We start from the raw sequence: 98,579 nt of genomic DNA, 5'->3' as shown, positions 1-98,579 counted from the left end.
ACGGGGAAGAAGGTTCCAGACGCTGGTGTGCAGGTGGCTGTTGCACCGGGACAGTTGTCAGTGACCGTCGGATCGGGAAATGTCACGAAGGCTCCGCATTCCCCCGGATCATTAGAGACGGTGATATTAGCAGGACAAGTGATTGTCGGCGGTTCCGTATCCTGCACCGTGACTGTAAAGGCGCAACTTTCGGTGTTCCCCGTCCCATCCGACGCGGTACAGGTCACCGTGGTGGTTCCCACAGGAAAGAAGGAACCCGAGGGAGGAGAACAAGTCACGGTAACCCCTGGGCAATTGGAAGTAGGGGTAGGGTAATTCACGACCGCTCCACATTGGCCGGGATCATTTCTCACCGTGATATTGCTGGGGCAAGTGGGAACCGGCACACAATTGTTAATCAAAACAGTGACGTTATTACTGTTAAAGTTAGCGGTAGCCAGATCAGACCTTCCATCCCCGTTAAAATCAGCGCTCGTGAGTCCAATGGGTGCGGATCCTACTGAAAAGGTGACAGCGGGTTGAAAGGTACCGTTTCCATTACCAATTAGAATCGAGACATTGTTGGAATTTTGATTTGTGACCGTCAGATCTGCAATTCCATTACAATTTAAATTCGCAGACACAATGCCTATAGGACCACTCCCCCCAGAGGCAAAGGGGCTTCCCGGAGCAAGGGCAAAGCCTCCAGCCCCATTGCCTATAAAGACGGATACCGTATTGGAACTCTCGTTTGTAACCGCCAAATCCGGCTTTCCGTCTCCGTTAAAATCAGCGGTCGTGATCCCAATAGGACCATTCCCCCCAGAAGCAAAGGGGCTTCCCGGAGCAGGGGTAAAGCCTCCAGTTCCATTGCCCAAAAAGACGGACACCGTATTGGAATTGGCATTTGTAAGTGCCAAATCCGGCTTTCCGTCTCCGTTGAAATCGGCGGTTGTTAATCCTTGAGGTCGAGTACCCCCAGAGGCAAAGGGGCTTCCCGGGGCGGGTGAAAAACCACCAGCTCCGTTGCCTAAAAAGACAGACACTGTATTGGAAATAAAATTAGTTACTGCCAGATCCGGCTTTCCGTCTCCGTTAAAATCAGCGGTCGTGATATTGTTAGGACGAACTCCTCCAGAGGAAAAGGAGCTTGTGAGTGTAAATCCACCAGCCCCATTGCCCAAAAAGACGGACACCGTATTGGAATTAGCATTCGTAACCGCCAGATCCGGCTTTCCATCTCCGTTAAAATCAGCGGTCGTGATCCCGGTAGGACGATTCCCCCCAGAGGAAAAGGGGCTTCCGGGGGCAGGGGTAAAACCTCCAGCCCCATTGCCCAAAAAGACGGACACCGTATCGGAGGATTGGTTTGTAACCGCCAGATCCGGCTTTCCGTCTCCGTTAAAATCAGCGGTGGTAATATTAAAAGGCCCACTACCACCCGTCGAAAAAGGACTGGTGGGGGGTTGGAAAAAAGAGGGGCAAGTCATCAAAACCAGACCTCCTTTCTAATTACGGAGCTTGAACTACCACTCACAGGTTATTTGTACGTGCATATGGGTAAGTACGAAATATGTAAAGTGCCTATTATCCGATTAATTGGGCGAAAAACCTCGTTCAGTATAGCGTATATGGTCTTTTTTACTTAGCGGATATCGGGGTTAAAAAGGAGGGGGCATGATGGTCTCCCTGAACCCGGATCAAATGGTTTCTATTATCCGCCGCAGTCTAGGGGAAGCGAAATCGCCGAAAGGTGATGAATTGTCGGAGCGGGTATGGCGGGATTGGTCGCCGGTATGATGTTAAAAGAAGCTGGACATCAAGTGACGATTTTGGAAGTTTCCAATTACCCTATTGAGACATTCTGTAACTGTTTATAGAGTTTATAAGGATAAAAAGTGTAGATTTTATGCGGGGTTGATGGGTGTGTTGTACCCTGTGAGGAATTGAATCTTTGCCCCGCTCTTGCTCTCATTTAGCCAGCTAAATGTTCTGATTTCATCTTGTTACCTCAACCCTTTGACATTTACTTGCAACTTGCAAAGCCAAGGTGCTTGTGCATTCAAATGAAGCGTATTGGTCTTGTTTTTTAGATTAAGCTGTTTCCCAAATGAAATGCAGTAGTACAATAGATGCAAAACCCCTGGGTCCGTGTAAAGGAGGAACCCTATGCTGGAAGATCGCCAGGTTTCCTGTATTTTTTGTTCCATCGTCCAGAAGGATGAACCAGCCAGTATCGTTTATGAAGATGATCAAATCCTTGCTTTCCTTGATATCGCTCCTATCAATCCCGGACATACCCTTGTAATCCCGAAAGTGCACTATGAGTCATTGTCCGAGGTGCCGAACTCCGTTGTTGCGCGTATGATGACGGTAGCAAAGAAAATTGCGAATGCGATTCGCTTGTCCAGAGTGTACTGTGAAGGGATCAACTTACTTTTAGCCGATGGGGAAGCCGCATTTCAGGATGTATTTCACTGCCATCTGCATGTAGTTCCGCGTTTTAAGGGAGATTCATTCCGGATCGATGGATGCTACTCGAACCATCCGGAACGCTCAGAACTTGACCGTGTTGCGTTGCAAATTCGTTCCAATATGGAATCGGTATAGAGTTGATCATCCTTTCATTCTGATACAACTTTCGGGCGTCTACAATACAAAAACCCAGCTGGTATCTAGACCTAATCTGGCCTTTGCCGTGTCGAGAGGGAGTGAAGCTCGATTTCGCTGCCATATACCTAGTAAATGGAAAAATGACTTGAGACACCACTTAGGGCGCTCAAGTCATTTTGAGTTTATGAAGGAAACTGTAGGAATTTCCTGCCTTTTAGTTTTGTGTTTGTTGCAAAGCGTTATTTTTTTCTATTTCTTGGTTTCGGAGAATGAACCGTTGAATCTTACCGCTAGGAGTTTTGGGTAATTCAGTTACAAATTCAACTTCACGCGGATACTCATGTTTTGAAAGGCGTTTTTTTACATATAGGGACAACTCTTGTGCCAATTCATCCGAAGGTGTGAATTCGTCTGCTAGTACAACAAACGCTTTTACTATTTCCCCTTTCATGGGATCTGGTTTTCCAACAGCGGCTGCTTCTACTACAGCCGGGTGTTCTAGTAGACAACTTTCAATCTCAAAAGGTCCAATTCGATATCCGGCACTTGAAATTATGTCGTCAGCCCGACCTTGGAACCAAAAGTACCCTTCTCGATCTTTGGATGCTAGGTCACCTGTCAAGAACCATTTTCCCAACATTTTTTCCGCAGTCATATCAGGATCTTTCCAATATCCTTTGAAAACATTTGGAAATGAATCAGTATTAAACGCAATTTGCCCCACACTACCATCAGCTACTGGTACACCTGTATGATCGAATAAAGCGACTTCAAAACCTGGTAAAGCAAATCCCATCGACCCCGGACGGATCTCCGTATCGATTGCGTTAAAATTACCTATTAGCATCAATGTTTCAGATAACCCGTAGTGGTCTTTCACTGTTACTCCTAGATGTTTTTTGAAAAACTGTATCACCTCAGGGTTAAGAGGTTCACCAGCAGAGCTCATGGCTCGTACTTTAATATGGTATTTGCTGATTACCTGTGATCCTGATGCTACCATTGCTCGATAGGCCGTTGGGGCATACGCAAAATTCGTTACACTGTATTTTTCCATCAGCGAATAATAGGTTTCTGGCTTAAATGGTCCTTCGTAAAAAACAATCGGAACGCCAAAGCACATGGGAGAAAATGTGCAAAAAATCAGACCATAAGCCCAGCCCGGATCCGCACCGCCTAAGAAAATATCGTCGTCTCGCAGATCAATCGCATAACGCATATACGGATATATTAATAAGCATATTGTGTGACCACATGGCTCCCTTAGGCATACCGGTGGATCCTGATGTATACTGTATAGCCAACAGATCGTCTACTGTCATTTCTTCTGTCGGATGTTCAGGTGACTCGAGTGCAAGGATATCCCAAAAAGGCAAATCACACGGATTCGGGGTTCCATCAATTACGAAAATATGCTCTAATGAGGGACATTTTCTTTTGGTGGTAATTTGGGACGATGAGTTTGATTGGTTATAATCACCTTTGCTTCAGAATGGTTGATCCGATATTCAATCGCTTGCGGACCAAACGCTGTAAATAGTGGAACGTAAACTGCACCTACTTTCCAAGCAGCTAGAATATACACGATCAGTGCAGGATTCTTCGGAAGCAGTGCACAAACCCTGTCTCCTCGCTTAATACCAAGCTTGCGAAATACATTGGCCATCTGATTGGACCAATCACGCAGTTCTCGATATGTGGTTTTTTGATTGCCAAACTGGTCCTCATAGAATATGGCTATTCGAGAAGGATCATCAGCATAGCGATCACATACCTCGTGTGCCACATTGAAACGCTCACGAGGATTCCAGTCATAGTGATTCAGTATAGTCTCCCAAGAAAATGAGGAACTTAAAGAAGAATAGTTAGTTATCTTTGTCATATTCGTAACACTCCTTTTGATCAGTTAATCCACTTTTCTGTAGCAGATCTTCCATTGATAATACCGACTATTCGGATGATTGATATAGCATAGATTTCGCATCAAGACAGATAACAGATTCATGAACAATCGCTTTTAGGAAAAGTAGACGAGTTTTCTCGTCTGCCGCTGTATGAGTCAAAGGTGATGTTTCTGGGGTTATTAAAAAATTAAATGTTATTGAATATAAAAAAACAATGTGAATACTAGTTTCGTGTACTCTGATCATCTTATCGGTCCCGCCTACGCCGAATCACGACAGCTTCCCTGGTGTCCAACTTGAGTTGATTATAATTGAAAACGTTTACATTATCAATAGTTTATAACATATCAAAATATTTTAAATTAAGATAAATTGAGTTCCTTTTGTTGTCGTCTGGACGATATTCTGGATGACACCTGTTAGCAAAGTTCTTATCAGAAAATTCGAGGTTAGCGGTGATTTTCATACGGGTCTTTGGTGAAATCCCGTGACGTTTTATCGTATCTTCTGTGAAAGTCATGAGGATTTCACCGAATGGGTGTTATATTATAGGGAGGATGAGAGCAACGTACAGGCTGTTTGGACGAGGTGGTAAATGTGAACCGAAAATGGATCAGGTATATCGGGTTGTGCTTGTGTATCTGGCTCGTGCCTTCATTGGCGGCGGCCCACACACATCTGAAACAATCAACACCCAGCGACGGGGAAACGGTGTCGCAACCTGTGCAGAAGCTCACGTTGGTGTTTGAGGAGCGCATTGAACAGGGTGGCTCGGTGGAACTCCGTGACGAAGCTGGGCACACATTAAAACCGTCTTCCGTCAAGGTTCAAGGGGATACGTTGGAAGCGACATTGGGTCCCGCCCTGCCGGATGGCCATTATACTGCCAAGTGGAAAATCATCGGATTGGACGGTCATCCGATGCAAGGGTCATTTCACTTTGAGGTGAAAGCTGGTAAAACATCGGCCGGTCAGAAACCGTCGCCCGTACCCAAACAACAGCCTACGCCGCATCACGACCAACATGCCGCTCCGGTGAAACGATCCACTTCTTCCCCCGTGATCTGGGTGGTGGCCATCCTGGTACTCAGTACCGCGGTGATTGTGGGCTGGCTGTTCTGGAGGAAGCCAAAAGCATGATCGCATGGGTTCAAACATTGGCCGAGACGATGGCAGTGACGTGCCTCGCCCTGTTGACGGGCGGGGCGCTTCTTTCACTGGTGGCGGACGATTACAAACCGGTGGTTATTCTCCCACACCGATTGTTTCCCTTGGTTGCTCTGATCGCGGGCCTTGGTTCTTTTGTTCCCGTCCTTCGTCTGGTACTTTTTTTGGAACCGGATACGGGGTGTATGGAGGCCGTTCGACTGGGGGTGTTTCTCTCGCGTACAGGGCAAGTGTGGTTGGGTTTGTTGGTAGTGTCGGTGTTGCTCGCCTTGTTTCTTCAGGTTCGGGATGTACGCAGCTCCAAATGGACGGCCGGTTGGGCCTTGTTTGGTACATGGATGTTGATCCTGATCAAGTCGTGGATGGGGCACGTCGCCTCCGTCTCAGATATCAGCGGTTGGGTTTTGCAATCGGTCCATCTGACCTCGGTATGTGTATGGGCGGGTGGATTGATGGTGGTCGGATTCTTTACTGTAGACACCGCGCGTTGGCTTTCTTTTCTTCGTTGGTTTACTCCAACGGCGATCGGTTGCGTGACGGCTGTCATTCTGGCCGGTTGGGGATTGATGGGCACCGTTGATCCCGAGTATGTCGCTTCCTGGGTATTGCCTTACGGGGAAGCGTTGTTGCTCAAACAGTGGATGACGGCGGGAGTTTTGGTCACGGCCGGGGTGAATGGGGGATGGATTCGCCGAAAACTGGCGCGGGGAGAAGAGGTGAATCCACTGCCTTGGATGCGCGCGGAAGCGGTCCAGATATTGCTGGTGGTGGCGATCACCGCATGGATGAGTCAGGAAGCAGCGCCGCACACCGTGGCGGAAACAGTACAGGCTGTCGGTGTATCACCATTGTTTGAGGGATTGTTTCCTGGGAAATGGTATCCTGGTCTACGTGCGGAATGGCAGGGATATCTCCTCGGTGGGTTGCTGGTATTATGGGCGCTGATATTGCTGGCGATGATTCCGTTGTTGTACCGCCAGCGACGTTCGGCTTACGGTGCGGTATGGTTGGCTGGTTTGGCGGCGTGCGCCGGTTTTGTGGGTGTTTTGGTTTGGGCATATGGTGGTTAATGTGTCATGTCACCCGAGTAAGGTGACTTCTTTTTTGTCTGTAAAACGTAATTATTACGATTTACAAAACGTATTTTCTTGTATAAAATGAGATTCGTGTCGTAGAAATCAGGAATTAATTCGATTAGGAGGAGAAAAATGAAAGGGAAAATACCGGTCGCCGTATTGAGCGGTTACTTGTGATCAGGGAAAACGACCATTCTCAACCATGTTCTGCAAAACCGGCAAGGGCTCAGAGTGGCTGTGATTGTCAATGATATGAGCGAGATCAATGTGGATGCCGGACTGATCGACCGGAGCGGCTTTTTGTCCCGGGCGGAAGAGAAATTGGTGGAGATGTCCAATGGGTGCATCTGCTGCACGCTGCGGGAGGATTTGCTGCGGGAAGTGGAGCGGTTGGCCAGGCAGGGCCGGTTTGATTACATATTGATTGAGTCGTCAGGGATCAGCGAGCCGGTGCCGGTAGCCCAGACCTTCACCTATTTGGATGAGGAACAAGGTATCGATCTTTCGTCACTGTGCCGGCTGGACTGCATGGTGACCGTGGTGGATGCGTACCGTTTCTGGCATGATTTCGCTTCGGGCGAAACCTTGTTGGACCGTCAGCAGGCAGTAAGTGAAGATGACACACGAGATGTGTCCGATCTGTTGATTGACCAGATTGAGTTTTGCGACGTCATGATCCTCAACAAATGCGATCTGGTGGAGGAGACGGAGTTGCAACAATTGGAGGCTGTCTTGCGCAAACTGCAACCGCAAGCCAAACTGATCCGCACTTCTCACGGCCGTATCAACCCGTCGGAAATCCTGAACACAGGCTTGTTTGATCTGGAGCGGGCAAGTCAGGCGGCCGGTTGGATCCAGGAATTGCAAAAATAGAGCCATACTCCTGAAACGGAGGAGTACGGCATTTCTTCTTTCGTCTACCGGCGGCGGCGACCGTTTCATACCGAACGGTTGGCCCGTTGGATGGAAGAGTGGCCGGAAACAATCGTGTGCGCAAAAGGCATGATTTGGCTCGCCACGCGCCATGACACTGCCGTGCTGCTCTCGCAGGCGGGACCATCCATTCAAGTGGGACCAATGGGCCATTGGATTGCCGCCCTGTCGGAAGAAGAGATTGAGCAGGTGATGGCGGCGGAACCGGAGACAGCACGGCGATGGCACCCCATTTGGGGAGATCGCGTCACGGAGTTGGTGCTGATCGGGGTGGATATGGATCGGCTACAAGTGGAGCGCGACTTGGATGCGTGTTTGTTAACCGATGAGGAGATAAAGTCCGATTGGTCCACTTTTCCCGATCCGTTGCCGGGAGCGGCGAAGGGGAATGTTCCTTCAGTGTGAGTATTACCGCAAAGCTCAGAGGTCGCTTAAGGATTTAGGCAATCCATACCGCCGGAATTTGGCGAGAGGATTTCACAGGGGTACGGTAGTGACGGGAACCATTGACAGCCAGTTCCCGTCACTTTTCTTTTTCCATGTATTCCGGATACTCCAAGAGAAAAGCCTGAACGACGTTTTCATATTCCTCATCCGGGATTTCATGCAGACGTTGTGAGCGAATTTCGAAAAAATAGAGGTCGTCATCCGGATGATCACGATTGTAATACATGGCATACAACCTGTTGTCGTGGCGGAAGGTGGCACCCAAAACGGCATGGATCTCTCTGTCTTCCGTCTTCAGTATCTGGAAGAAAAACGGTTCTACCTGATCCCAGACCGTTTCTGTGTAGGTTTCCCCGGGATAACGCAACCACAGGGTATCATCCTTCCATTCCGCCACATATAGCTGGGTTTTTTCTTCTTTCGGCCATACCAACAAGAGATGACGCACATGTTCGTGGATAAACACATACTGGTGGGGTGTATCAAATTGGATATGCAAAGCGATTCCCCCTCTTTATCCAGGTTGATGCCAGAGTATGCGGATTCCACACTCGACGGGATATATGGCCGCGCTTCCCCAATCGTAGTGGTAGTCGCAAGTTGTTTTCTTCACCGGGTTCCCACTTCCTCTCGATCTGCTTACCGTTTTTTGTTTTCCGAAGGATAATAAATCCCTTCCATCTCCCACAATTGCTCCATATTTTTCAGATGACGGGTGATTTCCTGTTTATCCATCCTAGAAACCGCGATCAGCAACGCGTTGATCAGGCTGAGTGGAGCGACAAAGGAGTCGAGGAAAGAAGGCGAGTTGCTCGCAGCGATCAAGTAGAGATCGGATGTGCTGGCAAGGGGTGAACGGTGGGAATCGGTAATCGCCAATGTCCTCGCTCCTCGTTTCCTCACATATTGGAGGGCTTGAACCGTTCGTGACGTATAGCGGGAAAAGCTGATTCCAATGACTAAATCATTCGAACCCAGGGTGGAAAGTTGTTCGAACATCGTATCGGATTCTGTGATCAGCCGGGTGTTTTTCTTCAGCAAATGCAGGTAAAACGCCAGAAATGAACCCAAAGCATGGGAGCTGCGGAATGCGATGATGGTGACGGATTTGGCTTGGTGTATCTGTTGAACGGCTTTGCCGAACATGTCGGGGTCTAACATCTGAATGGTTTGTTTCAAATTGGACAGATCATCGGACAAAACTTCATAGGCGATGCGTTGTTCTTCGGAGTACAGTTCTTCCGCCAAGTCCAACCGCTCGACCGTTGTGACGCGTTTGCGAAGCTGCTCTTGCAAACTGCGTTGCATTTCCGTAAATCCCGCAAATCCGAGGGTGGTAGCGAAGCGGATGACGGTCGCTTCGCCCACACCTGCTTGTTTGGCCAATTGGGCCGTAGTCAAAAACGGTACGGTATCCGGGTGTCCCTCGATATAAGCTGCAATTTGCCGTTGTGCTTTGCTCATCCGGCTGATTTTCTCCCGTATTCTTTGAAAAACGTCATGCTTGTCGGACACGGGTATCCCTACTTTCTCACCAGACTTTTGACGGCAAGCTCAAATCGTTCCAGTGTTTCATCAATCACTTCGGGGGTATGAGCCGTTGATAGAGAGAAACGATTGAGCGGTTTGATGAAAATTCCTTGGTTTAACAACTGGGTGTCCAATTTCCTCCGCAAGGTCAGATTCGACTCCAAGACATCCTGGATACGGCGGACAGGCAGATCCGATAGCACCAGATTGAAAATGCTGCCCACGCCGACGGTCTGACATGCGATCCCATAGCGGTTCAAGATTTCCTCCATTCCGTTGCGCAGTTGTGTCGTGGTTGCCTCCAATTGCGGATAGACGCCGGGTTTTCGAAGTACTTGGATCGTGGCCAATCCTGCGGTGAGGACAATTGGATGACCGTTATAAGTGCCACTGTGAAATAAGGGTTGGTCCTGACCAAGAGACGGCGGTTGCTGTTCAGTCGTCAGAATGTCCACTCCACTGGCGGGTGAACATAATTCCATCACTTCCTCCCAACCTCCGACAGCTCCGACAGGAAAACCGCCTCCCAACACTTTTCCGAGGGCGGTCAAATCGGGGACCACTCCGTATATTCCTTGTGCTCCTGACAATCCGGTGCGAAATCCTGTCTTCACCTCGTCAAATATCAGTACCATCCCATATTGGTGTGTGAGTTCCCGTAACCTTTTCAGGAAAGTTTCATCTGGTGGAATAAATCCTCCTTGGATGGGTTCCATGATCACAGCGGCGATTTCATGACGATGTTGATGGAGGATTTCTTCTGTTTGGTCCCATTCATTAAATGGAAGGACCACGATATTTTCTGCGTAATAATCAGGCAGACCGAGGGAATCTAGCGTTTTTACCGGATGCCGTTCGAGATTTCGTTGTTGGGGGTTTACGCTGATCAGCACTTGATCATAACTGCCATGATAGTGACCTTCAAATTTGGCCAACTTTTTTCTCCCGGTCCACGCCATGGCCAAACGAATAGCCAGCAATGTGGCTTCCAATCCTGAATTGGTGAAGCGAACCTTTTCGATCCCGGGATACATGTCGACCAATACGCGGGCCATCTCCGTTTCCAAGCGATGGGGAGTTCCGAAGATCGGAGTACCGATTCGGGCGAATGCCTGGTTGATGGCATCGATAACGCTTTGATTCCCGTGCCCCAAAATGAGCGCTCCGTAACATAGGTTGTAATCGATATACTGATTGCCGTCAACATCGTACAGGTAAGTGCCGGAGGCTGAGTCCATGACGATGGGGTAGGGATCGAAGTATTTGATGTTGGCTGTTACTCCACCCGGTATCCACCGGGCCGCCTCACGATATATTTGGGCAGAACGAGCAGTCTTGCGGAGGAATGAACTGTTTTCCATTATTGTCACCTCATTTGAAACATACACTCCATAAATAGATTATAACGGAGTATATATTTCATTTACCGCATGATGAGTGCATTGTCAAGGTACAATTTAAGATCCAGGAGGAAATAGGGGTTCATGAGAAGTGTGTTTGATATGCGGATAAAACAGGCGTGTTTTTCCACCGATTCAGCGGAAAATCACGCCTTTTGGTCTTCATTTCGTTCCACGCGGCAAAACGACGATATACCCGATCATGGGACCATTGGTTTCAGCGGTGGGATGAGTGTGGCATATCAGTTGAAACGTACCGGGTTTGTTCGCTGTAAAGGAGACACGCGTGATTTGTCCCTGTCTGACATTGCCGCGTACGTGGTATCCTTGGATGGAAAACGGATGTTCTTTGCCGCTGACGCCCCGAATGACCAGATGAACGCGATCCCCCTGGTGAACCACGATCATACCGGGGTCCCACCGGTATGCTTCCAACTTTTTGCCTTGGTATCGACCCTTGACTTCACCTGTTACCATATAAAACGTTTTTTCTGATGTCGTGGTCGGTTGGCCGGCAGAAGCGTCGCGCGCCACAAACGGCGCTTCCCCTATATAGACGGCACCTGTCAAGAATAGGACTAACACCAAATACAGCCAAAAACGTCTTGGTGACATCACCAGACCTCCTTTTGGAAAGGTTATTTTCAATATCACCGGCACACAAATTTTTCATCCATTTTCATGGGATAAATTGGAGATTGTATCATAGGATGGGTGGTGCATATAATAAGAACAAACGTTCTGTCGTATGTTCCACATCGAGGTGTAGGGTTATGGTGGACATCGTGCTTCAACAGGCGGTTCGTAGAAATGAACCGGTAGAGATCATTTACATGGACAATCGAGCGGGTGCGATCACTCAACGACAGATACGGATTTACCGGATGACGGCAGAAACGGTCCAAGCTTATTGTTATGAACGACAAGCCGTGCGTACTTTCCGGCGGGATCATATTTTGGCCGCACAGAGGGGGGAGCGGCGGCATGGATCGCGGCAATAAACTGTGGGAGGGACACCGGATGTTTCTTCCGGAACATGCAGCGTTGTACCGTGAAAGAAAACGGGAACGGCATACTCCCCCCGTATTGGACGAACAGCGATGGGAAGAGATCGACCGGTTGGTATCCAAAGCCATGAGGGAAGGTCGGACACTGTGCTGGACCATTTTCCATCCTGATGGCCCCTATGTCGTCCAAGGCCGCGTCGGGCGGATTCGTCCCGAACAGGGATGGATCGAAGTGTGCGAAGCAGAAGGCAGGATACGGGTACCGCTGAATCGTCTGGTCGATGTCCGCTCGGTGGAGGAGTGAAGCAAAAGGTCGACCGCACGAAGAAGGTTTCCGAAAGCGGTGAAACCGTGCTATACTGATGAGTGGATGATGAGGTAACGCTTCCATGCGAACAAATAGCATGGGCAAACAGACAGGAGGTTCAAACCATGGCTTCCCATATGCAACCGCGTCCCGACGAGAACCAAGAAAATGATTTGCTCGACATGATGGTCGGCTCAGGTGTCTCTATTGCCTTTTTTATGGGGATCGCCTTGATCGCCGGTATCATCAGCTATTTCGTCAAGGGTTAATGTCCCGCGCGTGGCGGGAGTAAGAGGGCCGAGTCAGGATGTCGCGCCCTCTGTTTTTGTTGCGTGCCGGGCGGTTGGCAATCCCGAGCGCTTACGCTATACTTGCAATAGTGCCGGAAGAAGCGCTTTCGGTTTCTTTCTGCTGTTTGATTGTTTGAAATGAACTGATTATTGGAAGTCGTTTCTCCCAGACAACCTGCGCAAACCGATCGCGACGGGGGAGAACACCAGGATAGGGGGATGGAGCATGAACGTACATGAGTACCAGGGCAAAGAGGTGCTGAAACAGTACGGGGTTGCGGTGCCGAACGGGCGAGTCGCTTTCACCCCGGAGGAAGCGGTGGAAGCGGCCCGGGCGTTGGGCGGCGATCTGTGGGTGGTCAAAGCGCAAATTCACGCCGGCGGCCGCGGTAAAGCGGGTGGAGTGAAGCTGGCGCGCAGTTTGGATGAAGTACGCGCGTATGCGGAGGAATTGCTGGGCAAAGTGCTTGTCACCCACCAAACCGGCCCGGAAGGAAAAGAAGTGAAGCGCCTCCTCATCGAAGAAGGATGCAAAATCGAGAAAGAATACTACGTCGGCATGGTCGTGGACCGTTCCAAAGGTCGCGTGACGATGATGGCTTCCGAAGAAGGTGGAACAGAGATTGAAGAAGTGGCGGCCAAAACACCGGAAAAAATCTTCAAGGAAACGATCGATCCGGCTGTTGGCTTGCTGCCGTTCCAAGCCCGTCGTCTCGCTTATGCGATCAACATCCCCCGCGATCGGGTGAACCAGGCTGTCAAGTTCATGATGGGCTTGTACCAAGCGTTCGTCGATAAAGATTGTTCGCTGGCAGAAATCAACCCGCTCGTCACGACGGCAGACGGTCGCGTGATGGCGTTGGATGCCAAGCTGAACTTCGACGACAACGCCCTGTATCGCCATCCCGACATCGTGGAGTTGCGCGATCTGGACGAAGAAGATCCGAAAGAAGTGGAAGCTTCCAAATACGATCTCAACTACATTGCCCTGGACGGCAATATCGGTTGTATGGTGAACGGGGCCGGCCTGGCGATGGCGACGATGGATATCATCAAACATTACGGCGGCGAACCTGCCAACTTCCTGGATGTGGGCGGCGGCGCGACGACCGAAAAAGTGACCGAGGCCTTCAAGATCATCTTGGCGGACCCCAACGTGAAGGGGATTTTGGTCAACATTTTCGGCGGCATCATGAAATGTGACGTGATCGCCACCGGCGTCGTGGAAGCGGCCAAACAGGTGGGGCTGGACCGGCCTCTGGTGGTGCGGCTGGAAGGAACCAATGTGGAAAAAGGCAAACAGATCCTGAACGAATCCGGCTTGAAAATCGTAGCTGCCGATTCGATGGCCGACGCGGCGCAAAAAATCGTTTCGCTGGTGAAGTGACGCAAAACGAGATCATCTGGAAAGGCGGGTTCGAAGTTGAGCATTTTCGTCAATAAAGACACCAAAGTCATCGTGCAGGGCATCACCGGTTCCAACGGTTTGTTCCACACCAAGCAAATGATTGAATACGGCACCCAAATCGTGGCCGGCGTCACCCCGGGAAAAGGGGGCACCCAAGTGGAAGGCGTGCCGGTATTCAATACCTTGGCCGAAGCGGTGGAAAAAACGGGAGCCAATGCGTCGGTGATCTATGTGCCGCCGGCATTCGCTGCAGACGCGATCATGGAAGCAGTGGATGCGGAACTGGACCTGGTCGTCTGCATCACCGAAGGCATCCCGGTACTGGACATGGTAAAAGTGAAGCGGTATATGGAAGGCAAAAAGACGCGTCTGATCGGACCCAACTGTCCGGGAGTCATCACGCCGGGTGAGTGCAAGATCGGCATCATGCCCGGATACATTCACACCCCGGGTCACGTTGGGATCGTGTCCCGCAGCGGCACGCTCACCTATGAAGCGGTGCATCAGCTAACCACCCGCGGCATCGGGCAATCCACGGCGGTGGGGATCGGCGGAGATCCGGTGAACGGCACCAACTTCATCGACTGCTTGAAAGCGTTCCAGGAAGACCCGGACACCAAGGCGGTCATCCTGATCGGTGAAATCGGCGGTACCGCCGAAGAGGAGGCAGCCGAATGGATCCGGGACAACATGGACATACCGGTGGTCGGGTTTATCGGCGGACAAACGGCGCCTCCCGGTAAACGGATGGGGCATGCGGGCGCCATCATCTCCGGCGGTAAGGGTACCGCGGCGGAAAAAATCGCAAAATTAGAGGAGTGCGGGGTCAAAGTGGCACCCACTCCGGCCGCCATCGGCGAGACGCTGGTCGAGGTTCTGAAAGAGAACGGCTTGCTGGAAGCCTGCATCACGAAGAAATGACATCATGGCTTTTTTCAGGGGACCTGCACGGCATGGTCCCCTTTTTTATTCAACGGTAAGCGGGGTGGAACCGTGGAGGAGCGGGTGCATGGATCGCTTTGCACCAGGTGAAGGGAGCGGGCTGGCATACCATCGATCGGTTGCATCGTACCGGTTGGGTGCCGTCGAATCCGATGTCCTCGGCCATGATGGAGGCGGCCAGGGCGATGGGCGTATCGCAACAGCGATTGGATCGGATAAGGGAAAAATGTACCCCGGCGTTTGTCCGTGAAGTAAAGGTGGAATTGCAAAGAAGGGAGATCCGTGCGGTTACATTGTGGGATGACGATTACCCATCCTTGCTGCGGGAGATCCCGCAACCTCCTTGGGTGTTATATGTCAAAGGGGATGTATCGCTCCTTGACAGCCCGGGCATTGCCGTGGTGGGGACGCGTAAGCCGACGCCTTACGGCCGCCAGGCGGCACGCATGTTATCGGAACAGTTGGCTGGCGCCGGCTGGGTGGTGGTCAGTGGAATGGCGACGGGGATTGACAGTGAAGCCCATCGCGGCGCATTGCGGCAAAACGGGGCGATCGTGGCTGTATTGGGGACGGGCGTCGATGTGGTATATCCGAGAAATAACCATTCATTGTATCACGAATTGATCCGACACGGTGCAGTCTGCTCGGAGATGCCGCCGGGCACGGGACCGCATCCCGGTCTTTTTCCTCAACGCAATCGCATCATCAGCGGATTGTCATACGGCACGGTGGTGGTGGAAGCCGCGGAGCGGAGCGGGTCGCTCATCATCGTCGACTGCAGCATGGAACAAGGACGGGAGGTGTTCGCGGTACCCGGACCGATCACGTCGACCCAAAGTCCGGGCACGCACCGCCTCATTCAGGAAGGGGCCAAATGTGTGCGACGGGTGGAAGACATTTGGGAAGAATTCACTCATCTGATGCCGGCACCTCTTCTCGAATCTTTTGGGGAAGCCGATTCTTCCCTGATGGTGGAGGAAGAGGTGTTCGCGCTTATCGGAATCGACCCCGTTTCATTGGAAACAGTGATGAATCGGTGTCCGATTCCGGCCGAAGCGGTTCATTCTGTCTTATTGTCCTTGCAGTTGAAACGGTGCATCCGGCAATTGCCGGGAATGCAGTTTGTTCGTATGTGAATGGCATATACATATTCTCAGATAGGTGTATGAGATGTTGGTAGTTGGGTAAGGATTGGGAAAGAACTAATAAGACTGCTACAAAGTGGCTGTCCACTCGCGATTTCGGAAGCGGGGCTGAATTTCTAATTGAGCGACTATAGGTCGACTATCGGTCGTGCAGGAGGCAATGTTTTCTCAAGTGAGCGACGACCTATGGCCGACCGACAGAGCAATTTCCTCTAAGCGAAGCGTACTTGGCCACGTCCTGCGCTTTCCGGTTCGGAGTGGCCTTGGTTCCCTTCATTGCAGGGTGCAGGTGGAGCGCGCCGGGAAATCATGCCCGTGATATCGCGATATCCACCGGATTCGCCTACGGAACGAGCTCAGAAATCGTATATGCGGGTAAATGTAGGATTTGTGTTGCTCGGCGTGGTATATGTTACGAACAACCGCCCGGGGTATTGATTTGACATTGGCGGTTGACATCCGAAATAATAGGAACGGTTTCATATGAGGGGAGGGCACGGGATGGCCGATTCGCTCGTGATTGTCGAATCGCCCGCCAAAGCCAAAACCATCGGGAAATACTTGGGCAAGAATTATATCGTGAAAGCATCGATGGGACACGTGCGGGATTTGCCCAAAAGCCAGTTGGGCGTAGATATCGAACACCGTTATGAACCGAAATACATCACCATCCGGGGAAAGGGAAGTGTGCTGAAAGAACTGCGCGAAGCGAGCAAAAAAGTCAAACGCGTGTATCTCGCCGCTGACCCGGATCGTGAGGGGGAAGCGATCGCGTGGCATTTGGCGCACAGTTTGGATCTGGAGTTGGATAAGCCCTGCCGGGTGGTGTTCAACGAAATCACCAAGCAAGCCGTACGCGAAGCGTTTAAGCATCCGCGCAAAATCGACATGGATTTGGTCAATGCCCAGCAGGCGCGCCGAATTTTGGATCGGCTCGTGGGATACGGCATCAGTCCCTTGCTGTGGAAAAAGGTGAAGAAAGGACTGAGTGCCGGTCGGGTCCAGTCGGTGGCCGTCAAGCTGATCATTGACCGGGAAAAGGAGATCCGAAACTTCCAGCCCGAAGAGTACTGGACGGTCACTGCCGTGCTGTTGGCCGGCGATGAACCGTTCGAGGCCAAATTTTACGGCTACGGCAAGGACAAGGCCGAGTTGAAATCCGAAGATGACGTAAAGCAACTGCTGGAGAAGATTAAAGGAAAGCGGTTCGTCGTCGGGGAGATCAAAAAAAGTGAACGTAGACGCAACCCGGCTCCGCCGTTTATCACCAGTTCCCTGCAGCAGGAAGCGGCCCGTAAGCTCAATTTCCGCGCGGCCAAAACGATGTCGGTGGCACAACAGCTGTACGAAGGGGTGGAGTTGGGCAAAGAAGGTTCCGTCGGGTTGATCACCTACATGCGGACGGACTCGACACGGGTGTCGGAAGTGGCGCAAACGGAAGCGCGGCAATACATTGCGCAACAGTTCGGGGAAAACTTTGTGCCGTCTCAGCCCCGGTCGCACAAAAAGAGCGCCGGTGCGCAGGATGCTCACGAAGCGATCCGGCCCACCTCGGTTATGCGTACACCAAGTCAGGTCAAGCCGTATCTGAGCCGTGACCAATTCCGGTTGTACAAACTGATTTGGGAGCGGTTCGTGGCCAGTCAAATGGCGCCGGCCGTGCTGGATGTCATCTCTTGCGAGGTGCACGCCGGAGACGCGGTGTTCCGCGCTACCGGTTCCAAGGTGAAATTCCCCGGTTTCATGAAGGTGTACGTGGAGGGCAACGACGATAACCAAAAAGAGGAGGACAAACTCCTGCCTCCGTTGGAGGAGGGGCAAGTCCTGAAAAGGAAATCGATCGAACCCAAACAGCACTTCACCCAGCCGCCTCCTCGCTATACGGAGGCGAGACTGGTGCGAACGTTGGAAGAATTGGGGATCGGTCGCCCCAGTACCTACGCGCCGACACTGGAAACCATCCAGAAGCGTGGTTATGTCACGTTGGAGGACAAACGATTCATTCCCACCGAATTGGGGGAGATCGTCATCGAACTGATGGAGGAATTCTTCCCCGAAATTCTCAACGTAGAGTTTACAGCCAATATGGAAGAGGAATTGGACCACATAGAAGAAGGTAAGGTAGACTGGGTCAAGGTGCTGGACGCGTTTTACCGTCAGTTCCGTGAACGGTTGAATGTGGCGGAAAAAGAAATGGAAACGGTCGAGATCCAGGACGAAGTGTCAGATGAATCATGTGAGAAGTGCGGTCGTCCGATGGTATACAAATTTGGCCGTTACGGCAAGTTTCTGGCCTGTTCCGGTTTTCCGGATTGCCGTAACACCAAGCCGATACTCAAATCGACGGGTGTGACCTGCCCCAAATGCAAGCAGGGTGAAATCGTGGAACGTAAAACCAAACGCCGTCGGACATTTTACGGTTGCAGCAGGTACCCGGAATGCGATTTCGTTTCATGGGATCAGCCGGCACCGCGTCCATGCCCCCGTTGCGACAACTTGATGGTGATCAAAAAGAAAAAGAACGAATCCGTGATTCACTGTACCGAATGCGACTATGAAACGACTGAGCGTTGACGAAAGGGGAGCCTAGAAATGCCGAAACAACCGGTAAATGTGATCGGCGCCGGTTTGGCGGGGAGCGAAGCAGCGTGGCAGATTGCTCAACGCAACGTGCCGGTCCGTCTGTACGAGATGCGGCCGGTCAAACGGACGCCGGCACACAGGGGAGGCGATTTCGCCGAGCTGGTATGCAGCAACTCACTCCGCTCCAATGAATTGACCAATGCCGTGGGAGTATTAAAAGAAGAAATGCGTCGGTTGGACTCGCTGATTATGCGGTGTGCCGACCAACACGCCGTTCCCGCCGGGGGTGCGTTGGCCGTAGATCGTGAGGCGTTTTCAGCCGAGGTAACGGCGGCTTTGCACAATATCTCTCACGTGGAGATCATTCAAGAAGAAGTGACGGACATTCCCGAAGGGATCACCGTGATTGCGACGGGACCGCTTACTTCCGCCGCCCTGTCGGAGAAACTGAAAGCGTTGACCGGTGAGGAGTATCTGTATTTCTACGACGCGGCGGCCCCGATCGTGGAAAAAGAGAGCATCGACATGGACAAAGTATTTGTCGCTTCCCGCTACGGCAAGGGGGAAGCCGCATACCTCAACTGCCCGATGACCGAAGAGGAATTTGACCGGTTCTATGATGCGCTGGTCACGGCAGAGACGGCTCCGCTCAAGGAGTTTGAGAAAGAGATTTACTTTGAAGGTTGCATGCCGATCGAAGTGATGGCCAAACGGGGCAAAAAAACCTTGTTGTTCGGTCCGATGAAGCCTGTCGGACTGGTTAATCCCCGCACCGGAAAACAACCGTTTGCGGTGGTGCAACTACGGCAGGACAACAGTGCGGGGACGTTGTACAACTTGGTCGGTTTCCAAACCCATTTGAAATGGGGAGAACAAAAGCGGATATTCCGCATGATCCCGGGTTTGGAGAACGCCGAAATCGTACGGTACGGTGTGATGCACCGCAACACGTTCATCAATTCTCCTAAGGTGCTCAAGCCCACGTATCAATTCAAGAATCGGGATGATTTGTTCTTTGCCGGTCAGATGACCGGAGTGGAGGGATATGTCGAGTCGGCCGCCTCCGGCTTGATCGCAGGGATCAATGCGGCAAGGCTGGCCATGGGCCAAGACCCGGTTGTGTTTCCGCATGAGACGGCGATCGGTAGCCTCGCCCACTATATTACCACGGCCGATCCGGACAATTTCCAACCGATGAATGCCAACTTCGGGTTGTTGCCGCCGCTCCCTCAAAGAATCCGCTCCAAAAAGGAACGCAATCTGAAAATCGCCGAACGCGCATTGGAAAGCTTACAGGCATTTTCCGGCGAGTTGTATACCCTCTCTTGATACTTCAACCGTCGGTGTGATACGATTGGGTAGGAACGTTCTGCTTTTTCTGAAAAGATCCGGCAGCCGAGAAACAGCAGTTTTACACTGCTGTTTCTTTATGATCAGCACACCTGCCACTGCATCAAGATGGATTACTGCGAATGGGTTGTCTCATCTTTTCCTTGGTTTGCCACATTTTTGTCCCTTTTTGTTCACTAATGCGCAAACTTTAGCAGAAACGGTGAGGAGCTTTGTGAGGTTGATGAAAAATGAGGAGGGAAGTTCATGTCTGCATTTCACGCGACGACCATTTGTGCCGTACGTCACCAAGGAGCAGCGGCGATGGCAGGTGACGGCCAGGTGACGTTCGGTAACCAGATGGTGATGAAGCATAGGGCCAAAAAAGTGCGTCGGTTATACAAGGGTAAAGTGGTTGCCGGTTTTGCCGGGTCCGTGGCTGATGCCATCACCTTATTCGAAAAGTTTGAAAGCAAGCTGGAGGAGTTCAACGGCAATCTGCCGCGGGCCGCGGTGGAGCTGGCGAAGGAATGGCGGTCAGACAAGGTTTTGCGCCGGTTGGAGGCGATGATGATCGTGATGGACAACGAACACCTCCTGCTGATTGCGGGTACGGGCGAGGTGATCGAACCGGATGATGACATCATCGCGATCGGTTCGGGCGGCAGTTATGCTTTGGCGGCGGCCCGGGCATTGAAACGGCATGTACCCGAGATGTCCGCCCGCGAAATCGTCGAGGCCGCATTGAAGATCGCCGGCGAAATCTGTGTTTTCACCAACGACCAAATCGTCGTGGAGGAGGTATGAGCTCATGGCGCAAGCCAATCGCAAGCGGGAACAGCTGACGCCGCGCCAGATCGTGGAGGAGCTGGACAAATACATCGTCGGTCAGAAAGAGGCCAAACGTGCGGTGGCGATTGCCCTGCGCAACCGCTATCGCCGCAGTTTATTACCGGATGAGATCAAAGACGAGGTGGTGCCGAAAAACATCCTGATGATCGGACCCACCGGCGTCGGAAAAACGGAGATTGCCCGTCGTCTGGCCAAATTGGTGGGTGCACCGTTCGTCAAGGTGGAGGCGACCAAATTCACCGAAGTAGGTTATGTCGGTCGGGACGTAGAGTCGATGGTGCGCGACTTGGTGGAAACGGCCATTCGTATGGTGAAGGCGGAGAAGATCGAAGAAGTGAAGGAACGCGCCGAAGAGCTGGCCGAGGATCGGATCGTCGAAATCTTGGTGCCGTCGCGCAAACCCGGAGCGGGATTCAAAAATCCGTTGGAAGCGTTGTTCCAATCCGCCACTTCCCCCCGGACAGACGACATGGATGAGGTCGAACGCGGTCGCGTTGCGGAAAAACGTCGTCAAGTGCGGGAAAAGTTGATCCGCGGCGAGTTGGAAGACCAAATGATCGAGATCGAAGTGGAAGACAGCTCCTTGCCGATGATGGATATGTTTGCAGGCTCGGGCGTGGAGCAGATGGGGATCAACATGCAGGAGATGCTGGGACAGTTTTTACCCAAACGGACGAAGAAGCGGCGTTTACCCGTACGCGAGGCGCGCAAGGTGTTGATCCAAGAGGAAGGGCAAAAACTGATCGACATGGATCAGGTGATACAGGAGTCCCTTGAACGGGTTGAACAATCCGGGATCATCTTCATCGACGAGTTGGACAAAATCGCCGGAAAGGACCGTGGCACCGGGCCGGATGTCTCCCGAGAGGGTGTGCAGCGAGATATATTGCCGATCGTCGAGGGTTCGACGGTGATGACCAAATACGGCCCGGTCAAGACGGATCATATTTTGTTCATCGCCGCGGGGGCGTTTCACACGGCCAAACCGTCCGATCTTATCCCGGAACTGCAGGGGCGTTTTCCCATTCGCGTGGAGCTGAACGATTTGACGGCGGATGACTTCGTCCGGATCCTGACCGAGCCCAAAAGCGCGCTGCTCAAACAATACGCTGCCCTGCTGGAAACCGAGGGGATCAAAGTGAAGTTCACCGATGAAGCGATTCGCGAGATTGCCGAGCTGGCTGCCGAAGTGAACAAAGGAACGGAAAACATCGGGGCCCGCCGTTTGCACACCGTGTTGGAGTGTCTGTTGGAGGAACTCTCGTTTGAAGCCCCGGACATCCATTTGGAAGAAATCGTGATCACGCCGGAATATGTGCGGGATCGCCTGGCCAAGATCGTCCAAAATAGGGACTTGAGCCAATACATTTTGTGAGTAAAGGAAGGAGAAATTAGTGATGGATTTGCTGACCAAAGCCCGCCAAATCAACCGCCTGTTACAGCGAACGGGTGGGCAGTCCGTGAGTTTCATGGAGATGGCCGAAGTATTGCGAGACGTCATCGTGGCCAACGTGTACGTGGTCAGTCGCAAGGGAAAAATTTTGGGCTACGGCATTGCTCAGGAATATGCGGTGGATGAAATGAATCACGTCGTGTTGCGTGATCGGCGTCTGCCGGAGGAATATAACCAGCTGTTGAAGCAGGTGAAGGAGACGTCCCCCAACTTGGACGAAACGAGTGAATACAGTTTCACGAAACAACTGGGCGGAATGTTTGAACACCGCTATACGACTGTGGTACCGATCGTCGGAGGCGGCGATCGACTGGGAACGCTTTTGCTCACCCGGTTTGACGCGCCGTTTGTTGACGATGATCTCGTCCTGGCGGAATACGGTGCGACAGTAGTCGGGATGGAAATATTGCGCGAAAAGGCGGAAGAGGCGGAAGAGGAAGCCCGCTCACGCGCGGTGGTCCAGCTGGCGATCAATTCGCTTTCATTCAGCGAGTTGGAAGCAGTGGAACACATTTTCGAGGAGCTGGAGGGGCCGGAGGGTCTGTTGGTGGCCAGCAAAGTAGCCGATCGTGTCGGCATCACCCGTTCCGTCATCGTCAACGCATTACGCAAACTGGAGAGCGCCGGTGTGATCGAATCGCGGTCGTTGGGGATGAAAGGCACGTATATCAAGGTCTTGAATGAAAGATTGTTGGTTGAATTGGCAAAACTGAAGGAAGTATGAGGTATCCAGGCTTGAGTTCTTGCCACCGGCGAGACGATTGTGTTATATTATAGAGCGGTGTGAAACACACACGTTGGAGGAAGCGGACGGACGTGCCGCTGTGGTGTGCGGTCCCGTTCGCGGATGAATCCAGCGGAGGAAGAACAATAAAGGAGGAATTTTAGTGGCTGTCGTTTCGATGAAACAATTGCTGGAAGCCGGTGTTCACTTCGGACACCAAACGCGTCGTTGGAACCCGAAAATGGCGAAATACATCTTCACGGAACGGAACGGGATCTACATTATCGACCTGCAAAAAACCGTGAAGATGATGGAAGAAGCCTACAACTTCGTCCGCGAGCTGGCCGCACAAGGCGGCAACCTCCTGTTTGTGGGGACCAAGAAGCAAGCGCAAGACGCAGTGCGGGAAGAAGCGGAACGCTGCGGCATGTTCTATGTCAACCATCGTTGGCTGGGTGGTACCCTGACCAACTTCCAAACGATCCGCAAGCGGATCGAGCGCCTGCACCAGCTGGAGGAAATGGAGCAAGACGGCACCTTTGATGTTCTGCCGAAAAAAGAAGTGGTGCTGCTGCGCAAAGAAAAGGCACGCCTGGAAAAATTCCTGGGCGGCATCAAGCATATGAAAAAACTGCCGGATGCGGTATTCATCATCGATCCGCGTAAAGAACGGATCGCTGTGGCTGAAGCACGTAAGCTGAACATCCCGATCGTGGCGATCGTGGATACCAACTGCGATCCGGACGAAGTGGATTATGTGATTCCGGGCAACGATGATGCCATCCGCGCTGTGCGGTTGTTCACCTCCAAAATGGCTGATGCCGTGTTGGAAGGGAAACAAGGCGAGCAAAGTGCTTCGTAATTGATCGAAAGCAAAGGGTGGCTGTGGGAAGGGATTCCTGCCCACCCTTTTCCTGCGTTAAGATTCCCTAGAGGAAAGTGCCCTTTTTCAATGAGCGACCTTTGAGATGCATAGAAACAGGAGCGAGAAGGAAAAAGGCGCACCCCAATCCACCCTAGGCGAATTGGAGAACAAGACTGTTGAAGGAGGAATCTCTTCATGGCCATTAGCGCGGCTCAAGTAAAAGAATTGCGGGAAAAAACGGGCGCCGGCATGATGGATTGTAAAAAAGCCCTGCAGGAAGCGAACGGAGACATGGAAAAAGCGGTAGAAATCCTGCGCGAGAAAGGATTGGCTGCTGCCGCGAAAAAAGCAGGACGAATCGCTGCCGAAGGGATTGTGGAATCCTACATACACGCAGGCGGACGGATCGGCGTGTTGGTAGAAGTGAACTGCGAAACCGACTTCGTGGCGAAAAACGCCGAATTCCAAGCATTTGTGAAGGACATCGCGATGCAGATCGCTGCGATGGCGCCGAAATACGTACGTCGTGAGGAAGTGCCTGCCGAAGAGGTGGAAAAAGAGCGCGAAATCCTGCGTACCCAAGCTTTGAACGAAGGCAAGCCGGAACATATTGTGGACAAAATGGTGGCGGGCCGACTGGAGAAATACTATCAACAAGTGTGTCTGTTGGAACAGCCGTTCATCAAAGACGGCGACAAAACGATCGATCAATTGGTGAAAGAGCAAATCGCCCGGATCGGGGAAAACATCTCCATTCGTCGTTTTGTACGTTACGAACTGGGTGAAGGGCTGGAAAAACGCGAAGACAACTTCGTTGAAGAAGTCATGGCCCAAATGAAGAAGTGAGTTTCGCGTCAAAAAAGGGAACACCCGGTGTTCCCTTTTTTGACGATGACCAGGGAAGGAAAACCAGACACCCTGTCGAATAAGGGTATCGTGTAGAAACGGAGGAACCGTTATGGAGCGGCCCCATTATCGACGTGTCGTGTTAAAACTGAGCGGAGAAGCCCTGGCCGGTCAGCAAGGCTACGGGATCGATCCGAAGGTGATCACTTCCATCGCCCAACAAATCAAAGAAGTGGTCGAAATGGGCGTTCAGGTAGCGGTGGTCGTCGGCGGCGGCAACATCTGGCGGGGTGTGGCCGGCAGCGCACGTGGTATTGACCGGGCGACGGCCGACTATATGGGCATGCTGGCTACGGTGATGAATTCGCTGGCATTGCAAGATTCTTTGGAGCAACTGGGTGTCCCCACCCGAGTCCAAACCTCCATCGAGATGCGTCAAGTGGCTGAACCGTACATCCGGCGACGCGCCATCCGGCATTTGGAAAAAGGACGGGTGGTCATATTTGCCGCCGGAACCGGTAACCCCTATTTCTCAACGGACACCACGGCTGCATTGCGTGCCGCTGAAATCGAAGCCGATGTCATCCTCATGGCCAAAAATAAAGTGGATGGCGTCTACTCCGCCGACCCGGCGCGCAATCCGGATGCGGTCAAGTATGATGAACTCACCTTCCTCGATGTGCTCAACCAGGGCCTCGGCGTGATGGACTCAACGGCATCTTCGCTTTGCATGGACAATGACATTCCTTTGATCGTATTTAATATTGAGAAAGAAGGCAACATTCGACGGGTCATTCTCGGAGAAAAAATCGGAACACTGGTGAGGGGGAGTATCTGATGCTGGAGCCGGTGAAAAAACAAGCCACCGATAAGATGGAGAAAGCGATTCAAGTGTTGAAGAAAGATTTGGCCGCTTTGCGTGCCGGCCGTGCGACACCGGCATTGCTGGAAAAAGTGGTGGTCGAATACTACGGCAGTGAAATGCCGGTAAACCAATTGGCCAACATCTCCACGCCGGATCCACGCACGCTGGTAATTCAGCCGTGGGACAAATCCGCTCTGGCTGAAATTGAGCGCGCCATCCTGAAATCGGATCTGGGACTGACCCCTTCAAATGACGGCAATGTCATTCGTATCAATTTGCCGGCGTTGACCCAGGAGCGGCGTGCCGAGCTGGTCAAGGTAGTCAAGAAGACGGGCGAAGAAGCCAAAGTGGCCATCCGAAACATTCGACGCGACGCCAACGATGATATCAAGAAATTAGAGAAAAACGGAGATATCTCCGAGGACGAATCCCGTCGCGGGCAGGATGAGATTCAAAAACTGACCGACAAATTTATTCAGGAAGCGGATAAGATTGTAGCGGCCAAAGAAAAAGAGATTATGGAAATCTGACAGCCGCGTGCGCAAAATGTCTCAAGGAACCGTGTTCCGAAGGCGTTTTCGCCGCGAAAAACGCGGCGTTTTTCGGGAAGCCCCTCTTCTTCACGGATGAGGGGGTTTTTTTCAAATCATTTCTTGGGTAAACGGTTTATATTATACTAGAGTTGTATCGCGACAGGGAATGTGCGGAGGAATGATCATGATCCAAACACTGAAACAATGGTTGACCGGTTATACGGAAGATAAAAAACCGAAGGATGAAGCTCGGCTGCTTGATTTGAAAAGGGGGCCCATTCCCCGGCATGTGGCCGTGATCATGGATGGGAACGGTCGTTGGGCCAAAAAGAGGGGGCTTCCCCGCATCGCCGGTCACCGCGAAGGGATGAAAACCGTACGTGAAATTGTCCGTGCGGCGGATGATTTGGGCATCCAGTCTCTAACGCTTTACTCCTTTTCAACGGAGAACTGGAAACGACCCAAAGAAGAAGTGGAATATTTGATGAAACTGCCGGAAGAGTTTCTGAAAACCGATCTGGAAGATTTGAAAAGGCGAAACGTCCGTGTGAAGATGCTGGGACAGGAGGAGGACTTGCCACCGCATACGCAGCGAGCGATGCGTACGTTTCAGGAGGAAACGAAAGAGAACACGGGTCTTACGCTCAATCTGGCGCTCAACTACGGTTCTCGGGCGGAAATTGTGTTGGCTCTGAAAAGGATTATAGAAGACGTGGAAACGGGAAAGATGGATAAAGACGAGGTCGACGAACAAACGGTGGATCGATATTTGTACACAGCTGGGCAACCGGACCCCGATTTAATCATCCGTACCAGCGGGGAGATTCGGATCAGCAACTTCATGTTGTGGCAGCTTGCTTACAGCGAATTGTGGTTCACCGAAGTGGCGTGGCCTGATTTCAATCGCGAACTGTTTTATCAAGCGATTATGGATTATCAACAGCGCTCGCGTCGTTACGGGGCGGTATGATGAAGACAGGAGAGTCCAAGGATGAAGCAACGTGTGATCACGGGGGTGTTGGGCGCCGCGGGATTTCTTTTCCTTCTGTGGATGGGCGGTTGGTGGTACACCGGACTGGTTGGCCTGCTGGCTACGGTGGGATATGCGGAATACTGCCGGATGAACCGTGTGAAGTGGGACAGCTTGCAAGCAGCCGTCGGCTTTTTGGTGGTCTGGCTCCTGTTTTTGTCCGGACTGGTTTCGGATGATCGCCACCCGTACGCGGGCGTTTTCCATTCACCCGAAAACATATTGATCGGTCTCATTCTCTATTTTCTGCTGACCGTGTGGACCAAAAACCGCGTCAACATTCATGAGACAGCCTATCTGCTGGTCGGTGCGCTATACATAGGTTATGGTTTTTCGTTTATGATGCAGTTGATCTGGCGACCTGATGGGTGGGCATGGACGCTATTGGTACTGTTGATTACATGGACCAATGACTCAGGTGCCTATTTTGTCGGGAGACGGTATGGTCGGCGCAGACTGTGGCCGGCCATCAGTCCCAACAAAACAGTAGAAGGCTCCATTGGCGGCATCATTTTCTCCGTTTTGATGGGTGTTGCCGTCGGATTGATTTTGCCCATCGAAACCGAACCGCTTGCACTGTTGGGTATCAGCCTGCTCGTCGCAGCGACGGGCCAGTTGGGTGATTTGGTCGAATCGGCGTGGAAACGTACCACAGGGGTAAAGGACTCCGGAATGTTGCTCCCGGGGCACGGCGGCGTATTGGACCGATTCGACAGCTTGCTGTTCAGTTTGATTGTGCTCAAAGTCTGTCACCTGATTTGAGGAGGAAGTTACATGAGACATCTGGCCATTCTCGGTTCGACGGGTTCCATCGGTACCAATACGCTGGCTGTGGCGGCGGAGCACCCCGATCAGTTTGAAGTCATGGCGCTGGCAGCCGGAACCAATGTCGAAGAGATGGTGCGACAAGTGAACCGTTTTCGCCCCCGTCTGGTTTCCATGGCGACGAAGGAAGCGGCTGAGGCGGTGCAGAGCCGGGTGGATGCCGGCGTGAAAGTGATGTGGGGCGATGAAGGGGTGATGGCGGTAGCCACGCATCCGGATGCCGATTATGTTGTGTCCGCTTTGGTCGGCAGTCGCGGCCTGCGCCCGACATTGGCGGCGATCGAAGCGGGTAAGGCCATTGGACTGGCCAACAAGGAGACGTTGGTCACGGCGGGGCATATCGTCAAAAAGGCGGCGGAACGCGCGGGTGTCACCATCTACCCAATCGACAGCGAACACTCTGCGATTTTCCAATGTCTGAATGGGGAACGCCACAAGGATGTTCACCGGATCATCTTGACGGCTTCCGGCGGGGCATTTCGGGATTGGACGCGCGAGCAATTGGCCGAGGCGACGCCGGAGGCAGCGCTGAAACACCCCAATTGGTCGATGGGAGCCAAGGTCACCATCGATTCCGCCACCATGATGAACAAAGGGTTGGAAGTGATTGAGGCGCACTGGCTGTTCGATCTTTCATATGATCGGATCGATGTGGTCATCCATCCGGAGAGTATCATCCATTCGATGGTAGAGTTTGTCGATGGTGCCGTGATGGCACAATTGGGAACGCCGGATATGCGCGTACCCATTCAATACGCGCTCACGTATCCGAAGCGACTTTCGCTCAGCACGAAACGATTGGACTGGGTCGAGTTGGGCAGCCTTCATTTCCGCCGGGCGGATTTTGACCGGTATCCCTGTTTGAGAATGGCGTATGAGGCGGGACGAATCGGCGGTACGATGCCAACCGTCCTCAATGCCGCCAACGAAGTGGCTGTCGAACGCTTTTTGGCGCGGGAGATTTCCTTCTTGGAAATGGAGAAGGTCATTGAGCGGGTGATGGAACGGCACCAACCCATCACCGAACCTTCGTTGGAAGCGATCGATGAGGCAGACCGATGGGCGAGAAGCGTCGCCTACGATGACCGGGTACGCGTGTGAAAGCCAAGGGATGTCTGGTGCGGCCGATATGCACCAGACACGCCCTTGCCATTGAAAAACAAGGCGGTGATCGGGATGCAAACCATCTTGTCGTTTGTCATCGTGTTGAGCGTGTTGGTGTTTATTCATGAATTGGGACATTTCCTCTTTGCCAAACGGGCGGGCATCTTGGTGAGGGAGTTCGCCATCGGGTTCGGTCCCAAGATTTTCTCCCGTTGGAAAGGGGAAACCCTGTATTCGATCCGCGCTTTACCGTTGGGTGGCTTTGTACGTATGGCGGGGGAAGACCCGGAAATCGTCGAATTGCAGACGGGATCCAAAGTGGCTGTGGAATTGGACGATCAGGATCGTGTGACGGGATTCTTTTTCCCAAAACATCCGAAGTACCAGTCCCTGCCCGTTAAAGGGAAAGTAACGGGAATGGATTTGGAAAAGGACCTGTTTGTCCGTCTGGAGACGGAAGATGGGCGTCCCTTACGTTATGACGTTCATCCGCAAGCCTTTCTGTACCGCGATCTAAAGGATAAAACACAAATTGCTCCTCTGGACCGGCAATTCAGTTCCAAAACACTGGGGCAGCGTGCGTTGACAATATTGGCGGGACCCGTTTTCAACATCGTGTTGGCCACAATATTGTTCATGGTCTTGGTCAAACTGACCGGTGTCGAATCCAAGGTGATTCACGATGTGGTACCCGGTTCACCCGCGGCCGAGTCTGGGTTAAAATCGGGAGATGTGATTCGTGCCGTGAACGGTCAAACGATCCGTGATGGTGACGACTTGCGGGATAAAGTGCAGCAATCACAGGGACAACCGATTTTGGTCACGGTGCAGCGTGGGGACCAGGTTTTTCAAACCAAGGTGAAACCGATCTGGAACCCGCAAATCAAGCAGTATCTCATGAATGTACGCTTGCAGCAGCAACCGGCCACCGCCACAGAAGTGGTGGCAAAGGGGGCGAAAGAGACCGTCATATGGACGGATCGGATCTTCGAGGGATTTGGCCAATTGATCACAGGCAAAATTGGCATCCAGTCCCTGGGAGGGCCGGTACAGATCGCCTCCATCACCGGACAGGCTGCAGAAGCAGGATTTCTCGCTTTGATCAGGTGGACGGCTTTACTCAGCCTGTATCTCGGTGTATTTAATCTGTTGCCCATTCCGGCCTTGGACGGAAGCCGACTGGTGTTTATCGGATTGGAGGCTTTGCGTGGACGGCCGGTAGATCCGAACAAAGAGAGCATGGTTCACTTTGTCGGATTCGCTTTGCTGATGGTACTGATGTTGGCAGTGACGTACAACGATATCATGAAGGTGTTTTTCAGTCAACGTTGAAGGGTGAAATGAGGAGAGATCGATGAGGCAAAAAACAGCTTTGATACCTACCTTACGTGAAGTTTCCGAAGCGGAGATGGTCAGCCATCGCCTGATGCTCCGGGCTGGCTTGATCCGTCAACTGGCGGCGGGAGTTTACACATATATGCCGCTGGCGTACCGCGTGTTGCGGAAAGTGGAACAGATTGTGCGCGAAGAGATGGATCGGACGGGTGCGCAGGAGTTGTTACTGCCGGCGATGCATCCGGCCGAACTTTGGCAAGAAACCGGTCGGTACGAAACCTACGGACCGGAACTGGTCAAGCTGAAAGACCGTCACGAGCGGGAGTTTGTTTTGGGACCGACTCATGAAGAAGTGATCACCGATCTGGTTCGTCACTTCGTCAATTCGTATAAACGTCTGCCGATGACGTTGTATCAGATCCAGACCAAATTCCGCGACGAGCGTCGTCCGCGATCCGGTTTGTTGCGCGGTCGGGAATTTATCATGAAAGATGCCTACTCTTTCCACACGGACCGGGAAAGCCTGGACGAGACTTACCAAGCGATGTACGATGCCTATGTCAACGTGTTCACCCGTTGCGGATTGGATTTCCGTGCGGTGGAAGCGGACGCCGGCGCCATCGGAGGAAAGGGGACGCACGAGTTCATGGTGCTGGCCGACTCCGGTGAGGATACGATTGCGCTCTGTAATGACTGCGACTATGCGGCCAATATCGAAATGGCCGAGGTGGTGTTCAACGAACCGACGGAAGTGACGCGCGGGGAGCGTCAGCCGGAGAAAGTAGCCACCCCGAAGGCGTCCACCATTGAAGAAGTGACAAAAGTGTTGGGCGTTGAGTCGGATCAGGTGATCAAAAGCATCTTGTTCGTCGCCGACAAGGAACCGGTACTGGTTTTGGTTCGCGGTGACCATGAAGTGAACGAGGTCAAGGTGAAAAACGTGCTGAACGCCGCGATCTGCGAGTTGGCTGACGAAGCGACCGTCCGGCGCGTGACAGGAGCACCGGTCGGTTTTGCCGGGCCGGTCGGCTTAAAGGAAAAAGTGAAAATCCTGGCCGACCAGGCTGTCAAAGTGATGCCCGAAGCGGTGGTTGGTGCCAACGAAGCTGACGCGCACTTGATTCATGTGGTGCCGGAGCGGGATTTCCAAGTGGATCTGTATGCCGATTTGCGCAACATCCAAGAGGGCGATGTCTGCCCGCGTTGCGGTGGCTCCATCCGGTTTGCCCGCGGCATCGAAGTGGGACATGTGTTTAAGCTAGGCACCCGCTATAGCGAAGTGATGCGCGGGACGTTCTTGGACAAAGAAGGTCGGGAGCAACCGTATATTATGGGATGTTACGGGATCGGCATCTCCCGGACGGTGGCGGCGGTCATCGAGCAACACCATGACGAAAACGGGATCATCTGGCCGTCCAGCATTGCTCCGTTCCAAATTCACCTGATCGCCGTCAATATGAAAAACGAGGATCAGGCGCGTACGGCTGAACAATTGTACGAAGCGCTGAAACAAGCCGGATATGAAGTGTTATTTGACGACCGGGAAGAACGTGCCGGCGTGAAGTTCAAAGATGCCGACCTGATCGGCATTCCCCTTCGGATCACGGTGGGGGCCAAAGCCGCGGAGGGATTGGTCGAATACAAATTCCGCCGATCCGGAGAAAGTGGCCAGTTGGCCGTACAGGAAGTGTTGGAGCAACTGCCGGAGCTGCTCAAACGCGTGGATCAACCGGTGTCGTGAAGCTGACAATAACACCCCCGCACGAAAAGGTGCGGGGGTTTCAATTTGCCAAGCCCTGACGGATGGTTTTCGTTGGGGCTTTGATCACTTTCGAAATGTCGACGCATAAAGCGAACAACCTCCTAGTCGCCTATCTCTCTTTCTGATACACTCTTAAGAGACGAAATGGTAGGGAGGTGAACCGGACGATGTCTTCTGCGGCTCTCAAACTGGAGAAGTTGTTGGCGCATGCCAATCTGTCGCCAGAGTGGTGGAACGAGCATTTTTCGGGTGCGTACATAGAAAAGGTTCGGGTCAGTCGCAAGAGGCAGTCATGGACGATCCTTCTTCGCTTGCCCCGTTTGGTACCTCCGCATATCGTACAGGAGGCGCAAGAGCGGATTTCCCGGGCGTTTCAGGCGTATGCCCGCGTTTCACTCAAGGTCCGCTTTGATCATGTGGAAATGAACCAGCTGCTGGAGGTTTACTGGCAAGTGATCCGGCATCATGTGGCAGAGAACGTTTCCGCTGCAGCAGCTGGTTGGTTGGGCAAAGCAACATGGAACTGGGAACGGGATCGGCTCACCATCGTGTTTCCCAATCCGATGATGTTGAATATGGCACGTCAAAAACGGGTGGACGATGCAATCGCTTCCTATTTGCAGGATCTTTCCGGCGGACGCATTTCGGTGATCCTGTCGAGTGAACAGGCCGAAACGGCGGAGGAGCGCTTTCGCGAACAACAGGAAGAAGCGATGCGCGCATTGGTGGAGGAAGCGTTGGTTCAGCGTGAGGAAGCCAAGTCTGGGTCGGCGGAACCACCCGCCCACGAGCCGGAAGAGCTGGCGATCGGATACGACTTTCAGGATGAACCGATTCCGATCAGACAGATTCAGGAAGAAGAGCGACGCGTCGCCATCAAGGGGGAAGTATTCAATTCCGAGGTTCGCGAATTGCGAAGCGGACGGACGCTGTTGACGTTTAACCTCACTGATTTTACGGATTCGATTCAAGTCAAGGTGTTTGCCCGCGACAAAGAAGATGCGGCCATGCTTTCCCGCGTCAAAGACGGTATATGGGTGAAGGCGCGCGGCTCCGTCCAGTTTGATACCTTTGCCCGTGAGCTGGTGTTGATCGCAAACGACTTGCGCGAGACGGCCCCGGTGCGCAGGATGGACACGGCGGAAGAGAAACGGGTGGAATTGCATCTGCACACGTCGATGAGTGCGATGGACGGTGTATACGATGCGGGTGATATGATCAAACGGGCGGCCGAGTGGGGTCACCCAGCGGTGGCGGTCACTGACCACGGTGTCGTGCAGGCGTTTCCCGAAGCCTACAGTGCGGGGAAAAAGCACGGCATCAAGGTGATTCTGGGTGTCGAGGCGTATGTGGTGGACGATGGGGTCCCGATTGTGATGAACGCTGCCCACCGTGAGCTGAAAGAGGATACCTATGTGGTGTTCGACGTGGAGACGACGGGCTTGTCCGCCGTGCACGACACCATTATCGAGCTGGCCGCGGTCAAGGTGAAAAACGGTGAAATTATTGACCGTTTCGAGTCGTTTGCCAACCCGCACCGTCCGCTGACAGCCCAGATTACGGAACTGACCGGGATTACAGACGACATGCTGGAAGGGGCACCGGAAGTGGAGGACGTGCTGTCCCGTTTTCTGGAGTTTGTCGGCGACAGCGTCCTGGTGGCTCACAATGCCCGTTTCGACATGGGCTTCTTGCAGATGGGAGTAAAACGGATGGGGTTGCAGTCGGTGACCAACCCCGTCATCGACACATTGGAATTGGCCCGCTTCCTCTATCCGGGGATGAAAAACTACCGACTGAACACCCTCTGTAAACAGTTTGACATCCATCTAGAACAGCATCACCGGGCCATCTATGATGCGGAAGCGACCGGATACCTTACGTGGAAGATGATCGTCGACTGCGTCGAACGGGATATCCGATATCTCGAACAGCTGAACGATTTCACCGGTGAACGGGATATCAGCCGTTTGCGGCCTTTTCACGCGATTATACTTGTCCAAAATGAAACCGGTCTGAAGAACCTTTACAAGCTGATTTCGCTTTCCCATCTGAAATACTTCGGTAACAAAACACCACGCATTCCGCGCAGTGAACTGATCAAACACCGGGAAGGGCTGATCATCGGGTCAGGTTGTGAGAAAGGGGAGCTGTACGAGGCGGCATTGCAGAAGTCTCCGCAAGAAGTGGAAGCGATCGCGCAGTTCTACGATTATCTGGAGATCCAGCCGGTGGAAGTGAACCGCCACCTGATCGAAAAAGGGATCGTCGAAAGCGAGGAGCGTCTGCGCGAGGCCAACCGTTTGTTGGTGGAGATCGGGGAGAAATTGGGCAAACCGGTGGTGGCCACATCCAATGCCCACTACCTTGACGAGTGGGATGCGATATACCGTGAGATTTTGGTGGCCAACGACAACCGTTTCCGTCAAACCGACCCGTTGCCCAAAGTCTATTTCCGCACCACCGACGAAATGTTGGAGGAGTTTTCGTATCTCGGCGAAGACAAGGCGTTTGAGGTGGTGGTGGCTAATTCACGCAAAATTGCTGATATGGTGGAAGAGCTGAAGCCTTTCCCTGATGAATTGCACACCCCGATCATCGAAGGCGCGGACGAAGAGCTGCGGCGCATTTGTTATGAGACGGCAAAAAACACGTATGGTGATCCGCTGCCGGACATCGTGCGCGAGCGGTTGGAAAAGGAACTTAACAGCATTATCAAGCACGGGTTTGCCGTTATTTATCTCATCGCTCATAAATTGGTGACCAAATCGCTGTCCGACGGATACCTGGTAGGATCGCGGGGGTCGGTCGGATCGTCTTTTGTGGCGACGATGAGTTCGATCACAGAGGTAAACCCATTGCCGCCGCACTATATCTGTCCCAACTGCAAATACAATGAATTTATCACCGACGGCTCGGTGGCGTCCGGTTTCGACTTACCGCGCAAGGATTGTCCGGAGTGTGGTACGCCGTTGAAAAAAGACGGGCACGATATCCCGTTTGAGACGTTCCTCGGATTCGAGGGGGACAAAGTACCCGATATCGATTTGAACTTCTCCGGGGAGTACCAGCCCCGCGCCCACAAATACACTGAGGAATTGTTCGGCAAGGATTACGTGTATCGTGCCGGAACGATCTCGACGGTGGCTGAAAAGACGGCGTATGGGTTTGTGAAAAAGTACCAGGAGGAGCGGCAGCTCAACTGGCGGAATGCAGAGGTCGAGCGCATGGTGCGCGGATGCAGCGGGGTGAAGCGGACAACCGGGCAGCATCCCGGCGGGCTGATGGTCATTCCCAACAACCGGGAAGTGTATGATTTCACCCCCATTCAGCGTCCGGCGGACGATCCCAAATCGGAGACGATCACGACGCACTTCGATTACCATGCGATCAGCGGCCGCCTGTTGAAACTGGATATCCTGGGTCACGACGATCCGACAGTGATCCGCATGTTGCAGGATTTGACCGGTGTGGACCCCAAAACGATTCCGACCGACGATCCCGAAGTGTTGAAGCTGTTCAGCGGGACGGAGTCGCTCGGGGTGACACCGGAGGACTTGGGCGGCAACACGATGGGTACCCTGGGCATTCCCGAATTCGGCACCCGTTTTGTCCGTCAAATGCTGGAGGACACCAAGCCGACTACATTTGGCGAGCTGGTCCGCATCTCCGGGTTGTCCCACGGGACCGATGTGTGGCTCAACAACGCCCAGGATCTGATCCGCAGTGGTACGGCGAAGCTGTCCGAGGTGATTTCTACCCGGGACGACATCATGGTCTATCTGATCTACAAGGGATTGCCACCCTCCAAAGCGTTCAAGATCATGGAGAAGGTACGGAAAGGGAAAGGTCTGACCGACGAAGAGGCCGATTTCATGCGGCAGCATAATGTGCCGGAGTGGTATATCGAATCCTGCCGCAAGATCAAGTACATGTTCCCTAAAGCACACGCGGTGGCTTACGTGATGATGGCCGTGCGCATCGCTTGGTTCAAGGTGTACTATCCGGCGGAGTATTATGCCACCTATTTCTCGGTTCGTGCCGACGATTTCGACTTGGAGCTGGTGCTCAAGGGTAAGGATGCGATCCGTCGGCAGATCGAGGAGATCCTGGAAAAAGGTAACGCCGCCACGGCCAAGGAAAAGGGCTTGCTGACCGTATTGGAATCGGCGCAGGAGATGTTGGCCCGCGGCCTCAAGTTCGGTAACATCGATTTGTACCGCTCTGACGCCATCCGGTTCCAGGTGGACGGCGACCGCCTGCTTCCGCCGTTTTCCTCCGTCTCCGGTATTGGGGAAAACGCGGCGCGCAATATCGTACAGGCACGGGAGCAGGGCGAGTTTCTCTCCATTGAAGACTTGCAAAAGCGGAGCCGTATATCCAGCGCAGTAGTGGAAGTGCTTAAAAAACTGGGTTGTCTCGAAGGGTTGCCGGAGAGCAACCAGTTGACGCTGTTTTAAATCAAATCGGATTGCGCTTCGCAACCGGTTGGTAGGGCGTGTCTGGCCATCCGTGAGTTGCTACGCGTTCCCAAAGAGCGATTGACCAAGCCCCGGCCGAGCGGAGAACGGAAAAACACGGGAATTGGATCGCGGGTCATTTCCTCTTAAGCGAAGCGAACTTTGTCAGTGCCCCGGCATTCGGTTCGGGGCGGACTTTGGCTTCATCATTGACGGGCGCAGGTGGAGCGAGTCTAAAAAGCCATGCGGACTATATACACACCAGACACGCGTCAAGCTTCCCCCTCCTTTTTGCCACACCGTTCCAGTTTCATTGCATCCGACGAAATGATTGTGATATAATGATTTTGGCTAAACTGTAGCGTAGATATCGTCCGGCCGAAAAGAGTGGGTCATAGCCCACTCTTTCGCTTTGTCGCACGGGTTCTGGACAAGAAAGGCACACATGAAGGAGGGTGCGGGTTGAGCCAGCAGGTAGTGGAAACGGTTGAACAGTTGGCGGCCCCCATTTTGGCAGCGGAGGGGCTGGAACTGGTCGACATCACGTTCCAAAAGGAAGGAAAAAACTGGTATTTGCGTTTGTTCATCGATAAAATCGAGGGGCGCGTCGACTTGGACGACATCAGCCGCGTCAGTGAAAAGCTGAGCGAAGAACTGGACCGTGTCGACCCCATTCCCGGGGCCTATTTCCTGGAGGTTTCTTCGCCGGGGGCGGAACGGCCGCTGAAAAAACCACGGGATTTTGAGCGGGCCGTGGGAAAATTCGTCCATATCACCACGTTGGAGCCGGTTGCCGGACGCAACAAGTTTGAGGGAACATTGACTGCATACGCGCCGGATGTGCTCACGGTCGAGGTCGAAGGCAAACCGGTGGAAATTCCATTTGACAAAGTATCGAAAGCACGGTTGGCCATTGTTTTTTAATCGAAGGGAGGAGAACGATTCCGATGAATGCAGAGTTCATCGAGGCCCTCAATCAGCTGGAAAAAGAGAAAGGCATCAGCAAGGACGTGTTGATCGAGGCGTTGGAAGCCGCGCTGATCTCCGGTTACAAACGCAATTTCCACTCCGCGCAGAACGTGCGGGTGGACATTGACCGTGAAACCGGCGTGGTGCGTGTATTTGCTCGAAAAACAGTCGTCGATGAGGTAACTGATCCGCGGTTGGAGATATCGCTGGAGGCCGCCAGGGAGATCAATCCCGCCTATCAGCTGGATGATATCGTCGAAATTGAAGTGACACCGAAAGATTTCGGACGGATCGCTGCCCAGACCGCCAAACAGGTGGTCACCCAACGCATCCGCGAGGCTGAACGCAATATCATTTACGACCAGTTTGTAGATCGCGAGGAGGACATTGTCACTGGCGTGGTACAGCGGGCCGATCATCGCCAGTACTATATCGACCTGGGCAAGGTGGAAGCGCTCCTGCCGTATAACGAAACGATGCCGGGTGAGCGTTTCAAACAGGGCGAACGGGTGAAAACGTACATCACCCGGGTCGAGAAATCGACCAAAGGGCCGATGATCTATGTTTCCCGTACCCATCCCGGTCTTTTGAAACGGTTATTTGAGTTGGAAGTGCCAGAAATCTACGAAGGGATCGTTGAGATCAAATCGGTGGCGAGAGAAGCCGGCTTCCGTTCCAAAATCGCGGTGTCGTCTCGGGATGAACAGGTGGACCCGGTCGGCGCTTGCGTGGGACACCGCGGCATGCGTGTGCAGACAGTGGTGAATGAGCTGCGCGGAGAGAAAATCGACATCGTCCGCTACTCCGATGATCCGCAGGAATTCGTTGCCAATGCGCTCAGTCCATCCAAGGTGGTCAGCGTGGACATCTTGGAGGATGAGAAAGTGGCTCGCGTGGTCGTGCCGGACCATCAACTGTCGCTGGCGATCGGCAAAGAAGGGCAGAATGCCCGACTGGCGGCCAAATTGACCGGTTGGAAGATCGACATCAAGAGCGAATCGGAAGCGCAAGAAGAAGCAAATGTTGATGAGGTAACCGACACCTTGGAACCGGATGTAGAAACAACGGAAGAAGAGAACGCATAAGCCGATCGTAACAACTTTCCATCCATCTGAAGGAGGTGGACGGAGCGATGCGGACCAGAAAGGTACCGATGCGAAAATGTGTCGCGTGTCAGGAAATGATGCCGAAAAAGGAACTGATTAGGGTGGTTCGGACACCGGAGCAAGAGATCCTGATTGACCCCACCGGGAAAAAATCGGGTCGAGGCGCTTATCTGTGCGGTAAGGAGGAGTGCTTCCGGTTGGCCAAAAAGAAAAAAGCGCTGGACCGGGCACTCAAAGTGCAAGTGGACGATTCGATCTACGACCGGTTACAAGAAGAGTTGTCACGGGTGAATTTGCATGGATAAACGGTTACAACTGCTTGGCTTGGCACAGCGCGCGGGGAAAGTCGTGACCGGAGAGGAAGCAGTGCTGCGGGCAATCCGCTCGGGTCAAGCCGCCGCGGTGATTTTGGCGGAAGATGCATCCGACAACACGCGGAAGCGGTTTACCGATAAATGTTCATACTACAATGTTCCCCTTTGGTACATGGGGACACGGACTGAACTGGGAAGAGCGATCGGGAAGCCGGAACGGGTGGTGATTGCGCTCACTGACCCCGGTTTTGCCCGTGCGATGAGGCAGAAGGCAGAGTAACAGACGGGGGTGACGAGTTTGACCAAACTTCGTGTATACGAATATGCAAAACAGATGAATATGAGTAGTAAGGAAGTATTGACCATCCTGCAACGGATGAACATCAACGTGAATAATCATATGAGCGTAATGGACGATCAAATGGTGCAAAAGGTGGAACAGTTCATCAAAAATGTGAAGGAGCAAAATGCTCCGATCAAAGCGAAACAGTCCGGGGTATCCGGCAACAAACGCCCAAACGGATCGTCCAAAACGCAAGAGGAAACCAAAGGACAACCAAAAGCGGCGGAGCAAAAAAACATGGGTGGGAAGAACAAAGAGGTGAACATGAAGAAACAACGGAACAAAGCAGCAAACGATACCGGGGAAACGGTCGGAATCAAAGGAAAATCATCACGTAAAGGTGCGTTTGACAACCGCGAGAACGGTGGAAAAAAAGGACGGGGCAAAAAACAAAAAGATCGGAATCGTCGTCCTGCGCAATCGGAGAAACCGGCACCGAAGCTGCCGTCGGAAATTGAGATTTCGGGACCGATGACAGTTGGTGAAGCAGCCAAACTGATGCGTCGGGAAGCTGCTGATGTAATCCGCAAGTTGATGGGTCTCGGTGTGTTGGCCACCATCAACCAGGAAATCGATCCGGATACGATCACCCTGGTGGCGGAGGAATATGGCATCAAGGTAAAAGTCAAAGAAGAGATCGACGAATCGGCCTTTGAAGAAATCGAAGAAATCGATGATCCCGAAGATTTGCAGGAACGGCCGCCAGTGGTTACGATCATGGGGCACGTGGACCACGGAAAAACCACGCTGTTGGATACGATTCGCCACTCCAATATCACAGCGGGAGAAGCCGGGGGCATTACCCAACACATCGGAGCATACCAAGTGGAAGCCAATGGCAAGAAAATCACGTTCCTCGACACCCCAGGTCACGCCGCGTTCACGACGATGCGGGCGCGCGGAGCCAAGGTGACGGACATCACCGTGCTGGTCGTCGCTGCGGATGACGGTGTGATGCCACAGACCGTGGAGGCGATCAACCACGCCAAGGCGGCCGACGTGCCAATCATCGTGGCGGTGAATAAGATGGACAAACCGGATGCCAATCCGGACCGCGTCAAGCAACAATTGATGGAACACGGTTTGGTGCCGGAAGAATGGGGTGGAGACACCATTTTTGTCCCTGTGTCCGCACTTAAGGGTGAAGGGATTGACGAGCTTCTGGAAATGATTTTGCTCGTGGCCGAAGTGCAGGAATTGAAAGCCAATCCCAATAAACGTGCGCGCGGTGTCGTCATCGAAGCCGAGTTGGACAAGGGACGCGGACCTGTCGCCACCGTGTTGGTGCAAAACGGGACGTTGCGTGTCGGTGACAGCATCGTGGCCGGCAACTACTTCGGTAAAGTGCGGGCGATGGTCAACGACCGTGGACGAAGGATCAAAGCAGCACCGCCGTCTACGCCGGTGGAAATTTTGGGACTGCAGGACGTGCCGAATGCCGGGGATGCGTTCATGGTCTTTGAAGACGAGAAAAAAGCGAGGGCCATCGCTGAAAAACGTGCTGAGAAACAGCGGCAACAGGAGCTGCGTGCGCAAAGTCGCGTTACGTTGGACGATCTGTACAAGCAGATTCAGGAAGGCGAAGTGAAGGAGCTCAACATCATCATCAAGGCCGACGTGCAGGGTTCGGTGGAGGCGTTGCGCGGGGCCTTGGAAAAGATCGATGTCGAGGGGGTTCGGGTGAAGATCATCCACTCCGCTGTGGGTGCGATCACCGAATCCGACATCATTCTGGCATCTGCTTCTAATGCGATCATCATCGGTTTCAACGTCCGGCCTGAACCGAATGCCCGGGCCACGGCGGAACAGGAAAAAGTGGATATTCGACTGCACCGCGTGATTTACAATGTGATCGAAGAAATCGAAGCGGCGATGAAGGGGATGCTGGACCCCGAATACGAAGAAAAAGTGGTCGGTTCGGCAGAAGTGCGTCAGATCTTCAAAGTCTCCCGGATCGGGACGATTGCTGGTTGCTACGTTACGGAGGGCAAAATTGTCCGCGACGGAAAAGTGCGCTTGATCCGCGACGGCATCGTGGTACACGACGGGGAGATCGACACACTGAAGCGCTTCAAAGACGATGTGCGTGAAGTAGCTCAGGGATACGAATGCGGTTTAACCCTCAAAAACTTTAACGACATCAAAGAGGGCGATGTGGTCGAAGTGTACGTCATCCAAGAAGTGGAGCGGTGAACGTGTACGTCGGCATTCAGGAATGTGAAGGACGGATCATCGGATCCACCTCGCTCAAAGAGAAGCGTCGGGTGATCAAGAGCGGGATCAGCCGGATTCAACACCGGTTCAACCTGTCGGTGGCGGAAGTCGGATTCCAGGACGACCGCCAACGCACCCGCTTAGCCATGGCCGGAGTCGGCTCCAGCAGAAAAGTGGTGGAACAGGAGCTCCGGCAGGCTTTGCGCCTGCTGGAGGATTTGGATGGATTGGAAATTTTGCACGCGGAACTATCGTTCGTGTAGATCACCAGGAGGAGGTATCGGCGATGGCTCGCATCCGCGTGAGTCGCGTCGGCGAACAAATCAAAAAAGAGTTGAGCCAGATTTTGCAACAAGAACTGAAAGACCCCCGCATCGGTTTTGTTACGATCACCTCGGTCGAAATGAGTGGGGATCTCCAACACGCCAAAGTCTATGTCAGCGTCATGGGCGACGAAGAGCAGAAGAAAAACACCTTGGCGGCATTGAACAAGGCCAAGGGATTCATCCGGTCGGAGATTGGGCGACGCATTACCTTGCGTCATACGCCCGAGCTGGTCTTCAAGGTGGATGAATCCATCGAGCACGGTCAATACATCAATCAATTGTTGAGAGAAGTGAAAACGGATGATGTGGGAGACCAATAATCAATTGGAGGCGGCCACCCGTTTCGTTCAGGACGCTGACCGGTTTCTCGTGGTTTCCCATGTCAATCCCGACGGTGACGCGATCGGTTCGACCCTCGGCGTCGGGCAAATCCTGAAACAATTGGGGAAACGTTACGTGATGGTCAACGAATCCGCTATCCCGCAGAAATATCAATTCCTCCCGGATTGTGGCCAAATCCGGTCCCCGGAAGATCTTCGCACCGAGGCGCCGTTTTCCTATGTAATCGCGGTGGATGCGGCGGATGCTGATCGCATGGGGGAGTGTCGGAAGCTGTTCGCCCGGGATGTGCACATTCTCAACATCGACCATCACGCCACCAATGACCGCTTCGGCACGGTCAACGTGGTCATTCCTGATGCGGCGGCGACGGCGCAAGTGCTGTACGATTGGGTCGAACAGATGGGATTGGAGTGGACCCAAGAATTGGCCACCTGCATTTACACGGGGTTATTGACTGATACGGGCGGCTTTCGATACGCCAATACCACCCCCCGGGTGATGAACCAAGCGGCCCACCTGATCGATCGGAAAGTGGAAGCACACCGGATTGCGGAGGAAGTGTTGGAAACCACTACGTTGGCGCATTTGCAACTGTTGCGCAAAGCGCTGGAAACGCTGCGCCTTTCCAAAGACGGGCAGATCGCCTGGATGTGGATCCGGCGGCGAGACATCGAAGCGACAGGAGCCAGAGAAGAGGATTGGGACGGCATCGTCAATTACGCCCGTAATGTGATGGGCGTTGATGTGGGCATTCTGTTCCGTGAAGTCAATGAGAAAACGATTCGCGTCAGCTTTCGCTCGCGCAGAATCGTGGATGTCGGCGCATTGGCACAGACATTGGGTGGTGGCGGACATGCACGGGCGGCCGGCTGCACGATCATGGGAAGCGCCGGGGAAGTGGAACGGCAAGTGTTGCAAAAGGTGGCCAGCGCCCTGCGGCGCGTGGTGTCATGACGATTCATGGCATCATCCCCGTGCATAAAGCCCCAGGCATGACTTCCCATGATGTGGTGGCCCGTATCCGCAAGCTGACGGGACAAAGGCGCGTTGGCCACACCGGGACGCTGGACCCCGACGTGGAAGGGGTTCTTCCCGTGTGTTTGGGACAAGCCACGCGAATCGTGGAATATATTCAGGAATTGCCCAAACAGTATCTCGGTACCATGGTGCTGGGTCGTTCCACCGACACGGAGGATGCCTCGGGGGATGTGTTGGAGGATCGCCCCGTCGATCGCATTGATCCTGACGATATCAACGAAGTGTTCCAGCGTTTTCACGGCACAATCACGCAGATTCCGCCGATGTTTTCGGCGGTGAAGGTAAAGGGAAAACGGCTATATGAGTTGGCGCGCGAAGGGAAAGAAGTCAAACGCCCGTCAAGACAGGTAACCATATACCGCTTGCACGCTACCCGGATTCGGCCGGAAGGACCCTATCCCGAAGTGGACTTTGATGTCACCTGTTCCCGAGGGACCTATGTGCGGACGCTGTGTGTCGACATCGGCAAAGCGTTGGGTTATCCCGCTCACATGTCCCGTTTGATCCGGGTGAAAAGTGGCCCTTTTGTCTTGGAGGATGCGGTGACATTGGAAGAATTGGCGGAAGTGGCGGCGGACGGAAGATGGGAGGAAGTGCTCCACCCGATCGATGCGGTACTGGGTCATTTTCCGGCTGTCGTGGTATCAGGGCGGGCCGAATCCGGTGTGTTAAACGGACAGCCCCTTGAATGTGACCCAGTCAACGGATGCGATTGGGAAGGGCGTCTGATCCGGGTCTATGGTGACACTCACGGTTTTTGCGGTATTTACCGCTTGAATAATGACGGTGTCGCTTTGGCAGAAAAAGTGTTCCGGAATGGGTGAAGCGACATGGAGACGATTCATCTGCGATATCCGTTACAATCCTATGAACCCGTGCCTCCGGTGGCGTTAGCGATTGGCTATTTTGACGGTGTCCACCTGGGACATCAGGCGGTGATTCGGCAAGCCCGGCGGATGGCGCAAGAGCGGGGTATTCAAACAGCGGTGATGACGTTCCATCCCCATCCCAGGGAAGTGTTGGGCCAGGTCAAGATGTCCCGGTACCTTACTCCCCTTCCGGAAAAGCTGAAGCAGTTTGCGCAACTGGGAGTGGACCGAACATATGTGATGAGGTTCGATCGGGATTTCGCTGGTCTTTCCAAGGAATCATTCGTCGAAGAAGTGTTGATTCCGCTCCGTGTACAGGCGGTGTCCGTTGGATTCAACTTTCGGTTTGGCCATCGTGCACAAGGGTGTGCACAAGATCTGGATGTATTGGCAAAGGACCGTTTCGTCGCCGAAGTGGTCATGCCGGTAGTGGATGAAGGTATCACTGTCAGCAGCACGCGCCTGCGCCGTGCACTGGGCGATGGGGAAATGGAGTTGGCCCACCGCATACTGGGACGTCCCTATACCGTGAAGGGAACGGTGGTCCAAGGTGACCGGCGGGGGCGAACCATCGGCTTTCCGACGGCCAATGTGCAACCGGAGGAACCGTATCTCATCCCCAAAAACGGGGTTTATGTGGTACAAGTGCGTCGGAATGGCCGAATCGATACAGGCGTGATGAACATCGGGACCCGTCCTACCTTTGACGATCCCGTTCCGCGGCACACTTTGGAAGTGCATCTGTTCGATGTGAACGAAGACCTGTACGGTCAGACTCTGGAAGTGGCGTTCCTCCATTTTCTGCGAGAAGAGAAACGATTTGATTCCGTGGATGCACTGGTCAAACAGATTCGGGCGGACGTCGCACAGGCACGCAACTGGTTGACGACCCACGGATGGATTGGCCAACAAATGGGCTAGGGCACGGTGTGTCCCAGGAAATCAAGGCAAAAAATTCATCTCGGGAGTACCATTTTGCATCGTACTTATGTTATACTATTATTCGGCACTTCGAACGAATGGGTTCGATGTGACGACAGACCCTGGCGCGGGTGATCGAGTCACCTCGGCGATGACCTGGGCCATGGGCATATGCAATCAACAAGGAGGTGAAACGGCGATGAGCTTGAGCCAAGAACGGAAGCGTGAAATCATTAACGAGTTCAAAACGCACGAGAACGACACCGGATCCCCGGAAGTGCAAATCGCCATTTTGACGCAGCGGATCAACGAACTCAACGAACACCTGAAGAAGCACAAAAAGGACCACCATTCTCGTCGCGGTCTCTTGAAAATGGTGGGACATCGCCGGAACTTGCTCAACTACCTGAAAAAGAAGGACGTTACGCGTTACCGTCAATTGATTGAAAAATTGGGATTGCGTCGGTGACAAAAAGCGGGGTATTCCCCGCTTTTTTCAGTAGATGCCCTCTAAAACCATAGAGGGCAGGAAATACTGTTTAGATGAAGAAATTTAGCAATGTGCTGTTTGAGAGGAGGATACGTACTCGCTATGGAACCTGCAAAATTTGAGACAGAATTGGCCGGCAGGCGACTTGTCCTGGAATTTGGCAATTACGCCAATCAGGCCAATGGTTCGGTCCTGGTGCGTTATGGAGATACAGTGGTCCTCGCGACGGCAGTAGCCTCCAAAGAACCGAGAGATACCGACTTTTTCCCGCTGACGGTCAACTATGAAGAGCGTTTGTACGCAGTTGGCAAGATCCCTGGCGGATTCATCAAACGTGAAGGACGTCCGAGCGAAAAAGCGGTGTTGGCCAGCCGTTTGATTGACCGACCGATTCGGCCGCTGTTCCCGGATGGTTTCAGAAACGAAGTGCAAGTGGTGTGTTTGGTCTTGTCTGTCGATCAGGATTGTTCCTCTGAGATTGCCGCGATGATCGGCGCATCCGCCGCTTTGTCCGTGTCAGATATCCCGTTTGCAGGCCCGATTGCCGGCGTGATCGTCGGACGGGTGGATGGGAAGCTGGTGATCAACCCGACAGTGAAGCAGATGGAAAGTAGCGACATGCATCTCGTGGTAGCCGGTACAAAAGACGCCATCAATATGGTGGAGGCCGGGTCCAACGAGGTGCCGGAGGAAGATATCCTGGAAGCGATTCTCTACGGTCATGAGACGGTACGTCGATTGGTCGAGTTCCAAGAGGAAATCGTGCGGGCGATCGGCAAGGAAAAAATGGAGCCTGAACTGTACGACGTGCCGGAAGAGCTGGAGCGTCACGTTCGCGAGATGGCGACGGACCGGTTGATCCAAGCGGCGCAGATCGTGGAGAAACAAGAACGGCAAAACGCGATCGACTCGATCAATCAGGAAGTGCTGGAGGCGCTTGCCGAGGAATATCCGGAACAGGAAGCGGATATTCTCAATGTGCTGCATGACATCCTCAAAGAAGAAGTGCGGCGCATGATTCTCGAGGAAGGCAAACGGCCCGACGGACGGACCGCCGAAGAAATCCGGCCGTTATCCAGCGAAGTTCACATTTTACCGCGCACGCACGGTTCTGGTCTGTTCCGACGGGGTCAGACGCAAGTGCTCAGCGTGTGTACCCTGGGTGCACTGGGAGATGTGCAGATTTTGGATGGTTTGGATCTGGAGGAGTCCAAACGGTTCATGCACCATTACAATTTCCCGCCTTTCAGCGTCGGCGAGGCACGACCGATCCGGGCGCCGGGACGGAGGGAAATTGGCCACGGTGCGTTGGGTGAACGCGCGCTGGAGCCTGTCATTCCTTCCGAGGATGAATTCCCCTATACCATCCGGTTGGTATCGGAAGTACTGGAGTCCAACGGTTCCACCTCCCAGGCCAGCATTTGCGCGTCCACATTGGCGTTGATGGATGCGGGTGTGCCGATCAAGGCTCCGGTGGCCGGTATTGCGATGGGGTTGGTTAAAGAGGGCGACCGGGTGGCAGTGCTGACGGACATCCAGGGTATGGAAGACCACTTGGGTGACATGGACTTCAAAGTAGCCGGTACGCGCAAAGGGGTCACCGCCCTGCAGATGGATATCAAAATTGAAGGCATCGACCGTGACATCTTGAAAGCGGCGTTGGAGCAGGCGCGCAATGCGCGGATGAAGATCCTGGACAACATGGCGCAAGCGATCGCAGAACCGCGTCGCGAGTTGTCGCCTTACGCTCCGAAAATCCTGACGATGCGCATCCATCCGGACAAGATCCGCGACGTGATCGGACCGAGCGGTCGCGTGATCAACCGCATCATCGACGAAACAGGCGTCAAAATCGACATCGAGCAGGACGGCCGTATCTACATCGCTTCCACCGATCCGAAACAAAACGAAGCGGCCAAGAAAATCATCGAAGACCTGGTGCGCGAGGTGGAAGTGGGCGAAACGTATCTCGGCACGGTCAAGCGAGTGGAGAAGTACGGCGCCTTTGTCGAGGTCCTGCCGGGCAAGGAAGGGTTGGTCCACATCTCGCAACTGGCTGAAAATCGAGTGGCCAAAGTGTCGGATGTCGTGAAGGTGGGAGACACGATTTTGGTCAAAGTAACGGAGATTGACGACCAAGGACGGATCAACCTGTCGCGCAAGGCGGTATTGAAGGAGCAGCCCAACATCAAGATCAAGAACTGAACAGGGTCCCGTTTCCCCGCCCGACGGGGCGGACCCGGGATTTTTTCAAAAAAGAGTCAGAGCTGATCTGCCTCTTTTTTATTTGGTCGCGTACAAGCTCCGCATAGGGAACGGATCGCCTGCATACGTTAGTACCAGCCCGTACGGGAGGTGCTTTCGGTGAGGCGATGGACGGCCAAAGGAGCCTTTTTGTTGATCTGTCTGCCGGTGGTGTGGGGGCTGGTTTCATCGGAACCCGTAGCCTCTTATGTGAGTCAGATTAAAGGAAAGGCCGAGCCGGTCTGGGGTTCCGACGACCTGTACGCTCGGATTCGGCAGGAAGCGCAAAAACGAGAAGAACCGCCGATCGATGCCCGGGTCGATCGGGTGTGGAAAGCCATTCCGGGCTATGACGGTCTTCAGGTGGATGTGGCGGCCACTTACCGGTTGGCCAAGCATAAAGGGTGGACGGAGCCAAAACAGTGGATCTATCGGGTTGTGCCCGCCCGGGTGACGCTCGACGATCTGGGACCCCACCCGATCTATCGCGGAAATGAACGTAAACCAATGGCCGCGTTGATGATCAATGTGGCATGGGGCACGGAATATCTGCCCACCATGTTGAATATCCTGCGGAAAGAGCGGGTCAAAGCGACGTTTTTTCTTGATGGATCGTGGTTAAAGGGTCATCCATCCGATGCGAAACGGTTAGTGGAGGCAGGGCACGAGATCGGCAATCATGCCTATTCTCATCCGATGATGAGCCGTCTCTCGCGGGAGCGAATGCGATCCGAGATGAAAAAGACGGAGCAGTTGATCCGTCAGACGTTGGGGATTCAGTCGCGATGGTTCGCACCACCCGCCGGCGATTACAATCAGGCGGTCGTGGAAGAAGCCGCTCGTCTGCATTTGAAAACAGTGTTGTGGACGGTGGATACGTTAGATTGGCGTCCCACTTCCACACCTGAATGGATGACGGCGCGTGTGAAAGCGGGTGCCGCTAACGGTGTGCTGGTGCTGATGCATCCCACTGACCGAACCGTAACGGCACTGCCTCAAATCATAAGCGTAATGAAGCAAAATGGAATAAAACTGGGAACGGTAAGTGAAGTTTTGTCTTCCAGCAGGGTGGAATCGGTTGAGCCCGTTCCACCGTTTTGATATAGTAGGGATACTTCTCTCTCCAAAAGACGTTTTCTTCCAATTAACAGAAGATGCAGTCCATAAGGGGGATCAATGTGATCGTTCAACATACATTGCCCAACGGGGTTCGTGTCGTGGCCGAACAGATTCCGTACGTACGTTCGGTGGCGTTGGGGTTGTGGGTCGGCGCCGGTTCCCGTCACGAATCCGAAGAAGACAACGGAATATCCCACTTTATCGAGCACATGCTGTTCAAGGGAACCCGGAAACGGACAGCGCGTCAATTGGCCGAAGCGTTTGATGAGATCGGCGGACAGGTAAACGCTTTTACATCCAAAGAGATGACGTGCTATTACGCCAAGGTGTTGGATCAGCATTTTCCGATCGCGTTGGATATTTTAGCGGATATGTTTTTTGAATCGACGTTTGCCGAAGGGGAAATCGCCAAAGAACAAAAGGTGATCGTCGAAGAGATTCGGATGGTGGAGGACACCCCGGATGATCTGATCCATGATCTTTTGTCATCGGTTGCTCTGAAAAACCATCCGCTGGGTTATCCGATCCTGGGCAGTGAAAGCAACGTGCGTTCCTTTGATCGCGGACGTCTGTTGTCCTATCGTGATCGATACTATCGGCCGGACAATCTGGTCATTGCCCTTGCGGGACATCTGCCGGACGATTTCATGTCATTGGTGGAATCTTATTTTGTGTCTTTTACGAGCGAACAGACAGCAGAAATGAAGCAACCTCCCTCGTTTTCCCATGAAGTGATCATCCGGAAAAAACAGACGGAGCAAACCCATCTCTGTTTGGGATTGCCCGGTGTCTCACTGGCTGATGAACGCATTTATCCTTTTATTCTTCTCAATAATATCCTCGGGGGCAACATGAGCTCCCGGCTATTCCAGGAAATACGGGAAGAGCGTGGGTTGGCCTATTCGGTTTACTCGTATCATTCCGCGTATCGCGATTGCGGATTGTTCGCTGTATATGCGGGAACAGCCCACGGGCAGGAAGAAGAAGTGACCGATCTGATTCTCCGAATACTGGAGGAAGTTCGGGAAAACGGTGTGACAGAATCGGAGTTGAAAAAGGCCAAGGAACAGATGAAAGGAAGCATGATGTTGGGTCTGGAGAGCACCAGTAACCGGATGAGCCGATTGGGGAAAAACGAGTTGCTGCTCGGTCGACATCTCACTTTAGACGAGATGGTGGCGCGCGTGGAAGATGTCACCTTGGAGGATGTTCGCAACATTGCCCGTGAGATTTTCTCTCAACCACTGTCAATGGCCCTGATTTCCCCGTCCGGGAACATTCCCGCATCATATGGGAGGGATCGACTTGTTTGAAGTGCGAGTCCGCCAACTTCCCGGTTGCGAAGATTTGCCGTTACCGGAGAAAATGTCGGAACAAGCCAGCGGTTTCGACCTCAGGGCGGCGGTTACGGAACCGCTGTTGATCGAACCGGGGAAGTGGAAATTGATTCCCACCGGGATTGCGTTGGAAATGCCGTCCGGGTTGGAGGCGCAGGTCCGGCCACGCAGCGGCTTAGCATTCAAAAAGGGAATCACGGTGTTGAATACACCAGGGACGATCGACGCCGATTACCGGGGAGAGCTGAGAATCATCTTAATCAATCTGGGGGAAGAAATCTTCACTATTGAACGCGGTGACCGGATTGCCCAGCTGGTCTTTCAGCAAGTGCCGCAAGTTCGGTTGATGCCGGCAAGGGAGTTAAGCGAAACCGTCCGGGGCAGCGGCGGTTTCGGCCATACCGGAATCTGAAGAAAAATGCGGGGGGACGTACGATGGAACCGACGCGTTTGACCGTGTTGGAACAGGAAATGGAGCGGTTGCGGTGGGAATTGTACCAAACGGATACCGATCCGCGGCATTTGTCTGAAGCGACCCTACTGCCCATCAGCAAGCAACTGGACGCACTGATTGTGGAGTATTACAAAGAAAAGAAGAAACAAATGTGAAGGGAGGTACCCTGAAAAGGGTACCAGGTTGTTGACTCGGGCTCCGATTTTCAGTCTCCGCTCCGCACTCGAGGGAAATTTTGACCCGCTGCTCTAAAAGTGGGTGGCCGTTTTCCCACGAGTGACCTTTGAGATTGTTGAAAGAGGAAACCGGCGCGCGCGGAATCGCGAGTGGTGAAAACAATTTGTCAGTAGTACAGCACCCTGAATGGGGTGCTTTTTTCATACCCGCTCGGACGAGGCGATACACTGTTAACAGAGTAAAGAATAGGGAGGAAATGTGATGCGATGGAGTGAGCTGACAGGAAAAGAGCTGATCGATTTGCAAAACGGGCAACGGTTGGGTGAATTGGGGAGGGCGGATTTGCTCATCGATCCGCAGACCGGAGAAATTGGATCACTGCTGTTTCCGGTTAGTCATTCGTGGTTTCAACGGAGACAGGACATGTTGACTATTTCTTGGAACAGGATTCGTAAAATCGGGCCGGATATGGTGATCGTCGATTCCGTCGGGGAACGAAACGGTTGGTATCACAGTGACAGAGGGCGGTAACCGATTCTTTTACCCTGTCATATGATGGCATCATACAGCGGCGATTTCCTTTTGGAAGGGTTCGTCTGGGGACGTCTCGTGAACGCTCCAAGGGAAAGGGGTCTTGGAGGATGATGACAGGGAAACATGTCGCGTTCCTCGGCGGGGATGCCCGTCAGTTGGAAGTGATTAAAAGTTGCATTGAACTGCAAGCTACGGTGAGCTTGATCGGGTTCGACAACTTGCAAAAGCCGTTCAGTGAAGCGAACCACCGCGAGTTGACCCATGAATTGCTGGAAACGGTGGACATATTGGTGTTGCCGATTGTGGGAACGGATGAGTATGGACAGGTGGACAGTGTTTTCACCTCCAAAAAATTGGTCCTGACGGAAACACATATACAATCCCTGCCCCGTCACGCCACCATCTACGCCGGCATGGCCAAACCGTACCTGCAGACTCTCTGTGCAGCTCATGGGATCCGTCTGATCGAACTGCTGAACCGGGATGATGTGGCCATCTACAACTCCATCCCGACGGTGGAAGGTGCACTGATGATGGCCATTCAAAACACCGACTTCACCATACACGGTTCCGTGTCGATGGTGTTGGGGCTGGGGCGTGTCGGTTTGACACTGGCACGTACGTTGAGCGCGATTGGCGCGAAAACCAGGGTGGGTGTTCGGCGGTCGGAACATGTAGCTCGCGCAGTCGAGATGGGATTGCAGCCTTTTTACTTATATGATTTGGCGCGGCAGGTGCATGATGTGGACTTATTGTTTAATACCATTCCATCCTTGGTCGTGACGGCGCAAGTGATCGCGCGGATGCCGCATCATGCGGTCATCATCGACCTGGCGTCCAAACCCGGCGGTGTCGATTTCGGGTATGCGGATAAGAGGGGAATCAAAGCCATGCTGGCCCCCAGTCTGCCCGGCATCGTGGCGCCCAAGACGGCGGGGAGGATACTGGCGCGAACGATGACCCGCCTGATGATGGAGGACATAGGGACAGAAGAGGTGGAAACATGAACCTGCAAAAAAAAACCATTGGATTTGCGTTGACCGGTTCTCACTGCACCCATGACGAAGTGTTGCCTCAGATGAGACGGCTCGTCCAATTGGGGGCGCGTGTCATCCCGATCATTTCCCATACGGTGGCCACGGTGGATAGCCGGTTCGGAACGGCGGAGGATTGGTTGCGTCAGATCAAGGAGATCACGCCGGAACCGATCATATCCACCGTACCGGAAGCGGAGCCGATCGGGCCAAAGAAAATGTTGGATTGTCTCGTAATCGCACCTTGTACGGGCAACTCGCTGGCGAGATTGGCCAACGCTTTGACTGACGGCCCCGTTTTGATGGCGGCCAAAGCCCAGATGCGCAATCATCGACCCGTGGTGATCGCCATCTCCACCAATGATGCGTTGGGCTTGAATGCCGCTAACCTGGCAAAGTTGTTGCCTGCCAAAAATATTTATTTTGTTCCTTTTGGACAGGACGCACCCGAAAAAAAACCCAACTCCATGGTGGCCCGAATGGAGCTGATCCCCGAAACCTGTGCAGCTGCGATCCAGGGTCGGCAATTACAACCCTTAATAGTTGAAAAGTATCGCTACTTGACTTCATAATAGTAAAGAGGCTTGTGAAGCAAACGAATGATTCTGGTTTGCGACGCCAGCATATACAAGGGTTCGCCGCTTGTGGAACCGCATCGAGGCGAAACAGGAAACAGGGGAGGAGATGCCGATGTCCGCACAAACGTATACGGTGGCCGTTGTCGGCGCAACGGGTGCGGTTGGACAACAAATGATCAAAACCCTGGAAGAGAGAAACTTTCCAGTCGGGGAACTGAAACCGTTGGCCTCTGCGCGGTCGGCCGGAACCACCGTTCGTTTCCGCGGTCAGGAGATCGTCGTTCAGGAAGCCACTCCGGAAGCGTTTGAAGGAGTGGATATTGCTTTGTTCAGCGCAGGAGGCGGTGTCAGTAAAGAATTGGCGCCCGAGGCTGCCAAGCGTGGGGCTGTGGTGGTGGACAACTCGAGCGCCTTCCGCATGGAGCCGGATGTACCGTTGGTGGTGCCGGAAGTCAATCCGGAAGAAATCAAAAAACACAAAGGGATTATCGCCAACCCGAACTGCTCCACGATTCAGATGGTGGTGGCGCTGAAGCCGTTGTATGATCGTTACGGGATCGAACGGATCATCGTCTCCACCTATCAAGCCGTTTCCGGCTCCGGTGCCAAAGCGATGGCTGAGCTGGAGGCACAAACCCGTGCTTATGTGAACGGGGACGAGATGCCGCTGAACGTGATGCCGGTCGCCAAATTGGATAAGCATTATCCGATTGCGTTCAACGTGATTCCGCAATGTGACGTGGCGCAGGAGAACGGGTACACTTTTGAGGAAATGAAAATGGTCAACGAAACCCGTAAGATCTTCGGGGACGAGACGATCGGGGTATCCGCCACGTGCGTGCGTGTGCCGGTATTGAGCGGCCACAGTGAATCCGTCTACGTGGAGTTGAAATCCGATTATGATCTGGACGAAGTGCGAGAGCTGTTACAGAACGCACCGGGTGTGATCGTCCAAGACGACATTTTCCAACAGATCTATCCGATGCCGGCCAACGTGGCGGGTCGCACGGAAGTGTTTGTCGGCCGCATCCGTCGGGATTTGACCAACCCCCGCGGGCTCAACTTGTGGGTTGTGGCGGACAACTTGTTGAAGGGCGCGGCAACCAACGCAGTACAGATCGCGGAAAAATGGATCGCATTCAAGGCATGAAGAAGGGATCGGTCAATGAAGATTTTAGTACAGAAATTTGGCGGCACTTCGTTGGCCACCTATGAGTTGCGCCAACGGGTGATTCACCATATACGAAACGGGTTAAACGAAGGATATCAACTGGTCGTGGTCGTGTCGGCGATGGGACGCAAGGGGGATCCTTACGCGACCGACACCTTGTTGGATCTGATCAACCAAAACGGGCGTTCTCTCCAACCGAGGGAACGCGATTTATTGCTGAGTTGCGGAGAAATCATCTCCGCAACCACTTTGTCGAGCATGTTACACCGGGAAGGGATCGATAATACAGTATTGACCGGTGGGCAAGCAGGAATCATTACCAATCATCAACATAACAATGCACAAATCATCACGATCAATCCCAGCCGCATTCGCCAAGAATTGAACAAGGGAAAAGTGGTCATCGTCGCAGGTTTTCAAGGGAAAACTACTGATGGCGAAATCACCACGCTTGGCCGCGGTGGGAGCGATACGACGGCCACCGCCCTGGGTGTAGCGCTGGGAGCGGAATTGGTGGATATCTTCACTGACGTGGACGGAATCATGACGGCTGATCCGCGGATCGTGGAAGACGCGGTTCCGTTGGAAACCGTCACCTATACGGAGATGTGTAATCTGGCGTTCCAGGGAGCCAAGGTAATTCACCCCCGTGCGGTGGAAATCGCCATGCAGACCAACGTGCCGATTCGTGTCCGCTCGACGATGACGGACAATCCGGGGACGCTCGTCACCAGCACCTCGGAAGTGACGCGACTGGCCGGGGAAGTGCAGGATCGTCTGATCACCGGCATTACGCAAGTGCCCAATGTTACGCAGATCAAAGTGAAAGCCAAGGAAGGGCAATACGATTTTCAGCTCAAGGTGTTCAAGGCGATGGCCGAAAACGGCATCAGCGTCGATTTTATCAACGTCAACCCGAGCGGCGTTGCTTATACCGTTTTTGACGAATTGGCGGATCGGGCCGAGGAAATACTCCGATCCCTCGGCTTCGAACCGGAGTTGCACCGTCATTGTGCTAAGGTTTCTGCGGTGGGGGCCGGTATCGCCGGTGTGCCGGGTGCGATGGCCAAGATGGTGGAGGCATTGACGGAAGAGGATATTCAAATTTTGCAGTCCGCCGATTCGCATACCACCTTGTGGGTGTTAGTGCGCGGGGAGGATATGGTGAAGGCTGTTCGGGCATTGCATCGTAAATTTGAGCTGCACAACATCCACTACCAGACGGCGGAGTGAACGGGGAGGGAACATCGTGAAATTCGGTCGTTTGCTGACAGCCATGATCACGCCCTTCACCTCGGAAGGAACCATTGATTGGCCGAAGGTGTCGGCGTTGATCGATCATCTGATTGCTACAGGTACGGAGACGATCATCGTCGCGGGAACGACGGGAGAATCGCCCACCCTCTCCCACGACGAGAAAATAGAGCTTTTCCGCCGTACGGTTCAACATGTGGCCGGCCGGGTCAGAGTGATGGCCAGTACGGGCAGCAACAACACGGCGGCTTCCGTCTCCTTGACGCGAGAAGCCGAACAAACGGGCGTTGACGGTGTCATGTTGGTAGCACCCTATTACAACAAACCGTCACAGGAAGGGCTTTACCGGCATTTCCGGACGGTGGCCGAGGCCACGTCCCTTCCGGTCATGGTATACAACATTCCGGGCCGCACCGGAGTAAATTTGACTGTGGAAACCATGGCCCGCTTAGCCGAGATCGATAATATTGTCGCTTTCAAGGAGGCAAGCGGCAGTGTCATCCAGGCCGGAAAACTAGCTGACCGTGTACCCGAAGGTGTAGCGGTATATAGCGGGGATGACGCACTCACCTTGCCGACGTTGGCCGTGGGCGGACACGGGATCGTCAGTGTGGCCAGTCATTTGGTTGGCTCCGGTATGCAGAAAATGATGCAAGCGTATTTTGCGGGCGATGTGCAGACCGCCGCCAAGTTGCATGCGCGGTATCTGCCGTTGTTTGAAGGTCTGTTCATGGCCCCCAATCCGGTGCCGGTCAAATATGCTCTGTCACTGAAAGGATTGTGCGAACCGCACGTCCGGCTGCCGCTGGTCGAACTGGATGAAGAGCAAAAAGAAAAAGTAAAGGCATTGGTGGAGTTGCTGTAAATCTCGAATATATTGTGTTGAGGGGCCCGTATCCGGGCCCCTATCTGCTGTTATGCGATGGGATAGTGGATTCTTGGTTGAGGATATATTCGATAAATCGGTACGCATTGCTTTAGAAGATCGTTCCACCTGCGCCCTATAAGGCAAGCTGGTCTTGGCTGCTCCGAACCTGGGAGTGTAGGATACGGGCAAAGTACGCTTCGCTTTTAGGAAATGGCCCTTGAATGAATACTTGCGCTTTTCGAAGCGAAGAAAAGTATGGCTTGGTCAGCCGCTCTCTTGAGAAGCATACAACCCGCTCGATTTTCGCAGACACGGAGAGTCCGAGAATCTTATCCACAATGTGCTTATATTCCGTGGGGAAGTTCCGTGAATAGGTCAAAATGGGTTACTTCCATGGTGTTAAACCGTTACGATTATTCTATGCAACCCCCCCGTCCCCACCATCCCCGAGGGTTCCATTCGAGTATCAAAGGCTTGTCATCACGCTGTTTCGGGGGCTTTTGTCTGCTTGCAAAAAGTCGACTCAAATTTTTCTTCCCTTTCTTGCCAGAGGGTTTTTTATTCGTGTATAATAACCATAAGTGACTTGTGCGGTTTCGGGTGAGCTACAACTGAATACAGGAGGTTACGTTTTTGACTAAGCACAACCTACGAGGCAAATTGACCATTTTTGCACTCGGTGGGTTGGATGAAATCGGGAAAAACATGTACGTGGTACAGTACGGGGACGATATCGTCGTCATCGATGCCGGACTCATGTTTCCAGAAGAAGACATGCTCGGGATCGATGTAGTAATACCGGATATCACGTACTTGTTAGAAAATCGTGAAAAGGTACGCGGGATCATCATTACTCACGGACACGAGGACCATATTGGCGCATTGCCTTACATTCTACGCTACCTGAACGTGCCGGTTTTCGGAACCAAGTTGACTTTGGGCCTGATCGAACACAAATTGCGGGAAGCGCATCTATTGAACGAGACGAAACGGGTATTGATCAACAACCGCTCGGAGATCAAGCTTGGTTCGATGAAAGCGACGTTTTTCCGGACCAATCACAGCATTCCGGACTCGGTCGGCGTCTGCTTGGAAACACCGGAAGGGATCGTGGTGCACACCGGTGATTTCAAGTTCGACATGACGCCGGTGAACGGCCAGACGGCAGACTTGCACAAGATGGCGGAGATCGGAAAAAGAGGTGTGTTGTGTCTGCTGTCAGACAGTACCAATGCTGAACGTCCGGGATTCACCGGTTCGGAAAAAAGCGTGGGCGAATCGATCGAGGAAGTGTTTCGAAAAGCGAAGCAGCGGATTATCGTCGCTACATTCGCTTCCAATATCCACCGTATCCAGCAAGTTGTGGATGCGTGCTACAACAACGGTCGCAAACTGGCGGTCGTGGGTCGGAGCATGGTCAACGTCGTCAATATCGGTATAGAACTCGGATATCTGCGGGTTCCGTCCGATTTGTTGATCGATCCGGATGATATCGGCCGGTTGCCCGCCAATCGGGTGGCAGTGATTTCCACCGGAAGCCAGGGTGAACCGATGTCTGCTCTGACACGCATGGCGCACGCTTCCCACAGAAAGGTGGAAGTGCTTCCAGGCGATACCGTCATCATCGCAGCCACACCGATTCCGGGGAACGAGAAATTCGTCGCACGTACAGTAGACCAATTGTTCCGAATCGGAGCAGATGTGGTATACAACGCCAATACGCCAAAAGGGGTTCACGTGTCCGGTCACGGTCAACAAGAGGACCTGAAACTGATGCTCAATCTGATTCGTCCCAAGTACTTCATCCCGATTCATGGTGAGTACCGCATGTTGCGGGCTCACGCCCAACTCGCCGAATCCGTTGGAGTGAAACCGGAAAACATCTTTATTTGCGATAACGGCGACACTGTCGAAATATCCAATGGAAAAGCTCGATACGGCCCGAAGATTCCCACCGGCAACATCCTGATTGACGGCTTGGGGGTCGGAGACGTCGGTAATATCGTTTTAAGAGACCGCAAACTGTTGTCACAAGATGGAATTTTAGTGGTTGTAGTCACCCTTAGCAAAACCAACGGGGCCATCTTGTCTGGGCCCGATATCATCTCGCGCGGTTTTGTCTATGTGCGCGAATCGGAACAACTGATGGAAGAAGCCAACCGCATCGTCACGCAGACGATGGAGAAGTGTGTCAAAGACCGCGTCAGCGAATGGGCTTCTTTGAAGACCAGCATTAGGGATACCCTGAGTCGATTCCTGTACGAACGGACGCGGCGTCGGCCGATGATTTTGCCGATCATCATGGAAGTGTGATCTTGAGCCGAGAGCCCTTGTCTTACAAGGGCTCTCGGCTCTGGTCTTTTTAGCTGTAACAATCCTTCTTGAAAGGGATGACTTTAGAGGATTCTCAACAGATATTTGCTGCGAATGTCGGACAAAACGTGTCCGTCAATTTTCCTGTAATCCAAAGGAGAGTGGAAAGGTTTCTGGTTTCGCTGTAAGGTGGAGAAGACACCCGAGTAGTAATCATGGAGAAAAATTGGTCACCTTCCTTGTTGGAGGCGACGGTCGGGAATTTGAAGCATTGCAGGTGAGAAAGATGAAATTGGAAATCACGCCGGAGGCACTGGATTGGTTTCGTCGGGAACTGTCACTGAAAGAAGGGGATACGGTTCGCTTGCTGATACATTATCAAGAACAAGAGTCGAATTGTTTTGCGGGTACGGGTTTCTCGATGCGATTTTCATTGGAGAAACCGAGGAAGACCGGTGTCATTGCCGAGGTTGAGGGCATAACGTATTTTATCGATGATGACGATCTGTTGTTCTACCCTGAATTTGAACGACTGGTGATCCTGTATAACCGTGGAGAGGACAGGATTGTCTATCAAATGGTCTAGGGCGTGTCTGGTGAATACAGTCCACATTGCTTTCCCGGCTCGTTTCACCTGTGTCTTGCAGGGAAGCAGATGATGACCACTCCGACCCGGTCAGCGCAGGACGTGGGTAAAGTACGCTTCACTTTGAGAAGATTGCGCGATATCAATCCTGCGCTTCCGGAACTTCGCTCAGTCAGGGCTTGGTCAGTGCTCGTCCGGGAAAACATTGCTGCCTTACGGAATAATAGATTCGCTCTAGGCGGACTAAAGTGGGAGTCGCTGACTTTCGAAGTGACTCCGTTTTTTCTTTCCGACAGATAACCCGTGTGACCGTTGCGCATACTAACGGAAAATGCCGAGGAGGATGCGTGATGGAACAGGACCGGGAACAGACGACACCGGAAGCGGAACGAGCGGAAGAAATGAAACGGCGGAATGTGATGAATGCGATTCAGCAATTGGGGCAATCCAATGTGCCGCAATTGGAGTCCAACATTTATTGTTTGTCCGTGATCGGTCAGATCGAGGGACATTTGGTGCTTCCCTCGCAAAACAAGACGACCAAGTACGAACATATTATCCCGCAACTGGTAGCGGCCGAGCAGAATCCACAGATTGAAGGTATCATCATCGTATTGAATACGGTGGGGGGCGATGTGGAAGCGGGATTGGCGATCGCCGAGATGATTTCCACCATGAGTAAACCAACCGTGTCATTGGTGCTGGGAGGCGGTCACAGTATCGGTGTCCCGATCGCGGTATCGGCCGATGTCAGCTTCATCGCGGAGACTGCCACGATGACGATTCATCCCGTGAGGTTGACGGGTTTGGTCATCGGTGTTCCCCAGACATTTGAATACTTGGAAAAAATGCAAGAGCGGGTAATCCGGTTCGTAGCCCGTCATTCCAATATATCCGAGGAGCTGTTCCGGGAATTGATGTTCCGAACCGGGGAGTTGGCCAGGGATATCGGCACCAATGTAGTCGGTACTGACGCAGTGAAATTTGGTTTGATCGACAGGCTGGGAGGATTGGGTGACGCCATGGTCGAGTTGAACCGGATGATCCGGGCGCGAAAGGAGCAACCCTTACAATGATCCACTACTCCGTCATGCCGTTGGAACTGGTTTTTGAGGACCCTGAAAACCAACCAAAATACCAGGAAACGAAGGTCAATGGTGTTCATATGCTGATCGAGTGGACCGGACCGTCCGAAGCACGTATCGTACGCCTGCTTTCCCCCAATCCGCAAGATTATTTAAATCCCAAGTTTCAACCGGGAAATCGGATTCCCCTGAAATGGGGCGACTGATTCCGAAGGAGTGTCCGTTCATTTGTCGAAGCAAGAGAAGGGTGACCTTTTTCCATCGAACATAAGGATCACCCGACTCAGGATGACCTGGAATAGGCGTAATTTTGCGCTCTTTCAGACTTGAATTTGGAGTTCCAACGTAGATGATCAGCATAAGCGTAAGATGAAAAGGGGATCTGCATGGCCAAAGGCAAAACCAAACGCAATGAACAGATTCAGCGGGCGATTCAGTTTGAGCTCTATGGGATTCTCATTCTGACGTTGTCGGTGGTGACGATCGCAGGACTTGGAGCGGTGGGACGTTCGCTTACTTACGTTTGCCGGATGTTGATCGGCAACTGGAACTTCTTGATTCCGACCGCTACAACCGTGTTGGGCGTCTATGTGATGATCAAGCGCCGCTGGCCGTTGGAATGGACACCGCGGTGGACCGGAACCGTTTTGTTTTTGGTCGCGTTCCTGGTATTTAACCATATGAGCATGTTTGATCAATTGCGTGAACATGGAAAAGAGGGGCCTATACTGCTCACCACCTGGCAAGCGATTTTGGATGAAAGGAATTCCCGTTTGCCGACGGATATCGGTGGCGGAATGGTGGGCGCCCTGTTCTACGCATTATTCCATTATTTATTTGATGATTCGGGAACACCGTTGGCTTCTGCGGCGATGGCGGCGGCCGGTTTGTTGTTGATGACAGGATTTTCCTTTGTTCAATTGCTGCGACTGGGCAAATCGCGATGGTTGCAACGATGGGCGATGTGGAAACAATGGATGAACAGTGTTTGGAGACTGGGGAAAACGGAGAGGGCGACCAAAAAATCCAAACGGACCGAGCCGGAAGCAGTCAAGGGAGAGAACGATGAGATTCCAGTGATTCACGATTTCACCGAAAAAGCCCAAGAAACCACCGTGATGGATACGGATGGACCGGAAACAGAAGCGGGTATCTCTTCCGTCCCCAAGCAGCAAGAAAAAACATCCACACGCAAGACCGACAAGAACGAGTCCATCGTCGTCCAGTTGCAAACAGATCCGGTGGTTTCGCCTGAATCGTACCAATTGCCCGCTTATTCGTTGTTGGACAAGCCAAAAAAGACAGGGAAAGCACGGGAACGACAGGATATGACCGCCAACGCCAAAAAACTGGAAGCGACATTGGAAAGTTTCGGTGTGAAGGCAAAAGTGATGCAAATCCATCGAGGACCGTCGGTGACACGGTATGAGGTGCAGCCGGACATTGGCGTCAAAGTGAGCCGTATCGTCAATTTAGCGGACGATTTGGCATTGGCGCTAGCGGCCAAGGATATTAGAATCGAGGCGCCCATCCCGGGAAAATCGGCGGTCGGGATTGAGGTGCCCAACAAGGAAGTAGCGATCGTCAGCTTACGTGAAGTATTGGAAAGCGCGCAATATCATGAATCGACCTCCAAGCTGAGCATTGCCCTGGGAAGGGATATCTCCGGGGAACCGATTGTCGGCGATCTGGCCAAGATGCCGCATTTGTTGGTGGCCGGTGCGACCGGGTCGGGTAAAAGTGTATGCATCAACGGGATGATCACCAGTCTGTTGTACAAAGCCAAACCGAACGAGGTCAAACTGATGATGATTGATCCCAAAATGGTGGAGCTTAACATATACAACGGGATTCCTCATCTGTTGGCTCCTGTGGTGACCGATCCCCGCAAGGCGGCGATCGCACTGAAAAAAGTGGTCGCGGAGATGGAAAAGCGTTACGAGCTATTCGCCAAATCGGGGGCACGGGATATCGTGCGATTTAATCAGATGGTTATGGACAAAAAGATGGGAGATGCTGCTCCGCTGCCATATATCGTCGTCATCGTGGACGAATTGGCCGATTTGATGATGGTGGCGCCGGCTGATGTCGAAGATGCCATCTGCCGTCTGGCGCAGATGGCGCGAGCGGCGGGCATTCATCTGATTTTGGCCACGCAGCGTCCGTCCGTTGATGTTATCACCGGCGTCATCAAAGCCAACATACCTTCCCGGATCGCCTTCGGCGTTTCATCCCAAGCCGATTCCCGTACAATCCTGGATATGGGGGGAGCGGAAAAGTTATTGGGACGTGGTGACATGCTCTTTCTGCCAATGGGCGCCAACAAACCGATCCGCGTGCAAGGTGCATTGGTGACAGATCGGGAAGTGGAAGCGGTGGTTCAGTTCGTCAAAGGACAACAACAGGCGCGGTACCATGAGGCGATGATTCCGAAAGATCATGAGGTGACGGAACAGGAAGAAGTGGACGATGAGCTGTATCCGCAAGCGGTGCAAGTGGTAGTGGAAGCCAAGACTGCTTCAGTTTCTCTTCTTCAGCGCCGCTTGCGCATCGGCTATACCCGCGCTGCCCGCTTGATCGACATGATGGAAAGTCACGGTATTGTTGGGCCGTATGAAGGCAGCAAACCGCGAGAGGTGCGGATGACACCGGAACAATGGAAAGCGCAAAACCGTTCAGGTTGATACCGAGATTGTCTAAAAGTGGAAGGAAACAAAAGAGTAGAAAATTGAATACACACATGGTATAACAATGAAGGAACCACCCGGCGGTGGTTTTCAGGGGAAGGTCGCATCGCCTGACTGAATGTCTCGTTTCGGATACATAAGCCGACTTTTTCTTTTTGGCGGTACGCCCTTCCCTGTCCATCCAGGACGGCTTGTAAGCGATTTCAACCATCCGGGTTTGCTCAAGGGGGCGCATGTTTGAAGCGGTGGTGGGTCAGTACTAATAGGGACGAAACCGCACTGCTTGGTTGGTTGCATGTTACAAGCCCGATCATGGAAATAAGGAGGAGCAAGTATGAAAAAGAAAGTGTGGATTTCTCTATTGCTCTGCGCAGCATTGGTATTCACGGCCGTCGGCTGCGCGCCGGCTAAAGCTCCGGGCGGAAAAGGTGGCCTGTCTGCCGGATTGGTGACCGACACCGGCGGTATCAATGACGAATCATTCAACCAGACCGCTTGGGCTGGGATGGAAAAAGCCAAAAAGGAATTGGGCGCTGATATCCGTTACGTGGAATCCAAGCGGGATGATGATTATGTTCCCAACCTGACCAAGTTTGCTCGGGAGGGACGCAGCATCACGTGGGGAATCGGGTTCAAGTTTGACAAGGCGATCCCGCAAGTGGCCAACCAATTCCCCAATCAGAAGTTCGGCATTGTCGACCACAACCTGAACGGAAAAATCCCGAAAAACGTGGTGGCTGTCACCTTCAAAGAAAATGAAGGATCGTTCCTGATGGGCGTGATTGCCGGATTGATGACCAAAACCAACAAAGTTGGTTTCATCGGAGGGATTTCCTCTCCGTTGATCAAAAAATTTGAAGCTGGTTATCGTGCAGGTGTCAAAGCCGTCAATCCAAAAGCGACCGTGGAGGTGGCTTACGCGGAAACCTTCGCTGACGCGGCTAAAGGTCGTTCATTGGCGGCCAATATGTACGACAGCGGTATAGATGTCATCTACCATGCGGCGGGTGCAACAGGAAAAGGCTTGTTTGACGAGGTGAAAACCCGTCCGAAAGGGAAATTCTGGGCGATTGGCGTCGACATGGATCAATCCCGACTCGCACCAGATCATACGCTGAGTTCGATGGTGAAACGCGTCGATGTAGCGGTGTTCAACGAAATTAAAAACATCAAAGAAAACAAGTTTGACGGTGGTAAGGAAGTGCAGCTGGGCCTGAAGGAAAACGGTGTGGGCATTGCTCCGACCACCAGCAAAAACGTTCCAAAACAAGTGCTGGACAAGGTCGAGGAGTTCAAACAAAAAATCATCAAAGGCGAAATTAAGGTTCCCACCCAATAATCCAATCAATCGGGTACGAATGGGATACCAACCATCCGGGGCTAGCGACCGCTAGCCCTTTTTACCCTTACGCCGAAGGAAGGGGGAAACGTCATGAATGTCGTGGAAATGCGCGGAATCACGAAGCGCTTTCCGGGAATTGTGGCCAACGATCGCGTCGATTTGACCATCAAGCAGGGAGAGATTCATGCCCTGTTGGGAGAAAACGGGGCAGGCAAATCGACGCTGATGAATATATTATTCGGGCTGTATCAGCCTGATGAGGGCGAGATTCTTATCAAAGGAAAGCCTGTTCGCATCACCAGTCCGACAGTGGCCAACGAACTGGGGATCGGTATGGTACACCAACATTTCATGCTCGTGGAACCGTTCACCGTGACGGATAACATTATCCTCGGTGCTGAGCCGACCAAGGGCGGCGTGGTTCAACGACGTCAGGCGGAACAAAAAGTAAAGGAGCTGTCCGACCGATACGGACTTCGCGTCGATCCCAAAGCGAAGATCCGCGATATCTCGGTAGGGATGCAACAACGTGTGGAGATTTTGAAAACATTGTACCGCGGGGCAGACATCCTGATTTTTGACGAACCGACAGCCGTGCTGGCACCGCAGGAAATCGACGAGCTCATCGAGATCATGCATCATCTGGTGCGTGAAGGAAAAACGATCATTTTCATCACGCACAAACTAAAAGAAATCATGCGCATTTGCGATACAGTCACGGTGATTCGTCGCGGCAAAGTGATCCAATCCCTGCCGGTGAAAGAAACGAACGAAAAGGAATTGGCCGCGCTGATGGTGGGCCGTGAAGTTTCGTTTGACATTGACAAAGAACCGGCTCAAGCAAAAGAACCGGTGCTGGAAATCGAAAACCTGACTGTAAAAGATTCACGAGGCGTGGAAGTGGTTCGCGGTTTGGACCTGACAGTGCACGCAGGAGAAATCATCGGGATTGCCGGTGTGGACGGGAATGGTCAAACCGAACTGATCGAAGCGATCACCGGATTGCGTCGGGCTCAATCAGGCACGATCAAGCTAAAGGGGCAAAACATTACCAACGAACGGCCGCGAAAAATTACGGAAGCGGGTGTGGGTCACATTCCCGAAGACCGTCACAAACGCGGTCTGGTGCTGGACTTCGATATGGGTGAAAACATCGTGTTGCAGACTTATTATCAATCTCCGTTTTCCAAAGGATTGGCTTTGCAATATCCGGAGATTTACCAATACGCCAACCGATTGATCGAGGAATTCGATGTGCGGACTCCCGACGTGTACACACCAGCTCGGGCATTGTCCGGTGGGAACCAACAAAAGGCGATCATCGCCAGAGAAGTGGATCGCGACCCGGATCTGTTGATCGCCGCGCAACCCACACGGGGGCTGGATGTCGGAGCGATTGAATTCATCCATCGCAAATTGGTGGAACAGCGGGACAAGGGGAAAGCTGTTTTGTTGATTTCGTTGGAGTTGGATGAAGTGTTGAAGTTAAGCGATCGCATCGCGGTAATCTATGAAGGAAAAATCGTGGGATGGGTGGACCCGAAAACAGCCACCGAGGAACAGTTGGGGCTTCTGATGGCGGGAAGCACCACGGAAGCGGAGGTGTTGGCCTGATGCAAGTGATGTCCAAAATCAATCGACGATCGTCGTTCTGGGTATCGCTGATCTCCGTGGTGCTGGGCCTGTTGGTCGGTGCCATCGCCATGATCGCCGCCGGATACAGTCCGATCCTGGCCTACGGTGCGTTGTTTCAAAACGCGTTGTTCCAACCGTATGATTTGGGCGAGACAATCCGAACCATCTCTCCGCTGATTTTGACCGGATTAGCCGTGGCGCTGGCGTTCCGCACCGGCTTGTTCAACATCGGAGTGGAAGGTCAATTCATTATGGGTCAATTGGCGGCGGTGATTGTGGGATTGAAACTGCATCTTCCGCCGATCGTGCACGCGTTGGTTGCTGTGATCGCTGGTGGATTGGCGGGTGCGATCTGGGCATACCTGCCTGGATTGTTGAAGGCCAAGCGCGGTGTGCATGAGGTAATCACCACCATCATGCTGAACTTTATCGCGTTGTATTTGTCCAATGTGCTGGTGCGAACGTGGCTGACGTCTGGTGCCGACTCCACGGACCGGATTGCCGATACGGCCTCCCTGCAATGGAGTGTGTTGTCCGCTATGTTCGGGGGAGCGCGCATTCATTTCGGCATCATCATCGCTCTTTTGATGGCCTTTGTGATGTACTACCTGCTGTGGCGGACCAAGCTGGGTTTCGAACTCCGCGCTGTCGGTTACAACCCGCACGCATCCGAATATGCAGGCATGCGTGTGGATCGGAACATCATCCTCTCTATGATGATCAGTGGATTTTTCGCCGGTTTGGCGGGGGCAGGAGAGCTGCTGGGCACGCAAGGATATTTGGCCATTCAAGGAGGATTCACCGGCATCGGTTTTGACGGCATCGCAGTGGCGCTCTTGGGAGGCAACACGCCGATCGGTGTCGTTTTGTCGGCAGTATTGTTCGGGGTATTGACGTACGGAGGAAACAACATGCAGTTTGCAGCGCAGGTTCCATTTGAAGTGATTCGGATCGTGTTTGCGGCGATCATCCTCTTCGTGGCGGCCAATGTGTCTGGGTGGATACTGGGTTGTTTTCGGTCGCTGAAAAAAGGGAGGGGAGCATAGTATGCTTAACACATTGACCAACGTCTTGCAAACAACTGTATTGTATTCGACCCCACTCATCTTGGCTGCTATGGGCGGGCTGTATTCGGAGCGCTCCGGTGTGGTCAACATCGCGTTGGAAGGCTTAATGACGATCGGAGCGTTCGCCGCCGCGGTGACGACGATCTTCACCGGCAATCCGTGGCTGGGGTTATTGGCAGCGATGGTGGCCGGCATATTATTTGCTCTGCCGCATGCCGTGGCCTCGATCACGTTTAAAGCGGATCAGGTGGTCAGCGGTGTGGCAATCAACTTTCTGGCATTCGGTTTGTCTGTTTACCTGGTGAAACACCTGTACAACGGGGAGGCACAAACGCCCGTGGTGCAGGAAACGTTGTCCCGCATGCCGATTCCGGGGCTGAGCAGCATTCCCGTGATTGGTCCCGCGTTGTTTAACGCGTTTCCCACGACGTATCTGGCTTTTGTCATCGTGGCAGCTTCCTACTTTATCCTGTATTACACCCCCTTCGGGATGCGCCTGCGTGCGGTGGGGGAACATCCCAAAGCGGCGGAGACGGCTGGCGTTTCCGTGATCCGGATGCGTTATGTAGCGGTAATGATCAGTGGTGCGCTCGCCGGTCTGGGCGGTGCGGGGTTGTCGATCGCCATCGGCAGTGAGTTCAACCAATCCACTGTGGCTGGACAAGGGTTCATCGCACTAGCCGCGTTGATCTTCGGCAAATGGCATCCGCTTGGCGCCTTTTTCGCCGCACTTTTCTTTGGATTCGCGGTGTCATTGGCCTTGATAGGGCAATTGTTCGGATGGACACAGTATGTACCGAGCGAAGTGCTCAATATGCTGCCTTACGTGCTGACGATTCTTGCATTGGCCGGTTTCGTCGGGAGGGCGGAAGCCCCGGCGGCGATCGGCAAACCGTATGAAAAAGACAGCCGGTAACACAACCTGAACCCCGTCCTCAATGGATGGGGTTCAGGTTTTCTTCGAGTAGAATTTGAAGAGGAAAGCCCCCTCTTTACCCACATTGGGTGAGCGACAATGGCAAACAGTCGTTTACGCTGGAATTGAGTTCAACCAATCACCATTGCACTGCCCACGCTTAAGGGCGGGTTGAGCCAATGCGTTGACATAGGCCATGGTCGTCGCCGGTGGTGTTCCGCCATGAAATTTGCTCCAACTTTCAATGAAGCGATCCCGTTTAATCGGTTCGGTCAACCAGATATTGACTTTGATGATTCCTTCCGCGCTTACGCCTTCACCGTTGAACATGCGCAACACGTTGTTCATGGCGTTGCGCATTGTCCATCTGCATCGTATGGAAGATCCCCTTCGGTCTCTGTCCCAACCTGACCCGAAAGAACAAACAGATCAACTCCACTCGGCACAATGGAGAGATGTGTCTAAGCCCCGATGGGAGGAGCGACATCGCCGGGGTTCTTGCGCGTCACTTTCATCGACGTAGCCTCCAACAGTCTCACCGTGTCCATTTGAGACGAGGTTTTTCGTCAGCGTGGGCTGACAGGATGGTGTTGCACTTCCACCAGCCGGATCAGCCACTGTTTCAAATCCACCACCCTTAGCATTCGCGGCAGGGGGAGAGAGTTGTCGCTCACCACAATGGGAACGAGCAGTTCCTGTCTGCTGGCACCGCCGTGGCTACCGCGGTTGGGCAGGGATGAAGTGCCCCATTCAAATTCGTATCCCGGAAGGGAGGTCAACATGACACAAGGTCCGCGTTGGGCACCGATGCCCCCTTTCACTAGTCGCAGGGCGTCGGGATATCGACCGAATTGAACCAGATGGCGCTGAGGGTCCAATTGAAGATCCAACACGTGTGGATCTCCTTCCAGGTGCCATGTTTGCCCGTAGGGATCCCGCCATTGCCCCGCCGAACGGAAACGAAGTTGGCGAGACCCCTGCCATACCAGGATATCTCGTCCTTTTTGAATGATCACCCAATCAATTCCAGGAATGCCCCGGTATTTTTCGATCAACCGGTCCAACGAAACACCTGCCCGCAAGGGGTGAACAACAGCCATCCGTTCATTGGAGGCGATGGCTACATCGGCGTTCCGTTCACGTTTTGAGACACCATAAGGCAGTAACCGATAGGGAGAAGCCAGTTTATTTAACGTGATCAGGTACTTGGCATCCTGTTTTCCGGCAACGACCCCGCTGTCTCCCATCAGGACGAACACATGTTGCCGTAGGACCGAATCCCAAGACCCCAAGGACGCGATGAGCTTTTGCAATTCCCGGTCTAATTTAGCGACGGGTGTCCATCTGTTGGGACCCAATCGATGTGCGGCTTTGTCCGTGTCCGGCAGATACACCATCATCAGGTCGGGATGGTTGGGATCGCGCAACCAGCGGGACAACAATCGGAGTCCGTCCTTGTTACGATATAGTGTCGGTGACAGGGTCGTCGTTTCGTCCCCGTCAGGACGCGTACGGGAAACATAAGGACCCAGTGCAAACCAAGCGGGCCCCCGGGTGGTTTGTCCGGTGAACGGGATGGGGTGAAGAAACGGTCCGCGATACGCAGTCATGTTAATGGAACCGGAAAGGTATCCTTTACGTAGAAGCGCTTCATGAATGGTTTGTGTCCGTGGATTGAGGTGGCGCCGATTGTAGTCCAGAAACCAACGTGCGGTACGCAAGAACCCTTGCTGACGCACGTGGGCAAACGTATCGCCGTAGTTGATGACCCGTCCCTCCTGAGGATCGTACCATTGCAAAGCCGGAATGCGGTGCTGATCGGGATAGGTACCGGTCATCAGGGATTGGTCAATCACCACGCTCATCGTGGGAAACACGCTGACCATGTCTTTTTTGTATTGTCCGTGACGGATCAAACGAGACAGGGTCGGCAGGCGCCCGAGACGAATCCCTTCATCAATAGCGTGGGCCGTGAGCGAATCAGCCAGCAAAACCACGACGGTTCGTTTCGGACGTGATGACAGTTCGGGTGAGGGTGCCGGTTTCGGGATCACAGATGGAACAACAATAACGAAGATCATCAGCATGGCGAGTAGCAAAAGCACTCGTTTGCTCATTTCCCCCATCCTCTCTTCAACGCGTTTGTCCGTCATAGTATGACCCCAATCGAGTGGATTCGTTCATGAGCAGAAAGGATGGAATTTCTTGACCGCGGCCATAATAAAGATAGCAACACCTAGAGGAACGAATGTTTGTTACGCTATAATGAAAAAAGTGATTGTGTGAATCAGCAGAAGGAGAGGTGTGCGTGTGAGCTACGCTCGTTTTCAATCGATTCCGGTCGGCAATTTGCGTGTTCATGTATGTGCAACGGATAAATTTAAAACCAACACCCTATCTGCTATGATCCAACAGGAACTGTCACCGCAAATCGTCACAAAAACGGCGTTGTTACCCCAAGTGTTGCAACGGGGAACGGAAAGCTATCCCACGACTTTACAGTTGAAACAGCGATTGGAAGAGCTGTACGGTGCCAATCTCTTCGCCGATGTATACAAACGAGGGGAGCGTCATGTACTGCAAGTGGGATTGGAGATCGCCAACGAACAATATTTGCGCGCTTCAGCTTCTCTCTTGGAAGAGGGCGTCGCGTTTCTGAGTGAGGTGTTGCTGCGACCCGTCACGGAAAACGGCGGATTTAAGGAATCTTACGTGGCGGCGGAGAAAAAGAATCTCAAACAAAAAATCGAAAGTTTGAAGGACGATAAAATCCGCTATGCTGCCCAACGATGCATCGAAGAAATGTGCGCAGGGGAACCGTACAGTTTGTTCACTTACGGCAGTTCGGAGGATTTGGATCACATCGATGCCCAATCGTTGTATACATATTATCGTGATCTGATCAGCCGTCGTCCTATCGATCTATTCTTTGTCGGCAATGTGTCGGTCGATGAGGTGGTTCGGCTGGTGGAGCGACATTTTCCGACCGAACAATCGGAACGTGTGCCCGTGGAAACGGGCGAGGTGCGGCATACTGTGCGTGAGGTCAAAGAAGTGGTGGACCGTTTGGATGTGAAGCAAGGCAAGCTGAACTTGGGTTGCCGCACGCAGGTCTCCATCTGCGACAACGATTATGTCGCGCTAATGATGTACAACGGTATTCTGGGCGGATTTCCGCATTCCAAGCTGTTTGTCAACGTGCGTGAAAAAGCGAGCTTGGCTTATTACGCATCCTCGCGGCTGGAGAGTCACAAGGGCATCATGACGATTCAGTCGGGGATCGAAATCGCCAACTACCAACGGGCGGTCGATATTATCCGTAAGCAGTTGGACGCCATGCGGCAAGGTGATATCAATGATGTGGAATTGGAGCAAACCAGAGCTACGTTGATCAACCAATTGCGAGAACGGCAGGATCGCTCTTACGACTTGATTGACGCGGAATACCATTCGATCTTGAGCGGCAGACCACGCCCATTGGAACAATTGGTGGAAGAACTGAAACAAGTCACCAAAGCGGATGTGCAACGCGTGGCGGAAAAAGTACAGTTGGACACCATCTATTTCCTGCGCGACAAGGGGGAGGGAACGGCAGATGCAGCAAATTGAACATCCCCAATTGAAAGAAACGCTCTATCATGAACAGCTGCCCAACGGCCTGGAAGTGTATCTCCTGCCGAAGCCGGGCTTTTTCAAAACGTATGCCACTTTTACCACCCGATACGGGTCGATCGACAATCATTTTCAACCTCCTGGTGAAGAGGAGATCCAGGTTCCGGACGGGATCGCCCACTTTTTGGAGCACAAAATGTTTGAAGAAGAGGACGGAGACGTCTTCACCCGTTTTTCCAAACAGGGAGCTTCGGCCAACGCGTTTACCAGCTTCGACCGGACTGCGTATCTGTTTTCGGCGACTGATCAGATCAAGGAAAATTTGATGACTCTGATCGATTTTGTGCAACGGCCATATTTCACAGATGAAAATGTGGAGAAAGAAAAAGGGATCATCGGACAGGAAATCCGCATGTACGACGATAATCCTGAATGGCGGTCGTACTTTGGTCTGATCGAGGCGATGTACCATCGTCATCCGGTACGGATCGACATCGCGGGAACGGTGGAGTCGATCGCCAAAATTGACAAAGAGACGTTGTACAAATGCTACGAGACGTTTTATCATCCCAGCAACATGTTGTTGTTTGTGGTCGGTTCCATCGACCCCGAGACCACCATGCAGTGGATTCGGGAAAATCAGGCCGCCAAGCCGTTCGACAAAAAAGCTGAAATCAAGCGTTTCTATCCCGAGGAGCCGGAGACGGTGGCTGAAAAGCGGAAGGAGATTCGGTTGACAGTCGGAATTCCCAAATGCCTGTTCGGTTTCAAGGAGCACCGGCTCGGGTTGACGGGCGATGATTTCCTCAAACAGGAACTGGCAACACAATTAGTTCTCGAAGCGCTGTTCGGTCCTGGTTCCGATCTGTATCAATCGCTGTATGATGATGGCTTGATCGACGACAATTTCGGATTCGACTATTCCTTGGAGCAAGGGTACGGCTTTTCCATTGTTGGCGGCGATACGCCCGATCCGGACAAACTGACGCAACGGGTGGAAAATGAGTTGCCCCAACGCGTGCAAACCGGGATTCAAACTGATTCCTTTGAGCGAATCCGCAAGAAAAAGATCGGTCAATATCTTCGCTATCTCAACTCGCCGGAGTGGATCGCCAATCAGTTCACCCGGTATCGTTTTAACGGTGCAGATTTGTTCCGCCTCATCCCGCTTCTGGAATCGTTGACGCCGGAGGAAGTGAATGAACGGATGCGCGAGCATGTCAACTGGGACCGGTTTGCGGTATCGGTAGTTCGGTCGTAATCCGTTTCGCTCCATCGAATACGCGCCCGATTGGGCGCTTTTTGCATGGGGGGATGTAAGATGAACGCAATGCCGTTGAAAGATCGGGTGGCTGTCGTGACGGGGGCCAGTCGGGGGATTGGAGCTGCCATCGCCGAGCGTTTGGCCCAAGAAGGTGCATTGGTGGCGGTCGGTTATCGGACCGAGGAAACTAAAGCGCAGGAAGTCGTGGAACGGTGTCGGAGCCATGGGGGATACGCATATGCGTATCGGGCTGATGTGCGCTCTCGATCCGACGTGGAGGAGATGGTGCGACGGGTCAAGTGCGAATTGGGTCCGCCGTTGATTTTGGTACACAATGCGGGGGTAGCCGGGATCGGATTGATTCAGGATGTGACGGACGATCAATATGCCACCGTGTTTGATACACATATCAAGGGAGCGATTCATCTCATCCAAGCTTGTCTACCCAACATGTTATCTCGAAAATTCGGTAGAATCGTGTTGCTTTCCTCGATTTGGGGCGAGTCCGGTGGTGCGGGGGAAGCCTTGTACTCGGCTGCCAAAGGCGCGGTCAACGGGATGGCTCGCTCATTGGCCAAAGAGTTGGGACCTTCCGGAATCACGGTCAATGCGGTGGCCCCCGGCGCCATTGAGACGGATATGCTGAGGGCGCAACTAGCAGAGGAGGAACGTTCAGCTCTGGTTGACGAAATTCCGGTAGGGCGTTTGGGACGTCCTGCCGACATCGCTGCATTGACCGCATTTCTTTGCAGGGAGGAAGCCGGTTATCTCACCGGACAGGTTCTGCATGTCAACGGGGGATGGTATCCGTAATACGATTTAACTCGGCAATGGACGCAGTCCCAGAAGGTAACGGACGGTTTCTTCCACTTCGACAGGACCGGCATCCACCAAACGGAGACAACGGCATCCAGAAATATATGGAATGTTAGTGAGCGACAATTGTTCCAAAGTCAATACGAATCGTACGGATGCCCACATTTCCCTGGGAAGGGCTTCATCCAAGGACATGACAGCGATGGCGTAACGTTGGGACAATGTCTGATAGGCATTCCGGCTATCGTGAGATAACTGGGCTGGACAAAGGAGCAGGATTTCGTGCGGTCGAAGGTGCAGGGAAAGGGGAAAACGATCCGATTGGGGTAGGAACCGGGTCCATTGGAGGAAAGGGCGTCGTTTCGAATCGATTGGCATGTTGATTACATCCCCTTTGTGGACGTTTGTTTTCCTATTTTATCCTGCGCCATTCCCCACCTCCTTATTCATGGTTGCATAAAAAACATCGGGAACGATCATATTATGCGTAAACCCGATAGGGATGACAAAGGAGGGTATTCGGTGTCCATTTTGAGCGATTTTCAGGAATGGAAAAATTTCTTGTCCCAACGTGTCAACCAAGCGGAAGGCATGGGCATGAACCAGGAAACGATCAATGAGTTGGCTTACCAGATCGGCGATTATCTAGCTCAAGGGGTAAATCCCGAAAATCAACAAGAGAAATTGCTCAAGGAATTGTGGAGTGTAGCCAACGAAGAAGAACAGCGCACAATCGCTGGGTTGATGGTGAAAATGGTTAATGATGGCAAAAAGTAAAATAAAAGACTTAAATAAATGAAACGCCCAGATTTTGCGGGGCGTTTCATTTATGTTACAAAAGGATTTCTTTGTTAAAAAGGATACGCGAACAGTGAAACATGTGATATACTATTAAACAAATTTGGTAGACTCATCTGTTTGTGTACAGATGCGTGAAGATTTCATGAAAGGTGTGCCGCGATGAGTGACCACGACTGGTATCTAGAGTATCAAATACATAAAAACAGACCAGGATTGCTGGGAGACATCGCTTCGTTGCTGGGGATGCTTTCCATAAACATCTTGACAATTAATGGTGTGGAAAACCGACGCAGGGGGATGTTACTTCGGACAGAAGACAGGGAAAAGATTGACGCTCTCAAACTTATTCTGACCAAAGTGGACAACATCACGATAACGGCGCTTCGCCCCCCCACCCTGATGGATCGAATGGCGGTCCGTCACGGCCGCTACCTGGACCGTTGCCTGGAGGACAAGCGCACGTTTCGATTCACGCGCGACGAGCTGGGGTTGTTGGTGGATTTTATGGCTGAACTCTTGAAAAAGGAAGGTCATCAGCTGATCGGCGTGCGCGGCATGCCACGCGTAGGGAAAACGGAATCCATCGTCGCTTCCAGTGTGTGCGCCAATAAGCGCTGGATTTTTGTCTCCTCCACATTGTTGAGGCAAACGATCCGCAATCAGCTGGCCCACGACGAAATGACCTCCCAGAACGTGTACATCATCGACGGCATCGTTTCCACCATGCGCTCCACCGAGCGCCATGCGATGTTGGTACGCGAAATTATCCGGATGCCGGCAACCAAAGTGATCGAACATCCGGACATTTTCGTGCGGGAAACTGAATACACACTGGATGATTTTGATTACATCATCGAGCTGCGCAACCATCCTGAAGAAGTCATCGACTATAAGGTGCTGGAGACGGACTACAGCAGCTTCTGATAACCGTGAGTTCCAGGACAGGAGGTGCGGGATCCATGTCGGGTATCGGCTTGCATTTTCGGCAGGCACGAGAGGCGATGGGTCTGAGTTTGCAAGAGGTGCAACAGAGAACCAAAATTCATGCAGAGTATTTGCGGGCGTTGGAGGACGATCGGTTTGATCAGCTACCGAGTCCCATTTACGTCCGGGCGTTCATCCGTACCTATGCCAAAAGTCTCGGTTTGGACGCCCAAATGTTGTTGGGCCTATACGATCAGTCGGTGCGTGGAGGTGTAACCGCCCCGACGGAGAATACTGCTCGTCAGGGACGGATCGGCACACGGCCGGTCGGCCAACAGACGGGACGTTTCCGTCGTACACGTACAGATCAGTTGGGTCACACCCAGCGGATCCGACTGGGCGACACAGCTCCGATGAGGGGAGTGTCCCAACGCGGTAGATTGCAGCAAACGGGGCGCTATCCGCAAGTGACAGGTTCACAACAAGCCGTCAATGCGGATTTGCAGTACACCGGCCGCATTCCACGTGTTTCGCAAGATACGCATCGGCTGACTACGGCCAACCTCCCTGTTTTGCCCTCAAATTCGGAAGCCGGTACAACTGACGCCGCCGGTCAACCCGATTCGGGCAGCATCGTCCTCTCGCGCCGGGGAACCAATATCAATCACAGTCCCAAAAAAGGAGGCGCGCCGAAATGGGTAATCCGGGTAGCGGCAGTTGGAGCGATCCTGTTGGTTTCGGCCGCGGCGTTAACCTTCGTTCTGAAGGACGACAACCAAGAGGCGTCGAACAATAACTCGACCTTCACCAAACTGATTGACCAAGGTAATGGCACGGTCAATGCCAAACAGGCCGTTACGCCGACGCTGTCCCGGGTGGAGACCGATACCAGCGACGGTAACTTCGTAGGGGATTTGTACGAATTGAAAGGCGCAGACAAAATCACGGTGGAAATCAAAGCATCCCAAGGCGAAACACAGCTGGTCTACGGAAATGAAGTGGGGCAGCCCGAAGCGCGTGTTTCCATGAGAACGGGAGACATTTATCCCATCAACAAAAGCAAGTTTGTATGGTTCCGACTGTCCATTCCATCCAACGCGGAAATCAAAGTAAACGGAAACGATATTGACACGACCGCACAGAATCTACCCAAAAGCTATCGGATTGAGTTGAAAAAATAGTAAATGAAACATGGGGTGGGAGGTGGGCCGGATGTCGGCCGAGACGGGTCGCCGGCTCAAGCGAGCTAGGGAATCCAGAGGTTTGACTTTGGAAGATGTCTCAAGAATGACGGGCATCGAACCGCAATATTTGCAGGCGATCGAATCGGGGCAGTTGGGGGCATTGCCGGGTCCATACGTCCGTTCTTATTTGCGTTCCTATGCCCAATGCGTTGGGGAGGATCCTCAGGCACTCATTCGCATGTACATGACCGGCAAAACGACTGCGGGGAATTACTCAGCCGACGTACGCACGAGAACTCGAGATGCCCGCGCAGGCAGTATCAGAAGACGTCGTACCAACAGAACGGAGGCGGCTGCCTCATCGGAAGAAGCACTACTTCAACGAGGGAGCAGATGGGATACCGGAAAGCGCCCTTCCTTGTCACGGGCAGAACAACCGGGTTCTCGCAGGCGATTGGGGACGTATTCCAGAACTCGATCGACAGGCGGTGAACCGGAATCTTCCCCTCCGCGCCAACAATGGGAGGAGGTAGCCACTGTCGGCGAGCGAACGGACGGACAAGCTTCCGCACCGCGAATCGAGGTACCCGCTGACTGGCCTGATCCGGCCGAGTTGGGGATCCGGTCCGAGGAACCGAAAACGGAAGCGAACGAAGAAGAGCTGCTGCCCGTAGCGCCGCCAGATGAGGAGGAATCGACTGGTTCCCGGCTCTCGCGCAGATCCAAAAAACAATCTGCATCTCATCGTTCTTCTTTCAGCAGATGGTATACCCGATTTTTAATCACGGGGGCAATATTGTTCGTGATCGCTGCGATCGCGCTTGGCATCACCTTGTATATGGATAACGAATCCGCGCCGGTGAAGCAGAAGTCTACCGCAATCGCCAGTGCGGAAGGGACGTCGACATCGGAGCAGAAACCGATACTCAACCCCACGGTTACCAGTGCGATTGCACCGGACCATTACGAGTTGGTCCATGCCAAGGAAATTCAACTCAACATCGTTGCCGTCGGTGATGCCACCGTCACCATCCGTAATCAGGAAGTCGGGACTCCTATCAAAACGTGGCAAATGAAAAGTGGGGATAAGCAGACATTCTCCTATCCGAACGATCTATGGATCACAGTGGACATTCCGCGCAATGTAAAAATCACGGTTTTTGGACAGCCGGTTAATACCGATTATTCCAATGAGAAAAAGATTGAGATAAAATTGATTCATGAGTAGGGATCTCCTTGGGGCTCTCGGTGTTTCCGAGAGTCTTTTGACATGAGGAACCGATGACGGCAAGTTTTTGGAGGTGGAGGAAGGTGTCGGCAGCAGAGATCGGCCGCCAATTGAAGGAGACACGTGAATCACTCGGTTTGACTATGGAGGATATTCAGGAAAAGACTCGGATCTTGAAGGGGCACTTAATCGCCATTGAAAACGGTCAATTCGACAAATTGCCCAGTCCGTACTACGCACGTAAATATCTGCGGCAATACGCCGAAGCTATAGGTTTGGAACCCCAGCACATCTTGCGCAAATTCCGTACCGATGAGATGACACAGGAAAAATTGCTTGAATGGACGCAATCGATGCCTGCGGTCAACCCGGAGGAGCACGGACCGTCCCAGACAACGGGCAGATTTGCAACAGACAGAATGGAGCAAACTTCCATACATAGACCCAGTACGACTGCCGGCCAATTATATCGGAATGATTCGCAGTCGGTACATAGCACACAACGTTTCCCTGCATTGCTGTCCGATCCCCAAGCAACAGAACCGGCTACACCGATGGGGGAAAGTCCGTCGGAATCACTGTCCTTGTCGCGTACCAATCCCCCAGTATCCGCTCGTGGGCGTGGGCGACGACGCAAGGTAACACGCACAAGGAAAAAGAACGGATTGTTAAGCAAACAGCGGATTTGGTTATGGGCATTGTCAGGTGTTTTGCTGGTTTCCGTTACCGCTGGTGGCGTATATTCCTTTCTCAACAAGGAAGACGGTGGGGACGGACAAGCCGCGGCTGGCAAAAATCAAGTGACATTGTCCAATGCCGGAGATTTGGATCCGAGCGCGCAATTGACGTTGGTGGACAAGAATGAAGACACGAACAAGTATGAACTGCGGTCCCAAAAGCAAATTCAATTGCTCATTCAAGACATCGATGTCTGTCGGGTGGTCATCTCCGAACAAAAAAACGGCGCGCCGATTAAGGATGTCACTTTGCATCCCGGTGAGAAGTTTGAATACGAGGGAGCTCACGCCGAATTGTGGGTTCAATTCCAGTTCCCCCAAAACATCCGAATGCTGGTCAACGGAAAGCCGGTGGATCCCAGTTTCTATGTTCATATCGTGAAAAAATTGACATAACGATAAATATCCGGTTTTTTGACAGCGTTTGGGTGGTAAGTTATACTGGCGGAGACAGAACCCTTTGGGGTGACGACGAGAACAGGGAGGACCAATTACCCAGGTTCGTCGAAGCTTGCGTGGATGGATATGGGTCACCTCTGGTACTTGTTTGGGCCGTGTGAATCGAGTCACGTGGCAAGTATCGGTGTCAATCCGTCCGCATTGATGCGCCAGTATGAAGAAACAATGGGAGTTGACGGGTAAAGTGGCAGATTCGTCTCGACAGGAAGAACGGGTGAGACTCAGCCGTACCCAACGGTATGCTGAACAAAGACAAAAAAGAAAAAAGTTTGCGTGGAAACCGAAAAAGTGGAAGCCGAAAGCGTTAATGTCGAAATGGTATGTGTGGGTGATTCTAGGTGTGCTGTTGTTGGGGGTTCCGACGACGATCTGGTATCTTCAGAGCGAAGACGGGAGCTATGCCACAACAACCCAGGGATTGCCCACCGCTTCCATCGACAGTGTCAAACGGCCTGACACCGGCGGTTCTCAGGCCGTGGTGCAGCTGGTGAAGCCATCGGAGTCCAATTATTACGGGGATGTGTATCGTATTGAAAATGCTTCTGAAGTGATCGTCACCATAAAGGCGAAAAAAGCAACTAAATTCCGTGCACGAGGCGGGGGCCCCACCAAACCGGTCATGTCCCAAATGGTGTTGCAAAAAGGGGAAACCAAAGTGCTGAAACATCCCCAATGGATTTCTCTGAAAGTATGGATCCCCAAAAATGTGGTAATCGACGTCAATGGCTATACGGTGGACACGCAAGGTCTCAAAACGGAACACACATACCAATTTCAGCTTGCTCGATAAGTATCCGTCTGAGCAAAAGGGGATTTCCCCTTTTGCTCTTTTTTGACAGGCTTGAATTTGATCGTTTATACTTACGAAAGGATGAATGAGACGCTGGGGGGAACAAGGCAATCAATCGTGTTTTTCGTACATAAACACCATCATGGAGGAGCTCACTTCATGGCGGAATCGTCGGAACCGGTGATCCCACTTCGGTCTATCCGCAATTGTTCCCGTGCGCGAACAAATGTGACGTTGGATTTCCCGGAGATCGGCGATACTGCATACAAAGGAAACCATTTCCTCAATTACCCGTTTTTGCGACCTAGATCTCGCGGGGGAGGTTCGCTGACGTGAATTTGGCAAATAAAATTACCCTGGCGCGGATATTTCTGGTTCCGGTTGTAATGATTTTCTTGTTGGTCCGGCTGAATTTGGGCGTGATTCGATTCGGCGGCGGGGAGATCACGATTAGTGAAATCATTGCAGCCGTCATTTTTATCTTGGCGGCGATCACCGACGGCTTGGATGGATATATCGCTCGAAAAAAGAAATTGGTGACCAATTTGGGGAAATTTTTGGATCCGTTGGCGGACAAACTGCTGATTTCCGCTGCTTTGATATCCTTGGTGGAAATGCAGCGTTTAGAGGCGTGGATCGCGATTGTCATCATCAGCCGGGAGTTTGCCGTCACGGGACTTCGGATGGTGGCGGCCGCGGAAGGCCAGGTTATCGCAGCCAGTGTTCTAGGGAAATTGAAGACCATCGTGCAGATCATTGCGATCGTGGTATTGATCGTCAACAATTTCCCGTTTTCCACCATTGCGTTTCCTTTTGATGAGATAATCACTTGGGTGGCAGTGATCATCACCCTGCTGTCAGGGATTGATTACTTCTCCAAAAACTATCAGGTGATTCGCTTCTCCAAAAGCCGCTGACAAAAGAGAAAGGAAGAGGAGTATTGCGCGCCGAAATCATCGCAGTGGGAACGGAGCTATTGTTGGGACATACCCTTAATACCCATGCCTCGTTTTTGTCACGGGAGTGTTCAGAGCTGGGAATCGGCGTTTATTACCATATCACCGTGGGAGATAATCCTGAGCGGTTGAAAGAGGTGATCCGCAAAGCACGTGAGCGATCGGACCTCGTGATCTTGACGGGCGGATTGGGACCGACCGAAGACGACCTCACCAAGGAAACGTTGGCGGAAGTGTTGGGGGTTGAGCTGGTGGAACACCCGCCCACCAGACGCTGGATTGAAGACCTGTTTCGCCAAAGAGGGGTGCCTGTACCATCCGGAAACTATAAACAAGCCCTCGTTTTTCCGCAAGGCACGGTTTTCCCCAATGATCGCGGCACTGCACCTGGACTGGCCGTTACGCATGAAGGAGTTACCTATGTGATGTTGCCAGGGCCGCCGCATGAGTTAATCCCGATGTTTGAAAAGCAGGTGAAACCGTTTTTGATCTCCCTCTTGCCCGAAAAAGAGGTGATCCATTCGCAGGTGCTCCGGTTTTTCGGCATCGGGGAGTCTCACCTGGAAGAGCGGATCAAGGATCTGATCGACGAGCAGACCAATCCAACCATTGCCCCTTACGCGAAACTCGGGGAAGTCACCATTCGCTTGACCGCCAAAGCGTCGAATGTACAGGAAGCGGAGGAACGGATCGCGCCCGTCCGGCAGGCGATATTGGACAGAGTGGGAGCGTATTGTTACAGCGAGCGGGACGAAACGTTGGAACAGGTGACGGTAAATCGGTTGCGCGATCGAGGTCAGACACTGGCATTGGCGGAAAGTTGCACGGGCGGGCTGGTGGCACAGATGATCACTTCGGTTCCAGGGGCAAGCGAAGTGTTCAAAGGCGGTGTGGTCTGCTATACTAACGAAGCGAAAGAATGGCTGTTGCGGGTACCGCGGAATATTCTCGACGTACATGGGGCGGTCAGTATGGAAACGGCTTGCACCTTGGCGGAGCAGGCTGCACAGCGGATGGACGCCGATTGGGGATTGAGTGTAACGGGTGTCGCCGGCCCTTCACCTGTGGAGGGGAAACCGGTCGGTCTGGTCTATGTCGGTATTGCGGAGAGAGGACGTCCTGCCCGTGCCTACCGGTTTACGTTCCGCGGATCCCGAGAGGACATCCGAGTCCGTGCTGCCAAGCAAATGCTCTTTCTCCTTCAGGAACGAATAAAGAAAGGTGAATTGACAACATGAAGTCATTTGAACGATTTGATTTGGATCCCGCCATTCTCAAGGGGATCCGTGAAATGGGATTTGAAGAACCCTCTCCAATTCAAGCCGCTTGTATCCCGGCTGTCTTGCGGGGAGAAGATGTGATTGGACAAGCACAGACGGGAACGGGAAAGACGGCGGCGTTCGGGATTCCCGTTTTGGAGCGGATCGACTCGCGACGTCGAGTGGTGCAAAGCCTGATTTTGGCGCCTACTCGGGAACTGGCCATACAAGTGTCCGAGGAATTGCGGAAAATCGGCCGACCGAAACGGGTTCGCACGTTGCCCATTTATGGGGGACAACCGATCGGACGGCAGATCAAAGCGCTGCAGCAAGGCGTTCACGTGGTGATCGGAACACCGGGACGGGTGTTGGATCATTTGCGGCGCGGCACCCTGAGCCTGGAACATGTCGAAATCATGGTGTTGGATGAAGCGGACGAAATGCTGGATATGGGCTTTATTGACGACATTGAAGCGGTGATGGAATATTTGCCGCAACATCGGCAATTGCTTCTTTTCTCCGCCACCATGCCGCCAGGTATTCGCAGCTTGTCGCAAAAATATATGCGCAAGCCCCGCTATATCACCGTCAATCGGGGCGAAGTGACAGTGCCGGCGATTGAGCAAGCCTACTATCGCGTGCTGGAGAGCGCAAAACTGGACGCGTTGTGCCGGATTTTGGATAGTGAGGATGTGGATCTGGCCATCATATTCTGCCGTACCAAAAAGAACGTCGATGAACTGGCAGAAAATCTGCAGGCCAGGGGCTATATGGCCGGAGGACTTCACGGCGACTTGGCTCAATCTCAGCGTGACCGAGTGATGAGCGCTTTCCGCAAAGGGGAGATTGAGCTTCTGGTAGCCACTGATGTTGCCGCGCGCGGGATCGATGTCGGTAGTGTTTCTCATGTGATCAACTACGACATTCCGCAGGACGTAGAAAGTTACGTTCACCGCATCGGCAGGACGGGCCGCGCAGGCCGGACCGGTATGGCGCTGACGCTCGTCACGCCGCGGGAGATGAAGCAGTTGCGCGCCATCGAAGAGGAGATCGGTCGGGGACTGGAATCGCGCGAACTGCCCACCTTGGAAGAAGTGGCGCAAAAACAGCAACGTGCCTGGATGGCTGAGGTGGAGGCGGTGATCGAATCAGGTGATGACCGTACGTTGTTTGAGGAGCTGTACCGCAAGCTGGTAACGCGGCACTCCCCGGAGACGATCGCCGTGGCCGCCTTGCAGCTGGCATTTGCTGACCGGTTCGCTACCGGTACCGATACGGCCTATGACTTCGGTGAAACGGGTGCGTCACCGGGGATGGTGCGATTCTTCATCAACGTGGGCAAAAACGTCAACATACGTCCGCAGGAACTGGCCAAGGTTATCTCGGAATATGCGGGCATTTCCAGTAAGGACGTGGGGCGGATCAACATCTACGATCGCTTTTCCTTTGTAGAAGTGCCGGAAGAGGCAGCGCCATTCGTATTTGAGGCGTTGCGCCAGTCCAAAATCAACGGCGCACGGGTCAACTTGGAACCGGCCCGTCCGCGTAACCGTTCATAACCCTGAAAAACACAACCCCGTCTCTGCGGACGGGGTTTGTTACTGGATCCCCAGTGCGATTTTGGCGTACCGGGACATGCGGTCCTTTGTCCATGGCGGATTCCAAACGATGTTGACCTCCACGTCCCGGACACCATCCACTTTTTTGACCGCCTCCGTCACTTGGCCATTGATCGTGCCAGCCAACGGACAGCCCATAGCGGTCAGCGTCATCGTGATTTTGACGTTGCCGTCATCGTCGATATCCACGCCGTATACGAGCCCTAGATTGACGATGTCGATGCCCAGTTCCGGGTCCTCGACCTCACCCAGGCGTTCCATGATCTCCTCTTTCATCCGTTCTTTATCCAATGATCATCACTCCCGATAGTCGAAGTTGTTTCTTTCCATTACTGTACCACAACTACGTATGCATCAAACCCGATCGAGGATAGCGAATAAATGTTCGCAAAATCTCTTGGCAAAGAATCCAAAACAATGTATGATGAGGATACGAGGCGAAACGAGACAAGGAGTGATACGATACATGTCCGACCGTCGTCAAGCGTTGGAAATGGCGTTGAGACAGATCGAAAAGCAGTTTGGCAAAGGCTCGATCATGCGGATGGGGGAAGCGGCCGCGACCCAGGTGGAGACGATCTCCAGCGGATCGATCGCGTTGGATATCGCGCTGGGAGTGGGTGGGTATCCCCGTGGACGGATCATTGAAGTATACGGACCGGAGTCTTCGGGGAAAACGACCGTGGCACTTCATGCGATCGCCGAAGTACAGCGTGTCGGGGGTCAAGCCGCGTTCATCGACGCTGAGCATGCACTGGACCCGGTGTACGCCCAAAAGCTGGGAGTCAACATCGATGAGTTGTTGCTGTCCCAGCCGGACACAGGAGAGCAGGCATTGGAGATCGCCGAGGCACTGGTGCGCAGCGGGGCGATCGATATAATTGTCATCGACTCGGTGGCCGCGTTGGTCCCCAAAGCGGAAATTGAAGGAGAGATGGGGGACTCTCATGTTGGTCTGCAGGCACGCCTGATGTCGCAAGCACTGCGGAAGCTGTCCGGGGCGATCAGCAAATCAAAGACGATCGCGATTTTCATCAACCAGATTCGGGAAAAAGTAGGGGTTATGTTCGGCAACCCGGAAACCACTCCCGGCGGTCGGGCATTGAAATTTTACTCCAGTATCCGCCTGGAAGTGCGTCGTGCGGAAACGATCAAGCAAGGAAACGAGATGGTGGGCAGCCGCACCAAGATCAAAGTGGTGAAAAACAAGGTGGCTCCGCCGTTCAAGCAAGCGGACGTGGACATCATGTACGGCGAAGGCATCTCCAAAGAGGGCAGCATTCTGGACATCGCCACCGAGTTGGACATCATCAACAAGAGCGGCGCTTGGTATTCGTTTGAGGGTGAGCGTCTGGGACAGGGCCGGGAAAACGCGAAACAGTTCCTCAAAGAAAACGCGGAGTTGTGCGCCCGAATCGAAGCCAGCATCCGTGCTCACTTCGGCTTGGCTGAACCGAAAAAATCCGAAGAGGCCCAGGAGTCCGGAGAACAAGCCGAGCAACTGGAGCTCGAAGCCTGACCGTACCGTGGTCTGACCATCTGCAAAGGCGGGAAAAGACATGAAACAGGAGCCGGGCACCATCATCCGGATTGAGCGGCAACCGGGAACAACGGCTCGATACCGTGTGATTATCGAGGGTTGCGAGCCGGTTTCCGTACATGAGGACGTTTTGGTCAAGATGCGGTTGACCAAGGGGCGTCGGGTGGACCCGGTTGAGATTGATGCTGTTTTGGAAGAGGAAGAACGAAACAAAGTGTGGCAGGCTGCGCTCAAGTATTTGCAATACAAACCGCGTACGGCTCTGGAAGTGGAGCGTTATCTCATCGGAAAGGGGTTTGCTGCCCCGCATGTGCGGGCGGCGATGGACAAGCTCAATCGTTACGGTTATATCGATGACCGCCGGTTTGCCGCCGCCTGGGTGGAACAACGACGCGGAAATGGTCGCGGCCGTTTGCTGTTGCGAAAAGAATTGGAGCAAAAGGGGATTGCCGCCGACATCATCGACGAGGTGTTGGCGGAGGTTCCCGAAGAAGCGGATCAGGAGTTGGCGAGATCGCTGGCGGAAAAACGATATGAGCGGCTGCGCCGGTATCCGTGGCCGACCGTGGAACGACGGTTGGGCCATTATTTGTTGCGCAGGGGTTTTCCGCAATCGCTCGTCTACTCCATCCTGCAAAGCTATCGCGAACGTCATCGGGATTCATAGTGAGAGGGGATGAGATCGGATGCGGCTGTTGTATTTGACAGACACGCATATCAGGGGTACGTCACCCCGCAGCCGCACGGACGACTTTCCGACAGCCATGCGTCGCAAGCTGGAAGAAGTGATCCAGCTGGCGCATGACCGCCAAGTGGATGCAGTCTTACACGGTGGCGACTTTTTTGACCGTCCCGATCTATCCCCGGCGGTCGTTCGTGAATTCGCCTCCCTGTTTCGCCGGTTGAAGGTGCCGCTGTATACGATCGCTGGGAATCATGACATTTACGGGCATAATCCAGATACGGTCGATCGATCGATGCTGGGGTTGTTGGATGCCTTCGGCGTCATCCGCCTGCTTCGACCGGGGGAAACGGTCAAGCTGGAAAGAGGCGGCGTGACTGTTCAGCTCAGCGGTCAACCGTTTCACCACGAGTTGGACAAGCGGGACCCCGGATTGGATTATGCGGTGAGCAACGTGACGGGTGCCGATTTCTGCGTACATATGGTACACGGCATGGCGGTGGACCGCCACCTGCCCGAAGGCGTACCGCATACTTTATTGGATCATCTGTGGTTTGACTCGGTGGACGTTCTGCTCACCGGGCATTACCACGCAGGGTTCCCTGTTCAGCGGCGTGAGGGACGGTTCATTGTCAATCCCGGCGCCTTGGCTCGCATCAACAACCACCCTTCGGAGATGCGGCGGCAACCACAAGTCGCATTGCTCACGTTTGCTGAATCGGTGCAGGTGGAACTCATTGGCTTGCAATGTGCAGCCAAGGGAACGGATGTGTTGGATCGTTCCTATTTGGAACAAGCCGCCTACCGGGAGGAGAAATTGGCCGCCTTTGTCCGGCAGGTACGTGCTGCCGGCGAATTTCAGGGGATCGATGTGATCGACATCATTGAGGAAATCGCCCGGTTGGAAGGAATTGAAGAGGATGTCAAATACGAGGCGATGCGCCGCATCGCCATCGTGCAGGAACGGTTGGGGACGGAAGGGGGACGGGGGCGTTGAAGCGGCTGAAGCGTCTGTACATCGAAAATTTCCAGTCGCACGAACGGACAGAAATTCAATTTGCCGATGGGCTCAATGTGCTGATCGGTCCGTCGGATAGCGGCAAAAGCGCCATTTTGCGCGCATTGCGCTGGGTGTTGTTCAATCAGCCGCGAGGGACGGATTATATTCGGATCGGAGCGGACAAATGCCGTGTCGTTCTGACGATGTCTGACGGAACGGAAATCATCCGGGAACGTTCAGCTTCCGTCAACCGTTACATCATCCGGACCCCGGACGGACAGGAACGAGTATTTGAAGGGTTCGGCAGCGGTGTACCGCAGGAGGTGCTGGATGCTCACAACATGCATCCGGTTCGATTGGACAAGGACTGGGAACTGTCCGCCCAATTCGGCAGCCAATTGGAAAGCCCGTTTTTGTTGGCCGAGACAGGCAGTATACGCGCCAAATCCATCGGACGGATCAGCGGTGCCCATGTCATGGACATCGCCTTGCGGGATACGATGCGGGACCGGCAATCGCTGGCTTCCGAGATCAAACACGTGGAGCAGGAAGCGACCCGCCTGACGGAAGCTTTAAAGCCGTACGAAGACCTTCCCCGATTGGGTCGGGAATTGGAGGAGTCGGAAGCACATTATCAAGCGGCAGTGCAAAAGGAGGAGCGTCTGTCCCGCCTCAAGGCGCTGCTGCAAAAATGGCGGGATTGCAAGGAGCAAATCGCGACCCAGCGAAGCATCCTCCAACGGTTGCGACAGTTGCCGGAGGCAGAGGCGAAAATCTCTTCCCTGCAGGCGGACGGTCAACGACTGGTATGGTTGCGCCGCCGTCTGGAAGAGTATCAAAAGGGGCAACGGGAGCAGCAGACATGTCGCCGTATGCTCACGATGACCGAGAAGCTGGCGGAGGCAGCGGAAGCCCTCAACAACTTGGAGCACCGACGTGTGCATCTGCACACCCTGAGACGGCTGCATGCGCTGTACAATGCCTGTAAAAACGAACAAGCGCGATATCAGCAACGTCTCCGGTTGACCGATGGTGTCGATGTGGTGGCCGCAGTCGTCTCCCAGCTGGATACCAAACGGGCGATTCGCGACCGTATGCTGCGCCTGAAGCCGAGGCTGCACCGTCTTCGCCAGGATCGCGAGCGTATGGTTCGGACGTTGGAACGGACACGTACCCTGGCTGAAGCGATGCGGGCGGTGACTGCCGCCGAGGAAGCGTATGGGCGGTGGTGTGTCCTGACGCAGTCTGCACAACGGCTCGGCGATTGCCGCAAACGGCTGGAGGATGGACGGCAGTACCTGAAGGCCAATGCGGAGATGATCGAAGCGAACACCTCGCAAATGTTACGTCTGTTTCAACAGCTTGGCCGATGTCCGACTTGCGGTTCCCCCGTCGACGGTTCCGTGCTTCAACATATTTTGGCCGAAGTACGAGGAGGAGTTTCCCATGCAGCAGTTGGAAGAGAAAATCAAAGAGATTAAAACTGCCTTGGAAAAAGCGAAGGATCTTCGCTATAAAGCGGAAGCCCGGTTGGAGCAACTGGAGAAGCAGGAAGAGGAAATCCTGCAAGAATTGCAGGAACTGGGAGTGGAACCATCCCGTTTGGAAGAGGAGATTGCCCGTTTGGAAGAGGAGATCGAACGCCACTTGCAGGAAGCATGGGAGAAACTGCCCCAGGAGCTGATTCAAGGATCATGACCCGTTCCGAGAAGTTGGCGCGTTTGCGGGAGGCGATCGCATCTGCACGCTCCGAGTGGTTGAAACGCGAAGCCAAGCGAGAGGAGCTGGATCGTCTCCGTCAACAGGCCCACACCCGGCTGGAAGAGTTGAAAAAGCAACTGGATCTGTTCGACAAGGTGCGCGTTTTGTTGCAAACCTCTTCTGAATATGCCCGGGAGCAGGCCAAACAACAGATGGAGAGTCTGGTCACCAATGCATTGCAATATGTGTTCGGTTCCACTTTCCGCTTTGAAATCGAGTTGTCCGAACACGGAGGAAAACCGGCTGCCGAATTTTATGTTGTCACCGAATGGGATGGCCGTACCATCCGCACCAAGCCGCAAGACGCCCGCGGCGGCGGCGTGGTGGACATTACTTCCCTGGCATTGCGCGTAGCCATGATCGAAACGTTCCGGCCGCGATTGGATGGACCGTTGATTTTGGATGAACCCGGTAAGCATGTAAGCGCCGAATATGTGATGCCGATGGTGGAGTTTTTGAAGTCCGCAGGTGAAATGTTTGATCGGCAGATCATATTGGTCACGCATAATCCCCATTTGATCGAAGGAGCAGACCAAGCCTTCCATGTCCGCCTCCAATCCGGAAAAACGGAAGTTATTCCCATCTCCCGCCTTGACAATGGTACAGGCTAAATAATACAATTGATATGCATCTTTGTTTTTTAAATCCTTTCTTCGATTTTCTCCCGAATGAGAGGATTTTCTCGATCAAACAGCAACAAAGATGTAACGGCTTTTCCAAGCAATGAAATGAAAATGATGGAAAGTGGCTTTTAGCTGGAATCCGATCCGCCCGGTTGAGGTGAAACCGAAACAGGCGTCTCGAACGCCGCGCAATCCGTCTGACCTCTTGCTGAGCCGAACGAATGTCGCTGGAAGACCGAAGTCCATCGGTCTTGTTTTGTAGGCGGGAACAGAAGGAGGTGGATTGCGAAGATGCTCGACCTAGACGTGGCAGGCTTGTTGTTGCTGTTCCTTTTTGCGTTGTTGATCGGTACCGGGATTGGTTACTGGCTACGCAAATCAACGGCCGAAGCCCGAATTGGCAGCGCGGAAAAAGAGGCCGATCATATAGTCGAAACAGCTCGCAAAGAGGCTGAAGCAATCAAACGCGAAAAACTGGTGGAAGCACGAGATGAAGTCCACCGGATGCGAACAGAAGCAGAACGCGAAATTCGCGAACAGCGGAATGAACTGCAACGTTTCGAGCGGCGTCTCATGCAGAAGGAAGAGACGCTCGATCGCAAACAGGAAGCGCTAGAAAAGCGCGAGGAAGCTATCAATAAGAAAGAGCAGGAAATTGAGGAACGCCATCGGGAAGCCGAAACGCTCTACCATAAACAACTCCAAGAATTGGAGCGCATTTCCGGTTTAACCACTGAGGAAGCGAAGCAGATCATCTTCCAGCGTGTGGAAAACGAGATGCGTCATGAAACCGCCCAATTGATCAAAGAGATGGAACAACAGGCGAAAGATGAGGCGGAAAAGCGGGCACGAAATATCATTTCGCTGGCGATCCAACGTTGTGCCGCTGATCACGTGGCCGAGTCGACCGTCTCGGTGGTTACGCTGCCCAATGACGAAATGAAGGGGCGGATCATCGGACGCGAAGGCCGGAATATCCGTACCTTGGAAACGTTGACGGGGATCGATCTGATCATTGACGACACCCCTGAAGCGGTTATATTGTCCGGGTTCGATCCGATTCGGCGCGAAGTGGCGAGAGTGGCACTGGAGAAATTGGTTGCCGACGGCCGGATTCATCCGGCCCGCATCGAGGAAATGGTAGAAAAAGCCCGACGCGAAGTGGATGAGCGCATTCGGGAATACGGTGAGCAAGCGACTTTTGAAACAGGCGTTCACGGGTTGCACCCGGATTTGATCAAAATACTGGGTCGGTTGAAGTTTCGGACCAGCTATGGCCAAAATGTGCTGAAACATTCGATGGAAGTGGCTCATTTGGCAGGCCTTTTGGCCGCCGAACTGGGAGAAGACGTCGTCCTCGCCAAGCGAGCGGGACTGTTGCATGATATTGGGAAGGCGATCGACCACGAAGTGGAAGGATCTCATGTAGAAATCGGGATCGAATTGGCCAAAAAATATAATGAACACCCCGCGGTGATCAACGGTATCGCTTCCCATCACGGCGACGTCGAAGCGACCAGCGTGATTGCGGTGTTGGTCGGAGCGGCGGATGCTTTGTCTGCAGCACGTCCCGGCGCCCGACGCGAGACGCTGGAAGCCTACATCAAACGGTTGGAGAAGCTGGAGGAAATCTGCGATTCGTTTGATGGGGTGGAAAAATCGTATGCGATTCAAGCCGGACGGGAAGTGCGCATCATCGTTCGACCGGAAGAGGTATCGGATGCGGAGGCGGTTGTGTTGGCCCGTCAAATAACCAAAGAGATCGAAAACCGGTTGGATTATCCGGGACATATTAAAGTAACGGTGATTCGGGAGACACGGGCCGTGGAGTATGCAAAATAAAAGTGGCATTTTTTGCCGCTTTCTTTTTTTCTATACGGAGGCAGGAACATGCGTGTGTTGATGATCGGTGACATCGTCGGCTCATTAGGAAGAACAGCGATTCAAACCCATCTGGATCGGTTGAAGCGGTCTTACAAACCGGATGTAACTGTGGCCAACGGCGAAAACGCGGCAGGAGGACGAGGGATCACCCGCGAGATTGTCCGTTCGCTGTTGAAACAAGGAGTCGATTGCATCACATTGGGCAATCACGCCTGGGATCGAAGGGAGATTTTCGATTTTATTGACGAGGAACCGCGATTGGTGCGTCCGGCCAATTATCCGGAAGGTACACCCGGCCGAGGGTATGCCGTCATACCCGTTGGCAAAGAATCGCTTACCGTCATCAACTTGATGGGCCGGACCTTCATGTCTCCTGTGGAATGCCCATTCCGTACCGTCGACGCACTGCTCGCCAAACTGAACGGAAAAACCCATATTGTCGTCGATTTCCACGCAGAAACCACCTCGGAGAAACAAGCGATGGGATGGCATCTGGATGGGCGGGTGTCGGCGGTGATCGGTACACACACATGTGCAGACGGCGGATGAACGCATTTTGCCCGGAGGGACCGCCTATCTGAGCGATGTGGGTATGACCGGGGCGTATGACGGGGTTCTGGGAATGACACGTGACTTGGTATTGAAAAAGTTCCTCACGCAATTACCCGTACGCCTGGAAGTGGAAAAAACGGGCAGGATGCAGATGAATGCCGTCGTCATCGATCTGGACCGCACCAATGGAAAAGCGCATAATATCCGGCGTGTCCGTATCGATGACGACCAACCTTTGCTGGATGGATAAGCAGCCAAATTTTAGGTTTTCAATTTTTTGAATCTTTATTTCGGCTAGGAGGAATTTATTTAGAACTGGCGAATATATATGGCAATGGACACACTCAAACCATCGAGGAGGTACCGAACATGGAAGTATTAAAAGTTTCAGCAAAGTCCAGTCCGAACTCTGTCGCTGGTGCACTTGCGGGAGTCCTGCGTGAGCGTGGGGCGGCCGAAATTCAGGCGATTGGAGCCGGTGCACTCAATCAAGCTGTGAAAGCGGTAGCAATTGCACGAGGGTTTGTCGCACCGAGCGGAATCGATCTGATCTGCATTCCCGCATTTACGGACATTATCATCGATGGGGAAGAGCGAACAGCGATTAAGTTGATCGTAGAACCCCGTTGACACGGGATCCACATAAGTGAAAGAAACCTGTTTATCTTCGTATAGACAGGTTTTTCTTTTGAAGAGGGGAATTACCATGTTTTGGATCGATGGGCATTGCGATGTGTTATATAAAATGTGGAAATCCGGGGGCAATCTTTCCTTTTATGCCCCCGATTCTTCTTTGGATGTCACATTCAGTTCTGCACAGCGCTCGCGCCTGTTGATGCAAGTGTTCGCCATATGGGTGCCGGAGGAGGTGTCACGACATCTCGCTTGGCATGTCGCCCTCCGACAGGTGGATCTGTTCTATGAGCGCATCGTGCAAGACAGCACTCGTACATTTGTCATTACGGAAAGTTCCCATTTGGATCAACTTCGGGAAGGAAAGCTGGGGGCGTTTTTATTGTTGGAAGGAGCGGATGCCCTGCAGGGAGAGATTGCTTACCTGCGAACGCTGTATCGTTTGGGAGTGCGGCAGGTGGGTTTGACCTGGAATCACGCCAACGAAGCGGCCGATGGAATCGAAGAGCCGCGCGGAGGAGGGTTGACCCGGTTCGGTCAACAGTTAATAAAGGAAATGGCCCGATTGGGAATGATTGTAGATGTATCCCATTTATCAGTCAGAGGATTTTGGGACGTGATGGAATACACGGACGTACCCGTTGTTGCGTCCCATTCTAATTGCTATGCCGTTTGTCCTCATCCGCGTAATTTGGGAGACGATCAAATTCGGGCATTAATCGAGCGCGGAGGTTTGATCGGCATCACATTCGTGCCCAAATTCGTTCATCAGCAGGGAAAAGAGGCACGATGGGATCATTTGTTCCGGCATATCGACCACATCTGTCATTTGGGCGGAGCGGGGTCGATCGCCTTTGGATCAGACTTTGACGGGACAGAGGAGAAAATTCCCGGTTTGGCGCATGCGGGAGACTTTGCCGATTTTGCGGAAAAACTAATGAAACGGTATCCGGAGGAGTGGGTGCGGAAATGGACTGGTGAAAATTGGCTAACATTTTATCGGACATACCTGAGAAATTGAGTGGTTATGAATAAACGCTAGAAAATCATCTGACGGGATGCGCAAGAGGGAAAATCCACCCGAAAAAAGTCGGATAAGAGAGGAATTCGTCGGATGAGCAGTTGCTTTTTATTATACAAGGGAATAGAATTGATTAGTGATGAACCGTTACCGTTCCTATCTCGATTTAGACAAGGACAATGGTACGGTATCTTTCACCATTTTTTGTTTTTCAGATAGTCGCAGGGTATCTAAAGGAGATGAGTTCATGGTCAAGCAGCTTTCGTGGAAGGTGGGCGGACAACAGGGAGAAGGGATTGACAGTACAGGTGAGATATTTGCCACCGCGTTGAATCGGCTGGGTTATTACCTGTACGGATATCGTCACTTTTCTTCTCGGATCAAGGGAGGGCACTCCAATACCAAGATTCGTATCAGTATCCGCCCGATCCGCGCCATTTCCGACGAGCTGGATATTTTGGTCGCTTTTGATCAGGAAACGATTGATCTGAACGCGTACGAATTGCATGAAGGTGGCGTGATCTTGGCGGACGCCAAATTTAATCCGCAAATCCCGGAAGGGGTAAACGCGCGGTTGTTTACCGTTCCGTTTACCAAAATCGCAGAAGAAGTGGGCTTGGCCCAAATGAAAAATATGGTCGCCGTGGGCGCTTCAAGTGCGCTTCTGGGATTGCCGGTGAACGCGTTCAAAAGTGTTATCGAAGAGAGGTTTTCCCGGAAAGGCCAGACGGTTGTGGACAAAAACATGGACGCGATCGAGCGGGGAGCCCGATTTATCATAGAGCAGGCGGGAGGACCTCTGCCGGAACTGCAATTGGAAAAATCGGACGGAAAAAGACGTTTATACATGATCGGCAACGATGCGATCGCGTTGGGCGCCATTGCTGCTGGTTGCCGGATCATGGCAGCGTATCCGATTACTCCATCGTCTGAAATCATGGAATATCTCATCAAAAAACTGCCGGAATTCGGTGGGACGGTTGTGCAAACCGAAGATGAAATCGCTGCCATTTCCATGGTGATCGGTGCAAATTACGGTGGCGTGCGTGCGATGACGGCTTCTGCAGGCCCAGGCTTGTCCCTCATGACTGAAGCGATCGGTTTGGCGGGTATGACCGAAACCCCTGCCGTCATCGTGAACACGCAACGTGGCGGTCCCAGCACCGGTTTGCCGACCAAACAGGAGCAAAGTGACATTTTGGCGATGCTCTACAGCACGCACGGAGAAATTCCGAAAATCGTGATCGCACCGAGCACGGCGGAAGAATGCTTCTATGATACGATTCAGGCGTTCAACCTGGCGGAAAAATATCAATGCCCGGTCATTATCTTGGCCGACTTGGCTCTGGCGCTCGGGAAGCAAACCGTGGAACCGCTGGATTACAACCGGATTCAAATCGACCGTGGACAACTGTTGCCGTTAGATGCGGAATTACCCGCTTTGGAAGACTCGCAGTTGTTCAAACGCTATCAATTCACAGAAAGCGGCGTTTCTCCACGGGTGTTGCCGGGTACGAAACATGGTCTACATCACGTGACCGGTGTGGAACATGACGAAACGGGGCGTCCGTCGGAAAACCCGGTCAACCGCAAAAAAATGATGGAGAAACGGCTCAAAAAGCTGGCGAACGGCATCGATTTCGAAAACCCGATCATTGCCGACGCGCCGCATGAGGAGCCGGATTTGTTGCTTGTTGGTTTGTGCTCCACCCGTGGCACCATCCATGAGGCGATGGAGCGGCTTGAAGAGGACGGCATCAAGGTGAACCACGTTCATATTCGCCAAGTACTGCCGTTCCCGTCCGATATTGTCCGGCCGTATATGGAGCGGGCGAAAAAAGTCGTCGTGGTGGAAAACAACGCGACCGGACAACTGGCCTCGTTGTTGAAACTGTACGTCGGCATGGCCGAGAAAATCGTCCATCTCGGCAAGTACGACGGCAATCCGTTCCTGCCCTCGGAAATTTACAACCAATGCAAGGAGCTGATGGTCCATGGCCACATTTAAAGATTTCCGCAACAAAGTGAAACCGAACTGGTGCCCGGGTTGCGGGGACTTCTCCGTATTGGCCGCCATGCAGCGTGCATTTGCCAATTTGGGGCTGGAACCGGAAGACGTGGCCATCGTATCGGGTATCGGTTGTTCCGGTCGGATTTCGGGATATGTCAACGCATACGGTTTCCACGGCATTCATGGACGCGCCCTGCCGATTGCGCAAGGGCTCAAACTGGCAAACCGTGAGCTGACAGTAGTGGCTGCCGGCGGTGACGGGGATGGTTTCGCGATTGGGATGGGGCATACGATTCACGCCATCCGGCGCAACGTCGATATCACGTACATTGTGATGGATAACCAAGTGTACGGCTTGACCAAAGGACAAACATCTCCGCGAAGCGAGATGGGCTTCAAAACGAAGAGTACACCGAAAGGTTCCATCGAAGCACCGCTCGCACCGATGGAAATGGCTCTCACCGCTGGGGCAGGATTTGTGGCGCAGGCGGTGTCCAGCGATCTGAAACAGTTGACACACATCATCGAAGAGGGGATCAAGCACAAGGGCTTCTCCCTCATCAACGTATACAGCCCGTGCGTCACTTACAACAAGGTGAACACTTACGACTGGTTCAAAGAGCATCTGGTGAACTTGGAAAAAGATGAATCATACGATCCATCGGACCGGCAAGCAGCCATGCAAAAGCTGATGGAGCACAACGGATTGGTCACCGGGATCATCTATCAGAACAAGGATCGCAAATCGTATGAGGACCTGATTCCTGGCTTCCGTGAAACAGCGTTGTGCAAGCAAGACCTGAAGATCACCCAGGAGCAATTCGACAAATTGGTTGCTGAGTTCGCATAATGACCTGACTAGAAGCCGCTTTCCATTGGGAAAGCGGCTTTTTTCAGCAGTCATGATTATCATGCATATGCTGGTGAAAAGATGTGCTTAAGCGCGTCTGACAATGTGGGTATCGTGGGAACATTTTCCTCAGGGAGTGACTTCACCACGAAAGGGTGTGAAAGTGTGCGGTGGACAGTATTGGGTTACCAATCTCCTTACCCGGGAGCAGGGGGAGCGACACCGGGGTATTTGCTGGAATCAGAGGACAAGCGCATTTTGATCGATTGCGGAAGCGGTGTGTTGTCCCAACTGGATCAGTATTGCCGCCCGTATGAACTGGATGCGGTCGTTTTGTCCCATTTGCATCATGACCACATCGCTGACTTTTTTGTGCTTCAGTACGCGATCCGATTAGCGAAACAAATGGGCCGTCGCACGCGGTCGCTCACCGTGTATGCACCGGGAGCCCCGGAAAAATGGGCCCGGCTCCTGACATATCATGATGCAATCGATTGGCGGCCCATCGAGAAACATAGGGAAACATCTGTGGGAAGTGTGCGTTTGTCGTTTCATCCGACGGACCACGCCATCCCCTGTAACGCAGTATTGGCCGACAACGGGAGAAGTCGGATTCTGTACGGTGCGGATGCGGGCCCGCGAACGGATTGGAGCCGGATGGCACAGTCTCCCGATCTGTTTGTGTGTGAAGCAACCTATTTGAAACGAAATGCTCCTCAACATCCGACTGGACACCTCTCGGCGGAGCAAGCAGCGATGGCGGCAGAACAAATCGGCGCCAAACGGTTGCTCTTGACGCATTTGTTTCCGGAGTATACACCGGCGGAGGTGGAGCGTGAAGCGCGGCCGTATTTTTCGGGTACACTGTACGTAGCTGGGATCGGTCTTTCAATTCGGCTGGGATAATGTCCGCCTTAAATGGACATTTTCCCTTCCCGAGCTTTGTGTAATGGTGGTATAATCGTTGTGAAATCATGATATCACAGTCATTTCAGGATGGGGAAGGAGTGTCCATTATGGGCGGAACAATGCGCGCCTTGGTGAAACATCATGCCGGATTCGGCGCAGAGTTGCGGGAGGTGCCCATTCCGGAGTACGGTCCCGATGAGGTATTGATCCGTGTCAAAGCGACGAGTCTTTGCGGAACCGATGTCCATATCTATGTGTACGACGATTGGGCCAAAAGCCGAGTGAAACCGCCGTATGTATTCGGCCACGAATTTTCGGGTGAAGTGGTGGCCGTCGGAGATCAAGTAACTTCCTTTCAGGTGGGGGATCACGTATCGGCGGAAACCCATATCGTGTGTTACGAATGTCCGCAGTGCCGGCGAGGCGAATATCACGTCTGCCAAAACACACAAATTATCGGTGTGGATCGGCAGGGTTGCTTTGCTGAATATGTGGTGATGCCGGCGAAAAACTTGTGGAAAAACAGCAAAAGCCTGCCATTTGAAGTGGCTACGTTGATGGAGCCGATGGGCAACGCCGTACACACTGTGCTTTCCGGTCCGATTGCAGGCAAGACGGTGGCGGTGATTGGTTGCGGTCCGATCGGGTTGATGGCCGTGTCAGTGGCCCGAGCGAGTGGGGCGGCCAAAGTACTGGCACTGGATGTGAACGAATACCGGTTGGATATGGCTGTGCAGATGGGAGCGACCCATATTGTACATTCACAAAATGAAGACCCGGTCAAAAAAGTGTTGTCGCTGACAGGGGATCGGGGAGTGGACGTCGTATTGGAAATGTCGGGTCATCCCGTCGCCATCCAGCAGGGACTCAAGATGTTGACCATGGGTGGCCGGATCTCGATGTTGGGTCTCCCGACGCGTCCGGTGGAACTGGACATCACCAACGATATCGTTTTCAAGGGAATTCAGATCCATGGCATCACCGGCCGGAAAATGTTTGAAACTTGGGAGCAAACGGCTGGACTGCTCGAGTCTGAGCAAGTGATCCTGGAGCCTTTGATTACCCACAAGTTCCCGTTAGAAGAATTCGAACAAGCATTTGAACTGATGATGAGCGGCAAATCCGGCAAAGTGATATTGTTACCTTGAGCGCTCATGGGGATCATATTCAATGTGATTCTGATTTACAGATAAAGCCGCCTGACAGCCCACGGTTTCAATCGTGGGATGAAAGACGGCGTTGCTCGGCATCCCCTTTTGGGGATGGCAAGAGCAACCAATTCGCTGTATAATCGAACATATGAGCGGTGCTCATCCCACTGGTAGTGGGTTTGTTCCTGTGGACGTCATGGTATGAGGTTCCAGTGGCGAACCAATCTCTCCCACTGGGTAAAACCATGAGAGTGAGAAAAAGGAAC

General features: G+C 53.0%; 90 protein-coding genes and 3 pseudogenes. 83 read left to right on the top strand and 10 right to left on the bottom strand.

Annotated features, from left to right (window positions below; all coding sequences use genetic code 11):
* Window positions 1-1,469: FG-GAP-like repeat-containing protein (locus NWF35_RS16875; RefSeq protein WP_363321613.1), on the bottom strand; the 1,469-nt coding region annotated here is incomplete at its 3' end.
* 285 nt (window positions 1,470-1,754) lie between these two features.
* On the opposite strand from NWF35_RS16875, the gene NWF35_RS11330 reads away from it, so the two are divergent.
* Together NWF35_RS11330 and NWF35_RS11325 are read left to right on the top strand one after the other, a co-directional pair.
* The gene (locus NWF35_RS11330) at window positions 1,755-1,859 is read left to right on the top strand and encodes a hypothetical protein (RefSeq protein WP_363321612.1); all 105 of its coding nucleotides are present in this window, start codon (window positions 1,755-1,757) and stop codon (window positions 1,857-1,859) included.
* A 289-nt stretch (window positions 1,860-2,148) separates the two neighbouring features.
* On the top strand, window positions 2,149-2,589 hold the full coding sequence (locus tag NWF35_RS11325) for an HIT family protein (RefSeq protein ID WP_301239191.1): 441 nt from the start codon (window positions 2,149-2,151) through the stop codon (window positions 2,587-2,589).
* A 217-nt stretch (window positions 2,590-2,806) separates the two neighbouring features.
* Here the strand turns inward: NWF35_RS11325 and NWF35_RS11320 are convergent.
* Window positions 2,807-4,474: pseudogene (locus NWF35_RS11320) on the bottom strand (acetate--CoA ligase).
* 619 nt (window positions 4,475-5,093) lie between these two features.
* Here NWF35_RS11320 and NWF35_RS11315 point away from each other — a divergent pair.
* The 3 genes and pseudogenes from NWF35_RS11315 to NWF35_RS11305 all read left to right on the top strand — a co-directional run bounded on the left by NWF35_RS11315 (window position 5,094) and on the right by NWF35_RS11305 (window position 8,077).
* Window positions 5,094-5,636, top strand: coding sequence for a copper resistance CopC family protein (locus NWF35_RS11315; protein ID WP_301239190.1), 543 nt, complete (start codon window positions 5,094-5,096; stop codon window positions 5,634-5,636).
* Complete coding sequence (locus NWF35_RS11310) at window positions 5,633-6,733, top strand: copper resistance D family protein (protein WP_301239188.1); 1,101 nt, start codon at window positions 5,633-5,635, stop codon at window positions 6,731-6,733. The genes NWF35_RS11315 and NWF35_RS11310 overlap by 4 nt, the downstream gene beginning before the upstream one ends.
* 138 nt (window positions 6,734-6,871) lie before the next feature.
* Window positions 6,872-8,077: pseudogene (locus tag NWF35_RS11305) on the top strand (GTP-binding protein).
* A 118-nt stretch (window positions 8,078-8,195) separates the two neighbouring features.
* On the opposite strand, the gene NWF35_RS11300 reads toward NWF35_RS11305, so the two are convergent.
* The 4 genes from NWF35_RS11300 to NWF35_RS11285 form a co-directional block, all read right to left on the bottom strand.
* Window positions 8,196-8,618 (bottom strand): hypothetical protein, encoded by a 423-nt coding sequence (locus NWF35_RS11300; protein WP_301239187.1) that lies wholly within the window; start codon window positions 8,616-8,618, stop codon window positions 8,196-8,198.
* Window positions 8,619-8,758: 140 nt separating this feature from the next.
* Window positions 8,759-9,634 carry a MurR/RpiR family transcriptional regulator gene (locus tag NWF35_RS11295; protein WP_301239186.1) on the bottom strand — a complete coding sequence of 292 codons (876 nt, stop codon included), beginning with the start codon at window positions 9,632-9,634 and terminating at the stop codon, window positions 8,759-8,761.
* Between the two features lie 8 nt (window positions 9,635-9,642).
* Window positions 9,643-11,010, bottom strand: a complete 1,368-nt coding sequence (locus NWF35_RS11290) for an aspartate aminotransferase family protein (RefSeq protein ID WP_301239184.1) — start codon at window positions 11,008-11,010, stop codon at window positions 9,643-9,645.
* A gap of 201 nt (window positions 11,011-11,211) precedes the next feature.
* Window positions 11,212-11,664 carry a cupredoxin domain-containing protein gene (locus NWF35_RS11285; RefSeq protein WP_301239182.1) on the bottom strand — a complete coding sequence of 151 codons (453 nt, stop codon included), beginning with the start codon at window positions 11,662-11,664 and terminating at the stop codon, window positions 11,212-11,214.
* A 158-nt stretch (window positions 11,665-11,822) separates the two neighbouring features.
* Here NWF35_RS11285 and NWF35_RS11280 point away from each other — a divergent pair, with 158 nt between their 5' ends.
* The 52 genes from NWF35_RS11280 (at window position 11,823) to NWF35_RS11025 (ending at window position 68,047) form a co-directional block, all read left to right on the top strand.
* Window positions 11,823-12,050: a WYL domain-containing protein gene (locus NWF35_RS11280; protein ID WP_301239180.1), complete on the top strand. Its 228-nt coding sequence runs from the start codon at window positions 11,823-11,825 to the stop codon at window positions 12,048-12,050.
* Window positions 12,034-12,360 (top strand): YolD-like family protein, encoded by a 327-nt coding sequence (locus NWF35_RS11275; protein ID WP_301239179.1) that lies wholly within the window; start codon window positions 12,034-12,036, stop codon window positions 12,358-12,360. The genes NWF35_RS11280 and NWF35_RS11275 overlap by 17 nt, the downstream gene beginning before the upstream one ends.
* Window positions 12,361-12,488: 128 nt before the next feature.
* Window positions 12,489-12,632, top strand: coding sequence for a hypothetical protein (locus NWF35_RS11270; RefSeq protein WP_301239178.1), 144 nt, complete (start codon window positions 12,489-12,491; stop codon window positions 12,630-12,632).
* A gap of 247 nt (window positions 12,633-12,879) precedes the next feature.
* Entirely contained in the window at window positions 12,880-14,040 is a 1,161-nt protein-coding gene (gene sucC / locus NWF35_RS11265) for an ADP-forming succinate--CoA ligase subunit beta (RefSeq protein ID WP_301239177.1), read from the top strand.
* A 36-nt stretch (window positions 14,041-14,076) separates the two neighbouring features.
* A complete protein-coding gene (gene sucD, locus NWF35_RS11260) occupies window positions 14,077-14,982 on the top strand; it encodes a succinate--CoA ligase subunit alpha (RefSeq protein WP_301239176.1) in 906 nt (301 codons plus the stop codon).
* A gap of 107 nt (window positions 14,983-15,089) precedes the next feature.
* Window positions 15,090-16,139: a DNA-processing protein DprA gene (gene dprA, locus NWF35_RS11255; protein WP_301239203.1), complete on the top strand. Its 1,050-nt coding sequence runs from the start codon at window positions 15,090-15,092 to the stop codon at window positions 16,137-16,139.
* Window positions 16,140-16,649: 510 nt separating this feature from the next.
* Entirely contained in the window at window positions 16,650-18,722 is a 2,073-nt protein-coding gene (topA, locus tag NWF35_RS11250) for a type I DNA topoisomerase (RefSeq protein ID WP_301239175.1), read from the top strand.
* A gap of 18 nt (window positions 18,723-18,740) precedes the next feature.
* On the top strand, window positions 18,741-20,060 hold the full coding sequence (gene trmFO / locus NWF35_RS11245) for an FADH(2)-oxidizing methylenetetrahydrofolate--tRNA-(uracil(54)-C(5))-methyltransferase TrmFO (protein ID WP_301239174.1): 1,320 nt from the start codon (window positions 18,741-18,743) through the stop codon (window positions 20,058-20,060).
* A gap of 267 nt (window positions 20,061-20,327) precedes the next feature.
* A complete protein-coding gene (hslV, locus tag NWF35_RS11240; protein WP_301239173.1) occupies window positions 20,328-20,867 on the top strand; it encodes an ATP-dependent protease subunit HslV in 540 nt (179 codons plus the stop codon).
* Window positions 20,868-20,871: 4 nt separating this feature from the next.
* On the top strand, window positions 20,872-22,287 hold the full coding sequence (hslU, locus tag NWF35_RS11235) for an ATP-dependent protease ATPase subunit HslU (protein ID WP_301239172.1): 1,416 nt from the start codon (window positions 20,872-20,874) through the stop codon (window positions 22,285-22,287).
* A 22-nt stretch (window positions 22,288-22,309) separates the two neighbouring features.
* Window positions 22,310-23,089, top strand: coding sequence for a GTP-sensing pleiotropic transcriptional regulator CodY (gene codY / locus NWF35_RS11230; protein ID WP_301239171.1), 780 nt, complete (start codon window positions 22,310-22,312; stop codon window positions 23,087-23,089).
* Window positions 23,090-23,252: 163 nt separating this feature from the next.
* A complete protein-coding gene (gene rpsB, locus NWF35_RS11225) occupies window positions 23,253-23,951 on the top strand; it encodes a 30S ribosomal protein S2 (protein ID WP_301239169.1) in 699 nt (232 codons plus the stop codon).
* A gap of 198 nt (window positions 23,952-24,149) precedes the next feature.
* Window positions 24,150-24,800 (top strand): translation elongation factor Ts, encoded by a 651-nt coding sequence (tsf, locus tag NWF35_RS11220; RefSeq protein ID WP_301239167.1) that lies wholly within the window; start codon window positions 24,150-24,152, stop codon window positions 24,798-24,800.
* 112 nt (window positions 24,801-24,912) lie between these two features.
* Window positions 24,913-25,638 carry a UMP kinase gene (gene pyrH, locus NWF35_RS11215; RefSeq protein WP_301239165.1) on the top strand — a complete coding sequence of 242 codons (726 nt, stop codon included), beginning with the start codon at window positions 24,913-24,915 and terminating at the stop codon, window positions 25,636-25,638.
* Complete coding sequence (gene frr / locus NWF35_RS11210) at window positions 25,638-26,195, top strand: ribosome recycling factor (protein WP_301239163.1); 558 nt, start codon at window positions 25,638-25,640, stop codon at window positions 26,193-26,195. The genes pyrH and frr overlap by 1 nt, the downstream gene beginning before the upstream one ends.
* A 187-nt stretch (window positions 26,196-26,382) precedes the next feature.
* Complete coding sequence (uppS, locus tag NWF35_RS11205; protein WP_301239161.1) at window positions 26,383-27,168, top strand: undecaprenyl pyrophosphate synthase; 786 nt, start codon at window positions 26,383-26,385, stop codon at window positions 27,166-27,168.
* A gap of 21 nt (window positions 27,169-27,189) precedes the next feature.
* Window positions 27,190-27,990: a phosphatidate cytidylyltransferase gene (locus NWF35_RS11200; protein ID WP_301239160.1), complete on the top strand. Its 801-nt coding sequence runs from the start codon at window positions 27,190-27,192 to the stop codon at window positions 27,988-27,990.
* Between the two features lie 12 nt (window positions 27,991-28,002).
* Window positions 28,003-29,154, top strand: a complete 1,152-nt coding sequence (locus NWF35_RS11195; RefSeq protein ID WP_301239159.1) for a 1-deoxy-D-xylulose-5-phosphate reductoisomerase — start codon at window positions 28,003-28,005, stop codon at window positions 29,152-29,154.
* 75 nt (window positions 29,155-29,229) lie between these two features.
* Complete coding sequence (rseP, locus tag NWF35_RS11190; protein ID WP_301239158.1) at window positions 29,230-30,489, top strand: RIP metalloprotease RseP; 1,260 nt, start codon at window positions 29,230-29,232, stop codon at window positions 30,487-30,489.
* Window positions 30,490-30,511: 22 nt separating this feature from the next.
* Window positions 30,512-32,233, top strand: a complete 1,722-nt coding sequence (locus NWF35_RS11185) for a proline--tRNA ligase (RefSeq protein WP_301239157.1) — start codon at window positions 30,512-30,514, stop codon at window positions 32,231-32,233.
* Between the two features lie 188 nt (window positions 32,234-32,421).
* The gene (locus tag NWF35_RS11180; protein ID WP_301239155.1) at window positions 32,422-36,714 is read left to right on the top strand and encodes a PolC-type DNA polymerase III; all 4,293 of its coding nucleotides are present in this window, start codon (window positions 32,422-32,424) and stop codon (window positions 36,712-36,714) included.
* 462 nt (window positions 36,715-37,176) lie between these two features.
* Window positions 37,177-37,638, top strand: a complete 462-nt coding sequence (rimP, locus tag NWF35_RS11175; protein WP_205494385.1) for a ribosome maturation factor RimP — start codon at window positions 37,177-37,179, stop codon at window positions 37,636-37,638.
* Between the two features lie 23 nt (window positions 37,639-37,661).
* Complete coding sequence (gene nusA / locus NWF35_RS11170; RefSeq protein ID WP_301239153.1) at window positions 37,662-38,768, top strand: transcription termination factor NusA; 1,107 nt, start codon at window positions 37,662-37,664, stop codon at window positions 38,766-38,768.
* A 47-nt stretch (window positions 38,769-38,815) separates the two neighbouring features.
* Window positions 38,816-39,094 (top strand): RNase P modulator RnpM, encoded by a 279-nt coding sequence (rnpM, locus tag NWF35_RS11165; protein ID WP_212772447.1) that lies wholly within the window; start codon window positions 38,816-38,818, stop codon window positions 39,092-39,094.
* A complete protein-coding gene (locus tag NWF35_RS11160) occupies window positions 39,087-39,383 on the top strand; it encodes a YlxQ family RNA-binding protein (protein WP_301239152.1) in 297 nt (98 codons plus the stop codon). The genes rnpM and NWF35_RS11160 overlap by 8 nt, the downstream gene beginning before the upstream one ends.
* An 18-nt stretch (window positions 39,384-39,401) precedes the next feature.
* Window positions 39,402-41,639 carry a translation initiation factor IF-2 gene (gene infB / locus NWF35_RS11155; RefSeq protein WP_301239150.1) on the top strand — a complete coding sequence of 746 codons (2,238 nt, stop codon included), beginning with the start codon at window positions 39,402-39,404 and terminating at the stop codon, window positions 41,637-41,639.
* Window positions 41,640-41,641: 2 nt separating this feature from the next.
* On the top strand, window positions 41,642-41,923 hold the full coding sequence (locus NWF35_RS11150) for a DUF503 domain-containing protein (protein ID WP_301239149.1): 282 nt from the start codon (window positions 41,642-41,644) through the stop codon (window positions 41,921-41,923).
* Between the two features lie 23 nt (window positions 41,924-41,946).
* Window positions 41,947-42,306, top strand: a complete 360-nt coding sequence (gene rbfA / locus NWF35_RS11145; RefSeq protein WP_301239147.1) for a 30S ribosome-binding factor RbfA — start codon at window positions 41,947-41,949, stop codon at window positions 42,304-42,306.
* Window positions 42,287-43,282, top strand: a complete 996-nt coding sequence (locus tag NWF35_RS11140) for a DHH family phosphoesterase (RefSeq protein WP_363321611.1) — start codon at window positions 42,287-42,289, stop codon at window positions 43,280-43,282. Before rbfA ends, NWF35_RS11140 begins: the two co-directional genes overlap by 20 nt.
* Window positions 43,279-44,190 carry a tRNA pseudouridine(55) synthase TruB gene (gene truB / locus NWF35_RS11135; RefSeq protein WP_301239146.1) on the top strand — a complete coding sequence of 304 codons (912 nt, stop codon included), beginning with the start codon at window positions 43,279-43,281 and terminating at the stop codon, window positions 44,188-44,190. The genes NWF35_RS11140 and truB overlap by 4 nt, the downstream gene beginning before the upstream one ends.
* A gap of 6 nt (window positions 44,191-44,196) precedes the next feature.
* Complete coding sequence (locus tag NWF35_RS11130; protein WP_301239144.1) at window positions 44,197-45,156, top strand: bifunctional riboflavin kinase/FAD synthetase; 960 nt, start codon at window positions 44,197-44,199, stop codon at window positions 45,154-45,156.
* Window positions 45,157-45,355: 199 nt separating this feature from the next.
* Window positions 45,356-45,625, top strand: a complete 270-nt coding sequence (gene rpsO / locus NWF35_RS11125; RefSeq protein WP_301239142.1) for a 30S ribosomal protein S15 — start codon at window positions 45,356-45,358, stop codon at window positions 45,623-45,625.
* Window positions 45,626-45,748: 123 nt separating this feature from the next.
* Window positions 45,749-47,851: a polyribonucleotide nucleotidyltransferase gene (locus NWF35_RS11120; RefSeq protein WP_301239140.1), complete on the top strand. Its 2,103-nt coding sequence runs from the start codon at window positions 45,749-45,751 to the stop codon at window positions 47,849-47,851.
* A gap of 159 nt (window positions 47,852-48,010) precedes the next feature.
* The gene (locus NWF35_RS11115) at window positions 48,011-48,991 is read left to right on the top strand and encodes a polysaccharide deacetylase family protein (RefSeq protein ID WP_301239139.1); all 981 of its coding nucleotides are present in this window, start codon (window positions 48,011-48,013) and stop codon (window positions 48,989-48,991) included.
* 77 nt (window positions 48,992-49,068) lie between these two features.
* On the top strand, window positions 49,069-50,322 hold the full coding sequence (locus NWF35_RS11110; protein ID WP_301239138.1) for a M16 family metallopeptidase: 1,254 nt from the start codon (window positions 49,069-49,071) through the stop codon (window positions 50,320-50,322).
* A complete protein-coding gene (dut, locus tag NWF35_RS11105; RefSeq protein WP_435873877.1) occupies window positions 50,300-50,758 on the top strand; it encodes a dUTP diphosphatase in 459 nt (152 codons plus the stop codon). The genes NWF35_RS11110 and dut overlap by 23 nt, the downstream gene beginning before the upstream one ends.
* A 23-nt stretch (window positions 50,759-50,781) precedes the next feature.
* Window positions 50,782-50,955, top strand: coding sequence for an aspartyl-phosphate phosphatase Spo0E family protein (locus NWF35_RS11100; RefSeq protein ID WP_301239136.1), 174 nt, complete (start codon window positions 50,782-50,784; stop codon window positions 50,953-50,955).
* A gap of 283 nt (window positions 50,956-51,238) precedes the next feature.
* Window positions 51,239-51,508 carry a YlmC/YmxH family sporulation protein gene (locus tag NWF35_RS11095; RefSeq protein WP_301239134.1) on the top strand — a complete coding sequence of 90 codons (270 nt, stop codon included), beginning with the start codon at window positions 51,239-51,241 and terminating at the stop codon, window positions 51,506-51,508.
* A 110-nt stretch (window positions 51,509-51,618) separates the two neighbouring features.
* Window positions 51,619-52,518 carry a dipicolinate synthase subunit DpsA gene (gene dpsA, locus NWF35_RS11090; RefSeq protein ID WP_301239133.1) on the top strand — a complete coding sequence of 300 codons (900 nt, stop codon included), beginning with the start codon at window positions 51,619-51,621 and terminating at the stop codon, window positions 52,516-52,518.
* The gene (locus NWF35_RS11085; protein WP_301239131.1) at window positions 52,515-53,117 is read left to right on the top strand and encodes a dipicolinate synthase subunit B; all 603 of its coding nucleotides are present in this window, start codon (window positions 52,515-52,517) and stop codon (window positions 53,115-53,117) included. Before dpsA ends, NWF35_RS11085 begins: the two co-directional genes overlap by 4 nt.
* Window positions 53,118-53,235: 118 nt before the next feature.
* The gene (locus NWF35_RS11080) at window positions 53,236-54,273 is read left to right on the top strand and encodes an aspartate-semialdehyde dehydrogenase (RefSeq protein WP_301239200.1); all 1,038 of its coding nucleotides are present in this window, start codon (window positions 53,236-53,238) and stop codon (window positions 54,271-54,273) included.
* Between the two features lie 15 nt (window positions 54,274-54,288).
* Window positions 54,289-55,527 carry an aspartate kinase gene (gene dapG, locus NWF35_RS11075; RefSeq protein WP_301239129.1) on the top strand — a complete coding sequence of 413 codons (1,239 nt, stop codon included), beginning with the start codon at window positions 54,289-54,291 and terminating at the stop codon, window positions 55,525-55,527.
* 13 nt (window positions 55,528-55,540) lie between these two features.
* The gene (gene dapA / locus NWF35_RS11070; RefSeq protein ID WP_301239194.1) at window positions 55,541-56,413 is read left to right on the top strand and encodes a 4-hydroxy-tetrahydrodipicolinate synthase; all 873 of its coding nucleotides are present in this window, start codon (window positions 55,541-55,543) and stop codon (window positions 56,411-56,413) included.
* 636 nt (window positions 56,414-57,049) lie between these two features.
* A complete protein-coding gene (locus tag NWF35_RS11065; protein WP_301239127.1) occupies window positions 57,050-58,729 on the top strand; it encodes a ribonuclease J in 1,680 nt (559 codons plus the stop codon).
* Between the two features lie 286 nt (window positions 58,730-59,015).
* Complete coding sequence (locus NWF35_RS11060; RefSeq protein ID WP_301239125.1) at window positions 59,016-59,315, top strand: HesB/YadR/YfhF family protein; 300 nt, start codon at window positions 59,016-59,018, stop codon at window positions 59,313-59,315.
* A gap of 401 nt (window positions 59,316-59,716) precedes the next feature.
* A complete protein-coding gene (locus NWF35_RS11055; RefSeq protein WP_435873881.1) occupies window positions 59,717-60,391 on the top strand; it encodes a ClpP family protease in 675 nt (224 codons plus the stop codon).
* On the top strand, window positions 60,388-60,606 hold the full coding sequence (locus tag NWF35_RS11050) for a YlzJ-like family protein (protein ID WP_301239122.1): 219 nt from the start codon (window positions 60,388-60,390) through the stop codon (window positions 60,604-60,606). Before NWF35_RS11055 ends, NWF35_RS11050 begins: the two co-directional genes overlap by 4 nt.
* A 180-nt stretch (window positions 60,607-60,786) precedes the next feature.
* Entirely contained in the window at window positions 60,787-63,084 is a 2,298-nt protein-coding gene (locus tag NWF35_RS11045) for a DNA translocase FtsK (protein ID WP_301239121.1), read from the top strand.
* Window positions 63,085-63,421: 337 nt separating this feature from the next.
* Entirely contained in the window at window positions 63,422-64,426 is a 1,005-nt protein-coding gene (locus NWF35_RS11040; RefSeq protein WP_301239120.1) for a BMP family lipoprotein, read from the top strand.
* Between the two features lie 93 nt (window positions 64,427-64,519).
* Window positions 64,520-66,043 (top strand): ABC transporter ATP-binding protein, encoded by a 1,524-nt coding sequence (locus NWF35_RS11035; RefSeq protein WP_301239119.1) that lies wholly within the window; start codon window positions 64,520-64,522, stop codon window positions 66,041-66,043.
* Window positions 66,043-67,110, top strand: a complete 1,068-nt coding sequence (locus NWF35_RS11030) for an ABC transporter permease (RefSeq protein ID WP_301239118.1) — start codon at window positions 66,043-66,045, stop codon at window positions 67,108-67,110. Before NWF35_RS11035 ends, NWF35_RS11030 begins: the two co-directional genes overlap by 1 nt.
* A 1-nt stretch (window position 67,111) precedes the next feature.
* Complete coding sequence (locus NWF35_RS11025; protein WP_301239117.1) at window positions 67,112-68,047, top strand: ABC transporter permease; 936 nt, start codon at window positions 67,112-67,114, stop codon at window positions 68,045-68,047.
* Between the two features lie 114 nt (window positions 68,048-68,161).
* Here NWF35_RS11025 and NWF35_RS11020 read toward each other — a convergent pair whose 3' ends face one another.
* Window positions 68,162-68,407 carry a hypothetical protein gene (locus NWF35_RS11020; protein WP_301239116.1) on the bottom strand — a complete coding sequence of 82 codons (246 nt, stop codon included), beginning with the start codon at window positions 68,405-68,407 and terminating at the stop codon, window positions 68,162-68,164.
* 206 nt (window positions 68,408-68,613) lie between these two features.
* Window positions 68,614-70,164 carry an alkaline phosphatase family protein gene (locus tag NWF35_RS11015; protein WP_301239114.1) on the bottom strand — a complete coding sequence of 517 codons (1,551 nt, stop codon included), beginning with the start codon at window positions 70,162-70,164 and terminating at the stop codon, window positions 68,614-68,616.
* A 193-nt stretch (window positions 70,165-70,357) separates the two neighbouring features.
* Here NWF35_RS11015 and yfmF point away from each other — a divergent pair, with 193 nt between their 5' ends.
* The 3 genes from yfmF to ymfI are packed head-to-tail and all read left to right on the top strand — an operon-like array spanning window position 70,358 to window position 73,736.
* Window positions 70,358-71,656, top strand: a complete 1,299-nt coding sequence (yfmF, locus tag NWF35_RS11010; RefSeq protein WP_301239112.1) for an EF-P 5-aminopentanol modification-associated protein YfmF — start codon at window positions 70,358-70,360, stop codon at window positions 71,654-71,656.
* On the top strand, window positions 71,643-72,920 hold the full coding sequence (gene yfmH, locus NWF35_RS11005) for an EF-P 5-aminopentanol modification-associated protein YfmH (RefSeq protein WP_301239111.1): 1,278 nt from the start codon (window positions 71,643-71,645) through the stop codon (window positions 72,918-72,920). The genes yfmF and yfmH overlap by 14 nt, the downstream gene beginning before the upstream one ends.
* 60 nt (window positions 72,921-72,980) lie before the next feature.
* Window positions 72,981-73,736, top strand: a complete 756-nt coding sequence (gene ymfI / locus NWF35_RS11000; protein ID WP_301239110.1) for an elongation factor P 5-aminopentanone reductase — start codon at window positions 72,981-72,983, stop codon at window positions 73,734-73,736.
* Window positions 73,737-73,742: 6 nt separating this feature from the next.
* Here ymfI and NWF35_RS10995 read toward each other — a convergent pair whose 3' ends face one another.
* Window positions 73,743-74,117 carry a hypothetical protein gene (locus tag NWF35_RS10995; protein WP_301239108.1) on the bottom strand — a complete coding sequence of 125 codons (375 nt, stop codon included), beginning with the start codon at window positions 74,115-74,117 and terminating at the stop codon, window positions 73,743-73,745.
* 144 nt (window positions 74,118-74,261) lie between these two features.
* Between NWF35_RS10995 and NWF35_RS10990 the strand changes: the two genes are divergently transcribed.
* The 9 genes from NWF35_RS10990 to NWF35_RS10950 all read left to right on the top strand — a co-directional run bounded on the left by NWF35_RS10990 (window position 74,262) and on the right by NWF35_RS10950 (window position 83,636).
* Window positions 74,262-74,516, top strand: a complete 255-nt coding sequence (locus NWF35_RS10990; RefSeq protein WP_212772416.1) for a DUF3243 domain-containing protein — start codon at window positions 74,262-74,264, stop codon at window positions 74,514-74,516.
* A 183-nt stretch (window positions 74,517-74,699) separates the two neighbouring features.
* The gene (locus NWF35_RS10985) at window positions 74,700-75,464 is read left to right on the top strand and encodes a DUF3388 domain-containing protein (protein ID WP_301239107.1); all 765 of its coding nucleotides are present in this window, start codon (window positions 74,700-74,702) and stop codon (window positions 75,462-75,464) included.
* Between the two features lie 35 nt (window positions 75,465-75,499).
* A complete protein-coding gene (locus tag NWF35_RS10980) occupies window positions 75,500-76,645 on the top strand; it encodes a helix-turn-helix domain-containing protein (protein ID WP_301239105.1) in 1,146 nt (381 codons plus the stop codon).
* 31 nt (window positions 76,646-76,676) lie between these two features.
* Window positions 76,677-77,876: a helix-turn-helix domain-containing protein gene (locus NWF35_RS10975; RefSeq protein ID WP_301239104.1), complete on the top strand. Its 1,200-nt coding sequence runs from the start codon at window positions 76,677-76,679 to the stop codon at window positions 77,874-77,876.
* Window positions 77,877-77,959: 83 nt separating this feature from the next.
* Window positions 77,960-79,009, top strand: coding sequence for a helix-turn-helix domain-containing protein (locus NWF35_RS10970; RefSeq protein ID WP_301239103.1), 1,050 nt, complete (start codon window positions 77,960-77,962; stop codon window positions 79,007-79,009).
* Window positions 79,010-79,226: 217 nt separating this feature from the next.
* Window positions 79,227-79,862 carry a hypothetical protein gene (locus NWF35_RS10965; protein ID WP_301239101.1) on the top strand — a complete coding sequence of 212 codons (636 nt, stop codon included), beginning with the start codon at window positions 79,227-79,229 and terminating at the stop codon, window positions 79,860-79,862.
* A 332-nt stretch (window positions 79,863-80,194) separates the two neighbouring features.
* A complete protein-coding gene (gene pgsA, locus NWF35_RS10960; protein WP_212772410.1) occupies window positions 80,195-80,779 on the top strand; it encodes a CDP-diacylglycerol--glycerol-3-phosphate 3-phosphatidyltransferase in 585 nt (194 codons plus the stop codon).
* A gap of 23 nt (window positions 80,780-80,802) precedes the next feature.
* On the top strand, window positions 80,803-82,056 hold the full coding sequence (locus NWF35_RS10955; protein ID WP_301239099.1) for a competence/damage-inducible protein A: 1,254 nt from the start codon (window positions 80,803-80,805) through the stop codon (window positions 82,054-82,056).
* A complete protein-coding gene (locus NWF35_RS10950; protein WP_301239098.1) occupies window positions 82,053-83,636 on the top strand; it encodes a DEAD/DEAH box helicase in 1,584 nt (527 codons plus the stop codon). Before NWF35_RS10955 ends, NWF35_RS10950 begins: the two co-directional genes overlap by 4 nt.
* A 39-nt stretch (window positions 83,637-83,675) precedes the next feature.
* Here the strand turns inward: NWF35_RS10950 and NWF35_RS10945 are convergent, their stop codons facing one another.
* The gene (locus NWF35_RS10945) at window positions 83,676-83,972 is read right to left on the bottom strand and encodes a metal-sulfur cluster assembly factor (protein WP_435873880.1); all 297 of its coding nucleotides are present in this window, start codon (window positions 83,970-83,972) and stop codon (window positions 83,676-83,678) included.
* A 190-nt stretch (window positions 83,973-84,162) separates the two neighbouring features.
* Here NWF35_RS10945 and recA point away from each other — a divergent pair, with 190 nt between their 5' ends.
* The 14 genes and pseudogenes from recA (at window position 84,163) to tdh (ending at window position 98,310) form a co-directional block, all read left to right on the top strand.
* Complete coding sequence (gene recA / locus NWF35_RS10940; RefSeq protein ID WP_301239096.1) at window positions 84,163-85,215, top strand: recombinase RecA; 1,053 nt, start codon at window positions 84,163-84,165, stop codon at window positions 85,213-85,215.
* Between the two features lie 40 nt (window positions 85,216-85,255).
* A complete protein-coding gene (locus tag NWF35_RS10935; protein WP_301239095.1) occupies window positions 85,256-85,903 on the top strand; it encodes a regulatory protein RecX in 648 nt (215 codons plus the stop codon).
* Window positions 85,904-85,922: 19 nt separating this feature from the next.
* A complete protein-coding gene (locus NWF35_RS10930) occupies window positions 85,923-86,915 on the top strand; it encodes a metallophosphoesterase family protein (RefSeq protein WP_301239094.1) in 993 nt (330 codons plus the stop codon).
* Window positions 86,912-88,399, top strand: coding sequence for an AAA family ATPase (locus tag NWF35_RS10925; RefSeq protein WP_301239093.1), 1,488 nt, complete (start codon window positions 86,912-86,914; stop codon window positions 88,397-88,399). The genes NWF35_RS10930 and NWF35_RS10925 overlap by 4 nt, the downstream gene beginning before the upstream one ends.
* Entirely contained in the window at window positions 88,365-88,616 is a 252-nt protein-coding gene (locus NWF35_RS10920) for a hypothetical protein (RefSeq protein WP_212772402.1), read from the top strand. The genes NWF35_RS10925 and NWF35_RS10920 overlap by 35 nt, the downstream gene beginning before the upstream one ends.
* On the top strand, window positions 88,613-89,290 hold the full coding sequence (locus NWF35_RS10915) for an ATP-binding protein (RefSeq protein WP_301239090.1): 678 nt from the start codon (window positions 88,613-88,615) through the stop codon (window positions 89,288-89,290). Before NWF35_RS10920 ends, NWF35_RS10915 begins: the two co-directional genes overlap by 4 nt.
* A 303-nt stretch (window positions 89,291-89,593) precedes the next feature.
* A complete protein-coding gene (gene rny, locus NWF35_RS10910; RefSeq protein WP_301239088.1) occupies window positions 89,594-91,144 on the top strand; it encodes a ribonuclease Y in 1,551 nt (516 codons plus the stop codon).
* A gap of 48 nt (window positions 91,145-91,192) precedes the next feature.
* A pseudogene (locus NWF35_RS10905) lies at window positions 91,193-91,988 on the top strand (TIGR00282 family metallophosphoesterase).
* A gap of 119 nt (window positions 91,989-92,107) precedes the next feature.
* The gene (gene spoVS / locus NWF35_RS10900) at window positions 92,108-92,368 is read left to right on the top strand and encodes a stage V sporulation protein S (protein WP_205494502.1); all 261 of its coding nucleotides are present in this window, start codon (window positions 92,108-92,110) and stop codon (window positions 92,366-92,368) included.
* Between the two features lie 76 nt (window positions 92,369-92,444).
* On the top strand, window positions 92,445-93,392 hold the full coding sequence (locus NWF35_RS10895) for a dipeptidase (RefSeq protein ID WP_301239087.1): 948 nt from the start codon (window positions 92,445-92,447) through the stop codon (window positions 93,390-93,392).
* Between the two features lie 247 nt (window positions 93,393-93,639).
* Window positions 93,640-95,400: a 2-oxoacid:acceptor oxidoreductase subunit alpha gene (locus tag NWF35_RS10890; RefSeq protein WP_301239085.1), complete on the top strand. Its 1,761-nt coding sequence runs from the start codon at window positions 93,640-93,642 to the stop codon at window positions 95,398-95,400.
* Window positions 95,387-96,253: a 2-oxoacid:ferredoxin oxidoreductase subunit beta gene (locus tag NWF35_RS10885; protein ID WP_301239084.1), complete on the top strand. Its 867-nt coding sequence runs from the start codon at window positions 95,387-95,389 to the stop codon at window positions 96,251-96,253. The genes NWF35_RS10890 and NWF35_RS10885 overlap by 14 nt, the downstream gene beginning before the upstream one ends.
* A 165-nt stretch (window positions 96,254-96,418) precedes the next feature.
* The gene (locus NWF35_RS10880; protein ID WP_301239083.1) at window positions 96,419-97,159 is read left to right on the top strand and encodes an MBL fold metallo-hydrolase; all 741 of its coding nucleotides are present in this window, start codon (window positions 96,419-96,421) and stop codon (window positions 97,157-97,159) included.
* 110 nt (window positions 97,160-97,269) lie between these two features.
* Window positions 97,270-98,310, top strand: coding sequence for an L-threonine 3-dehydrogenase (gene tdh, locus NWF35_RS10875; RefSeq protein ID WP_301239080.1), 1,041 nt, complete (start codon window positions 97,270-97,272; stop codon window positions 98,308-98,310).
* Window positions 98,311-98,579: the final 269 nt, after the last annotated feature.

It is taken from the genome of Polycladomyces subterraneus (assembly GCF_030433435.1).
Taxonomy (GTDB): domain Bacteria; phylum Bacillota; class Bacilli; order Thermoactinomycetales; family JIR-001; genus Polycladomyces; species Polycladomyces subterraneus.
This window is presented reverse-complemented; position numbering and strand designations above follow the sequence as displayed.

Coding starts and splice junctions, on each gene's coding strand:
- NWF35_RS11330 (WP_363321612.1), top strand. CDS start 1,755: ATGGCGGGATTGGTCGCCGGTATGATGTTAAAAGAAGCTGGACATCAA.
- NWF35_RS11325 (WP_301239191.1), top strand. CDS start 2,149: ATGCTGGAAGATCGCCAGGTTTCCTGTATTTTTTGTTCCATCGTCCAG.
- NWF35_RS11310 (WP_301239188.1), top strand. CDS start 5,633: ATGATCGCATGGGTTCAAACATTGGCCGAGACGATGGCAGTGACGTGC.
- NWF35_RS11290 (WP_301239184.1), bottom strand. CDS start 11,010: ATGGAAAACAGTTCATTCCTCCGCAAGACTGCTCGTTCTGCCCAAATA.
- NWF35_RS11285 (WP_301239182.1), bottom strand. CDS start 11,664: ATGTCACCAAGACGTTTTTGGCTGTATTTGGTGTTAGTCCTATTCTTG.
- NWF35_RS11280 (WP_301239180.1), top strand. CDS start 11,823: ATGGTGGACATCGTGCTTCAACAGGCGGTTCGTAGAAATGAACCGGTA.
- NWF35_RS11275 (WP_301239179.1), top strand. CDS start 12,034: ATGGATCGCGGCAATAAACTGTGGGAGGGACACCGGATGTTTCTTCCG.
- NWF35_RS11270 (WP_301239178.1), top strand. CDS start 12,489: ATGGCTTCCCATATGCAACCGCGTCCCGACGAGAACCAAGAAAATGAT.
- sucC (WP_301239177.1), top strand. CDS start 12,880: ATGAACGTACATGAGTACCAGGGCAAAGAGGTGCTGAAACAGTACGGG.
- topA (WP_301239175.1), top strand. CDS start 16,650: ATGGCCGATTCGCTCGTGATTGTCGAATCGCCCGCCAAAGCCAAAACC.
- trmFO (WP_301239174.1), top strand. CDS start 18,741: ATGCCGAAACAACCGGTAAATGTGATCGGCGCCGGTTTGGCGGGGAGC.
- hslV (WP_301239173.1), top strand. CDS start 20,328: ATGTCTGCATTTCACGCGACGACCATTTGTGCCGTACGTCACCAAGGA.
- hslU (WP_301239172.1), top strand. CDS start 20,872: ATGGCGCAAGCCAATCGCAAGCGGGAACAGCTGACGCCGCGCCAGATC.
- codY (WP_301239171.1), top strand. CDS start 22,310: ATGGATTTGCTGACCAAAGCCCGCCAAATCAACCGCCTGTTACAGCGA.
- tsf (WP_301239167.1), top strand. CDS start 24,150: ATGGCCATTAGCGCGGCTCAAGTAAAAGAATTGCGGGAAAAAACGGGC.
- pyrH (WP_301239165.1), top strand. CDS start 24,913: ATGGAGCGGCCCCATTATCGACGTGTCGTGTTAAAACTGAGCGGAGAA.
- frr (WP_301239163.1), top strand. CDS start 25,638: ATGCTGGAGCCGGTGAAAAAACAAGCCACCGATAAGATGGAGAAAGCG.
- uppS (WP_301239161.1), top strand. CDS start 26,383: ATGATCCAAACACTGAAACAATGGTTGACCGGTTATACGGAAGATAAA.
- NWF35_RS11200 (WP_301239160.1), top strand. CDS start 27,190: ATGAAGCAACGTGTGATCACGGGGGTGTTGGGCGCCGCGGGATTTCTT.
- NWF35_RS11195 (WP_301239159.1), top strand. CDS start 28,003: ATGAGACATCTGGCCATTCTCGGTTCGACGGGTTCCATCGGTACCAAT.
- rseP (WP_301239158.1), top strand. CDS start 29,230: ATGCAAACCATCTTGTCGTTTGTCATCGTGTTGAGCGTGTTGGTGTTT.
- NWF35_RS11185 (WP_301239157.1), top strand. CDS start 30,512: ATGAGGCAAAAAACAGCTTTGATACCTACCTTACGTGAAGTTTCCGAA.
- NWF35_RS11180 (WP_301239155.1), top strand. CDS start 32,422: ATGTCTTCTGCGGCTCTCAAACTGGAGAAGTTGTTGGCGCATGCCAAT.
- nusA (WP_301239153.1), top strand. CDS start 37,662: ATGAATGCAGAGTTCATCGAGGCCCTCAATCAGCTGGAAAAAGAGAAA.
- rnpM (WP_212772447.1), top strand. CDS start 38,816: ATGCGGACCAGAAAGGTACCGATGCGAAAATGTGTCGCGTGTCAGGAA.
- NWF35_RS11160 (WP_301239152.1), top strand. CDS start 39,087: ATGGATAAACGGTTACAACTGCTTGGCTTGGCACAGCGCGCGGGGAAA.
- rbfA (WP_301239147.1), top strand. CDS start 41,947: ATGGCTCGCATCCGCGTGAGTCGCGTCGGCGAACAAATCAAAAAAGAG.
- NWF35_RS11140 (WP_363321611.1), top strand. CDS start 42,287: ATGATGTGGGAGACCAATAATCAATTGGAGGCGGCCACCCGTTTCGTT.
- truB (WP_301239146.1), top strand. CDS start 43,279: ATGACGATTCATGGCATCATCCCCGTGCATAAAGCCCCAGGCATGACT.
- NWF35_RS11130 (WP_301239144.1), top strand. CDS start 44,197: ATGGAGACGATTCATCTGCGATATCCGTTACAATCCTATGAACCCGTG.
- rpsO (WP_301239142.1), top strand. CDS start 45,356: ATGAGCTTGAGCCAAGAACGGAAGCGTGAAATCATTAACGAGTTCAAA.
- NWF35_RS11120 (WP_301239140.1), top strand. CDS start 45,749: ATGGAACCTGCAAAATTTGAGACAGAATTGGCCGGCAGGCGACTTGTC.
- dut (WP_435873877.1), top strand. CDS start 50,300: ATGGGAGGGATCGACTTGTTTGAAGTGCGAGTCCGCCAACTTCCCGGT.
- NWF35_RS11100 (WP_301239136.1), top strand. CDS start 50,782: ATGGAACCGACGCGTTTGACCGTGTTGGAACAGGAAATGGAGCGGTTG.
- NWF35_RS11095 (WP_301239134.1), top strand. CDS start 51,239: ATGCGATGGAGTGAGCTGACAGGAAAAGAGCTGATCGATTTGCAAAAC.
- dpsA (WP_301239133.1), top strand. CDS start 51,619: ATGATGACAGGGAAACATGTCGCGTTCCTCGGCGGGGATGCCCGTCAG.
- NWF35_RS11085 (WP_301239131.1), top strand. CDS start 52,515: ATGAACCTGCAAAAAAAAACCATTGGATTTGCGTTGACCGGTTCTCAC.
- NWF35_RS11080 (WP_301239200.1), top strand. CDS start 53,236: ATGTCCGCACAAACGTATACGGTGGCCGTTGTCGGCGCAACGGGTGCG.
- dapG (WP_301239129.1), top strand. CDS start 54,289: ATGAAGATTTTAGTACAGAAATTTGGCGGCACTTCGTTGGCCACCTAT.
- NWF35_RS11060 (WP_301239125.1), top strand. CDS start 59,016: ATGAAATTGGAAATCACGCCGGAGGCACTGGATTGGTTTCGTCGGGAA.
- NWF35_RS11055 (WP_435873881.1), top strand. CDS start 59,717: ATGAAACGGCGGAATGTGATGAATGCGATTCAGCAATTGGGGCAATCC.
- NWF35_RS11050 (WP_301239122.1), top strand. CDS start 60,388: ATGATCCACTACTCCGTCATGCCGTTGGAACTGGTTTTTGAGGACCCT.
- NWF35_RS11045 (WP_301239121.1), top strand. CDS start 60,787: ATGGCCAAAGGCAAAACCAAACGCAATGAACAGATTCAGCGGGCGATT.
- NWF35_RS11040 (WP_301239120.1), top strand. CDS start 63,422: ATGAAAAAGAAAGTGTGGATTTCTCTATTGCTCTGCGCAGCATTGGTA.
- NWF35_RS11035 (WP_301239119.1), top strand. CDS start 64,520: ATGAATGTCGTGGAAATGCGCGGAATCACGAAGCGCTTTCCGGGAATT.
- NWF35_RS11030 (WP_301239118.1), top strand. CDS start 66,043: ATGCAAGTGATGTCCAAAATCAATCGACGATCGTCGTTCTGGGTATCG.
- NWF35_RS11025 (WP_301239117.1), top strand. CDS start 67,112: ATGCTTAACACATTGACCAACGTCTTGCAAACAACTGTATTGTATTCG.
- NWF35_RS11020 (WP_301239116.1), bottom strand. CDS start 68,407: ATGCGCAACGCCATGAACAACGTGTTGCGCATGTTCAACGGTGAAGGC.
- NWF35_RS11015 (WP_301239114.1), bottom strand. CDS start 70,164: ATGAGCAAACGAGTGCTTTTGCTACTCGCCATGCTGATGATCTTCGTT.
- yfmH (WP_301239111.1), top strand. CDS start 71,643: ATGCAGCAAATTGAACATCCCCAATTGAAAGAAACGCTCTATCATGAA.
- ymfI (WP_301239110.1), top strand. CDS start 72,981: ATGAACGCAATGCCGTTGAAAGATCGGGTGGCTGTCGTGACGGGGGCC.
- NWF35_RS10995 (WP_301239108.1), bottom strand. CDS start 74,117: ATGCCAATCGATTCGAAACGACGCCCTTTCCTCCAATGGACCCGGTTC.
- NWF35_RS10985 (WP_301239107.1), top strand. CDS start 74,700: ATGAGTGACCACGACTGGTATCTAGAGTATCAAATACATAAAAACAGA.
- NWF35_RS10980 (WP_301239105.1), top strand. CDS start 75,500: ATGTCGGGTATCGGCTTGCATTTTCGGCAGGCACGAGAGGCGATGGGT.
- NWF35_RS10975 (WP_301239104.1), top strand. CDS start 76,677: ATGTCGGCCGAGACGGGTCGCCGGCTCAAGCGAGCTAGGGAATCCAGA.
- NWF35_RS10965 (WP_301239101.1), top strand. CDS start 79,227: ATGAAGAAACAATGGGAGTTGACGGGTAAAGTGGCAGATTCGTCTCGA.
- NWF35_RS10950 (WP_301239098.1), top strand. CDS start 82,053: ATGAAGTCATTTGAACGATTTGATTTGGATCCCGCCATTCTCAAGGGG.
- NWF35_RS10945 (WP_435873880.1), bottom strand. CDS start 83,972: ATGAAAGAGGAGATCATGGAACGCCTGGGTGAGGTCGAGGACCCGGAA.
- recA (WP_301239096.1), top strand. CDS start 84,163: ATGTCCGACCGTCGTCAAGCGTTGGAAATGGCGTTGAGACAGATCGAA.
- NWF35_RS10935 (WP_301239095.1), top strand. CDS start 85,256: ATGAAACAGGAGCCGGGCACCATCATCCGGATTGAGCGGCAACCGGGA.
- NWF35_RS10930 (WP_301239094.1), top strand. CDS start 85,923: ATGCGGCTGTTGTATTTGACAGACACGCATATCAGGGGTACGTCACCC.
- NWF35_RS10920 (WP_212772402.1), top strand. CDS start 88,365: ATGCAGCAGTTGGAAGAGAAAATCAAAGAGATTAAAACTGCCTTGGAA.
- NWF35_RS10915 (WP_301239090.1), top strand. CDS start 88,613: ATGACCCGTTCCGAGAAGTTGGCGCGTTTGCGGGAGGCGATCGCATCT.
- rny (WP_301239088.1), top strand. CDS start 89,594: ATGCTCGACCTAGACGTGGCAGGCTTGTTGTTGCTGTTCCTTTTTGCG.
- spoVS (WP_205494502.1), top strand. CDS start 92,108: ATGGAAGTATTAAAAGTTTCAGCAAAGTCCAGTCCGAACTCTGTCGCT.
- NWF35_RS10895 (WP_301239087.1), top strand. CDS start 92,445: ATGTTTTGGATCGATGGGCATTGCGATGTGTTATATAAAATGTGGAAA.
- NWF35_RS10890 (WP_301239085.1), top strand. CDS start 93,640: ATGGTCAAGCAGCTTTCGTGGAAGGTGGGCGGACAACAGGGAGAAGGG.
- NWF35_RS10885 (WP_301239084.1), top strand. CDS start 95,387: ATGGCCACATTTAAAGATTTCCGCAACAAAGTGAAACCGAACTGGTGC.
- tdh (WP_301239080.1), top strand. CDS start 97,270: ATGGGCGGAACAATGCGCGCCTTGGTGAAACATCATGCCGGATTCGGC.